Source organism: Nonomuraea sp. NPDC047897 (assembly GCF_043204415.1).
GTDB lineage: Bacteria > Actinomycetota > Actinomycetes > Streptosporangiales > Streptosporangiaceae > Nonomuraea.
In genome coordinates this window covers 55,899-167,375 of the sequence record NZ_JBIDCC010000003.1, presented here as the reverse complement: position 1 = coordinate 167,375, position 111,477 = coordinate 55,899, and the positions used below count along the sequence as shown (strand labels likewise).

At 71.1% G+C, this 111,477-nt stretch carries 106 protein-coding genes and 2 pseudogenes (2 of these 108 running past the window's edge); 53 read left to right on the top strand and 55 right to left on the bottom strand.

Annotated elements, in window-relative coordinates:
- Nucleotides 1–261 carry the beginning of an SDR family NAD(P)-dependent oxidoreductase gene (locus ACGF0J_RS07675; RefSeq protein WP_393143040.1) on the bottom strand. 528 nt of this gene lie to the left of the window's left edge, so only the first 261 of its 789 coding nucleotides appear in the window; its start codon is at nt 259–261; its stop codon lies off the left edge, out of view.
- Nucleotides 262–416: 155 nt separating this feature from the next.
- Here ACGF0J_RS07675 and ACGF0J_RS07670 point away from each other — a divergent pair, with 155 nt between their 5' ends.
- Complete coding sequence (locus ACGF0J_RS07670; RefSeq protein WP_393143037.1) at nt 417–992, top strand: TetR/AcrR family transcriptional regulator; 576 nt, start codon at nt 417–419, stop codon at nt 990–992.
- A 28-nt stretch (nt 993–1,020) separates the two neighbouring features.
- On the opposite strand, the gene ACGF0J_RS07665 is transcribed toward ACGF0J_RS07670, so the two are convergent.
- Entirely contained in the window at nt 1,021–2,127 is a 1,107-nt protein-coding gene (locus ACGF0J_RS07665) for a GNAT family N-acetyltransferase (RefSeq protein WP_393143035.1), read from the bottom strand.
- A 205-nt stretch (nt 2,128–2,332) separates the two neighbouring features.
- Between ACGF0J_RS07665 and ACGF0J_RS07660 the strand changes: the two are divergent.
- A pseudogene (locus ACGF0J_RS07660) lies at nt 2,333–2,758 on the top strand (Clp protease N-terminal domain-containing protein); the annotation flags it as partial.
- A 282-nt stretch (nt 2,759–3,040) separates the two neighbouring features.
- Here the strand turns inward: ACGF0J_RS07660 and ACGF0J_RS07655 are convergent.
- Both ACGF0J_RS07655 and ACGF0J_RS07650 read right to left on the bottom strand, forming a co-directional pair.
- Entirely contained in the window at nt 3,041–3,712 is a 672-nt protein-coding gene (locus ACGF0J_RS07655; RefSeq protein ID WP_393143033.1) for a response regulator, read from the bottom strand.
- The gene (locus ACGF0J_RS07650; protein WP_393143898.1) at nt 3,697–4,935 is read right to left on the bottom strand and encodes a histidine kinase; all 1,239 of its coding nucleotides are present in this window, start codon (nt 4,933–4,935) and stop codon (nt 3,697–3,699) included. The genes ACGF0J_RS07655 and ACGF0J_RS07650 overlap by 16 nt, the downstream gene beginning before the upstream one ends.
- Before the next feature lie 183 nt (nt 4,936–5,118).
- On the opposite strand from ACGF0J_RS07650, the gene ACGF0J_RS07645 reads away from it, so the two are divergent.
- Complete coding sequence (locus tag ACGF0J_RS07645; protein WP_393143031.1) at nt 5,119–6,060, top strand: ABC transporter ATP-binding protein; 942 nt, start codon at nt 5,119–5,121, stop codon at nt 6,058–6,060.
- Nucleotides 6,057–8,315 (top strand): alpha/beta fold hydrolase, encoded by a 2,259-nt coding sequence (locus ACGF0J_RS07640; protein WP_393143029.1) that lies wholly within the window; start codon nt 6,057–6,059, stop codon nt 8,313–8,315. Before ACGF0J_RS07645 ends, ACGF0J_RS07640 begins: the two co-directional genes overlap by 4 nt.
- A gap of 94 nt (nt 8,316–8,409) precedes the next feature.
- Here the strand turns inward: ACGF0J_RS07640 and ACGF0J_RS07635 are convergent, their stop codons facing one another.
- The gene (locus tag ACGF0J_RS07635) at nt 8,410–9,108 is read right to left on the bottom strand and encodes a response regulator (protein WP_393143027.1); all 699 of its coding nucleotides are present in this window, start codon (nt 9,106–9,108) and stop codon (nt 8,410–8,412) included.
- A complete protein-coding gene (locus tag ACGF0J_RS07630) occupies nt 9,105–10,358 on the bottom strand; it encodes a sensor histidine kinase (protein ID WP_393143025.1) in 1,254 nt (417 codons plus the stop codon). The genes ACGF0J_RS07635 and ACGF0J_RS07630 overlap by 4 nt, the downstream gene beginning before the upstream one ends.
- A 270-nt stretch (nt 10,359–10,628) precedes the next feature.
- Between ACGF0J_RS07630 and ACGF0J_RS07625 the strand changes: the two genes are divergently transcribed.
- The 5 genes from ACGF0J_RS07625 to ACGF0J_RS07605 all read left to right on the top strand — a co-directional run bounded on the left by ACGF0J_RS07625 (nt 10,629) and on the right by ACGF0J_RS07605 (nt 14,774).
- On the top strand, nt 10,629–11,036 hold the full coding sequence (locus ACGF0J_RS07625; RefSeq protein WP_393143023.1) for a DUF6223 family protein: 408 nt from the start codon (nt 10,629–10,631) through the stop codon (nt 11,034–11,036).
- A 158-nt stretch (nt 11,037–11,194) separates the two neighbouring features.
- The gene (locus ACGF0J_RS07620) at nt 11,195–11,626 is read left to right on the top strand and encodes a DUF6223 family protein (protein WP_393143021.1); all 432 of its coding nucleotides are present in this window, start codon (nt 11,195–11,197) and stop codon (nt 11,624–11,626) included.
- A 272-nt stretch (nt 11,627–11,898) separates the two neighbouring features.
- Nucleotides 11,899–13,119, top strand: a complete 1,221-nt coding sequence (locus tag ACGF0J_RS07615) for a riboflavin synthase (protein ID WP_393143019.1) — start codon at nt 11,899–11,901, stop codon at nt 13,117–13,119.
- A gap of 73 nt (nt 13,120–13,192) precedes the next feature.
- Nucleotides 13,193–13,969, top strand: a complete 777-nt coding sequence (locus ACGF0J_RS07610; RefSeq protein WP_393143016.1) for an enoyl-CoA hydratase/isomerase family protein — start codon at nt 13,193–13,195, stop codon at nt 13,967–13,969.
- Entirely contained in the window at nt 13,956–14,774 is an 819-nt protein-coding gene (locus ACGF0J_RS07605; RefSeq protein ID WP_393143014.1) for an amidohydrolase family protein, read from the top strand. Before ACGF0J_RS07610 ends, ACGF0J_RS07605 begins: the two co-directional genes overlap by 14 nt.
- A 49-nt stretch (nt 14,775–14,823) precedes the next feature.
- On the opposite strand, the gene ACGF0J_RS07600 is transcribed toward ACGF0J_RS07605, so the two are convergent.
- The gene (locus tag ACGF0J_RS07600; protein ID WP_393143012.1) at nt 14,824–15,231 is read right to left on the bottom strand and encodes a RidA family protein; all 408 of its coding nucleotides are present in this window, start codon (nt 15,229–15,231) and stop codon (nt 14,824–14,826) included.
- A gap of 61 nt (nt 15,232–15,292) precedes the next feature.
- Between ACGF0J_RS07600 and ACGF0J_RS07595 the strand changes: the two genes are divergently transcribed.
- Nucleotides 15,293–15,919 (top strand): TetR/AcrR family transcriptional regulator, encoded by a 627-nt coding sequence (locus tag ACGF0J_RS07595; protein ID WP_393143010.1) that lies wholly within the window; start codon nt 15,293–15,295, stop codon nt 15,917–15,919.
- 47 nt (nt 15,920–15,966) lie between these two features.
- Here ACGF0J_RS07595 and ACGF0J_RS07590 read toward each other — a convergent pair whose 3' ends face one another.
- From ACGF0J_RS07590 to ACGF0J_RS07550, 9 genes are all read right to left on the bottom strand, one after another.
- Complete coding sequence (locus ACGF0J_RS07590) at nt 15,967–16,587, bottom strand: response regulator (RefSeq protein WP_393143008.1); 621 nt, start codon at nt 16,585–16,587, stop codon at nt 15,967–15,969.
- A complete protein-coding gene (locus tag ACGF0J_RS07585) occupies nt 16,584–17,804 on the bottom strand; it encodes a sensor histidine kinase (RefSeq protein WP_393143006.1) in 1,221 nt (406 codons plus the stop codon). Before ACGF0J_RS07585 ends, ACGF0J_RS07590 begins: the two co-directional genes overlap by 4 nt.
- 35 nt (nt 17,805–17,839) lie before the next feature.
- Nucleotides 17,840–19,660: a hypothetical protein gene (locus ACGF0J_RS07580; protein WP_393143003.1), complete on the bottom strand. Its 1,821-nt coding sequence runs from the start codon at nt 19,658–19,660 to the stop codon at nt 17,840–17,842.
- Nucleotides 19,642–20,412, bottom strand: a complete 771-nt coding sequence (locus ACGF0J_RS07575; RefSeq protein WP_393143001.1) for an ABC transporter ATP-binding protein — start codon at nt 20,410–20,412, stop codon at nt 19,642–19,644. Before ACGF0J_RS07575 ends, ACGF0J_RS07580 begins: the two co-directional genes overlap by 19 nt.
- 120 nt (nt 20,413–20,532) lie before the next feature.
- Nucleotides 20,533–21,741, bottom strand: coding sequence for a cytochrome P450 (locus tag ACGF0J_RS07570; protein WP_393142999.1), 1,209 nt, complete (start codon nt 21,739–21,741; stop codon nt 20,533–20,535).
- A gap of 17 nt (nt 21,742–21,758) precedes the next feature.
- Nucleotides 21,759–22,520 (bottom strand): ABC transporter permease, encoded by a 762-nt coding sequence (locus tag ACGF0J_RS07565; protein ID WP_393142997.1) that lies wholly within the window; start codon nt 22,518–22,520, stop codon nt 21,759–21,761.
- Between the two features lie 57 nt (nt 22,521–22,577).
- Nucleotides 22,578–23,342 (bottom strand): ABC transporter ATP-binding protein, encoded by a 765-nt coding sequence (locus ACGF0J_RS07560; protein ID WP_393142995.1) that lies wholly within the window; start codon nt 23,340–23,342, stop codon nt 22,578–22,580.
- A complete protein-coding gene (locus tag ACGF0J_RS07555; RefSeq protein WP_393142993.1) occupies nt 23,339–23,755 on the bottom strand; it encodes a DUF1048 domain-containing protein in 417 nt (138 codons plus the stop codon). Before ACGF0J_RS07555 ends, ACGF0J_RS07560 begins: the two co-directional genes overlap by 4 nt.
- Nucleotides 23,752–24,105: a PadR family transcriptional regulator gene (locus ACGF0J_RS07550; RefSeq protein ID WP_393142991.1), complete on the bottom strand. Its 354-nt coding sequence runs from the start codon at nt 24,103–24,105 to the stop codon at nt 23,752–23,754. The genes ACGF0J_RS07555 and ACGF0J_RS07550 overlap by 4 nt, the downstream gene beginning before the upstream one ends.
- A gap of 542 nt (nt 24,106–24,647) precedes the next feature.
- On the opposite strand from ACGF0J_RS07550, the gene ACGF0J_RS07545 reads away from it, so the two are divergent.
- From ACGF0J_RS07545 to ACGF0J_RS07520, 6 genes are all read left to right on the top strand, one after another.
- Complete coding sequence (locus tag ACGF0J_RS07545; RefSeq protein ID WP_393142989.1) at nt 24,648–25,853, top strand: cytochrome P450; 1,206 nt, start codon at nt 24,648–24,650, stop codon at nt 25,851–25,853.
- Between the two features lie 169 nt (nt 25,854–26,022).
- Nucleotides 26,023–26,802: a class I SAM-dependent DNA methyltransferase gene (locus ACGF0J_RS07540; protein ID WP_393142987.1), complete on the top strand. Its 780-nt coding sequence runs from the start codon at nt 26,023–26,025 to the stop codon at nt 26,800–26,802.
- Nucleotides 26,799–27,704 carry a serine/threonine-protein kinase gene (locus ACGF0J_RS07535; RefSeq protein ID WP_393143896.1) on the top strand — a complete coding sequence of 302 codons (906 nt, stop codon included), beginning with the start codon at nt 26,799–26,801 and terminating at the stop codon, nt 27,702–27,704. The genes ACGF0J_RS07540 and ACGF0J_RS07535 overlap by 4 nt, the downstream gene beginning before the upstream one ends.
- Before the next feature lie 325 nt (nt 27,705–28,029).
- Nucleotides 28,030–28,374 (top strand): hypothetical protein, encoded by a 345-nt coding sequence (locus ACGF0J_RS07530; protein ID WP_393142985.1) that lies wholly within the window; start codon nt 28,030–28,032, stop codon nt 28,372–28,374.
- 278 nt (nt 28,375–28,652) lie between these two features.
- Nucleotides 28,653–28,967, top strand: a complete 315-nt coding sequence (locus ACGF0J_RS07525; protein ID WP_393142983.1) for a hypothetical protein — start codon at nt 28,653–28,655, stop codon at nt 28,965–28,967.
- A 103-nt stretch (nt 28,968–29,070) separates the two neighbouring features.
- Nucleotides 29,071–29,214: a hypothetical protein gene (locus tag ACGF0J_RS07520; protein ID WP_393142981.1), complete on the top strand. Its 144-nt coding sequence runs from the start codon at nt 29,071–29,073 to the stop codon at nt 29,212–29,214.
- Here ACGF0J_RS07520 and ACGF0J_RS07515 read toward each other — a convergent pair.
- The 3 genes from ACGF0J_RS07515 to ACGF0J_RS07505 are packed head-to-tail and all read right to left on the bottom strand — an operon-like array spanning nt 29,172 to nt 32,038.
- Nucleotides 29,172–30,158 carry an NAD(P)-dependent alcohol dehydrogenase gene (locus ACGF0J_RS07515; protein ID WP_393142979.1) on the bottom strand — a complete coding sequence of 329 codons (987 nt, stop codon included), beginning with the start codon at nt 30,156–30,158 and terminating at the stop codon, nt 29,172–29,174. The genes ACGF0J_RS07520 and ACGF0J_RS07515 overlap by 43 nt on opposite strands.
- A 57-nt stretch (nt 30,159–30,215) precedes the next feature.
- On the bottom strand, nt 30,216–30,905 hold the full coding sequence (locus ACGF0J_RS07510) for a response regulator (RefSeq protein ID WP_393142977.1): 690 nt from the start codon (nt 30,903–30,905) through the stop codon (nt 30,216–30,218).
- Complete coding sequence (locus ACGF0J_RS07505) at nt 30,902–32,038, bottom strand: sensor histidine kinase (protein ID WP_393142975.1); 1,137 nt, start codon at nt 32,036–32,038, stop codon at nt 30,902–30,904. The genes ACGF0J_RS07510 and ACGF0J_RS07505 overlap by 4 nt, the downstream gene beginning before the upstream one ends.
- A 35-nt stretch (nt 32,039–32,073) precedes the next feature.
- Between ACGF0J_RS07505 and ACGF0J_RS07500 the strand changes: the two genes are divergently transcribed.
- Nucleotides 32,074–32,196, top strand: a complete 123-nt coding sequence (locus tag ACGF0J_RS07500; RefSeq protein WP_393142973.1) for a hypothetical protein — start codon at nt 32,074–32,076, stop codon at nt 32,194–32,196.
- A gap of 30 nt (nt 32,197–32,226) precedes the next feature.
- On the opposite strand, the gene ACGF0J_RS07495 is transcribed toward ACGF0J_RS07500, so the two are convergent.
- Nucleotides 32,227–33,174, bottom strand: coding sequence for a helix-turn-helix transcriptional regulator (locus tag ACGF0J_RS07495; RefSeq protein WP_393142971.1), 948 nt, complete (start codon nt 33,172–33,174; stop codon nt 32,227–32,229).
- A 175-nt stretch (nt 33,175–33,349) separates the two neighbouring features.
- Between ACGF0J_RS07495 and ACGF0J_RS07490 the strand changes: the two genes are divergently transcribed.
- Nucleotides 33,350–34,294 carry an alpha/beta fold hydrolase gene (locus ACGF0J_RS07490; protein ID WP_393142969.1) on the top strand — a complete coding sequence of 315 codons (945 nt, stop codon included), beginning with the start codon at nt 33,350–33,352 and terminating at the stop codon, nt 34,292–34,294.
- 243 nt (nt 34,295–34,537) lie between these two features.
- On the opposite strand, the gene ACGF0J_RS07485 is transcribed toward ACGF0J_RS07490, so the two are convergent.
- Complete coding sequence (locus tag ACGF0J_RS07485; RefSeq protein WP_393142967.1) at nt 34,538–35,374, bottom strand: GyrI-like domain-containing protein; 837 nt, start codon at nt 35,372–35,374, stop codon at nt 34,538–34,540.
- A gap of 154 nt (nt 35,375–35,528) precedes the next feature.
- Between ACGF0J_RS07485 and ACGF0J_RS07480 the strand changes: the two genes are divergently transcribed.
- Together ACGF0J_RS07480 and ACGF0J_RS07475 are read left to right on the top strand one after the other, a co-directional pair.
- Nucleotides 35,529–35,903 carry a transposase gene (locus tag ACGF0J_RS07480; protein ID WP_393142965.1) on the top strand — a complete coding sequence of 125 codons (375 nt, stop codon included), beginning with the start codon at nt 35,529–35,531 and terminating at the stop codon, nt 35,901–35,903.
- 16 nt (nt 35,904–35,919) lie between these two features.
- The gene (locus ACGF0J_RS07475; protein ID WP_393142963.1) at nt 35,920–37,077 is read left to right on the top strand and encodes an RNA-guided endonuclease InsQ/TnpB family protein; all 1,158 of its coding nucleotides are present in this window, start codon (nt 35,920–35,922) and stop codon (nt 37,075–37,077) included.
- A gap of 110 nt (nt 37,078–37,187) precedes the next feature.
- On the opposite strand, the gene ACGF0J_RS07470 is transcribed toward ACGF0J_RS07475, so the two are convergent.
- The gene (locus ACGF0J_RS07470) at nt 37,188–37,991 is read right to left on the bottom strand and encodes a phytanoyl-CoA dioxygenase (RefSeq protein WP_393142961.1); all 804 of its coding nucleotides are present in this window, start codon (nt 37,989–37,991) and stop codon (nt 37,188–37,190) included.
- A 151-nt stretch (nt 37,992–38,142) separates the two neighbouring features.
- Complete coding sequence (locus tag ACGF0J_RS07465; protein ID WP_393142959.1) at nt 38,143–39,729, bottom strand: FAD-dependent monooxygenase; 1,587 nt, start codon at nt 39,727–39,729, stop codon at nt 38,143–38,145.
- Between the two features lie 365 nt (nt 39,730–40,094).
- Between ACGF0J_RS07465 and ACGF0J_RS07460 the strand changes: the two genes are divergently transcribed.
- From ACGF0J_RS07460 to ACGF0J_RS07450, 3 genes are all read left to right on the top strand, one after another.
- Complete coding sequence (locus ACGF0J_RS07460) at nt 40,095–40,994, top strand: LysR family transcriptional regulator (RefSeq protein ID WP_393142957.1); 900 nt, start codon at nt 40,095–40,097, stop codon at nt 40,992–40,994.
- A 317-nt stretch (nt 40,995–41,311) separates the two neighbouring features.
- Nucleotides 41,312–41,749, top strand: coding sequence for an ArsR/SmtB family transcription factor (locus ACGF0J_RS07455; protein ID WP_393143894.1), 438 nt, complete (start codon nt 41,312–41,314; stop codon nt 41,747–41,749).
- Complete coding sequence (locus ACGF0J_RS07450; RefSeq protein ID WP_393142955.1) at nt 41,746–42,489, top strand: cation transporter; 744 nt, start codon at nt 41,746–41,748, stop codon at nt 42,487–42,489. Before ACGF0J_RS07455 ends, ACGF0J_RS07450 begins: the two co-directional genes overlap by 4 nt.
- A gap of 101 nt (nt 42,490–42,590) precedes the next feature.
- Here the strand turns inward: ACGF0J_RS07450 and ACGF0J_RS07445 are convergent, their stop codons facing one another.
- Entirely contained in the window at nt 42,591–43,148 is a 558-nt protein-coding gene (locus ACGF0J_RS07445) for a TetR/AcrR family transcriptional regulator (protein WP_393142953.1), read from the bottom strand.
- 70 nt (nt 43,149–43,218) lie between these two features.
- Between ACGF0J_RS07445 and ACGF0J_RS07440 the strand changes: the two genes are divergently transcribed.
- The 4 genes from ACGF0J_RS07440 to ACGF0J_RS07425 all read left to right on the top strand — a co-directional run bounded on the left by ACGF0J_RS07440 (nt 43,219) and on the right by ACGF0J_RS07425 (nt 48,822).
- Entirely contained in the window at nt 43,219–44,157 is a 939-nt protein-coding gene (locus ACGF0J_RS07440; protein WP_393142951.1) for an alpha/beta hydrolase, read from the top strand.
- Nucleotides 44,158–44,224: 67 nt separating this feature from the next.
- Nucleotides 44,225–46,021: an ABC transporter ATP-binding protein gene (locus ACGF0J_RS07435; RefSeq protein ID WP_393142949.1), complete on the top strand. Its 1,797-nt coding sequence runs from the start codon at nt 44,225–44,227 to the stop codon at nt 46,019–46,021.
- The gene (locus ACGF0J_RS07430) at nt 46,018–47,733 is read left to right on the top strand and encodes an ABC transporter ATP-binding protein (protein ID WP_393142947.1); all 1,716 of its coding nucleotides are present in this window, start codon (nt 46,018–46,020) and stop codon (nt 47,731–47,733) included. Before ACGF0J_RS07435 ends, ACGF0J_RS07430 begins: the two co-directional genes overlap by 4 nt.
- A 99-nt stretch (nt 47,734–47,832) precedes the next feature.
- On the top strand, nt 47,833–48,822 hold the full coding sequence (locus ACGF0J_RS07425) for a helix-turn-helix domain-containing protein (RefSeq protein ID WP_393142945.1): 990 nt from the start codon (nt 47,833–47,835) through the stop codon (nt 48,820–48,822).
- Here the strand turns inward: ACGF0J_RS07425 and ACGF0J_RS07420 are convergent.
- Nucleotides 48,802–49,560 carry a TetR/AcrR family transcriptional regulator gene (locus ACGF0J_RS07420; RefSeq protein ID WP_393142943.1) on the bottom strand — a complete coding sequence of 253 codons (759 nt, stop codon included), beginning with the start codon at nt 49,558–49,560 and terminating at the stop codon, nt 48,802–48,804. The genes ACGF0J_RS07425 and ACGF0J_RS07420 overlap by 21 nt on opposite strands.
- Nucleotides 49,561–49,642: 82 nt before the next feature.
- On the opposite strand from ACGF0J_RS07420, the gene ACGF0J_RS07415 reads away from it, so the two are divergent.
- Together ACGF0J_RS07415 and ACGF0J_RS07410 are read left to right on the top strand one after the other, a co-directional pair.
- The gene (locus ACGF0J_RS07415) at nt 49,643–50,587 is read left to right on the top strand and encodes an ATP-binding cassette domain-containing protein (protein WP_393142941.1); all 945 of its coding nucleotides are present in this window, start codon (nt 49,643–49,645) and stop codon (nt 50,585–50,587) included.
- Entirely contained in the window at nt 50,584–51,405 is an 822-nt protein-coding gene (locus ACGF0J_RS07410) for an ABC transporter permease (protein ID WP_393142938.1), read from the top strand. The genes ACGF0J_RS07415 and ACGF0J_RS07410 overlap by 4 nt, the downstream gene beginning before the upstream one ends.
- 39 nt (nt 51,406–51,444) lie before the next feature.
- Here the strand turns inward: ACGF0J_RS07410 and ACGF0J_RS07405 are convergent, their stop codons facing one another.
- Nucleotides 51,445–52,107 (bottom strand): class I SAM-dependent DNA methyltransferase, encoded by a 663-nt coding sequence (locus ACGF0J_RS07405; protein WP_393142936.1) that lies wholly within the window; start codon nt 52,105–52,107, stop codon nt 51,445–51,447.
- A 189-nt stretch (nt 52,108–52,296) separates the two neighbouring features.
- Between ACGF0J_RS07405 and ACGF0J_RS07400 the strand changes: the two genes are divergently transcribed.
- Nucleotides 52,297–53,019, top strand: coding sequence for a VOC family protein (locus tag ACGF0J_RS07400; protein ID WP_393142934.1), 723 nt, complete (start codon nt 52,297–52,299; stop codon nt 53,017–53,019).
- 123 nt (nt 53,020–53,142) lie between these two features.
- Here the strand turns inward: ACGF0J_RS07400 and ACGF0J_RS07395 are convergent, their stop codons facing one another.
- On the bottom strand, nt 53,143–54,390 hold the full coding sequence (locus tag ACGF0J_RS07395; RefSeq protein WP_393142932.1) for an MFS transporter: 1,248 nt from the start codon (nt 54,388–54,390) through the stop codon (nt 53,143–53,145).
- 68 nt (nt 54,391–54,458) lie between these two features.
- On the opposite strand from ACGF0J_RS07395, the gene ACGF0J_RS07390 reads away from it, so the two are divergent.
- Complete coding sequence (locus ACGF0J_RS07390; RefSeq protein WP_393142930.1) at nt 54,459–55,070, top strand: TetR/AcrR family transcriptional regulator; 612 nt, start codon at nt 54,459–54,461, stop codon at nt 55,068–55,070.
- Nucleotides 55,071–55,184: 114 nt separating this feature from the next.
- Here the strand turns inward: ACGF0J_RS07390 and ACGF0J_RS07385 are convergent, their stop codons facing one another.
- Nucleotides 55,185–55,526, bottom strand: coding sequence for a helix-turn-helix transcriptional regulator (locus tag ACGF0J_RS07385; RefSeq protein WP_393142928.1), 342 nt, complete (start codon nt 55,524–55,526; stop codon nt 55,185–55,187).
- 226 nt (nt 55,527–55,752) lie between these two features.
- On the opposite strand from ACGF0J_RS07385, the gene ACGF0J_RS07380 reads away from it, so the two are divergent.
- On the top strand, nt 55,753–56,136 hold the full coding sequence (locus tag ACGF0J_RS07380) for an STAS domain-containing protein (protein ID WP_393142926.1): 384 nt from the start codon (nt 55,753–55,755) through the stop codon (nt 56,134–56,136).
- An 83-nt stretch (nt 56,137–56,219) separates the two neighbouring features.
- Here ACGF0J_RS07380 and ACGF0J_RS07375 read toward each other — a convergent pair whose 3' ends face one another.
- From ACGF0J_RS07375 to ACGF0J_RS07355, 5 genes are all read right to left on the bottom strand, one after another.
- A complete protein-coding gene (locus ACGF0J_RS07375) occupies nt 56,220–56,648 on the bottom strand; it encodes a DUF6463 family protein (protein WP_393142924.1) in 429 nt (142 codons plus the stop codon).
- A gap of 129 nt (nt 56,649–56,777) precedes the next feature.
- Complete coding sequence (locus ACGF0J_RS07370; RefSeq protein ID WP_393142922.1) at nt 56,778–58,115, bottom strand: FAD-binding oxidoreductase; 1,338 nt, start codon at nt 58,113–58,115, stop codon at nt 56,778–56,780.
- Nucleotides 58,112–59,962, bottom strand: coding sequence for an ABC transporter ATP-binding protein (locus ACGF0J_RS07365; protein ID WP_393142920.1), 1,851 nt, complete (start codon nt 59,960–59,962; stop codon nt 58,112–58,114). The genes ACGF0J_RS07370 and ACGF0J_RS07365 overlap by 4 nt, the downstream gene beginning before the upstream one ends.
- Before the next feature lie 5 nt (nt 59,963–59,967).
- A complete protein-coding gene (locus ACGF0J_RS07360; RefSeq protein ID WP_393142918.1) occupies nt 59,968–62,805 on the bottom strand; it encodes a type 2 lanthipeptide synthetase LanM family protein in 2,838 nt (945 codons plus the stop codon).
- A gap of 16 nt (nt 62,806–62,821) precedes the next feature.
- Entirely contained in the window at nt 62,822–63,010 is a 189-nt protein-coding gene (locus ACGF0J_RS07355; protein ID WP_393142916.1) for a DUF6229 family protein, read from the bottom strand.
- A gap of 108 nt (nt 63,011–63,118) precedes the next feature.
- Here ACGF0J_RS07355 and ACGF0J_RS07350 point away from each other — a divergent pair, with 108 nt between their 5' ends.
- On the top strand, nt 63,119–63,745 hold the full coding sequence (locus ACGF0J_RS07350; protein ID WP_393142914.1) for a response regulator: 627 nt from the start codon (nt 63,119–63,121) through the stop codon (nt 63,743–63,745).
- Between the two features lie 29 nt (nt 63,746–63,774).
- Here ACGF0J_RS07350 and ACGF0J_RS07345 read toward each other — a convergent pair whose 3' ends face one another.
- Complete coding sequence (locus ACGF0J_RS07345) at nt 63,775–65,010, bottom strand: sensor histidine kinase (protein ID WP_393142912.1); 1,236 nt, start codon at nt 65,008–65,010, stop codon at nt 63,775–63,777.
- Between the two features lie 182 nt (nt 65,011–65,192).
- A complete protein-coding gene (locus ACGF0J_RS07340) occupies nt 65,193–65,933 on the bottom strand; it encodes an AraC family transcriptional regulator (RefSeq protein ID WP_393142910.1) in 741 nt (246 codons plus the stop codon).
- 54 nt (nt 65,934–65,987) lie between these two features.
- Between ACGF0J_RS07340 and ACGF0J_RS07335 the strand changes: the two genes are divergently transcribed.
- Together ACGF0J_RS07335 and ligA are read left to right on the top strand one after the other, a co-directional pair.
- The gene (locus ACGF0J_RS07335; RefSeq protein WP_393142908.1) at nt 65,988–67,118 is read left to right on the top strand and encodes an MFS transporter; all 1,131 of its coding nucleotides are present in this window, start codon (nt 65,988–65,990) and stop codon (nt 67,116–67,118) included.
- Nucleotides 67,119–67,196: 78 nt separating this feature from the next.
- Nucleotides 67,197–69,326 (top strand): NAD-dependent DNA ligase LigA, encoded by a 2,130-nt coding sequence (ligA, locus tag ACGF0J_RS07330; protein ID WP_393142906.1) that lies wholly within the window; start codon nt 67,197–67,199, stop codon nt 69,324–69,326.
- A 49-nt stretch (nt 69,327–69,375) separates the two neighbouring features.
- On the opposite strand, the gene ACGF0J_RS07325 is transcribed toward ligA, so the two are convergent.
- Together ACGF0J_RS07325 and ACGF0J_RS07320 are read right to left on the bottom strand one after the other, a co-directional pair.
- On the bottom strand, nt 69,376–70,572 hold the full coding sequence (locus tag ACGF0J_RS07325; protein WP_393142904.1) for an MFS transporter: 1,197 nt from the start codon (nt 70,570–70,572) through the stop codon (nt 69,376–69,378).
- Nucleotides 70,569–71,591: an NAD(P)/FAD-dependent oxidoreductase gene (locus tag ACGF0J_RS07320; protein WP_393142901.1), complete on the bottom strand. Its 1,023-nt coding sequence runs from the start codon at nt 71,589–71,591 to the stop codon at nt 70,569–70,571. The genes ACGF0J_RS07325 and ACGF0J_RS07320 overlap by 4 nt, the downstream gene beginning before the upstream one ends.
- 93 nt (nt 71,592–71,684) lie before the next feature.
- Between ACGF0J_RS07320 and ACGF0J_RS07315 the strand changes: the two are divergent.
- Nucleotides 71,685–72,266, top strand: a pseudogene (locus ACGF0J_RS07315) (helix-turn-helix domain-containing protein); the annotation flags it as partial.
- Between the two features lie 195 nt (nt 72,267–72,461).
- On the opposite strand, the gene ACGF0J_RS07310 reads toward ACGF0J_RS07315, so the two are convergent.
- A complete protein-coding gene (locus ACGF0J_RS07310) occupies nt 72,462–72,986 on the bottom strand; it encodes an SAM-dependent methyltransferase (protein WP_393142899.1) in 525 nt (174 codons plus the stop codon).
- A complete protein-coding gene (locus ACGF0J_RS07305) occupies nt 72,983–73,627 on the bottom strand; it encodes a TetR/AcrR family transcriptional regulator (protein WP_393142897.1) in 645 nt (214 codons plus the stop codon). The genes ACGF0J_RS07310 and ACGF0J_RS07305 overlap by 4 nt, the downstream gene beginning before the upstream one ends.
- A 60-nt stretch (nt 73,628–73,687) precedes the next feature.
- On the opposite strand from ACGF0J_RS07305, the gene ACGF0J_RS07300 reads away from it, so the two are divergent.
- From ACGF0J_RS07300 to ACGF0J_RS07285, 4 genes are read left to right on the top strand one after another with little or no spacing between them, the layout of a single operon-like run.
- On the top strand, nt 73,688–73,978 hold the full coding sequence (locus ACGF0J_RS07300) for an antibiotic biosynthesis monooxygenase (RefSeq protein ID WP_393142895.1): 291 nt from the start codon (nt 73,688–73,690) through the stop codon (nt 73,976–73,978).
- A gap of 57 nt (nt 73,979–74,035) precedes the next feature.
- Entirely contained in the window at nt 74,036–74,953 is a 918-nt protein-coding gene (locus tag ACGF0J_RS07295; RefSeq protein WP_393142893.1) for an ATP-binding cassette domain-containing protein, read from the top strand.
- Entirely contained in the window at nt 74,943–75,713 is a 771-nt protein-coding gene (locus ACGF0J_RS07290; protein WP_393142891.1) for an ABC transporter permease, read from the top strand. The genes ACGF0J_RS07295 and ACGF0J_RS07290 overlap by 11 nt, the downstream gene beginning before the upstream one ends.
- Nucleotides 75,710–76,507 carry an ABC transporter permease gene (locus ACGF0J_RS07285; RefSeq protein WP_393142889.1) on the top strand — a complete coding sequence of 266 codons (798 nt, stop codon included), beginning with the start codon at nt 75,710–75,712 and terminating at the stop codon, nt 76,505–76,507. Before ACGF0J_RS07290 ends, ACGF0J_RS07285 begins: the two co-directional genes overlap by 4 nt.
- A gap of 180 nt (nt 76,508–76,687) precedes the next feature.
- Here ACGF0J_RS07285 and ACGF0J_RS07280 read toward each other — a convergent pair whose 3' ends face one another.
- Nucleotides 76,688–77,887: an MFS transporter gene (locus ACGF0J_RS07280; RefSeq protein WP_393142887.1), complete on the bottom strand. Its 1,200-nt coding sequence runs from the start codon at nt 77,885–77,887 to the stop codon at nt 76,688–76,690.
- Nucleotides 77,888–78,035: 148 nt separating this feature from the next.
- A complete protein-coding gene (locus ACGF0J_RS07275) occupies nt 78,036–79,199 on the bottom strand; it encodes a glycerophosphodiester phosphodiesterase (RefSeq protein WP_393142885.1) in 1,164 nt (387 codons plus the stop codon).
- Between the two features lie 258 nt (nt 79,200–79,457).
- On the opposite strand from ACGF0J_RS07275, the gene ACGF0J_RS07270 reads away from it, so the two are divergent.
- The gene (locus tag ACGF0J_RS07270; protein ID WP_393142883.1) at nt 79,458–80,540 is read left to right on the top strand and encodes a hypothetical protein; all 1,083 of its coding nucleotides are present in this window, start codon (nt 79,458–79,460) and stop codon (nt 80,538–80,540) included.
- A gap of 94 nt (nt 80,541–80,634) precedes the next feature.
- On the opposite strand, the gene ACGF0J_RS07265 is transcribed toward ACGF0J_RS07270, so the two are convergent.
- On the bottom strand, nt 80,635–81,096 hold the full coding sequence (locus ACGF0J_RS07265) for a VOC family protein (protein WP_393142881.1): 462 nt from the start codon (nt 81,094–81,096) through the stop codon (nt 80,635–80,637).
- 115 nt (nt 81,097–81,211) lie between these two features.
- On the opposite strand from ACGF0J_RS07265, the gene ACGF0J_RS07260 reads away from it, so the two are divergent.
- Nucleotides 81,212–81,814 (top strand): class I SAM-dependent methyltransferase, encoded by a 603-nt coding sequence (locus ACGF0J_RS07260; protein ID WP_393142879.1) that lies wholly within the window; start codon nt 81,212–81,214, stop codon nt 81,812–81,814.
- Nucleotides 81,815–81,991: 177 nt separating this feature from the next.
- A complete protein-coding gene (locus ACGF0J_RS07255; RefSeq protein ID WP_393142877.1) occupies nt 81,992–82,864 on the top strand; it encodes a hypothetical protein in 873 nt (290 codons plus the stop codon).
- An 80-nt stretch (nt 82,865–82,944) separates the two neighbouring features.
- On the opposite strand, the gene ACGF0J_RS07250 is transcribed toward ACGF0J_RS07255, so the two are convergent.
- From ACGF0J_RS07250 to ACGF0J_RS07215, 8 genes are all read right to left on the bottom strand, one after another.
- Nucleotides 82,945–84,006, bottom strand: coding sequence for an ABC transporter permease (locus ACGF0J_RS07250; protein ID WP_393142875.1), 1,062 nt, complete (start codon nt 84,004–84,006; stop codon nt 82,945–82,947).
- Nucleotides 83,999–85,525: a sugar ABC transporter ATP-binding protein gene (locus tag ACGF0J_RS07245; protein WP_393142873.1), complete on the bottom strand. Its 1,527-nt coding sequence runs from the start codon at nt 85,523–85,525 to the stop codon at nt 83,999–84,001. Before ACGF0J_RS07245 ends, ACGF0J_RS07250 begins: the two co-directional genes overlap by 8 nt.
- 41 nt (nt 85,526–85,566) lie before the next feature.
- Nucleotides 85,567–86,757: a sugar ABC transporter substrate-binding protein gene (locus tag ACGF0J_RS07240; RefSeq protein WP_393142871.1), complete on the bottom strand. Its 1,191-nt coding sequence runs from the start codon at nt 86,755–86,757 to the stop codon at nt 85,567–85,569.
- Nucleotides 86,758–86,818: 61 nt separating this feature from the next.
- The gene (locus ACGF0J_RS07235) at nt 86,819–88,234 is read right to left on the bottom strand and encodes an amidase (protein ID WP_393142869.1); all 1,416 of its coding nucleotides are present in this window, start codon (nt 88,232–88,234) and stop codon (nt 86,819–86,821) included.
- 8 nt (nt 88,235–88,242) lie between these two features.
- Nucleotides 88,243–89,472: an FAD-dependent oxidoreductase gene (locus tag ACGF0J_RS07230; RefSeq protein WP_393142867.1), complete on the bottom strand. Its 1,230-nt coding sequence runs from the start codon at nt 89,470–89,472 to the stop codon at nt 88,243–88,245.
- A gap of 20 nt (nt 89,473–89,492) precedes the next feature.
- Nucleotides 89,493–90,239: a maleylpyruvate isomerase N-terminal domain-containing protein gene (locus ACGF0J_RS07225; protein ID WP_393142865.1), complete on the bottom strand. Its 747-nt coding sequence runs from the start codon at nt 90,237–90,239 to the stop codon at nt 89,493–89,495.
- Nucleotides 90,236–91,063, bottom strand: a complete 828-nt coding sequence (locus ACGF0J_RS07220) for a fumarylacetoacetate hydrolase family protein (protein WP_393142863.1) — start codon at nt 91,061–91,063, stop codon at nt 90,236–90,238. Before ACGF0J_RS07220 ends, ACGF0J_RS07225 begins: the two co-directional genes overlap by 4 nt.
- Nucleotides 91,060–92,181: a cupin domain-containing protein gene (locus ACGF0J_RS07215; RefSeq protein WP_393143892.1), complete on the bottom strand. Its 1,122-nt coding sequence runs from the start codon at nt 92,179–92,181 to the stop codon at nt 91,060–91,062. The genes ACGF0J_RS07220 and ACGF0J_RS07215 overlap by 4 nt, the downstream gene beginning before the upstream one ends.
- A 49-nt stretch (nt 92,182–92,230) precedes the next feature.
- On the opposite strand from ACGF0J_RS07215, the gene ACGF0J_RS07210 reads away from it, so the two are divergent.
- Complete coding sequence (locus ACGF0J_RS07210) at nt 92,231–93,040, top strand: IclR family transcriptional regulator (protein ID WP_393142861.1); 810 nt, start codon at nt 92,231–92,233, stop codon at nt 93,038–93,040.
- A 135-nt stretch (nt 93,041–93,175) separates the two neighbouring features.
- On the opposite strand, the gene ACGF0J_RS07205 is transcribed toward ACGF0J_RS07210, so the two are convergent.
- From ACGF0J_RS07205 to ACGF0J_RS07195, 3 genes are all read right to left on the bottom strand, one after another.
- Nucleotides 93,176–94,291 (bottom strand): NAD(P)/FAD-dependent oxidoreductase, encoded by a 1,116-nt coding sequence (locus ACGF0J_RS07205; protein WP_393142859.1) that lies wholly within the window; start codon nt 94,289–94,291, stop codon nt 93,176–93,178.
- 62 nt (nt 94,292–94,353) lie between these two features.
- The gene (gene menE / locus ACGF0J_RS07200; RefSeq protein WP_393142857.1) at nt 94,354–95,856 is read right to left on the bottom strand and encodes an o-succinylbenzoate--CoA ligase; all 1,503 of its coding nucleotides are present in this window, start codon (nt 95,854–95,856) and stop codon (nt 94,354–94,356) included.
- Entirely contained in the window at nt 95,849–96,322 is a 474-nt protein-coding gene (locus ACGF0J_RS07195) for a MarR family winged helix-turn-helix transcriptional regulator (RefSeq protein ID WP_393142855.1), read from the bottom strand. Before ACGF0J_RS07195 ends, menE begins: the two co-directional genes overlap by 8 nt.
- A 113-nt stretch (nt 96,323–96,435) precedes the next feature.
- Here ACGF0J_RS07195 and ACGF0J_RS07190 point away from each other — a divergent pair, with 113 nt between their 5' ends.
- Genes ACGF0J_RS07190 through ACGF0J_RS07175 form a run of 4 tightly spaced genes read left to right on the top strand, consistent with a single transcriptional unit; the run spans nt 96,436 to nt 100,547 of the window.
- Nucleotides 96,436–97,350 carry an SDR family NAD(P)-dependent oxidoreductase gene (locus tag ACGF0J_RS07190; RefSeq protein ID WP_393142853.1) on the top strand — a complete coding sequence of 305 codons (915 nt, stop codon included), beginning with the start codon at nt 96,436–96,438 and terminating at the stop codon, nt 97,348–97,350.
- Entirely contained in the window at nt 97,347–98,225 is an 879-nt protein-coding gene (locus ACGF0J_RS07185) for an amidohydrolase family protein (protein ID WP_393142851.1), read from the top strand. Before ACGF0J_RS07190 ends, ACGF0J_RS07185 begins: the two co-directional genes overlap by 4 nt.
- A gap of 15 nt (nt 98,226–98,240) precedes the next feature.
- On the top strand, nt 98,241–98,693 hold the full coding sequence (locus tag ACGF0J_RS07180) for a MaoC family dehydratase (protein ID WP_393142849.1): 453 nt from the start codon (nt 98,241–98,243) through the stop codon (nt 98,691–98,693).
- Nucleotides 98,694–98,711: 18 nt separating this feature from the next.
- Nucleotides 98,712–100,547, top strand: a complete 1,836-nt coding sequence (locus tag ACGF0J_RS07175) for an acyl-CoA dehydrogenase (protein ID WP_393142847.1) — start codon at nt 98,712–98,714, stop codon at nt 100,545–100,547.
- A gap of 60 nt (nt 100,548–100,607) precedes the next feature.
- On the opposite strand, the gene ACGF0J_RS07170 is transcribed toward ACGF0J_RS07175, so the two are convergent.
- Entirely contained in the window at nt 100,608–102,962 is a 2,355-nt protein-coding gene (locus tag ACGF0J_RS07170; protein ID WP_393142845.1) for an ATP-binding protein, read from the bottom strand.
- Nucleotides 102,963–103,242: 280 nt separating this feature from the next.
- On the opposite strand from ACGF0J_RS07170, the gene ACGF0J_RS07165 reads away from it, so the two are divergent.
- The 4 genes from ACGF0J_RS07165 to ACGF0J_RS07150 all read left to right on the top strand — a co-directional run bounded on the left by ACGF0J_RS07165 (nt 103,243) and on the right by ACGF0J_RS07150 (nt 107,063).
- Nucleotides 103,243–104,754 carry a dicarboxylate/amino acid:cation symporter gene (locus tag ACGF0J_RS07165; RefSeq protein ID WP_393142843.1) on the top strand — a complete coding sequence of 504 codons (1,512 nt, stop codon included), beginning with the start codon at nt 103,243–103,245 and terminating at the stop codon, nt 104,752–104,754.
- A 94-nt stretch (nt 104,755–104,848) separates the two neighbouring features.
- The gene (locus ACGF0J_RS07160; protein WP_393142841.1) at nt 104,849–105,976 is read left to right on the top strand and encodes a pyridoxal-phosphate dependent enzyme; all 1,128 of its coding nucleotides are present in this window, start codon (nt 104,849–104,851) and stop codon (nt 105,974–105,976) included.
- A gap of 32 nt (nt 105,977–106,008) precedes the next feature.
- Nucleotides 106,009–106,641 (top strand): transcriptional regulator, encoded by a 633-nt coding sequence (locus ACGF0J_RS07155; protein ID WP_393142839.1) that lies wholly within the window; start codon nt 106,009–106,011, stop codon nt 106,639–106,641.
- Nucleotides 106,642–106,649: 8 nt separating this feature from the next.
- The gene (locus tag ACGF0J_RS07150; protein ID WP_393142837.1) at nt 106,650–107,063 is read left to right on the top strand and encodes a RidA family protein; all 414 of its coding nucleotides are present in this window, start codon (nt 106,650–106,652) and stop codon (nt 107,061–107,063) included.
- Nucleotides 107,064–107,136: 73 nt separating this feature from the next.
- On the opposite strand, the gene ACGF0J_RS07145 is transcribed toward ACGF0J_RS07150, so the two are convergent.
- Complete coding sequence (locus ACGF0J_RS07145) at nt 107,137–111,009, bottom strand: helix-turn-helix domain-containing protein (protein WP_393142835.1); 3,873 nt, start codon at nt 111,007–111,009, stop codon at nt 107,137–107,139.
- A 225-nt stretch (nt 111,010–111,234) separates the two neighbouring features.
- Between ACGF0J_RS07145 and ACGF0J_RS07140 the strand changes: the two genes are divergently transcribed.
- Nucleotides 111,235–111,477 carry the 5' portion of a DUF6355 family natural product biosynthesis protein gene (locus ACGF0J_RS07140; protein WP_393142833.1) on the top strand. The gene runs 84 nt beyond the window's last position, so only the first 243 of its 327 coding nucleotides appear in the window; its start codon is at nt 111,235–111,237; the stop codon falls past the right edge of the window.

The following is a 111,477-nucleotide window of genomic DNA, read 5'->3' as shown; positions in this document are numbered from 1 at the left end:
GTTGTTGACCAGAAGGTCGACGTTCAGACCACGGACGGTCAACTGGTCGGCGATGCGGCGGGCGGCGTCCGGCTCGGCGAGGTCCTGGACCACCACATGGGCGCCGATGCCGTGTTCGGCGGTCAGGCGCTGGGCGAGGGCGGCAAGCCGGTCACCGGAGCGCGCCACCAGGATCACGTCGTGGCCCTGGGCGGCGAGCTGGGCGGCGAATTCGGCGCCGAGGCCGGACGAGGCTCCGGTGATGAGGGCGGTGCTGTGCACGTGGTTCTCCTTGGCGGGGAACATCTGAGACGATGGAAACTGGAACTGAAACGTACCAGAAACTGACTTAACTGCAACAAGCATGATGCAGCTATCGGGTTGGCGGTATCAACGATGTAGTGTTTTGCTGGACAAGTGGCCGAGCAGGAGGCGTGATGGGCGAGACGGCGGCACGATCGTTGCGGGCGGACGCGGAGCGCAGCGTGCGCGCGATCCTGGAGGCGGCCGAGCGGGTGCTCGCCCAGGAGCCCGGCGCCTCCATGGAGCAGATCGCCGCGGCCGCGGGAGTGGCCCGCACGACCATTCACCGGCGGTTCGCCAGCCGGCAGGCGCTGATCGAGGCGCTGGCCTCGTCCGCGGCCCGTCAGCTCGCCCAGGCGGTCGACGACGGCCGGCCGGACACCGCGCCGCCGCTGGTGGCGATGCACCGGATCACCGCCAACGTGCTCGAGGTCAAGGGCGCCTGGGCGTTCGCGTTGGGGCTGCCCGCAGCTCCCGGCAGCGAGGCCGCCCTCCTCCACCAGGACATCGCCCGCAGCTGCACCGCCGTACTGAAGCGGGCCCAGGACGACAGGCTCATCGACCGAGCGGCCGACCTCGACTGGGTGCGCCGGGTCTACTACGCGCTGATCGGCGAATCCCTGCACGGCAACGCGGAGGGCGCCGACCCCGACATCCTCGCCGCCCGCATCATCGACACCCTGCTGCACGGCGCCGGCCCACGCGCCTGAGCCGGGAGCCGCAGCATCAGAGGTCTCCTCATCGCGTCTCCGCCGGCTCCTCGTCGGGAAGCCCGGCACCGACATCCGCGGGCACGGGCTTGGTGAGGACGGCCGTCGCGCGGTCGGACGACTCCGTGCGGTAGCCCTGGGAGTGGTAGAGGCCGATGTTGTGCCGGCTCCGGGCACCGGTGGACAGCACGATGCGGCGGCACCCGGCGTCGATGGCGGCTTCGGCCTCGCGCAGCAGCCAGCGCCCCACGCCCTGGCCGCGCAGATCGGGGACGACGCCGAGGCGACCCACGTGCCAGTCGTCGTCCACGCGCCGCGTGCGCACCATGCCCAGGAGCCGGCCGTCCCGCCACAGGCCCGTGGCCTGCCAGGTGTCCAGCCATGCGCGTACCTGCTCCAGCGACTCCTCCAGGGCGGAGATGGCCAGGCTGTCGTTGGCCAGCGCCTCCTCCACCCAGCAGCACCGCTGGAGCACCAGAACCTCCGGAGCGTCGTCCGGGGTCAGCGCCCTCGCGTACGACCCCGACAGCGGTACCGCCCCCGAACCCGAGCCGGCTCGCTCGCGCATCGGCCGCAGGGCGTGGGCGAGGCGGACGAGCTCGTCCAGGACCCCGATGGCGGCCCTGTCTCGGCCGGCGTCGGGACGGAGCCGCCCGCGATCGACCGCTTCGGCGATGCGCAGGGCGACCGTGGCACCCAGCGGCACCAGTCGCAGCGTGGTCACCACCTGCTTGGCGTGCTGAACCGACCGGGTGCCCGCCGAGGTGTTGCCGTAGCTGACGAACCCCATCGGCTTCCACGCCCATTCCCGGCCCAGGTAGTCGAGGGCGTTCTTGAAGGTCGCCGGCATGCCGTAGTTGTACTCGGGGGTCACCGCGATGAAGCCGTCCGCCGCGTCCACCATCGCGCTCCACCGCTTGGTGTGCTCGTGCCGGTAGAGGCCGGAGGCGGGCTCGCCTTCCTCGTCGAGGAAGGGCAGCGCGAGGTCGCCGAGGGACACCGGCAGGAGCTCCACTCCCAGTTCCGCGGCCCGTGGCGCGATCGTGTCGACCAGCCACCGCCCCACCACCGGACCGAGAGCGCCAGGACGGGTGCTGCACACGAGGACAAGGACCCGCACAGATTTAGTTGACATGGAAACGAACTTAGCTGGTAACTTGTTTACATGTCAAAGACATGGCTCGAGGAGACATCGCCCGCAAACCGGAAGAACCCGCCTGAGCGTCATGCGCCTCCCTGAGCGGAACTCCAACGATGATCATGTGTTGGACACCTCACCGCGTACGGAAGGATGGAACCACCCGAGCCGGCCGACCAACTGCTTCGTGAGGAGTGGCAGCATGTTCCAGAAGTTGACCGACAGGGCGCGGCGAGTCGTCGTCCTGTCCCAGGACGAGGCCAAGATGCTCAACCACGACTCCATCGGTACCGAACACCTTCTCCTCGGATTGATCCGTGAAGGTGAGGGCGTGGGCGCCACGGTACTCAAGAACCTGGGCCTGAGCCTTGAAGGTCTGCGCCGGCAGGTTGAGGACATCCAGGGCCGAGGCCAGACCGTCGCGTCGGGACACCTTCCGTTCACCCCGGCAGCCAGCGAAGCCCTCCAGTCGTCGAACCGGGAGTCCTTGCAGCGCGGCCTCGACTACATCGGCACTGAGCACCTCCTGCTCGCGCTCGTCCGGGATGGTGCGAGTTCCGCGGCTCAGGTGCTGGTCAAGCTCGGAGCCGACCTCGACCAGGTCGGGCGTGCCGCAGACGAACTCGTCCCTCGGCGGCACATGACCCGATAAGCGGTCGCAAGCGATCAGAGGGCTGCAGGCGCGCGACGGCTGCCGTCACGTTGGTCCACCACTCCCCCGTTGAAGGCCTCGCTGTAGTCCTGGGGAGATTTCCCACGGACTTGCCTGACCTGCGACGATGTACGGCTCTGTGACCGTGGTGTCGATTCGCTCACGGAGAAGGCATGAGCGACGACATTCGCGGGTGTCGCAGAGCTGTCGGGTAGGCGACGGTCGGCTCACCACCGTGCCAAGCAATTCACGTGAGCGCTACACCAGCGGTCGTGATGGCGCGGGTACGGCCTGCAGGTAGGCCAGAACCGCCATGACGCGGCGGTTGTGGTCGTCGGACGGCGGCAGGCCGAGCTTGGCGAAGATGTTGTTCGTGTGCTTGCCGACCGCCTTGTCGGTGACCTGGAAGCGGGCGGCGATGGCCACGTTGGACATGCCCTCCGCCATCAGCGCGAGCACCTCACGCTCCCGAGGGGTCAGTGCGGCCAGCGGCTCGTCGCGGCTGCGGCGGGTCAGCAGCTGGGAGACCACCTCCGGGTCCATCGCCGTGCCGCCCCCGGCGACCTGGCGGACCGCGTCCACGAACCTGTCGACGTCGCCCACCCGGTCCTTCAGCAGGTAGCCCACCCCGCCGGAGCGGTCGGACAGCAGTTCTCTGGCGTAGAGCTGCTCCACGTACTGCGAAAGGATCAGCACGGGCAACCCTGGGACCCGGCTGCGTGCCTCCAGCGCGGCGCGCAGCCCTTCGTCGGTGAAGCTGGGCGGCAGCCGTACGTCGATCACGGCTACGTCCGGGCGGTGCCGGACCAGGGCCTCCAGCAGCATGGGGCCGTTGTCCACGGCCTCCACGACGGTGAAGCCGTGCGCCGACAGCAGGCGGACCAGCCCGTCCCTCAGAAGTGTCAGGTCTTCGGCTATGACAACGCGCACGGGACCTCCATGGTCAGTACGGTAGGGCCGCCTTGAGGGCTGCTCACCGTGAGCGAGCCGTCGAAGGCGGACAGGCGGTCCTCGATGCCGCGTACTCCGGTGCCACCGTCGCGGCGCACCATGCCGCACCCGTTGTCGCCCACGGTCATGCGAAGGACGCCGGCGGTGTGCCGCAGCCGCACCCATGCGCGTGAGGCGCCGCTGTGCTTGGCCACGTTGACCAGCGCCTCGGCGACGGCGAAGTAGACAGCGGACTCCACGGGCGGTTGCGGGCGGCCGGGCAGATCGATGTCGACCTCAACCGGTATCGGGCACAGCAGCGCGGACGCCTCGATGGCGCCGGCCAGACCCCGGTCGGACAGCACCGGGGGATGAATGCCGCGCACCAGGTCACGCAGGTCCGTCAGCGCCTGGCCGGCCACCTCCCGCGCCTCGTCGATCACGCGGACCATCTCGCCCGGATCACGGGAGCCGCGGGCCAGCCCCAGGTGCATGCGGACGGCGATCAGCTTGGCCTGCGCGCCGTCGTGCAGGTCGCGTTCGATGCGCCGCAGCTCGGCGGCGCGCGCGTCGACCACCGCGGCCCGCGACGCGGTAAGCGCCCGGATCCGCGCCTCCGTCGCGGTGCCGCCATCCAGCAGCCGTCGCGCCAGGCGTGCCTGCCCGATGCGGAACAGGGGCATGGCCATGAGGGCGACGGTCGCGATGGCCACGATGGACAAGCTGAGGGCGAACGTGTTCAGCGTGCTCGTCTCCACCGGCCGCAGCCGGAACCAGACGTAGTCCAGGGCGGCCAGCATCGCCCACACCGCCACCACCGGGACGGGGCCCGTGACGACGTGCACGGCCAGCCAGCCCAGCTCACGCCGCGTGCCGCGCCGGCGCGGTTCCGGCACCGCAGTGGCCCGCCATGGCCGGCCGGTTTCACGCCGGTGACCACCTGCGGCGCCATCCCTGTCGAGCACCCGGCCCGCCCAGCGACGCTGGTAGGCGGCCAGGCGGTGGACGAGAACGAGCCCGAAGCCGAGCGGCGCCCGCCCGAGACCGGCCACCGGCACGAGGGCACTGCTCACCAGCACCAGAACGAGCACCACCAGCGCCGCAAGGCCGGTCACCGCGTTCACCACCAGCACCGCCAGTCCGCTCACCCCGGGCCGCGCATACCCCGCCAAAGCATTGACGGCCTGCCGCGCCGGCCCGCCGAACGCGGGTCGTATCCCCATCACAGGTGCAGTCTGCCCTGTCGGCGAGGAGAAGACGGTGGGGCTGGCCCTACCCCTTGAGGTGGCTGTTTCCCACCCTGGCCGGTAGGCCGACGCCTATGGAGGCCGGAGTCCGGGGCCGCGAGGCTGGTCCCGCCGATCGGAACGAGCTGATCGGCCTGACCTGGCGAACAAGGATGAGACGTGATCGAAGTGAGAGGGCTGAGCATGCGATACGGCCGCACGCTCGCCGTGGACGACCTGACCTTCACCGTCAAACCGGGCCTGGTGACCGGATTCCTGGGGCCGAACGGCGCCGGCAAGTCCACGACCATGCGAGTCGTACTCGGGCTGGAGATCCCTACCGCAGGTGAAGCGCTGGTGGACGGACGCTCGTACGCGTCATTGCGCCGGCCCATGCGCACGATGGGAGCGCTGCTGGACGCCGGAGCAGTGCACGGCGGGCGTACGGCCCGCGACCATCTCGGCTGCCTGGCACGCAGCAACGGCATCGCATTGAAGCGGGTGGCCGCCGTACTCGACCAGGTCGGCTTGACCGACGTGGCGGACCGGCGGATCGGCGGGTTCTCCCTGGGCATGAAACAGCGCCTCGGCATCGCGGCGGCGCTGCTTGGCGACCCGGCGGTGCTCATGTTCGACGAGCCGCTCAACGGCCTGGACCCCGAGGGCATCCGCTGGATCCGCGACCTGCTGCGCTCGCTCGCGGCCGACGGCCGCACCGTCCTGCTGTCCAGCCATCTGATGAACGAGCTGGCCCTCACCGCCGACCACGTCGTCGTCATCGGGCGCGGCCGGCTGATCACCGACACGACGACGGACGCACTCGCCGCACAGTTCAAGCGCGACGTGCTGGTCCGCACGGCGCACCCGGATCGGCTGGCGCAGACCCTGCGCGCACACGGCGCGAGCGTGACCGCAGACGCCCTGGCGCCCGGCGACCTGAAGGTGCGGGGCATGGACGCGACCGAGATCGGCGCGCTGGCCCTGCGGGCGGGCATCGCGCTGCGGGAGCTGACGCCGCGCAGCGCCTCGCTGGAGGAGGCGTTCATGGAGCTGACCGAGGACAGCGTCCAGTACGGCGCCCGCCCCGCCCCCACCGCAACCCTCTCGGAGGCCACCCGATGAGGGACGTGATCGCCTCGGAGTGGTACAAGCTTCGCTCGCTCCGCTCCAACATCTACCTGCTGGCCGTCTCCATCCTCGCCGTGCTGGTCTGCGCCGGGGTGGCGTACCTGATGGGCCGCGGATTCGACCGCCAGACGTTCGAGGAGCGGCTGAGCTTCACCAGCAACGGCGCCGGGCTGGGCACCGGGCTGCCGGTCGCCTACTTCGTGCTGGGTACGCTGGGCGCGCTCTCGATCACCTCCGAGTACGCCACAGGGATGATCCGTACGAGCCTGGCGGCGGTGCCACGGCGGCAGGTGTTCCTGTTCGCCAAGATCCCCGGGCTGGCCGCGGTCACCCTGGTCGCCGGCCAGGTGCTGGCGTTCGCCATGCATCTGGCCGCCCAGGCCGTCCTCGGCGACCGCGCCGGTCAGCTGCTGCTTGACGGGGGCACCCTTGGCACCCCGCTTTCGGAGCCGGGCGTGCTCGCCACGGTGGTCGTCGCCGGGCTGTCCATGACGGCCGCGGCGCTGATCGGGCTCGGTGTGGGCGCGGCGATCCGGTCCACCCCTGGCAGCCTGGTCGCGCTCGTCATGTTCTTCCTGGTGATCCCGATCATCGCCCAGGCGCTGCCGTCGCCGCTGCGTTCGCAGGTGGGCTCGTACATGATGGAGAATCTGCCGTCGCAGATCGCCGGGGTGGGCGGCGGCCTGCTGCCTTCGGGGGCGGCGGCCGCGCTGCTCGTCGGCTACGTCGCCGCAGCGCTGACGGCGGGCGCGACGGTGACCGCGCTGAAGGGACGCCTCAAGGTGGCGGCCGTTGGAGCGGCCGCCACGCTCCTGGCCGCTCTGGTGGCGGTGCCCGCCACCGCAGACTCGGCCGGCTCCGGCCCGTCCTCGCTCGCCTGGAGGCCGTGTACCGACAAGGACGCCCCCAAGGACATGCGCTGTGCCTCCGTCCAGGTGCCCCTCATCTGGACGGAGCCCGCCGGACGGAAGATCACCGTGCCCATCGCGATGCTTCCCGCTTCCGGTGCGGCACGCCGGATCGGCACGGTGTTCGCCATCCCCGGCGGTCCCGGGGTGTCGGGCATCGATGAGTTGAAGCAGTTCCACGGGAGGTTCGCCAAGCTGCGTGACCGCTTCGACGTGATCGGCTTCGACCCGCGCAACACCGTCAAGCCCGGCGGCGTGCTGCCGTACGAGTGCCTGGCCACCGGCCCTTACATCACCCTGCCGGACACCCGTGCCGAGTACGCCGCACTCGCCCGGACCAACCGCGAACACGCGCAGCGGTGCCGGTCGGCAGACCCGGATTTCTTCGACCACATGGACTCGGCCTCGGTCGCCCGCGACATCGAGGCCGTCCGCACCGCGATGGGCGAGCCGCGGCTGAGCTTCCTCGCCACCTCCTACGGCGGACATCCCGCGCTGGCCTACGCCCGCCTGTTCCCCTCCCGCATCCGCGCCATGGTCATGGACGGCACCGCCGGCCATGTCGAGGAGACGACGGCCGGGGAACCCTCCATGTATCTGAGGGCGGAGAAGGCACTGGAGCGGTTCGCCGCCTGGTGCCGTTCGGCCACGGCCTGCGCCCTGCACGGCCAGGACGCCGGTGAGGTGTGGCGCCGGCTGGTGGTCGCCGCAGACCGCTCACCCGTGCCCGTACGCAACGATCCGACCGGGGCCGCCTACACGGGGTTCGACCTGAAGGTGGCCGCTGCCCCCAGCTTCACCGCGCCCGGCCCGGAACCGGACGTACCGCGCTGGGTCGAGCTGGCCGAGGCGATCAAGAAGGCCGCCGAGGGCGACGCCTCCGGATTCGCCGAGTACGTCCGTCGGGCCACCGGCGGCCCCAAGGTCCCCTCACTCGCCGGGCAGAACATGACCCACTGCCTCGACGGCCGCGGGTACGACAGCTACGCGGCCTACCGCAGCGCCCTGCGCAGGGCGCAGGAGCTGTCGCCGAACTTCGCGGGGCAGCGGGCGTGGTGGCCGCTGGGCTGCGCCGGCTGGCCCGCCCCCGTCACCAACCCGCCGGCGCCGCTGCCCACCAGCGGCCTGGTGCCCTTCCTCGGAGTCGGCAGCTGGACCGACCACGACGAGGTCGCCAGTATCATCCGCCACGTGCCGGGCTCCTCAAGCGTCCGCTACGACGGACACGGCCACGCGCTCTACCTTTACGGCAAGGGCGGCTGCGTCACCGCGTACGTCAACCGCTACCTCACCAGCTTGAGGCTCCCGCCCCCGGGCACCACCTGCCAGGCCACCGGATGACGACCGGCCGTGCGGCCTGGTTTCACTGGTGCCGCACCCCTGGGGAATGCGGCCGCCGAACTGCCTGCTCTCCCCAACGTGGCGTGGCCGTGCCCTACGGCGCGGGGCTGACCAGTCCCGTCCGGTAGGCGATGACGACCAGTTGCGCCCGGTCGCGCGCACCCAGCTTCGCCATCGCCCGGCTGACATGGGTCCGCACGGTGGCCGGGCTGAGAAACAGCTCGGCACCGATGTCGTGGTTGCTCAGGCCCTGTCCCACCAGGGCCAGCACTTCACGCTCACGCTGGGTCAGCACCGCGAGCCGGTCTTCCGCGGCCCGCGCGGCCTTCCGGTGCGCGGTGAACTGGCCGATGAGGCGCCGGGTGATGCGCGGCGCGAGCAGCGCCTCTCCGGCGGCGATCACCCGGATCGCCTGCAGGAGCTCGGCCGGTCCGGCGTCTTTGAGCAGGAAGCCGCTGGCCCCGGCCTGCAAGGCGTCGAAGACGTACTCGTCGGTGTCGTAGGTGGTGAGGATGAGGACGCGGACCTGCTCCAGCCCGGGCGTCCGGGCGATCTCGGCGGTGGCCTGGATGCCGTCCAGCCTGGGCATGCGGATGTCCATGAGGACGACGTCGGGACGGGTGGCGCGGGCCCGCTCGACGGCTTCGGCGCCGTTGGTCGCTTCGCCCACCACGGTGATGCCGTCCTCCAGGTCGAGCAGGACCCTGAACCCTGAGCGGACGAGACCCTCGTCGTCGGCGAGCAGCACCCTGACGCGAGCGTCGCTCGACGGTGAGGCGGCCGCCGCGTTCACCGGCGCGACCCGGCCGGTGCGAGGGGCAGCCGTGCCCTGACCTCGAACCCGCCGCCCGCGAGCGGCCCGGCGTCGAGTTCTCCGCCCAGCAGCCGACAGCGCTCGCGCATGCCGGCGATCCCGCGGCCGGGCTTGGCGGAGCTGTCGGTGTCGCTCGGCCGCCGGGCCGGTGGGCGCGCATCCGCGCAGTCGTCGGCCGGCCCGGCGCGGCGGCCCTCGTCGGTCACGCGGATCTCCAGCTCCTCCGTCCCCGGGTTCAGCGTCACCGTCACCCGGGTCGGGCCGACGTGACGGACCACGTTGGTGATCGATTCCTGGACGATGCGGTAGGCGGCGCTGCCCACCGCGCTGGGCAACGGGGCCGGCGCGGAGGTCTCCTGGAAGGTGATGTCGAGCCCGGCCTCGCGTGCCTTGGCGGCCAGTTCGTCGACCTGCCCCAGCCCGGGGTACGGCCCCCGCCCGTCGTCGTCACCGTCGTCGTCGCGCAGCACCCCGAGGATGGCGCGCATCTCCCGCAGCGCCCGGGAACTGGTGTGCTCGATGGCGCGCAGCGCCTCCCGCGCCGCTTGCGGCCGCTTGTCGAGCACGTGCGCGGTGACACCCGACTGCACGTTGATGATCGCTATGGCGTGCGCGACGGTGTCGTGGACCTCCCGCGCGATCCGCAGCCGCTCGGCGTCGACCCGCGCCCGCGCCTCCTCCTCGCGGGTGCGTTCGGCCAGCTCGGCGCGCTCCTGCGCCTCGGCCGCGATGACCTGCCGGGACCGGACGGACTCGCCGAGGGCCGCGCTCATGACCGCCGCGCCGATCCGGAAGAACACCCAGCCGATGGCGGCCCGCGGCTCAAGGTCGGCCGCGGCGACCAGCCAGCCGGCGGCGAGCACCGAGGCGCCCACGCCCGCGATCACCAGCGACCGGCGCCCGTCCCCGTAGGCGGCCACGGTGTACAGGGCCACGAACAGCCCGAGCCAGCCGGGGCCGTCCGGAAAGTCAAGGGAGTAGTACACCAGGCTGGCGAGCGCGGCGATCACGAACACCGGCACCGGCCACCGGCGGCGGCCGGCGACGACCACGCCGCCGACGACCAGCAGGACATATCCCAGGTTTCCGAGGTCGGTCAGCGGCCGCTGCACCACCTCACCGGCGTTGCGCACGATCGTGCCCTGAACCTGCATCACGGTGATGAACAGCGCGAGCAACACGTCCTGCACCGGCGCAGGCAGACGCAACGACACCACGCGGGATTCCATGCCGCGATCCTACGGTCCCCGCCCAGGGGAACACTCCGCCCAGCCGCGCGGCCGCCTACGACGACGGGCGTAGCCGGGCACGAGTCGCCTACGCGGAACTGCGTAGCCGCTGCCGCCGGCTGTCGGAGGCCGCGGCTGCCTCGACGACGCGATGATCGGTTCCGTGCAGCCCTCCCCGGCGCTCCCACTCGTCACCGGCACCCCGCCGGGGCAGGGCGCATCACCGCCCCGCCCACGCCGGGGCCTGCCATCCGACCGAAAGGATCCTCCATGTCCGTCCTGTTGGTGCTTGCCGCGCAGGCGGCCTCGCCGGTCTGCACGACGTCGGCAGAGTGCGCGGGCCAGGGTGTCGACACCTTCCTCGGAACCCCCGAACGCGTCTGGGCCAGTGTGGCCGCGCTGGTGGCGCTGGGCGGCGTCGTCATCGGCTGGCTGGCGCTGCGCTCGGTCCGCCGTGCCGGCGCCGGCGCCGGCGGCAGGAGGGCAGCCGTCGTGGCCGTCGTGGCGGGACTGATCGGCGGACTCAACGGCGCGGTGAAACTGGCTGTCGCCGACGGTGGCCTCGGCACCGGCAACGGAGTGTTCGGGGCGGCCATGGCCCTGGTGCTCGGGCTCGCCGGTGCGGCTCTCGGCGCACTGGCCCTGACCCGCTCCCCCAGCCACGCCCCCAGCAGCTGACCACGGCACACCCCAGCGCGCACACCCACCTCAAGGCCGCGGTCGGCGACTGCCGAACGACGACCGCCACGGCCGCCGCACCAGACCTGCCGCCGCGGCCTATCCCTCTCCCACCACCACCTGCCGGCGACGCCCGTCATCCATCAGAAGGGACCCTCATGTCCATCCGCCACCTGCTGGCCACCGCCGCCACCGCCGCGACCGCCCCGCTCGCCATCGTCGGGCTCGCCACCCCGGCGGCCGCGCACGTCCTGGTCCAGCCCGTCGATGCCTACACCCTCACCTCGGGGCGTCTGTGGTCCGCCGTGGCCGCGCTGCTGGGGCTGACCGGCATCGTCATCGGCGGGCTGGCCCTGGCCCGTTCCGCCCGCCGCACCGGCACCGGCACCGGCACCGGCAGAAGGGGAGCCATCGTGACCCTGGCCACGGGGCTGACCTGCACGCTCATCGGCGCGCTCGTCGTGGCCGCCGCCGACGGCGGTCCCGGCACCGGCTACGGAATCGTCGGGGGCTACGTGGACCTGGCGGTGGGGCTGATCGCCACGGTCCTCGGCGGGCTGGCCCTGGCCCGCTCCCGCCGCACCGCCTGACCCAGCCCTCGCCCCGTTGACCTGGTGCGGCACGGGGCACCGGTTGCGCTCACCGAATCATTGATCACGATGGCTGATGGTGATATATGTGAGATTGGTGCGATTCCAAGGTGCGGCGGTGACAGCCCGCCGGTCCCGCTGATCGAGGCGGGACGACTCGGTGTGATTCCAGGCCACGCGGTGATACCCCGCCACCTCTCGGGCCCCGCCCACGGCCCCTGATTCTTCGTACGGCAAGGACCGTCCCTGCCGCTGTCGAGAGGTGGTGCTGGATGTTCACCGGGCACATTCAGGAAGTCGGCGAGGTGATGGCCGTCGACCACGCCCGCATCGCGGTCAGAGCTCCCAAGGCCGCGGCGAGCGGGCTGGGCTCGATCTGCCTGAACGGCGTCGGGCTGATGACCGTCCAGGCCGAGCAGGAGACGGACGTTCTGGAAGCCAGACTCACCGCCGAGACCCGCCGCAGAACGACTCTCGACCAGTTCCAACCCGGCACGCGGGTCAACGTGGAGGCGCCTTTGGCCCTGGGCGACCTTCTGGGCGGTCACCTGGTCCAGGGCGCTGTGGACGCGGTGGGCAAGGTCGTGAGAGTCGACGACGAGGGCCGCGCCCGGCGACTATGGATCAAGCCGCCGGAGCGGCTGCTTCCGCTGGTCGTCCCCAAGGGGCAGATCGCGGTCGACGGCGTCAGCCTGACCGTCGCCGAGGTGTCCCGCGACCGGTTCTCGGTGGCGCTGATCCCCATGACGTTGCAGGCCACCACGCTGGCGGAGCTGTCCGTCGGTGATCGCGTGAACCTGGAGTCCGACCTGCTCACCCGCCTGGTGAGACGCTGGCCGTCCGACCCTGGGCGGGCGGTGGGCGAGGTGCTCGCGGCACTGCCGTGGGCGGGACGGGTCTCGGGCGGGCAGGGCGTGCAGAAGGCACTGGCGCAACTCGCCTCCGGAGGAGCCGTGGTGATCTGGGACCCCGACCGGGAGGGCGAGGGCGACGTGGTGTTCGCCGGGGCGCGGCTGCGCCCGGAGGCGTTCACCTTCCTGCTCACGCAGGTCTGCGGCCATCCGACCGTGCCCTGTGCGCCCGAGGTCCTCGACCGCCTGGAGATCGGGCCCATTCCCGGACCTGGTGATCGTCATGGCACCCGGCCGCACGTCCCGGTGGATCTGACCACCGGGACCGGCACCGGGGTGTCGGCGGCCGAACGCGCCGCCACCGTGCGCCGCCTGGCCGACCCGCAGGCCAGGCCGGCCGACTTCCTGCGGCCGGGGCATGTGTTCCCGCTGGCCGCACGCCCCGGAGGTCTCGCCGAGCGCGCCGGTCACACCGAGGCCACCGTGGCCCTGTGCGTGGCGGCCGGGCTGCCGCCCGTCGGAGTGTGTTGTGAGGTCATGAACCCCGACGGAACCATGGCGAAGGCCGCCGAACTGGAGGTGGCCGCGCTGCGCTGGGGTCTGCCGCTCCTCGACGTGGACGACCTGAGGCAGTACCTGTGATCGCCGGCGGACGTTCCGGTGGCCGGGGCAGACGTCCGGAAACAGACAGAGCCCAGGCGCGGGAGGGAACGCGGTGATCACGGTCGGCGTAGTGGACGGTATCGGGGTTGTCCGACTGGCCCATGGCAAGGTCAACGCTCTGGATCTGGAGCTGTGCCGGGCGATCGAGCGGACCATGCGCGATCTGGACGACCGGGGACCGGTGCGGGCCGTGGTTGTGACCGGATCGGGACGGGCGTTCTCGGCGGGCGTCGACCTCACGCGCGTCGTGGACGGTGGCGCCGCGTACGTGGCGGAGTTTCTGCCCGCGCTCAGCGGTGCCTTCCGATCCGTCTTCGACCTGGGCAAGCCGGTGGTCGCCGCGGTCAACGGGCACGCCATCGCCGGTGGGTGCGTGCTTGCCGCAGCCTGCGACCACCGGATCATGGCCCTGGGGAGCGGCACGATCGGGGTTCCGGAACTGCGGGTCGGGGTGCCGTTCCCGCACTCGGCCCTGGAGATCATGCGGTTCGCGCTGGGCCCGGTCGGCGCCCGCCGTGCGATGTTCGACGGCGCCAACCACGAGCCGGAGGCGGCCCTGGCGCTGGGCCTGGTCGACGAGCTGAGCGACCCGGACGCTCTGCTGGACCACGCGATGGCGGTTGCGAGCCGGATGGCCACCGATATCCCGACCGACGCTTTCCGCTACACCAAGACGCAACTCCGGCAGGAGGTGAACGAACGGCTCGACCGTCTCACCGACGAGCCGGCAATCGTGGACCTGTGGACGACGGCGGCAGTCGACGGCCGGATCCGGGCCTTCATGGACCGGACGGTCACCAGGAGGAGGCATCCCCTTGCCGATCATTGATGTCTGGGCACAACACCCGACGCGGCGCTTCATCCAGCACGACATGTTCGACTCGCTGCGCAACTGGTCAGGCACCTCCTTGCCGGCCGACCAGCCGCCGCTCTCCGTCACCGTGGCAGCCATGGACGCGGCAGCCGTCGATCTGGCCCTGATCAGCGCCTGGTACGGGCCGGAAGGCGCGCTGATCTCCAACGACGAGGTGGCCGCCTTCGTCGCCGAATCAGATGGACGCCTGGCCGGGGTCGCCTCTGTCGACCTGCGCAAGCCGATGGCGGCCGTCCACGAGCTCCGGCGGGCGGTCACCGAACTCGGCTTCAAGGCATTGCGCATCCTGCCCTGGCTGTGGGATCTGCCACCCACCGACCGCCGCTTTTACCCGCTCTACGCCGAATGCGTCGAGCTCGGCATCCCGTTCTGCACTCAGGCCGGCCACACCGGACCACTGCGTCCCTCGGAGCCCGGCCGGCCGATCCCCTATCTCGACCAGGTGGCGCTGGACTTTCCCGAACTGACGATCGTGGCCGGGCACATCGGCCATCCATGGACCACCGAGATGATCGCGGTAGCCACCAAGCACCCCAACGTCTACATCGACACCTCTGCCTACACCGTTCGCCGCTATCCCCCCGAACTGGTCGCGTATCTGAAGAGCCATGGCCAAGGCAAGGTGCTGTTCGGCACCAACTATCCGATGATCACACCGCTCAAGGCACTGGACGGGCTGGATCGGCTCGGGCTGGACGAGGAGACCCGCGCCATGTTCCTTCACCTGAACGCCCGGCGCGTGTTCCAGGCGCTGCCCTGACGCGTACGGCGCGAAGCGGGTCGGGCCCGCTGCCGGCTGTCGCGACGGCTCAGTCGAGGACCGCGGTGGCCTCGACCTCGACCAGGAGGTCCGGCTCCCCCAGCGCCGCGACGCCCAGAAGGGTGACCGGCTTGACCGGGTCGACCCCCAGCTTCGCGGCCGCCCGCGCGACGCCCTCCCCGAGCAGCGGCATCTTGTCGGGTGTCCAGTCCACGACGTAGACGGTCAGCTTGGCCACATCGTCGAACGACCCGCCGATCGCGGCCAGAGCGGTCGCGATGTTGAGATACGACTGCTCGACCTGCGCGGCCAGGTCCCCCTCGCCGACCTTCCGTCCTTCGGCGTCGCGGGCCACCTGGCCGGCCAGGAACACCAGTCGGGACCCGGTGGCGATCGAGAGCTGCCGGTAGACCTCGGGCTTGGGCAGCCCGTCGGGATTGATCAGCGTCACGGGCATGTGCGGCTCCTTGTCGAATACGCTCTCTCAAAACATAGCATCGCTATGTATATTGTGGTCGATGGCGAGGACGAAGGACCCAGCGGTCCGCTCACTGCTGATCGAACGCGCCGCGCAGATGCTCGCGACGCGGGAGCCGGTGACGCTGCGCTCGGTGGTGGCGGGCACCGGAGTCTCGACGATGGCCGTCTACACCTACTTCGGCGGGATGGACGGCCTGTGGAGCGCGATGCGGCAGGAAGGGTTCACCCGGCTGGCCGCCGAGTTGCAGGCCGTCTCACTGTCGGCCGATCCGGTGCGCGACCTCGCCGCCCTGGGGGCCGCCTACCTCGCCCACGCCATGACCAGCCCCGATCTGTACCGCGTCATGTTCGACCCCGCCTTCGAGCTCGAAGACGCGGCAGCCGCCGACGAGACCCTGCAACGCCTGGTGGACTCCGTCGAACGAGCCAAGGCCGCGGGCCGGTTCCGCGACGACGTCGACCCGCTGGAACTGGCCACGCAGAGCTGGGCCATCGGCCACGGCCTGGCCTCACTCGTCGTCACCGGACCCCTGCCCGACCACGCCCTCGCCTACGCCATGCCCCTGCTGACCGCCCTGTTCACCAGCGCCGGCGACTCCCCCGACCGATGCCACGCCTCCGTCGAGCGGGGATTCTCCTCGGTACGGCTCCACCGCCCCCCATGACCACGGGCAGGCGGAGACGAGCCCGGTGCGGGCGCGCCGGTGGCCGCCTAACTGAGCAGACCCCGTCGATACCCCTCGCCGACGGCGGCGGCGCGGTCACGGACGCCGAGCTTGTCATAGATGTGCAGCAGGTGGGTCTTGATGCTCGCCTCGCTGATGAACAGCCTGGCGGCCGCCTGCCGATTGGAGGCGCCGTCGGCGACGAGCGCGAGAACCTGCAGTTCACGGTCGGTAAGGGCAGCCTTGACCGGCCTGCGCACCTGACCCATCAGGAGGCCGGCGACCGAGGGCGACAGCACCGGCTCACCGGCGGCCGCGGCGCGGACGGCGCGCAGCAGTTCGTCGGTGGGAGCGTCCTTGAGCAGGTAGCCCGTGGCGCCGGCTTCGATGGCCGGCAGGACGTCGCTGTCACCGTCGAACGTGGTCAGCACGAGCGTCTTGATGTGAGGATGCGAGCGGCGCAGAGCCGTGATGGCGGCGACGCCGTCCATCTCCGGCATGCGCAGGTCCATCAGGACGACGTCGACCCCCAGGGCAGCGGCCCGATCGATGCCCTCCGAGCCGTTGACCGCCTCACCGGCGACGTGGATGTCCGGCTCGGCTTCGAAGGCGGCGCGCAGGCCGTGGCGGACGATGGGGTGGTCGTCGACGATGAGGAGGCGGATCACCGCAGACCTCCTGGCGGGTTTCCTTGGAGCGCGGGAACGGTGGCGCTGACGGCGGTGCCCTCGCCGGGCGTGCTCTCGATCTCCAGGGAGCCGCCGACGCCCCGCAGACGTTGTCTCATGCTGCTGAGGCCGAAGCCTTCGCCGTTGGGGTTGTGGATGCCGCTGCCGTCGTCGCGGATGTCGAGGAGGACGACGGCGCCGGTGTAGGAGAGGGTCAGGCCGGCACGGGTGGCGCCCGCGTGCTTGGCGACGTTGGCGAGGGCCTCCTGGGCGACCCGGAACAGGGTGACCTCGATGGCGGGGCTGAGCGGGACGCGGTCGCCGGTCACCTCGACGTGCAGCTCCACGCCCGTGCTCTGCGCCCAGTCGCGGGCCAGGCTCGCCACGGCTTCGGGAAGGTGGGCGTCCTCGAGCTGATGCGGCTGGAGGGCGGCGACGGAACGGCGGGCTTCGGTGAGGCTGTCCTGGGCGAGGTTGAGCGCGAGTTCGACGTGGGTGTCGGAGTCCTCGACGCGTTGGGCGGCGCGGAGCTGGGTGATGATGCCGGTGAGGCCTTGGGCGAGGGTGTCGTGGATCTCGCGTGCCATGCGCTGACGTTCGTCGAGGATGCCGGCCTGGTGGGCCTGGGTGAGGAGCTGGACGTGGAGGTCGGCGTTCTCCTCCATGGCGGTCTGCAGATCGCTGACTGCTTTGCGGTATTTGCGCTGCCGGTCCTCGATCCTGATGCCGGCGATGGAGCCGCCGCCGATGGCGACGGTCTGCACGGCGATGATCGCCAGGTAGAAGACGACGAGCTGGATGGTGGCCTGGGACCAGTCGAGCGTCGAGCCGTACAGGACGAAGGAGGTGGCGGCGACGGCGGCGAAGGTCCACTTGGAGGGAGCGAAGTTGGCGGCGAGGAAGAAACCGGAGATGCAGTAGATGACGAAGATGGGGTCGTGCAAGGAAAGAAGCGCGGCGGTGGCCAGAACGCCGGCGAAGTGAACGGTGACGACGGCCCGGCGCCCGCGCACAGCGGCGGGCAGAAGGGCGCGGGCGCCGAGGTTCCAGGCGAGGGCCAGGGTGCAGAGCCCGAGAGTACGGAGGATCCCGCCCTCCGGCTGGTCGGGTGAGGCCAGGCTGATGACCAGGGAAGCGGCGAGGGTGATGAAGGGGACGATCTCGACGACGCGCTCGAAGCGCCGCTCCCAGACGGAAGGAGGGAAGAGATCATTCATCCTGGCCTGCCCCTCCTCTCTGGTACGGACGGGTTTTACCTGGTCGCGGCCGATGAGGATGAGTTTAGGTGCATGGGGATCAGGATGGCGTAGCCGTACATGAGCAGCCCAAGGCCGATCATGAAGATGATCGTGGGCCATTGCCAGACCGGCGGAAGATGGAGGGCGAGGAACCATCCGCGGTCCTCGATGCCGACGATCTTCATGACCATCGGCACGAGTCCTTGGGGGAACAGAGGGAGCCAGGCGATGGTGTAGCTGATCGTGACGCCGATGCGGTGCTGGATGGGCAGGTCCGCGGTGGTCGGCTTGTCAGCCTGGGGCGCCGGGCCGTGCTTCATGAGGTTGAGCAGCTCGATCCCGTGGCTCTCGAGCCTGCGGTAGGCGATCCTGCCGAGGCCCCAGGCACAGAGCACGCCGGTCAGCACACCGGTGGCGATGCCCGCCCAGGGGTGAAGCAGGATGGCGCCGGCCGCGGGCAGAGCGGTGGCGGGAACCGCGACGAGCACGAGCCAGGCGAGGCTGGTTTCGGCGGTTTCGTCGGCACCGGTGCTGAGCGGGTTGCCGCCGCGCTTGTGGGGGTCGGTACCGGGGACGAGCGAGGTGACGGCGAGCAGGACGATGATCCCGGCACCACCGCCGAGGAGGGCGGGAAGCAGGCCCAGTACCCACGGCCAGGCCCACGTCTCGCCGCTGACGAGGGTGCCCGCTAGGGAAAGGACGACGGCGGCCGGACCGACGACGAGAAGCCAGGCCCGCTGGCGACCGCGCACGTCGGCGCGCTCCGCGCCGGGGATCATGAGAGTGAGCCACAGGGCCGTCCCGTCGGCGCCGTAGAGGTTGGCCGAGGACGCGGCGGCCATCACGATCGCGATGAGCCCCGCGAACGGGACCATGATCCAGGCGTCGAGCGCGAGCAGCAGGAGGGGGGTGACGACGGCGTAGGAGAAGGCGGTGGCGAGGAACTGGATGCGGACGAGGTCACGCCACCAGGCGCGCAGTTCCTTGGCGGCGGCGACGCGGGCGCCGCCGGTGGCCGGGAAGGGCCGGGGCGCGCCCCGGCGGGGCGGCACACCCCCGCGAGCGGCCGAGACGACGCGCCGCGACAGCAGGCCTGCCCAGGCGAGCAGGAGGAGGGCGATCACGCCGGCGTTGGCGACGAGGACGGCGAGGGCGAGCGGCCAGGGGGCTTCGACGGCGGCCACGCCCCATCCGGAGGGCAGGACGCGGACGAGCACCTCGGACCAGGTGGCAGTGTCGGCGCCGGCCAGAGCCACGACGGGGGCCCAGCCGTTGCTGCACAGGGCGATGGCGGTGCCGATCAGGATGCCGACGGCGGCCGCGGTGGCGCGCGATCTGACGAACAGCCCGATGAGCGCCACGATGACGCGGGAGACCATCACCATCGTGACGAGCGTGGTGACGGCGGCCACCAGGCCGATCAGCACTCCGGCCGGGCCGAAGCGCCAGCCGTACACGGGCAGGGACAGCAGGGCGAGAAGATTGACCGCGGGTGCGGGGCCCGCGAAAGCTCCGGCGAGCAGTGCCACCGCCACCCGGCGCGGGGCGGCAGGGAGCAGGGAGAAGTACTCGGGGCGAAGAACCTCGCTGCCGCCCCCGAAGAGGAGGGGGCCGAAGACCCAGCCGGACAACCACCCGGCCAGGGTGAGAGGCAGATAGGCGGGCCACAGGACAGCGACGGCGATCGTTGCCAAAGCCAGGACCACTCCGGCCGAGACACCGGCGTAGAGGTTGGCGGCGTCGTCACCGCGCAGCGAGTTGCGCATGATCGCCAGCCGCATGCGGATCATGTGTTGCGCGGCGACCGGGCCGGGGGTCAGGAGGAGGTGAGCCATGCCAGCCCCTCCGTTCCCCCGGTGCGGGCGCCGACGAGATCGACGAAGGCGTCGTCCAGGGTTCCGTCGCCGCGTACGTCGGCCAGCTTCCCGGCGGCCACCACGCGGCCGTCGGAGATGACGCCCACATGGTCGCAGAGCTGCTCGACCAACGCCATGACGTGACTGGAGATGATCACTGAGCCGCCGTTGGCCGCGAACCTGCGCAGGATGGTCCTGATCGTGGCCGCGGACACGGGGTCGACGGCCTCGAAGGGCTCGTCCAGGACGAGCAGGCGGGGCCCGTGCAGGAGGGCGACGGCCAAGCCGATCTTCTTACGCATGCCGGTGGAGTATTCGATGACCAAGGTCCGCTCGGCGGAGTCCAGTTCGAGAACCTGGAGGAGTTCGTCGGTGCGCTCGGCGACCACGGCCGGCGGCAGGCCGCGCAGCAGGCCGAGGTAGGTGAGGACCTCTCGGCCGGTGAGCCGTTCGGGCATGGCGTTGCCGTCGGGCAGCACGCCGATCAGTCCCTTGGCCTGGACGGTGTCACGCCAGACGTCCACGCCGAAGATCTCGGCGCTGCCGGCGTCGGGGCGCAGCAGGCCGACGGCCATGGCCAGGGTGGTGGTCTTGCCGGCGCCGTTGGGGCCGACCAGGCCGTAGAAGGATCCGGCGGGGACGGTCAGGTCGATGTCGTCGACGGCCACGTGCTCGCCGAAGACTTTGCGGAGTCCGACGGTGCGCAGAGCGGGCTCCCGATGTGTTGGCATGCCTTGAGCATCGCGCGGGAGCGGGGGGTGGCGGATCGTCCGGCCGGAGAGCGGGATGGTGGATCCCGGCATCAACCGATCGGTTGATGCCGGAGCGAACCCACGACGGCCCGCCAGTGGTCAGGCGTCCCAGGTGACCGGCAGGCTCTTGACCCCGTGGATGTCGGCGGTCTCCGGGCGCAGGGCGATCTCCTCGGCGGGCACGGCCAGGCGCAGGCCGGGCAACCGGTTGAGGAGCGCGGGGAACGCGACGCGCAGCTCGACGCGGGCGAGCTGCTGGCCCAGGCACTGGTGCACGCCGTGACTGAAGGCCAGGTGGCCGCCGTCCCGCCTGCGCAGGTCGAGGGTGTGGGGGGCGGGGAAACGTCCGGGGTCGCGGTTGGCGGTGTTGAGGGACAGGATGACCATCGTGCCGGCCTCGACGGTGTGACCGGCCAGCTCCACGTCCTCCAGGGCGACCCGGTAGAACTGCTTGGCGACGGTCAGGTAGCGCAGCAGCTCTTCGACGGCCTGGTCGGTGAGCGTGGGGTCGGCGCGCAGGGCGGCGAGCTGCTCGGGGTTGCGCAGCAGGGCGAAGGTGCCCAGCGCCAGCATGTTCGCGGTGGTGTCGAACCCGGCCGACAGCAGGATCAGGGCCATCCCCTGCAGTTCCTCGTCGGTCAGGTCGCTGTCGAGCAGGTCGCTGAGCACGTCGTCGGTGGGGTCGGCACGCTTGGCGGCCACCAGCTCCGCGAGGTACCGCTGGGTCGCCAGATAGGCGGCCATCAGCTCCTCGTCGCCGGCCTCCCCGCCGAGGAACGTGTCGATGTTGTCCTGGAAACGGCCCCGGTCCTCGTACGGCACGCCCAGCAGCTCACAGATCACGATGGCCGGGATCGGCTTGGCGAACGCGGTCACCAGGTCGGCCGGCGGCCCGGCCTGCTCCATCGCCTGCAGGTGCTCGGCGGTGATCTGCTCGATCCGCTCGGTCAGCAACCGCATCCGCCGGACGGTGAACCTGCCCACCAGCGGTCTGCGGTAGCGGCTGTGCTGCGGCTCGTCCATGAGCAGGAACTCGCCGGGCGGTGCCGGAGGCACCTCGATGTCGCCGTAGTCGATCAGCGGGTGGTGGCGCATGAGCTCCCTGCGGGAGCTGAAGCGCGGATCGGCCAGCACCGACCGGACCAGGTCGTACCCGGTGACCAGCCAGCCCTGGTGACCGTCGGGGAAGGGGAAGCGGCTGATCGGGCCGTGCTCGCGGGCCGCGATCAGCTCCTCGGGCGGGTCGAACGGACATCCGGGCCGGCGCACGGCCGGCATGCTCGTGACGGTGTGCGGGGAGGCGGTCATGATCTTTCCTTCACGTCTTAGGAGATCTTGCGGCGGTAGGTCCGCATGGCGAAGCCGTACGCGACGACGAGGATGCCGACGCACCAAGCCAGGGCGACCCAGATGTCGGCGCCGACCGGCTGGCCGGCGAACAGGGCACGGACGGCGTTGACGATGGAGGTCACCGGCTGGTTCTCGGCGAAGACGCGCACCGGGCCGGGCATGGTGGCGGTGGGCACGAACGCCGAGCTGAGGAAAGGCAGGAAGATGAGCGGGTAGGAGAACGCGCTCGCGCCTTCCATGGTCTTGGCCGACAGGCCGGGAATGACGGCGATCCAGGTCAACGCCAGGGTGAACAGGATCAGGATGCCCGCCACCGCGAGCCACGCAGCCACCCCCGCCCCCGAACGAAAGCCCATCACCAGGGCCACCAGCATCACGACGACCAGCGAGATCAGGTTGGCGACCAGCGAGGTCAGCACGTGCGCCCACAGCACCGCCGACCGCGCGGTAGGCATCGACTGGAAACGCTCGAAGATGCCGCCCTTCATGTCCATGAACAGCCGGTACGCGGTGTAGGCGATGCCCGACGCGACCGTGATCAGCAGGATGCCGGGCAGCATGTAGTTCACATACGAGTCCGACCCCGTCCTGATCGCGCCGCCGAACACGTACACGAACATCAGCATCATGGCGATCGGCATGATCGCGGTGGTGATGATGGTGTCCGGGCTGCGCGTTATGTGGCGCAGGGACCGTCCCAGCAGGACCGTGGTGTCGCCGAAGAAGTGCCTACTCATCGTTGTTCCCCGTGCCGTGGTGGTCTGTCATGCCGTGGTCTGTCATGCCGTGGTCTGTCATGCCTTCGTGCCGACGAGGGTGAGGAAGACGTCCTCCAGGGTCGGCTGCTTCTCGACGTATTCGACCTTGGCCGGTGGGAGCAGTTGCCTGAGCTCGGCCAAGGTGCCGTCGACGATGATCCGGCCCTCGTGCAGGATCGCGATCCGGTCGGCGAGCTGTTCGGCCTCGTCCAGGTACTGCGTGGTGAGCAGCACCGTCGTGCCCCGGCCGGCGAGCTCCCTGACGGCCTGCCACACCTCGATGCGGGCCTGGGGGTCGAGCCCGGTCGTCGGCTCGTCGAGGAAGATGACCGGCGGATCACCGATCAGGCTCATGGCGATGTCGAGGCGGCGGCGCATGCCTCCGGAGTACGTCGCCGCCTTCCGCCCGCCCGCGTCGGTCAGCGAGAACCGCTCCAGCAGGTCGTCAGCGATCTTGCCGGGGTCTTTGAGGTGCCGCAGCCGGGCGACCAGCACCAGGTTCTCCCGCCCGCTGAGGACCTCGTCGACTGCGGCGAACTGCCCAGTGAGGCTGATCGACTCGCGCACCTTCGCGGCCTGCGCGGCGACGTCGAAACCGTTGACGCGGGCGGTGCCCGCGTCGGCCCGCAGCAGCGTGGACAGGATCTTCACGGCGGTGGTCTTGCCCGCTCCGTTGGAGCCGAGCAGGGCGAAGATGCTGCCCCGCGCCACCTCGAAGTGCACGCCGCGCAGCACGCGCAGTTCCTTGTACGACTTCTCCAGGCCGTGCACCTGGATCGCCGGGTCCTGCCGGGTCGTCATCCCTCTGTCCTGTCTCGTGTCGGGGTGGTGTCGCCGGCGGCGCGGGCGACGGCGCTGGTGAAGCGCTCGCGTTCACGGGCCCGGTACTGGCCCAGGGGGTAGTTGGCCATGAAGGTCTCCACGAACTCGACGGGGTCGTCGCCGAAGAGGTCGCGGATCGGGGTGGCGTCGGCCGCGCTCTGCTCGAACAGGTCGGCGAGGTCCTCGTACATCGTCATCGCGCCGGCGCCGTCGGCCGGCCCGAAGTGCATCAGGTACCGTTCCAGGGCCTCGACCGCGATCCGGTAGTCGTCGGGCAGTCGCTTGACGCGCGCCTTGTACTGCCGCCAGCGCTTCTTCTCCTCCAGCGATCCGGTGACGATCTCCAGGTACTGCAGGTAGCGGCTCTTCGGCCCGTTCGATCCTGTCGTCATGTCTGCTTGTCGCCTTTGCGGAGCTGTTCGAGTTTGCGGAGCTGTTCGAGTCGGTCGGCCAGGAAGCCCCAGGTCCGCCAGAACTCTTCGAGGTACTCCCGGCCCTGGTCGTTGAGGGAGTACACCTTGCGCGGCGGCCCCTTCTCCGACGGGACCTTCGCCACGTCGACCAGGCCGCGCTGCTCGATCCTGACCAGCAGCGCGTAGATGGTGCCCTCGGCGATGTCGGAGAAGCCCTGATCCCGCAGGTGGGCCGTGATCTCGTAGCCGTACGCGGGCCGGCCGGACAGGATCGCCAGGACCATGCCCTCCAGCGTTCCCTTGAGCATCTCCGTCACGAGCTTGCCCATGGACCGCCTCCTCTCAGCTACTTGGTCTTGCTAGCTACCAGTACAAAGTAACACTCACTACCAGTACTTAGCAACACCAGATACGGGCGGCGTCAACCGACGCGTCCGAGGCCGCCAAACCTCGAAGATCCAAGGCTTGCGCTGCCGTGATGGCGACGGCCTGGCGCGGATCTACGGGCATGGAACGCCCGCCGCTTGGCATGGATGCACCCTGGACGGTCGGCTCGTGACGCCCGTCACCTCACGGGCCGCCCGGCGAGCGAACCGCGACACCGCGACCCCGGCGCGACGCCGCGGACTCCGGGCACGGGGGTACGGCGGCGCTTTCTCGGAGAAATAGCGCCATCTTCCACACGGCCAGCAATGCCATTGCGACACAACGCATTCATTGCCGAAATTCCACCAATTCTGTAAATTCAGTGGCGATACTCCTCACCGGTCACTTATTAACCGGCACTATTCCTGATTTGGTGTCGTCCTTGCCGCCATCACCGCGTACCAGCAGGCGGCGGACGTGCGCGTACACCCGAGATCACGGATGCATGAGGCAGGTGGGAATGACGACGGTCGGACAACCGGATCGGGCCGCTCCCGGCGGGACGCGGCCGTGGCCGCACGGGGCGGCGCGATGGTACCGCCGAGACCCGCTGGGATTCGTCGAGCACGCGGCCCGCGAGCGGGGCCCGGTGTTCCGGCTGCCCGACGACGGGTCCCTGTGCGTGGCCGACCCGGCCGAGGCCCTGCGGGTGCTGCACGACGAGGACGGCCACTACGACGACGTATCCGACTTCTTCCACGTCCGCGGCGGCCGACTGGAGCCGCGGGAGACGCAGATCGCGATCGGGCGGGCGGCCCGCGCGACGTTACGCGCCCACCTGGCAGCGCATCGGGAGCGGCTGCCCGCCGTGGTGGCGGAGCTCGGAGAGGCCAGCGAATGGCCTGCCGCCGGGCGGACCGCCGCGTACCGGTTCCTGGCCGAGGCGCTGCTGCGGCCGGACAGCCCGCCGCTCCTGCGGGAGCTGATGGAGCAGGTGGTGCGGAACGATGTCCTGATCCGTCCCAGCGGCCGGCTGGCCAGCGTGATGCGGCGGGCGCTGTGGGCACGCGTGGTCCGAGCGCTCACCGGCGAGGTACTCGCCCGCCGGGCCGGCCCGCGGCCCGGCGGGCGGGGCGACCTGTTGGACGCCATAATCGAGGCCGGCCCACCCGATACGCCTGCCGCGCAGCTCGCCCAGGTATACCTGCTGCTCTTCCGAACCTCGGTGGCGCCGGTGGGCCACGTGGTCGCCTGGGCACTGCTGAAAGCCGCGACCGACGGCGTCGACCTGGCGGCCGTGCCCGCAGACTCGGCCGTACGAGAGTCGCTGCGGCTGTGGCCGGTGGCGTGGCTGCTGGGCCGCCCCGTACTGCGCGCCCACCAGATCGGCGGCGTGCAACTGGCACCAGGCGACAGCGTGTCCGTCTGCGCCTATCTGCTGCACCGCGACGAACGGCACTGGCCCGAGCCCACCCGCTTCTGGCCCGGCAGGTGGGACGGCCCCGGCCCCCGTGGGCCCTACCTGCCCTTCGGCGGCGGCCCGTTCACCTGCGCCGGCGCCGCCGTCGCCCGCAACCTGGCCTCCGAACTGCTCACCGCCGTGACCGACAGCGCCCGCCTTGAAGTACGCGGCGGTCGCGGACAACCCCACGTGGCGGGCATCATCACCCCTCCCCCGTTCCACCTGCACCGGACCCCCTTAACTCGTTGAGAAAGGAGGTGAACCCCATGAGGAAACTGCTGCGCCGCGTCACCGGCCGCCGGATCAACCGGCAGGCCTGGTTCATCTGGTAGTCCAACTCCGGCGGCCGTGCCGGGCCCGACCGCCCGGCACGGCTCCGCTCCCGACGAGGCGGGACACCCACACCCAGGAGACACGCATGTCGCAGGTGGATGAGACGCTGGCCGCCTACGAGAGCATCGCGGCCCGCTACGACGAGCTGAACGCGCGGATGGACACCTCCAGCCTCGTGGCCCGCTTCGTGGAGGCGGTCGACCGGTACGGGCCAGGCAGTCGGCGCCTGCTGGACGCCGGCTGCGGAACCGGCCGCAGCAGCGTGGCCTTCCGCGAGCGCGGGTTCGAGGTGACCGGCTACGACCTGTCCCCCGCGATGGTCGCGATGGCCCGCCGCCGGCCCGGTGCCGAGGAGATCGGGTTCCTGGTAGGACGGCTGCAGGAGCCCCCACCCGGGCTGACCGGCTTCGACGTGGTCGCCTGCGTGGACGTGCCGATGGCGTACCTGACCGGCACAGACCAGCTGCGACAGGCGCTGACGGCCGCCCGCGACCAGCTCGCCGAGGACGGGGTGCTGGTCTTCGACCTGAACACGATCGGCTACTACCGCCGCATGTTCAGCGTCCCCACGGTCGCCGACCGGGGCGACCGGTACGTGGCCTGGTTCGCAAAGTCCCCGCGGATCGAGGCCGACGCGGTCGTGGTCACCCAGTTCGACCTGTTCGAACGGAACGGCGCGGGCTGGGAGCGGCTGTCGATGCGCCACGTGCAGCAGCACCATTCCGACCGGACCGTGCGTGCAGTGGCCGAGCAGTCCGGACTGCACATCGTGGCCGCCCACGGGCTGGTGGGGACGTCGACGCTGGACCCGGCCGACGAGACCGACCACGACCGCATCCTGTACGTCGCCCGCCGGGCCGCCTGACCGCTTGCACGCTCCGCCGCCACCAGTACGGCAGAGACGGCTGGGAACTCAGGGGTCATTCCTTATCGTCCCGGAAGGGTGGCCGGCTGGTCGCGGTCAAGGTGATCCACCCGCACCTGGCGGAGGACGCGCAGTTCCGGCGGCGGTTCGAGGCGGAGGTCGCCGCGGCGCGGCGGGTCGGGGGCATCCACACCGCGCAGGTGGTGGACGCCGGCGCCGATCCGCCCTGGCTCGTGACCGAGTACATCGCGGGGCCGTCACTGCATGAGGCCGTCGCCGAGCACGGCGCGTTCTCGGCCACGGCGGTCGCGGGGCTCGGCGCGGGCCTCGCCGAAGGGCTGCTGGCGATCCACCAGCGGGGCGTCGTCCACCGGGACCTCAAGCCCGGCAACGTGCTGCTCGCCCAGGACGGGCCCCGCATCATCGACTTCGGCATCGCACGGGCGCTCGATGCCACCTCGCAGACCACCCGCACCGGCGTGGTCGGTACGCCCGGGTTCATGTCGCCCGAGCAGCTCCGGGGCCATGAGGTCGGACCGGCCAGTGACGTGTTCTGCCTGGCTGCCGTGCTGGCCTTCGCCGCCACCGGCCGACGACCCTTCGGCAAGGGCCCGATCGAGGCCCTCGGCTACCGCGTCGTCAACGAGGAACCAGACTTGACCGGCGTGCCGAAGCCGCTGCTCCCGCTGATCGCGTCCGGCCTGGAGAAGGACCCGCACGACCGGCCCGGCCTCGACGCGTTCCTCGAACGTTGCTCCGCGCTCGCCGAGGGCGGGGACGCTCCGCTGCCAGAGCCCGTCAGCACAATGATCGCCACGCGGGTGGCGGAGACCGAGGTACTGGCCCCCCGCCGCAGGAAGCGCCGGGAAACGGCCAGCGGCTTCCGCCCCTCGGACGAATGAAGCTCCCGGCGGCCGCGGTCGTGGGCGTCCTCCTGGTCGCCTTCGCCGCCTGGGCCATCGGGGACAGGGGAACGCACCGGCCACCTCCAAGGCCATCGCCACTCCCCAGCAGCCCCCGACACCCGCGCCTCAGCCGTCCGAGACCAAGAGCGCCACCGACAGTGCCACCCCCACCCCCACCTCCGATCCCACCCGCAAGGCATTCGAGAAGATCTCGGCGGGCGACTGCCTGGACGCCTACGAGCGTCCGTCCGGCAAGTGGAACAGGAGCAAGCCGCACGCGGTCAGCTGCGGCCGCTCCGACGCCCACCTGAAGGTACTCAAGGTGGTCGACGACTCCTACGAGTGCGTCAGGAACAGTGACGACGATCTGGACGGAGAATCATGGTGGAGCCACGGCGAAGACGCGAACGAGATCGCCCTCTGCGTGCAGCGCCAGTTCCGCACGGGGGACTGTTTCCTGGCCACCAAAGATCGTGAGAACGAGAACTCGGTCGCCATCAGCAACAACGATCTGATGACGTTGTGGCCGTGCGAGGCCGGCTCCGCTCCAGAGAAGTACGACCTCGTCCTCCGTATCACCGCGTTCACCAACGGTGCCTGCCCGCCGGGCGGCAGAAGGGTCCACTGGGAGGTCCGAGGCCGTACCCTCTGCACCCGCATAGTCTGACCACGTCCGCCGCCACGGCACCGGAACCAAATCCGGGGTTCTCCCGGCGACCGCCGTTGCGCCCCGAAAAGAAGCCGCCGTACGGACTCCGCCATGCAGACATCGCGAAACGTCACTGCGAGCTCGAAACCCACTGTCTCACTATTCCGGACTACAACCCGCGGCCCCGCAGCCAACCCGTAAACCGCTCACTGAAATTTCATACCCTCCCCTATGGATCTCCACCAAGGCTGTGATTACCATCAAGCAGTGAACATCGACACCGAACGAGGTAACTAATGAGCCGCATAAAGAAGCTCGCCGTTTCCGCGGCCGCGGTGGCCGCGATCGCCGCCGCGACAACCCTGACGTCACCCGCTCCCGCCCAGGCAGCCACCTGCAGCACCAACGCGCAGATCGGCACTGTCGGCGGCACCGGCTGGGCGATGTGCAGCGGCACCGGAGTGACTCAGACACGGGTCGTGCTCTTCTGCCAGAACAACAGCGGCAGCTACACCACGGTATACGGCCCCTGGGTCGCCAATTCCGTCAAATCAAATGCCCGATGCAGCAGCACCTCATGGCCGATATCGGTCGGATATCAAACAATGTGAGCCATCACAAGCTCATCCGAGCGCGACATGAATTCCGGCCCGATCGTGATCCGGATGTTCCGGGCGAACCTCCAACCACCCGAAGTCTTCACCCTCATCGGTCGTGGCCGAGGTCTCGGTCGTCGAACCGGCCACGGACGACACCGAGGCCGGCGCCTCCACCTCCCGCACCGACACCCCGCCCCGCTCCACACCACCGGTGAACTACCGCGACGAAACCGTGATGACGACCTTCCCCGCGGCGTGACCCTCCTCCTGGTAGGCGATCGCCGCCGGAATCTCCTCGAACGAATACCCACGGTCGATGACCGGCACGACCCTGCCGTCCTCGATGAGCTCGGTCAACGCCTCCAAGCCGCGCCTCACCTCGGTCCAGCGAACCACGTCCGTCACGACCGCACGCTGCGGCGCGAACACCGACGCCGCGAGCGTCGCGAACACATGGCTGGCGGGCTGCCACCACCGCCCGGCCGGACCACCGACGAGAACGTGAATCCCCCTCCGCGTCAGCACCCGGCGGCAGGCCGACCCCGAGCGGCTGCCCGCGATGTCGAGCAGAACATCGTGACGCCGACCCGTCCGGGTGAAATCCTCCTTGCTGTAGTCCACGACCTCGTCCGCGCCGAGCGACCGGACCAGATCCACGTTCCGCGCACCACAGACACCGGTCACCTCCGCGCCGAACGCCTTGGCGAGCTGCACCGCGAACGTGCCCACGCCCCCCGACGCCCCGTTGACCAGCACCCTCTGCCCCGGCCGCACCCGCCCCTGATCACGCAGCGCCAGCAGCGCCGTGCCGGCCGCCATCGGCACCGCCGCCGCCTGCTCGAACGTCAGGTTCTTCGGCTTGGGCGCCAGCTCCGCCGCCGAAACGACGGCATACTCGGCGAAACCTCCCTGCTTGGGCATGCCGAACACCTCGTCGCCGGGCCCGAACTCCACCACGTTCCGGCCGACCGCCTCGACACGACCCGCGACGTCGGCACCCAGCACCGCGAAGCTCGGCCGCCGCAACCCAGGCCCGCCACCCATGAGCCGCGACACGTACGGCTGCCCCCTCATGAAGTGCCAGTCGTAGGGCTGGACGGACGTCGCGCACACCCGCACGAGCACCTCGTCGTCACCGGGCACCGGCTTGTCGATCTCGGCCAACCGGACAGAACCGTACGAGCGCAGAACGAACGCCTTCATCACCGTCTCCTCACCGATCGCGGAACATCAGCGTAGAAAGACCGGACGCACGGCTCATCAGCCGAAAGTACGCCCATTCGGCGGCCGGTCGACCGGCTGCACACGGTCCGTCTCGTACGCCCACATGGCGAGCTCCACCCGGTTACGGGCACCGAGCTTGGCCATCAGGCTCGCGATGTGCGACTTGACCGTGCTGAGCGTGATGCGCAACTCGCCGGCGATCTCACTGTTGGTGCGCCCCCGTGCCAGAGTGGCCAGCACCTCCTCCTCCCGGTACGTCAGCGCCTCCACCGGACGCACCGGCGGCGTGGACCGTCCGGCGCGGGCGAACGCGCCGAGCAGCCGCGCCGTGATGCTCGGCGCGATGAGCGCGTCCCCGCTCGCCGCGGCATGCACGGCCTGGGAGAGCAGGGCGGCCCCCGCGTTCTTCAGCAGAAACCCCCGCGCACCGGCCCGCAGAGCGGCATAGACGTACTCGTCGAGGTCGAACGTCGTGATGACGACCACGGCGAGAGGATCGGCGACGGCCGGCCCGGCGAGGGCCCGGGTGGCCTCGATGCCGTCGAGGCCGGGCATGCGAATGTCGAACAGGCACACGTCGGGACGCAACCGCCGGGCCAGCTCGACGGCCCGCCGCCCGTCGGCCGCCTCACCGACGACCTCGATGCCCGGCTGGGCGCCGAGGATCATCGCCAGCCCGGTCCGGACGATCTCCTGATCGTCGGCGAGCACCACCCGGATGCTCATGCCGCCGTCCCGGCGCGAGGCAGCACGGCCCGCACCGTCCACCCCCGATCGGGGCCGGGACCGGCCACGCACGTGCCGCCGAGCAGCCCGGCACGTTCCGTCATGCCGATGAGCCCGTACCCCGACGACCCGCTCCGGCGGCCCACGTCCTCACCGTCGTCACTCACGCGCAGGCGCACCGACGAGGCGTCGCCGGCGACGCGCACCTCGACCCGGGTGGCGTGCCGCGCGTGCCGCCGGGCGTTGGTGACCGACTCCTGAGCCACCCGGTAGATCGCGGCGGCGACCGACGGAGGCAGATCATCGAGATCCCCCGAGAGCTCCACGTCGACGGTCAACCCGGACGGGTCACGGCCGGCGAGCCGCCGGAGATCATCGATCCCCCGGCCGGGCGCCAGGTCCACCGGCTCGTCCCGGCGCAGGACCCGGACCATGGCGTTCATCTCCGCGAGCGCCCGCGCCGCCTCGGCCTCGATCACGCGCAGCGCCTCGGTCGCGGAGTCCGGGCGCGACGCCGCGGTGGCCAGCCCCGCCTGTGCGCGGATCGCCATGGCCGAGACGTGATGGGCGACGGTGTCGTGCAGGTCACGGGCGAGCTGCTCGCGTTCGAGCAGCTTCACCTGGTCGAGCTCACGCTGCCGCGCCCTCGCCCGGTAGCGGAACGCGATGCCCATGGTGATCGTGGCGACCAGGACGGCACCCGCCGCAACCGCGTCGACGGGCCCGATCCGGCCGACGGCGATCGACACGCCGAGCGGCACCAGCATGAGGGCCGACCCGGTCGCGGCCGCGCGCCCGGACCCCCACCGGAACAGCGCGTACACCAGGAGCAGCAGGTACGCCAGCGTGTACGTCTCCTGGTCGCCTCCGCCGGTCACCAGCGGAACCAGGCTCGTGAGGCCGAAGGCGATCGCGAGCATCGGCAGCGGCCGGGTCCGGCGCCACAGCAGCGTGGGCACCAGCGCGACGGTGACGGCCACGGCGAGAACCCGCCACGGCAGGTCCGGCCGCAGAACCCCTTCGAGCACCGCGACCGGCACGAGCACGCCCACGAGCACCCAGTCGCGCCCCACCCGCGCCGGCGGGTCAGGGGGAGACGGCTCGTTCCACACGGAGCGCATGAGGCCGGGCACGCCCTCATGGTACGGGAACGTCCGCCGCCCGGCCCATGGCCGAGTCGGTGTGGTGGGCGGTGGTGGATGAGGACTCCGGCTTGCATGTCGAGGCGTGCGCGTACCTGCCGGGGTTGCGCGGGGCGGGCAGGCACAAGATCGCTGCGCGGCTGCGGTGAAGGGTTCAGGCCCGGGTCGTTGGGGTGGTCTCAGCTGTATCGCTCGACGAGCGCGTTGCCGATCAAGGTGAGGTGGTCCCGCACACCAGGTGGGCCGGTCACTTCGAGCCATTCGACCAGTCCGGCGAGCTCGCCCGCGAGCGCGTACTCGTTGTAGCCGCGGATCACGACCTCGATGCGGCCGTCGATCGTGGGACCTCCAACCTCAAGCCGGTCCCCAAGCGTCATCCGGAGCTTGCCGATCCCTTCGGGAGTGCACAGGGCCCGGACTTCGAGGGGTGTTCGCCTTCGGTCGACCTCGTCGGCGATCTCCCTCCAGCTCTCAGCGAGGTCGAACCCCTCGGGTCGGTGCACGGGATCGTCGGTCGGCTCGACGGATGACACGCGGTCGATCCGGAACGTCCGTCGACCGGCGTCAGTGTGAGTGACGAGGTACCACGTCGGCCCTTTGGCGACAACGCCGAGCGGGTGGACGATCCGCTCGCTTGCGGAGCCGTCGCCGTCGACGTAGCCAAGCCGCGTCTGGATGCCACGGATCACCGCGTCCTGGATGTCGTCGAGGAACGGCGGCGTTGGGTACTCGGCCCGGCTCACACCCCATCGATGAGGATCCACCAGCCTCGACGACGCTGCTGCCTGTGCTGGTACTCGGAAGGGCTCCGGCAAGGCTTGGACGAGCTTGCGCAGAGCGGCCTTCGCGGCCGGGTTGGCCGACGAGGCCGGGCCGGCCACCAGGAACAGCGCCCTGGCCTCCCGAGCGGTCAATCCGGTCAGGTCGGTGCGGGCGCCGCCCACGAGGCGCCAGCCACCTCCTCGGCCCTGCGCGGAGTACACGGGGACCCCTGCCATGGCCAGAGCGTCGAGGTCACGGCGGGCGGTGCGCTCGGAGACCTCCAGCTCCCGGGCGACCTCTGCTGCTGTCACCTGCTCGCGCCGTTGCAGCAAGAGGAGGACGGCCACCAGTCGGTCGGTTCGCACGCCGACAACACTTTCACATGAAACCGGTCATGAGGTGACCGGTTTCGGTCGGCAAGATGGCGACACGATCTCACCGGGGAGGTCGCCGCAAGCGAACACCCCCAGAGGGGGCGCCGACGCCATCTTCGGGAACCTTCGTCGCCCGATCACCCCGAAAAGACAGAGAGGAAACGTAATGCTCAATCCAACCGACTTTCCCAAGCCCACTCTTATTCCGGTCAACGGTGTGGAACTCGAAGTCTTCGAAGCGGGCCGAGAAAATGCGGGAAAACCCATCGTGCTCTGCCACGGCTGGCCGGAGCACGCCTTCTCCTGGCGCCACCAGATGCCCGCCCTCGCCGCAGTCGGCTACCACGTCATCGCACCGAACCAGCGGGGTTACGGCAACTCGTCCTGCCCGATAGAAGGGACGGACTACGACATCGAACACCTGTCAGGTGACCTCGTCGCACTCCTCGACCACTATGGATACGAAGACGCCACCTTCGTCGGCCATGACTGGGGTGCGTTCGTCGTCTGGGGATTGACCCTGTTGCACCCCGGCCGTGTGAACAAGGTGATCAACCTGAGCCTGCCCTACCAGGCGCGCGGAGAGAAGCCCTGGATCGAGTTCATGGAAGACACGTTCGGCGGCGACTTCTACTTCGTCCACTTCAATCGACAGCCGGGGGTCGCGGACGCCGTATTCGAGGACCACACCTTCCAGTTCCTCCGCAACCTGTACCGGAAGAACGAGCCCCCCAGAGCGCCTCAGCCGGGCATGGCGCTGATCGATCTCGCCAGAGCGGAAACACCACTCGGTGAGCCCATCATGAGTGACAGCGAACTGGCCGTCCTCGTCTCCGCCTTCGAATCATCGGGATTCACGGGCAGCGTCAACTGGTACAGGAACCTCGACCGCAACTGGCACCTGCTGGCGGACGTGGACCCGATCATCCGGCAGCCCGCACTCATGATCTATGGCGACAGGGATCTGGTCGCACAGGGTGAGAACCTGGCGGAGTTCGTGCCCAACGTGGAGGTGGTCAGCCTTGACTGCGGTCACTGGATCCAGCAAGAGAAGCCGGAAGAAACGAACCAAGCGATTTTGAAGTGGCTGGAACAGCAGGATGCCACCTGAGCGCGATATGACAGGCCGGCAGCCGGGAAGTGGAGTCGGCTGAGACCGGCTGCTGGCTCCCCAGGTCAGCGTCTACTTGGCGGCTGATGGCGCGTTGGCTAACGGCCCGTCGTGCTGGTGGACGCACGGGCGAAGCCCGTTCCGTTTTGTACGGGGGTTGATTTTGCAAAACCGGACGCCTTTACATTGTAGATTTACTAGGGCGAGAGCGCATATACGCCCCCCGGCGACATGCCGGTGTGTTCAGGCGTGCTCGGGCTCCACCGGGAGCCACAGTTCGGCGTCGGCCTTCTCCGGAGACAGATGGGCGCGCAGGATCTCGGGGCCGGTGCGCGTGCGGTACGGGTTCGACGGGAACCACTCGGTGAACACGTCCCGCCACAGCTCCTGGATGGCCTGCGGTGCCGGCCCGGAGGTGGTGAAGACCGCCCAGGTGCCGGCCGGGACGGCCAACGCGGTCGTGCCCTCCGGAGCGGCCGCGGAGGTGATCACCCCGTGGTGGTAGTCGAATTCGGTGCCCTCCGCGCGGCCCGCGTCCAGACCGTCGCAGACCGCGACGACGCCGTGCGGCTCCTGGTTCGACAGCTTCTCCAGGCGCTCCAGAGCCTGCGGGTCGATTCCACGGACGAAGTCCATGATCGCCCGGTTCGGACCCGCGTGCACCAGGGGTACGCGGGCCTTGAACCCGACGACGGCGAAGCCCGCCCGCTCCACGAGGCGGTACCGCATACTGCTGCTTCCCTCGATGGTGAGACGGAAGGCCATCCGGGACTGGGAGGTGAGTGCGGCTCCGGTCCGCCGGGCCTCGCCCGGTCCGACGCCGTGCATGGCACGGAACGCCCGCGCGAACGCCTCACCGGAGCCGTAGCCATAGCGCACCGCGATCTCCAGCAGCGTCTCGCGTCCCGCGAGTACTTCGGCGCCCGCGACGGTGAGCCGGCGGCGCCGGACGTACTCCGACAGCGGCATGCCCGCGAGGGCGGAGAACATCCGGCGCAGGTGATGCTCCGAGGTGGCCGCGATGCGTGCCAGCTCCGCCACCTCGACGCCCCGGTCGAGATGACACTCGATGTGCTCCATCAGAGCCGCCCGAGGGGACCGGCGGCTTGAGCCGTCGGGGGAATCGGGAGCGGGAGGGTCGTCAAGGCCCGAGCGTGCCCTGACCTGTCAGATTCGGGCATCAGAGATCTCCGTTCATCGTGCGTTGGATACATGACACTGGGATAGTGATCGTGTGACTCGTCAGGTGCGCACCTCCCCCGGCGCGGCGTACGACCTCGGGTACCACGTCGTGTGGTGCCCGAAGTACCGCCGCCCGGTCCTCGGCGGGCGGGTGAAGACCCGCCTGGAGGAGCTGACGCCGCACCCGAAGAACTCCCCGTCATATGTGGCCAACCAGTTCAAGGGGTTCACCTCCCACCACCTGCGCGCCGAGTTCGCGCACCTGCGCTCCCAGGTGCCCACGCTGTTGCCCACGCTGTGGTCACGGTCCTACTTCGTAGCCACCGTCGCCACCGTCGGCGCCGTCGGCGCTGTGTCCGCCGAGACGGTGCGGCGGTACATCGAGACGCGGTATGAGCGGGCGCCCAGGGCGGGTGGCGGTGCGTAGGTCTTACACGTTCCTCATGCGTCCGACCGCGCACCAGCAGGCCGCGCTCACCGCGTGCCTGGACGACCACCGCGCCCTGTACAACGCGGCGCTTGAGGAGCGGCGCGAGGCGTACAAGCGGTCCAAGGCGTCGATCCGGTACGGCGACCAGTCCGCCCAGCTCAAGGAGATCCGCGCCTACGACGCGGACCAGGCCCGTTGGTCGTTCTCGTCCCAGCAGGCCACGCTACGCCGGTTGGACAAGGCGTTCCGCGCGTTCTTCGACCGCGTCAAGAAGGGCGCGACGCCCGGATACCCGCGCTTCAAGGGCCGGGGCTGGTTCGACACGGTCGAGTGGCCCAAGGACGGCGACGGTTGTCGGTGGGACTCCCAACCCGAGCATCCGGCCGCCACGTTCGTGCGCCTGCAGGGCGTCGGCCACGTCCGGGTGCACCAGCACCGCCCGGTCAAGGGCCGGGTGAAGACGATCAGCGTCAAGCGCGAGGGCTCCCGCTGGTACGTCGTCCTGTCGTGCGACGACGTGCCCGCCGAACCCCTGCCCGTCACGGGTGCGGTCGCGGGGATCGACCTGGGGGTGGCGTCGCTGGTCACCACGAGCGACGGCGAGCATCTGGCCAACCCGCGTCACCTCGCCGCGACCACCGATCGTCTCGCGACGGCGCAGCGCGACCTCGCCCGCAACAAGCGGGGCTCCAAGCGTCGTCGCAAGGCGGTGGCCCGTGTCGCCGCGCTGCACGCCAAGGTCCGGCGGCAGCGCCTCGACCACGCGCACAAGGCCGCCTTGGCGCTGGTCGGCGGCTACGACGTGATCGTGCACGAGGACCTGCGGATCACCCACATGACCCGCTCGGCGTCCGGCACGATCGACGCACCCGGCCGCAACGTCGCCGCCAAGGCCGGCCTGAACCGTTCGATTCTCGACGCGGGTTGGGGGGTGTTCCTGACGATCCTCGCGCACAAGGCTGAAAGCGCCGGTCGAGAGCTGATCGCAGTCGATCCCCGCAACACCTCCCGCACCTGCGCCCGCTGCGGGCACTGCGCGAAGGACAACCGCCTCACCCAAGCCGCGTTCGCCTGCACGGCGTGCGGCCACCGGGCGCACGCCGACGTGAACGCGGCGACCAACATCCGCAGGGCAGGGCTTGCCCTTCGCCAGGCCGCCCAAGCGGCTTAGCGAGAAGCCGCTCCCTTCAGGGAGCGGAGGAGTCACCGCCTGGTTCAGCCGCACGCCTGGCCTCCCCCTCTCCCCCGTCACGACCGCCTGCCGACGATAGCCGAGCAGCACTACCGGCCGGTGCCGTCCCCGTCCGCACCGGGAGTACCCCGTCCCAGACCCCGGCGGATCGCGATCTCCACGGGCGAGTACGCGCCGTCGGCCCGCTCCAGTTCGTACGGCGCGGCCGGCAACAGCGGCGGCTGGGCCATGAGGCGCGGCCGCACCCCACGGTGCGGTTGCGCCGCGTGCACCAGGAACGGATGGCACAGGAAGACGTCACCCGGGCACCCGGTGGCAAGGGCGAGTGGCCGGTGGCCGGACGCCGCCACCAGATCGGGCGCGAGGGTCGGCCCGCTCGCCCCGACCTCCCCGTACTTCTCCAGCACCTTCGGCACGTCGAGGTGTGAGCCGACCCGGATCCGGGTCGGGGCGTCCGCCTCACCGACCTCGCTGAACAGGAACAGCATCAGCAGCGCGCGGCCGCGGGAGCGCAGATTGGTGAAGTACCAGCTCTCGCCCTCCGGCAGATAGCTCCCCTCGATGTGCCAGCCCGCGTCGTCCGGCTCCTCCTCGTGCGGGAAACGCAACGGGAACGTGCCCAGCGAATAGCGCGGCTCCCAGCGTCCCGCGCCGACGAGCAGGTCGTAGGCGTGATGCAGGAACGGGGAGTTGGGTGCGGCGGCGAACGGCCCCTGCGCCATACCGCCCACCCAACGCACGGGCTGCGTCCACGTCGACGGGTCGTCCGGGTCGCAGCCCGTCTCCCGCCACAGCAGCCGCGCGCAGTCCGCGGCCACGCGCGGCGCGACGGCACCCTCCACCTTCACGAAGCCGTCGCGCAGGAACCGGGATACCAAGGTCGTGTCATCCATCCCCCCATCGTGCGGCGACACCGGCCCCGATCACCCGACATTCTCCGCACCGCCTTTGTCGGTGTGAGACCGGAATACGAGCGAAGCGTGCCACGGCCTGGTTCCACCGCTGGTAGAGGCTGGTGTGTCGGGCACCTGAATGCCCTCTGTTTCAAGGCGTTCCGAACCATGCGGAGAGTGCCTCGCGCAGCGAAGGCATGGCGCTGTCCGTGGATTCGTCGAGGTCGGCGGCCCACGCGACGTGGCCGTCCGGGCGGATCAGCAGCGCGTCAGCCGGCCGATCGTCGGTCTTGGCGGTGTGGAGGTCGAGGAGATGCCGCGAGTCCCGGGCGATCTGGCGGAGCTCTGGGCGGTCGGCCAGGTCGAGGAGGACGGGCCGGGCGGTGTGCAGGAGGTCGGCGACGCTGGTGACGCCCTGGTCGGTGTGCAGGGTGAGGTCGGGGGCGAAGGTGCCGGTCAGTGGGTGGAGGTGGGAGCCGGGCATCGGGTAGCGGATGTCGGTTCCGGCGACGAGGGCTCCCATCCGGCGCAGCGACTGCTCGTCGGTGAGCAGTTCGGTGAAGACGTCGCGGAGTGCTTCGGCGGCCGCGTCGTGCCCGCGCCGCAGGGCTACCTGCGCTCGGGTATGCAGCAGGGTGCGGGCGCCGGCCAGGTGACGTTCGGTGTGGTAGGTGTCCAGCAGGCCGGCCGGGGCCGTGCCGCGGAGGTCGGCGGCCAGCTTCCAGGCCAGGTTGACCGCGTCCAGCATGCCGGCGTTGAGCGCCACTCCGGTGGCGGGGAACAGGTGTGCCGCGTCGCCGGCGAGCAGGATGCGACCGGCACGGTATCGCTCGGCCTGGTGGGCCTTGAAGGTGAACCGGGACAACCGGGTCGATCCGGCCAGGGGCAGGTGTGCGCCGAGCACACGGTGGACGCTGTCCTGCAACTCGGCCAGGGTCATGGGGACGTCGTCGTCGTACTCGGTGCTCTCGTCCTCGATGGTGTAGAGGGAGACGGACTGGGTGCCGGGTGAGGAGCCGACGCCGAGCAGGCCATGGTTCGTGCGGGTGAAACCGGCGCGGATCCTGCCGAAGCCGGGGACGTCGAGATCGCCGTTGCCCAGAACGGCGACCGTGTGGGGCAGGGTGACCTGGGCCAGTCGGTTGACCTCGGGATAGGTGGTGCCGGGGAACGGAATGCCGGCCCAGTCACGGATGCGGCTGCGCGCGCCGTCGCACCCCACGAGGTACCGCGTGCTCGTCCGGTAAGGGCCGTCCGGGCCGCGCACGTCCACGGTGACCGCGTCGTCGTCCTGGCTTACCCCGGTCACCTCGTGTCCTCGGCGGAGGTCGACGCCGAGTTCGCCTGCGCGTTCGCCGAGCAGCCGCTCGAGCAGTTGCTGCGGCAGCGGCAGGGCGTGCATCGGGGGATCCGGCAGCTGGGTGAAATCCAGGTGCACGCCGCCGAACGGGAACCGGGGAGCCGGCGCAGGGCCGGTGCAGGCCGCTTCGAAACGTTCCAGCAAGCCCCGGTAGCGCAGCAGCTCCAGGATCTGCCCGCCCAGGCCCCCAGCCTTCGGGGTGTCGCGGGGGCGCGGCTGTCGTTCCAGGACCAGCGGTCGCACTCCGGCCAGGCGCAGCTCGGCGGCCAGCATAAGACCCGTCGGACCGGCCCCCACGACGATCACGTCGGCGTCCCCCGCCGGCCGCTCTTCTCGCAGGTCTTCTTCCGCGGGCCGGGCGGCATCGTGGTGCTTCATCATCTATGACCTTTCGATCGTGTCGTTCGTCGCGTCGGAACGCGGGGATCGGGACGGAGCTGTCAGCCGGGCGCCAGGCGGCTGAGGTGCTCCCAGGCGCGGTACTCTTCGGCCCTGGCCTGGTTCATCTGCTGAACCAGATCGAAGGACCGGCTGCCGACGATCAGCCACAGGGGCCTCCATGGCCAGCGCCTGGCCGAGGGAGTCGATGGCCGATTTGCCGGCACCGCAAACCAGGACGTCCATCCACGTGCTCCCTCGACCAGGCGAATCGTACGCATCGAGGATCAAGTACGGTGAACACCCAGAACAACCACGAACCCCGAAAGATCACCTTCAGCTGGAGTGAACGGAGCAGGTCAGGCGTGGAACTGCGGGACATCGAGATCTTGCTGACCCTGGCCGAGGAACTGCACTTCGGCCGCACCGCCACCCGGCTGTGCCTGTCACCCGCTCGCGTCACCCAGGCGATCCAGAAGCAGGAACGGCAGGTCGGCGCTCCGCTGTTCGAGCGCAACAACCGCACGGTTCGGCTGACACAGGTCGGGCGGCAGCTCCGGGACGACCTCCGGCCGCTGTATGCCGAGCTGAAGGACAGCATGGAACGCGCCCAGCTCGCCGGCCAGGGCATCACCGGCATCCTGCGGGTCGGCATGCTCCCGCTCAACGCCCACGACCTGCGCCCCTACTGGGACGTCTTCCGCCTGCGCCACCCGCTGTGGAAGCTGCGCGTCCACAGCGCACAGGTGGGCGAAGCCTTCCCCGCGCTGCGGCGCGGAGACATCGACGTCCTGGTGAGCTGGCTCCCCGTCGACGAATCCGACCTCACCGTGGGGCCGGTCGTGTTCGCCGAGCAGCGCGTGCTGGCCGTCGCCACCGACCACCAACTCGCCCCGCGCGCGTCGGTCTCGCTGGAGATGGTCTCCGACTTCCAGCACCCGCACGCCGACGCCGGGCCCGGCTACTGGTACGACACCTACGCCCCGCGCCTTACCCGGCGAGGCCGTCAGATCGAGCGCGGTCCCGTGGTGCGGGACGCGGAAGAGGCCATGACCCTCGCCAGCATGGACGGGCTTGTCGTGCTCTTCCCCGCCCACGTCACCCGCTACTGGGTGCGGCCGGACATCGCCTACCTGCCGGTCACCGATATGGAGCCGCTGTCGTACGCGCTGGTGTGGCGGAGCGAGGCTGAGAGCGAGCCCATCCGGGCCCTGGCCGGGGTCATCCGCGATCTGGGCCCTCTTCCGTCGGTCCCTGCCCCTTGAGGTGGCCTCGGCGTCACAGCGACCGCGATCGCCATCGGGATCATCACGGCAGCGGAACAACACGAACGCAAGCCCGAGCACAGCGAGGCACACCTGAACGGGGCCGCCGTGACCATGATGACCAGACGGCTGACCAGGAAAAACACGCCACGGTGGGACAGCCACCCGAAGCCGCACCGCCTCCGCCGCATAAACCCTGGACCAGGCGTACGTCGTCCCGGCTCACCCGGAGACGTTCCGGCCGTGCCGGTCGGGATGCTCGCCGCCACTCCTTCTCGCAAAGAATCACGAAACAACGCTATCATCGCAATATGGCGATGATTGATGAGGGTGACGGCGGGCGGTGCGTGAGCGCCGACATCGCGGCCGGACTGCCGCCGGCGGCGGCACTGTTCCACTCGCTGGCCGATGAGACCCGGCTGCGCATCGTGCGACGGCTGGCCCGCGGCGAGGCGCGCGTCGTGGACCTGACCGGCGAGCTGGGGCTGGCCCAGTCCACGGTGTCCAAGCACCTGGCCTGCCTGCGTGACTGCGGCCTGATCGGCTACCGGGCCGAGGGCCGGCAGTCCTTCTACAGCCTGACCCGCCCCGAGCTGATGGACCTGCTCGCCTCCGCCGAGCAACTGCTGGCCGCCACCGGCCACGCCGTGGCACTGTGCCCCGCCCCCGCCCCCGCCCCCGCCCCCGCACCCGGCCCCGGCGGCCGGACGGACGGTGACGGCGGCACACGGACGGCAGGAGAGGCGGCGGCATGACCGCGGTCAACCTGCCCGGCCCCGGCCCCTCCCCCGCCCGCCGGACTCTGCTGCAGCGCCGCATCCGGCTCCTGGTCGCCGCCACCATCACCTACAACGTCATCGAGGCCGCGGTGGCCATCACCGCCGGCTCCATCGCCTCCTCGGCGGCGCTGATCGGCTTCGGCCTCGACTCGATCGTCGAGGTCGCCTCCGCGGCGGCGGTGGCCTGGCAGTTCTCGGCCGCCGACCACGAACGCCGGGAACGGGCGGCGCTGCGCGTCATCGCCCTGTCCTTCTTCGCCCTGGCCGCCTACGTCACCTGCGACGCCGTCCGCGCCCTGCTCGGCTCCGGCGAAGCGCGGCACTCCACCCCCGGTCTGATCCTGGCCGCCCTCAGCCTGCTGATCATGCCATTCCTGTCGTACGCGCAACGCCGCGCCGGTCGCGAACTCGGCTCCGCCTCCGCCGTCGCCGACTCCAGGCAGACCCTGCTGTGCACTTACCTGTCCGGCGTGCTGCTGGTCGGGCTGGCGCTCAACAGCCTGTTCGGCTGGTCGTGGGCCGACCCGATCGCGGCGTTGGTGATCGCCGCCGTGGCGGTCAAGGAGGGCCGCGAAGCCTGGCGCGGGGACGCCTGCTGCGCCGTTCCCGCCGTTCCCGCCGCCCCCCTGTCCGGCCCCCTGTCCGCCCGCACGGCCGCCGAGGCGGACGGATGCGCCGACGGCTGCTGCTCCCCCGACCGGCACAGCCGGGCATGACGTGCCGCACGCCGTGCCGGTGAGCCGGCCGGATCGCACCCCGGCACCCCGCCTTCCGCGTCCGCGACCTCCCGCCCGACCTCCCGCCCGGCCTCGCGTCCTCAGCGGACGAGCGGCAGAACCATCTCCACCAGCGCGTCGACGTCATCGTCGACCATCGGCTCGCCGGTCATGCCCATGCGGTGGAGCAGGGTCCCGACGACGACGTCGATGAGGAACAGGACCCGGTGCTCAGGCTCGTCGAGCGCGTCCTGGAGCGCGAGCCGGTAGGGGTCCTGCAGCCGGGAGGAGAGAATCTCGCGCAGCGCCGGGTCGCTGACGGCGTCACTGAACACGCCCGCGAACGCGTCGCCCACCCCCGGCTCGCCGATCTTGCCCGCGGTCCAGCGGATGGCCGAGGACATGATCTCGGCCCGGCTACCACCCTCCAGCGGCACCGGGCCGAACGCGTCGAGCAGACAGTCCACGATCAACGCCCCCTTCGTCGGCCAGCGACGGTAGATCGTCGTCTTGGCGATGCCGGTCGCGGCGGCGATGCGCTCCACGGTGGCACGCGCGTAGCCCAGCTCGTGGACTGTGCTCAGCGTCGCGGCGAAGACCACGTCGTTGATGCCGGAACGCGGGCGGCCGGGCGGCCGCCCAGGTGTGGTCGACGTCATGTTCCTACGATACCGAGTTGCGCTACCTTAGGTTTCAAAACCTTGGGTATCGAAACTAGGAGAGAAGCCCATGAACGACATCACCGCGATGCGGCGACCGGCGGAGCCGAACTGGTCCACGGTGACGGCCGAGGAACTGATCACCTTCCGCGACGCCGAGAACCGCGTCCGGGCGTCCACGGCCGCACGCGTGATCACCGGAGAGCCGGACCCCGGCGCCACGATCGGCTGGCAGCAGGTGACGCTGCCCGGCCGCGAACTCCCCGTCCGGGTGTACCGACCCTCGGCCGCGGGCGCCCTCCCCCTCGTGATCCACGTGCACGGGGGCGCCTTCGTCGGCACGGCCACGCAGAGCGACTGGGTCAACAGCCACCTCGCCGCCCACCTGCCGGCGGTCGTCGTCTCGGTCGAGCACCGCCTCCTCGACTGGGAGACGCCGCTGTCCGCCGCCGCCGACGACGGCTGGGACGTGCTCCAGCACGTGGTGGAGCACGCCGGGACGTGGGACATCGACCCGGCTCGCGTCGCCGTCTTCGGCGAGAGCTGCGGCGCGCTGATCAGCGCGCTGGCGGCCATCAGGGCCAGGCGGGCCGGTTTGGGGCTGCGGGCGCAGGTGCTGGTCAACCCGGCGGTTGACGTGACCTCGACGGCCTGGACGTACGACTCGACGGTCCAGTACGCGGAGACGCCCACCCTGTCCGTGGCGCTGCTGCGGTTCTTCCAGCGGCTGGCCATCCCCGAGGGCGCCGACGCCCATGCGCTGTCGCCGCTGTACGCCGACAACCTGAACGGGCTGGCCCCGGCGCTCGTGGTGGTGCCGACTTGCGACCCGATCGCCGACCACGGCCGCCGCTACGCCGAGCGGCTCCGGACGGCCGGGACGCCCGCGCGGCTCAGCGAGTACCCGGAGGCGGGGCACGCGTTCCTGAGCATGCCGGGCATGGCAGCCCAGGCGACGCCCGCGCGGGCGGAGATCCTCGCCTTCCTTCGGGAGTGCCTCGGCGAGTGACGCCCGGCGCCACCCGCTCCCCGCAGGGAGCGCCCCTGACCGCTCGACGCAAGAAGGGACATTCGGCATGACAATCACCTCCGACGCCGGACACGTCCAGGCCGGGCCGCCGCCCACACCGCTGCCCGACCCCGATCCCGTGCACGAACTCCGCCTGAGCAGGCTGCTGCGCCCGCACGCCTGGAGTTTCGCGGCCGTCGTCGCCTTCCAGGTGATCGGCGCCGTCGCGGGTCTGGCCCCGCTGCTGGCGGTCGTCGAGCTGGGGCGCAGCCTGCTGTCGCCCGGCCCGATCGATCACGATCACGTCTGGACCGTCGTGGTCGCGGGTGCGGCCGGCCTGCTCGTCCGGCTGGTGTTCACGGCCGCGTCATCCGGAATCGGGCACCTTCTCGACGGCCACGTACAACTGGCCCTACGCCGGCACCTGGCCGCGCGGCTGGCACGCGTGCCGATCGGCTGGTTCTCCCGGCGCCGGACCGGCGAGCTGGCCAAGGTGGTGGGCGAGGACGTCAGTGCCATGCACCCGTTCATCGCCCACGCCCCCGGCGAGCTCATCTCCGCGTTCGTGGTGCCACTGCTCTCGCTGGTCTACCTGTTCACCATCGACTGGCGGCTCACCCTGATCACGCTGATCCCGGTGGTGCTGGCCGTGGCGCACATCCCGCTGATGATGACCCCGACCCGGCTGCGTGAGGAGAAGCAGTTCGACGCGGCCATGGGACGGATCGCCGACTCCGTCGTCGAGTTCGTCCAGGGCATCTCGGTGGTCAAGGCGTTCGGCGGCTCCGGACGCGCCCACCGCAGGTTCCGCACGGCCACCGACGACTTCGTCGGCATCTACCACAGCTTCGTGCGCGGCCTCTCGCTGATCGCCGCCGGCATGCAACTGGTGCTGTCACCGCCGTTCGTGCTGCTGGTCGTCCTGATCGGCGGCACCGCTCTGATCACCAACGGCGGCCTGCCCCCGGCCGACCTGCTGCCCTTCCTGCTCCTGGGACTCGGCCTGACCGCTCCGGTGGCGGCCCTCATCGCCCACAGCTTCGACGATCTGCAGACCGCCAAGCGTGCGATCGGCCGGATCCGGGACGTGCTGGAGGTGGCGCCGCTGCCGGAGCCCGCCCACCCGCGTCCGCCGCAGGGCCACCGGGTCGAACTACGTGGGGTCCGCTTCGGCTACGAAGACGACCGCGAGGTGCTGCGCGGGATCGACCTGGTCCTCGAACCGGGCACGGTCACCGCGATCGTCGGCCCCTCGGGCAGCGGCAAGTCCACGCTGGTCCAGTTGCTGCCGCGGTTCTTCGACCCCACCCACGGTTCGATCACCCTGGGCGGCGTCGACCTGCGCGAGATCGCCGCCTCCGACCTCTACCGGATGGTCTCCTTCGTCTTCCAGGACGTGCGCCTGCTGCGCGCATCGGTCGCGGACAACATCGCGCTCGCCGTACCGCATGCCGATTTCGACGACGTGGTCCGCGCAGCCCGTACGGCGAACATCCATGATCTGATTCTTGAGCTGCCACGCGGCTACGACACCGTGCTCGGGCAGGAGACCGGGCTGTCGGGTGGCGAATCGCAGCGGATCGCGCTCGCCCGCGCGCTGCTCGCCGACACACCCGTCCTGGTGCTGGACGAGGCGACCGCGTTCGCCGACCCGCAGACCGAGCAGGCGGTACGGCAGGCACTGGCGACGTTGGGCGGCGACCGCACGATCCTCCTCATCGCCCACCGCCTGGAGACGGTCGCCGACGCCGACACCGTCGTGATGCTGGACGACGGGTCGATCGTCGAGCAGGGCAGGCCCGCCGACCTCCTGGCGAAGAACGGAAAGTTCGCCGCCTTCTGGCAATCCAAGGAGCACCGATGATTCGCATGCTGCTGCGCGTCCTGGGCCGGGAGCACGCCCGGCCGGTGCGTCGCACCGTGGCCTTGATGACGATCACCGCGATCGTCGAGGGTCTGTCCTACGCCCTGCTGGTTCCCGTGCTGCAGACCCTGTTCGGCAGCACCCCCGCGGACGCGCTGCCCTGGCTGGTCGCGTTCGGCGGCGCGGTCGCGAGCTACGCGGTGCTGCGCTATGTCAGCGACCTGTTCGGCTTCCGCGCCGGAACCACGCTGTTGCGTGGCATGTATCACCGCCTCGGCGATCATCTGGCCCGGCTGCCCCTCGGCTGGTACAGCACCGGCCGAGTCGGGGAGGTGTCCGTCCTGGCCAGCCAGGGCGTGCTGGAGACGATGGGCGTGATCGCGCATCTGCTGACGCCCTACATCTCCGCCTTCGTCACCCCTGTGACGATCGTCGGCGTGATGCTCGCCTACGACTGGCAGCTGGGGCTGGCCGCGCTGGTCGCCGTGCCGCTTGTGGCGGCGATCCAGGTCTGGACCGGCCGCTCGATGGCCGCGGGCGACGCTGAGCGCCACGAACGCGACACCGAGGCGACCGGGCGGGTCATCGAGTTCCTCCAGGCTCAGCCGGTGCTGCGCTCCGGCGGCCGGAGCGCCCAACGCTTCGCGTTGCTCGACGACGCCCTGCGGGAACGTCAGCGAGCTTCCCGCCGTACCGTGCTGTCGGTCCTGCCCGGCATGATCGGCCTGACACTCGTGGTGCAGGCGATGTTCACCGCCCTGCTGGTTCTGGGCGTCCACCTCGCGCTCGGCGGGAGCATGGGTGTGGCGCAGCTACTGACGATCCTGGTGCTGGCCGCCCGCTGCGCCGACCCGGTCCTGTCGCTGGCCGACATCGGCGGCAAACTCCGCGCCGCGCGCTCCGAACTGACCAGACTCGACGCGGTCCTGCGCACCGAGCCGCTGCCGGAGGCACCCGAACCGATCCAGCCGGTGGGACATGGCTTGGACGTGGAGTCCGTCACCTTCCGACATGGCGACCGCACCGTGTTCGACGACCTGTCCTTGTCCGTGCCCGAGGGGCAGCGGCTCGCGGTCGTCGGGCCGTCCGGCGCGGGCAAGAGCACGCTGCTGCAGGTGCTGGCGCGCTTCTACGACGTGGACGCCGGAGCGGTGCGCGTGGGAGGGGTGGACGTGCGCGCGATCGGCAGCGAGGAGTTGATGGCGCGGATCGCCATCGTCTTCCAGGACGTCTACCTCTTCGACGGCACCATCGAGGACAACGTACGGCTGGGCCGCCCCGACGCCACCGAGGCCGACCTGCGGGCCGCGGCGAGCGCCGCCCGGCTGGACGAGGTGATCGAGCGGCTGCCCGGCGGCTGGGCGACGAACGTCGGCGAGGGCGGCACACTGCTGTCAGGAGGCGAACGCCAGCGCGTCTCGATCGCGCGGGCCCTGCTGAAGAACGCCCCCATCGTGCTGCTCGACGAGGTGACCTCCGCCCTGGACCCGGTCAACGAGGCAGCCGTCCACGAGGGCATCGAACGCCTCATGGCCGGCCGGACCGTCGTGATGGTCGCCCATCGCATGCGCACCGTCCAACACGCCGACCGCATCGCCTTCCTCGACGGCGGCCGGATCGTGGAAGAAGGACCCCACGACGAGCTGCTCACCCGCGCCGGCCGCTACGCCGACTACTGGAACGCCTCCCTGACACCGGCGGCACCTGACTGAGCCGGTAGGTCCTGCACCGTTGAACGGGTCGGGTGAACGGGTCGGGTGAACGGGTCGGGTGAACGGGTCGGGAACACCGCACCTCATACAATTCCGGACATGAAGACTGTCGCGGTCGCCATCACCGACGGGATGCTGCATTTCGAACTGTCGCTGGCCTACGAGGTGTTCGACACCGCACCGGCCGGCGTGACCGTCCCCTGGTACCGCCTCATCGGCTGCGGGCCAGGCGCCGTACGGGCCGGCAGGTTCCGGCTGGAACCCGACCACGGCCTCGACCGGCTGCCGAGCGCCGACACCGTGATCGTCCCGGGGTGGGCCGATGTCGACGCGGACCCGCCCGGCGACCTCATCGACGCGGTGCGCGCGGCCCACCAGGCGGGTGCGCGCGTGGCCGCCCTCTGCACGGGCGCGTTCGTGCTGGCAGCCGCCGGCCTGCTGGACGGGCGACGGGCGACCACGCACTGGGCGCACACCGAGGTGCTGGCCACGCGCCACCCCCGGGTGGAGGTCGATCCGGACGTGCTCTACGTGGACAACGGCAGCGTGCTCACCTCGGCCGGCAAGGCCGCCGCGATGGACCTGTGCCTGCACCTCGTCCGCCTCGACCACGGTTCGGCGGTCGCGAACGCGGTGGCCCGCCGCCTGGTCGTGCCGCCGCACCGGGCCGGCGGCCAGGCCCAGTTCGTCACCTCGCCGGTGCCCGCGCAGGACAACCACCCGCTCGTGGAGCTGTTCCCGTGGGCGATCGAACGGCTGGACCAACCGCTGACCGTGGAGGACCTTGCCCGCCAGGCCGCCATGAGCTCGCGCAACCTGGGCCGCCGTTTCCGGTCGGTGACCGGCACCACCCCGCTGCAGTGGCTGCTGACCCAGCGAATCCGCCGCGCCCAGGAACTGCTGGAGACCACCGACGACAGTGTCGAGGCGATCGCGGCGGCGACCGGCATGGGCACCGGCACGACGCTGCGCCGGCACTTCAACCGCACGGTCGGTGTGCCGCCCGACACCTACCGCCGCACGTTCCGCGCCTCGGACGCCGGGAGCGGCGCGGCCGGGGCCGTGCGGTCACCGGTTCCGGCCACCTGACCGCGCTGAGGGGGGCTCGGCCGTTGCCGGAAGGGCCGCGGCGATGCAGTCGAGGACACGTTCCAGCCCGTACCGGAACTGGTCGTCGCGGCTCAGGTGCGGCTGGCGCGCATCCTTCACGATCTTCGTGAAGATCGGATACCGGCCGCTGTCCACCAGTTGCTGGACGCGCGGGTAGCTCCGCGCCATCCACTCCGACTCGCTGAGCCCGGTGCGGCGAACCTCCGCGGCCACGCTGACCTCCTCGCGGGCTGCGCCCTCGACATAGCCGTTCAGGATGGCCATCAGGCCGAGGTTCTCGTCGATGGGGACGTAGGCGTCGAGGACCCCGACCACCCGTTCGATGAGCAGCAACTGGTTGGGGCCGAAGCTGGGAAGTGACCGCTGCACGGTGGCGATCCACGGGTGGCGCAGCCACATCGCCCGCACCTGGCCGGCGTAGTGGGTCAGGTCCGCGCGCCAGTCGCCGGAGGGTATGCCGGCGAGGTCGATCTCGCCCTGCAGCCGGTCGGCGATGAGCTCGACGAGGTCGTCGCGGCTGGGGACGTAGCGGTAGAGGGACATCGCGCCGGCACCGATCTCGGCGGCGATCCGCCGCATGGTGGCGGCCTCCAGCCCCTCGGCGTCGGCGATCCTGACCGCCGCCTCGGTGATCTGCTCGCGGCTGTAGGCCGGCTTCGGCCCGCGGGCGGGGCGCTCGGGCCGCATCCAGATGTTCACGTGCTCGGCGTCGGTCACCGTTCCACCTCCTTGTTGCGTACGTCGTACCCAGTAGTCTACTCTGACGACGAAACCGCGTACAACGTACCCAATGGAGGGGATGATGGAACCGATCGTGGTCGCCGAAGGACTGCGCAAATCCTTCGGCGACACCCACGCGCTACGCGGCCTGGACCTGAGCGTCCCGGCCGGGACCGTCTGCGGCGTGCTCGGACCGAACGGCGCCGGCAAGACCACCGCGGTGCGCATCCTGGCGACGCTGTCCGACCCCGACGCCGGACACGCCCGCATCGCCGGACACGACGTCGTCCGCGAGGCCGACGCGGTGCGAGCCAGGATCGGGCTCGCCGGCCAGTACGCCGCCGTGGACGACAAACTCACCGGCCGCGGCAACCTGCGCCTGTTCGGGCGCCTGTCCCACCTGTCGCGGCGCGAGGCGCACCGGCGGGCCGACGACCTGCTCGAACGCTTCGGCCTGGCGGACGCCGCCGATCGGCAGGTCGCCGGCTACTCCGGCGGCATGCGCCGCCGCCTCGACCTGATCACCAGCCTCATCCTGCGTCCCGACGTGCTCTTCCTGGACGAACCGACCACCGGCCTGGACCCACGCAGTCGCGGCGAGATCTGGGACAGCGTCCGCGAGCTGGTGGCCGACGGCACCACAGTGCTGCTCACCACCCAGTACCTGGACGAGGCCGACCAGCTCGCCGACGACATCGCCGTCGTCGACCACGGGCGGGTGATCGCCACCGGCACGCCCGACGAGCTGAAGGCCACGATCGGCGACCGCCTCGACGTCGTCCTCGAAGAACCCGCCGCCCTGCGTCCGGCGGCGACCGTCCTGAACGCCCTGACGGGAACCGATCCCACGATGACCGGCGCCGACCGGCTCAGCGTCGCCCTGCCCGGCGGCGGCTTCCGGCTCGCCGACATCGTGCGCGAGCTCGACCGCGCCGAGGTCGCCGCGGCCGACGTGCGGCTGCGCCGTCCCACCCTCGACGAGGTGTTCCTGCGCCTCACCGACCGCAAGGAGTCCCTACGATGACCGCCTCCGCCCCGCCGTACGCCCACCGCCTGCGCTGGACGGTCTCCGACGGGCTGACCCTGGTCGGCCGCGAGCTGGGACGGCTGCGCCAGGAGCCGGGCGAGCTCGTCGCCGCGCTGATCTTCCCGGCCGTCATGGTGGTGCTGTTCGGGTACGTCTTCGGCAGCGCGATCCAGGTGCCTGACGGCGGCGACTACCGCGAGTACCTCATGCCCGGCCTGTTCGCGATGGTGACCTTCTCCGCGGTGATGGGGGTCATGACGCGGATGGCCACCGACGCCTCCCGCGGGGTGATGGACCGGTTCCGCTCCATGCCGATGGCGCGCCTGGCGGTGCCGTTCGGGCAGACCGGCGCCGACCTGGTGATCGGCCTGCTCATGCTGGCCATCATGGTGGGCGCGGGCCTGCTGGTGGGCTGGCAGCCGCACCGCGGCCCGGTCCCCGCCGCCCAGGCGTTCCTGCTGATGGTCGTGCTGCGGTACGCGCTGAGCTGGGTGGGCGTCTACGTGGGCCTGGCGGTGAAGAACGACCAGGTCGCCGACGCGATGGTGCCGCTTTTCCTGCCGTTCACGATGCTGTCGAACGCGTTCGTGCCGACCGACGGCATGCCGGGCTGGCTGCGCTTCCTGGCCGACTGGAACCCGGTGAGCGCGCTCACCGCCGCCGCCCGGGAGTTGTTCGGCAACCCGGGCGTCCCGTCCGGTGACGTGACCTGGCCGCTCGCGCATCCGGTGGCCGCCGTCCTGCTGTGGTCGGTGGCGCTGCTGGTGGTGTTCGTGCCGTTGTCGCTGCGTGCCTATGTGCGCGGAGGCCGGTGAGCGCCTTTACATTGTAGATTACTAGATCGGCTCGGCGGGCTACGACGTGCGGGGCTTGTGAGCGAGAAAGAACGCCTGGCGGCCTGACCGTGGCTTCTCGCTCTCGTCAGGCTCACGGACCAACCGGGCGTCCAGGACGAGCCCGGCGGCGCTCACCACGTCGGCGATGTGCTCCGGGGGCATCCAGTAGACGTCGAGCGACAGCTCGTGACCGTAGCCTCTGTCCAGGTGGCGGCGTTCGTCCCCGACCTTGAAGGCGACCAGCAGATGACCGCCCGGGGCCAGCACCCGGTGAATCTCGGCGAACACCACCGGCAACAGCTCCGGCGGTGTGTGGACGGTCGAGTACCAGGCGACGGCACCGCCGACGGACTCGTCCGCCAGGTCCAGCGCGGTCATGGTGCCCACGTCGAACCGCAGACCCGGATGGCCACGGCGCGCGACGGCGACCATCTCCGGCGACAGGTCGATACCGAAGGCGTTCACTCCGAGCGCCCGCAGATGGGCCGTGATGCGGCCCGGGCCGCACCCGAGGTCGGCGACCTCCCCGCCGTCCGGTGCCCGCACGAGCTCGGCGAACGCGGCCAGCATCGCGCGATCCAGCGGCTTGCCGTCCAGCTCGTCGCGGAGGAGCTCGGCGTAGTCGGCGGCGACAGTGTCGTAGGCCACCCGGGTGGCATGCAGGTAGGTCGACTCGGTCATGATCAAGGACGATAGCGCCGCCGGGCGGTGATCCACGCCACCTGCCCGGCCGGGGCGGGCAGGAAGGACCACCCACGTGCTGGATAAGCGTTGGCGTCGCGATCTGCGGGCGGGCTAGCGTTGGCCTCCGTCCCGGGCAGGCGGAGGTGGTCCGTACGCGCCGGTGACCCGATGGAATGGAGGTACGGGATGACTTCTCGGCTCGTCGCGCTCTGCTTCGACGCGCACGACCCGCTTGGTCTCGGGCGTTTCTGGGCGGGAGTCCTGGGCTGGGAGACGGCCGACGACTCCCACGACGGCGTCACGCTCCTGCCGGGCGACGACACCGGGTTCCGGATCCGATGTCTGCCGTCCCGGGAGAAGAAGACCGGCCCGAACCAGATGCACTTCGACCTGACGAGCACGTCCCTGGAGGACCAGCGGCGGACGGTGGCGAGGGCGCTCGACCTCGGTGCGCGGCACATCGACATCGGGCAACGCCCGGAAGAGGGTCATGTGGTGCTCGCCGACCCCGAGGGCAACGAGCTCTGCGTGCTCGGGCCGGGCAACAAGTTCCTCGCCGACTGCGGATTCCTCGGTGCGCTCGCGTGCGACGGCTCGCAGGAGGTGGGGTACTTCTGGAGCGCCGCGCTGGCCTGGCCGTTGGTGTGGGACCAGGACGAGGAGACCGCGATCCGCTCGCCGCACGGCGGACCGAAGATCACCTGGGGCGGTCCGCCGGTGGCCCCGAAGACCGGCAAGAACAGGCTGCACTTCGACATCGCCCCGCCCGCGGGCGGCGATCAGCAGGCGGAGGTCGACCGTCTCGTGTCCCTCGGGGCGACGCGCATCGACATCGGCCAGGGCGAGGCCGGTCACGTCGTGATGGCCGACCCCGACGGCAACGAGTTCTGTGTGCTGACCCCTCGATAGCGGGACCAGCCCCGGGGCCTGCGCTCCCAGCCGGCCACGCGGCGCGCCGACCATACCGGCGACACCCTGTTTCTGCCGGGATGCTCTCCCGGTTTCTGCCGGGATGCTCTCCCGGCGGCGGGCTCACCGTCTGGTCGACGCCAGTACGGCCAGGGCCGCGACCCCCATCAGGGCCGCCAGGCCATACAGGAGGGCGGTGAAGCCGCCGAAGGCCGCCGCCACCTGCGATCCGACGCCCGCGCCGACTGCCAGCGAGAAGGAGAACAGCGCCAACGCCGTTCCGCGCGCCTGGCCCGCTCGGCCGGAGACCGCCTCGTTCAGGCTGGGCAGGCCGCCGGTGACCGTGGCCGCGTAGGCGGCGAGCAGCAGCACCAGGCCCATCCCGGCGGCTCCGGTCAGGGCGGTGGCGGCCAGGACCAGCGCCCCGGCGGCCAGCATGGCGACGGCGCGGGCGGGTGCGGCCACGCGGCCGAGCCGGCCCATGAGCAGCGGCACGGTGATCATCGCCGGCAGCCCGGCCGCCCGCAGCGCCAGCAGCTCGCCGGAGGAGGCGGTGACCCCGTGGAGCTGGAGACCCGTGTAGAGGGCGACGAACCCGGCCATCAGCACGACGGTGGCCGCGTACCGGAGCAGGAGCGCGCCGTCACGCAGCAGCGCGGGCACCGTCCGGTACGCCGCCGGCAGTTCCTTCCACACGACCGCCCCGGAAGACCTCTCCGCTCTGGAAGACCCTCCCGCCCCGGAAGGCCTCGGCGTTCCGGCACTGCCCGCCGGCCCGTCCGGCAGCATGACCGCGCGCAGGCCCAGCCAGGCCGCCACGAGCCCGGCCGCCGACAGCGCGAAGAGCCCGCGCCAGCCGATCACGTCCACCAGCACCTGTGCCGCGATCTGCAACAGCACGGCCGACACCAGGAACGCGCCGGTCACGGCCGAGATCGCCACCACCCGGCGCCGGGGTTCGACCCGTTCGGCGACGTAGGCGAGCGCGGCGGGCGGGAACGTCGCCACGGCCACTCCCTGCACCGCACGCAGCACCAGGGCCAGCTCCGGGGACGGGCTGAGCGCCACCAGCGCGGTGCCGGCCGCCGCCACGGGCAGCCCGGCCAGCAGCAGTCGCCGCCGGCCGAGCCGGTCCGACAGGGGCCCGAAGAGCAGGAACCCTACGCCGTATCCGGCTCCGAACGCGGTCACCAGCCAGGTCAGCGAGCCGGGGTCGCCGCGCCAGGTGGCCGCCATGTCCGGCAGCAGCGGGATCACGACGTAGATCTGCCCGCTCACCAGCAGTGCGGCGAGCGTGAACGCGAGCATGGTCCGCCCGAACGGCGCGGCGGTCAGGGTCTGGGCGGGGGCCGCCCGGGAAACAGTCGTCATGGCGTGGACGCTACATCAACCAACCAGTTGGATGTCAACCAACCGGTTGGTGGTTGTAGGATGGCCGCATGCCGCCCAAGGTCTCGACCGCCGCCACCCGCTCCGCCCTGCTCGCCGCCGCACGGGAGGAGTTCGCCGCGTACGGCATCGCGGGAGCCCGGGTGGACCGCATCGCCGAGCGCGCCGGTGTCAACAAGGAGCGCATCTACGGACACTTCGGCAACAAGGAGAAGCTGTTCGACACCGTCATCACCGAGGCGCTCGACGACCTGACCGCGCAGATCGCGCTGCCCGGCCGCGATCCCGCCGACTACGTGGCCAGGCTGGCCGACTACTACCACGACCACCCGGAGCTGGTGCGGCTGCTGATGTGGGAGGCGCTCAACTACCGGGGGCAGGAGCTGCTGCCCGGCCAGGAGGCGCGGGTCGAGCGGTGCGCGCGCAAGGCCGCCTCGATGGCCGACGAGCCGACGCCCGGCACCTCGCGCACGCTGTTCCTGCTCACCGGGCTGGCCCTGTTCCCGGCGATGATGCCGCAGCTCGCCCGGATCATGCTGGGCGAGTCGGCCGACGGGACGGAGGCGCATGAGGTGATGCGCGACCACGCCGCCGCCTTCGTGTCCGCCGCAACCGGCGACCCGCTCGCGTCGCCGGGCTCGCGCCGTGCGTCGCCCTCCTGATCGCGACCTGCTCCTGTGCGCCCGGGCCGGCCCTGCTGCCCGCGGTGCTCGACGAGGTCTACGCCGGGCTGTCGCCGCCGCCCGCGCCGTCCCCCACCACCACCAGGTGACAGCCTAGGGGCGGGCGCTGCTGACCGTGGGGTGGTCGTGGGGTGGCAGGTCGCGGTGGGTGAACATGTCGATCAACACCCGGACCGGCATGTCGGCCTCGGTCGGGTGCCGGAAATGCTGATCGGGGCGGATCCGGTAGTGGTTGCGGCGGCCGACGCGGATGCGTTCCAGATAGCCGGCCTCCTCCAGGTCGGCCACGATGCCCTGGGCGGCCCGTTCGGTGATGCCGATCCGGGCCGCCATGTCGCGGATGCGCACCTGCGGGTCCGCCGCGACCGCCAGCAGCACGCGGGCGTGGTTGGTCAGGAACGTCCATGCGGAGCGGCGGTCGGCGGCAGTGTCCATCGTCTGGTGATTGTAGCGAAGCCCACCCGCACGCCGGAAGCCTTTATGGCGAAACATCTTTCCGGTATTCTTTGTCCGACATCAGTGCACCGCGGCCCGCGTCGCCCCAGGCGGACCCGTTGTCGATCAGAAGGAACCTCATGCCGCTCACCCCGCTCCCGCCACCGCGTCCGGAAGGTGGTTCGCGATGCCCCTCGTCCGTCCGGGCATAGGATCGGGTGCCCTGATGTCACGCTCCGAGGCGCGGCGCCCCCGGGCCGCCGACGACGGCCGCCGGCAGCCGCCCGGGCCCGAGCGCGCCCGTCCCGAACACCTGCTGTACGCCGACCGGGTGCTGCGCATCGCCCGCACCGTGACGCCGGACTCCTCGGTGATGCGACTCGTCGGCGAGATCGACGCCACCAACAGCCGCGCCATGCTGACCACCCTCACCCGGGCCCGCCACACCGACGAACGGCTCGTCCTGGACCTCCGCGACGTCACCTTCGCCGACGTCTCCGCCGTCAAGGCGCTGACCGTCTTCACCGCCGACGGCACGATCCACGTGCGTGACACCCCTCCGCAACTGGCCCGGTTGATGCGCCTGTTGCACCTTCCCCCGTTCGGCTGACCGCGACCACGAGGCCTGCCCCGGCCTGCACGGGCCTGCACGGGCCTGCCACGTCGCGGCCCGGCGTGCTCAGGTCGGCGTGCTCAGGATCGGCGGCGGGAGTGTCGTCCGGCGGTGAGGTTCGCCGCGATGAGCAGCCCGGCGGGGACGGCGGTGGTGAGGAACCCGCTCGGTCCGATCAGGGCGACGGCCAGCGCTCCCCAGGCCAGCAGGGCCCAGCCGACGTACCCGGGAACGTGCTGCCCGTGCCGTCCCGCCCGCGCCACCAGGAGCCCGAGCAGCGCCAGGACCACGACGAACCCGCCGGGCAGCGACCAGAACGTCGCCAGCGAGTCGCCGTCCGCGGTGCGGTCGCGGAGGTCCCCGGCGAACCAGCCGGACCAGGGGGCGAGGGGGGCGACCACGACGGTGTGCGCCACGGCGATCAGGATCATGGTGCGGCCGGCCCACGTCGTGAGCCGGTTCGGGCGCGTGGACGGTGCGGGCGGGTGGGCCACGGGTGCGGTGCTCATGGTCGCCATCCTTTCCGGGCCACGGTCCGGTGGGCTCCCCTTCGGGAGGGATGCGCCTCCCCCGCTCCGGGGAGCGCCGCGCACCGCCCGCCCCTGCGCCGTCTGTCCGCCTGGCGCCGGCCACGGTTGTCAGCGCAGCGGCTGGGCGGAGCGGAACAGGTCCGCCGGGTCGTAGGCGGCCTTCACCTCCCGCAGCCGTGGCAGGTTGCCCCCGTGGTACGCCCGCCCCCAGTCCGTCAGGTCGGCGTCGGGATAGTTGGGGTAGACCGCGCCGGAGGCCCACGGCGACAGCCGGGCCCACGACCGGCACAGCCACGCGTGCGCGTCGCGTCTGCGGCTGTCGGTGGCGCGGAAGCCCACCTGGACGGACTGTTTGAGCAGGAAGCGCGGGGTCCGGTGGGCGAATGCCCCGGCATCCGCGGGGACACGGCCGATCGCGCCCGCCCAGGGCACGAACTCCAGGTCCCGGATCTCGCCGCGCACCCGGTCGGCCGCCAGCCGCGCCAGCAGGTCGTCGATGGCCGTGCGGGGCAGGCGCCCGTCGAAGAAGCCCGACTTGTTCAGGCGCAGCCCGGGCCGCTCGCCGTACGGCAGCTCCGTGACGGCGCCCTCCCCGCCGTCGGCGTAGGCGTGATGGCAGGCGGCAGCGGCGCCTTCCAGGCTGGTGAGCCGCAGCCGGTCCGGCGGCGCCAGGTCGGCGACCAGTTTCCGGGCCTGCTCCGCCGGCCCCGCGACGACGCCGAAGAGCACGGCGGACGGCGGTTCGTCGGGCTCGTCGCCGGCGATGACGGCGATCTCCAGGTTGACCTCGTCGGGGGCTTCCGGCGCCAGGTGCTGCCAGGTGTCGATCAGCTCGGCGGCGTCCCCGTAGTCGCAGCTCGCCTGGACGACCGTGATCGGCACGATGGGCCGGGTGCGCAGCGTCACCTGCGTGACCACGCCGAAGTGGCCGGCGCCGGCTCCGCGCAGCGCCCACAGCAGGTCGTCCGGCGCCTCGACGGCCCGCCCGTCGGCCAGGACCACCCGCGCCGCGAGCAGGTGGTCGGCGCCGAGCCCGTACAGGCGGCTGAGCACGCCGTAGCCGCCGCCGAGCACCGCCCCGACCACGCCGACCGTGGGGCACCAGCCGCAGGGCACCATGCGCCCGCGCTCGGCCAGCCGCCGGGCCAGCTCGCCGATCCGCACGCCGGGGCCCACTCGCACGCTGTCCGCGCCGACCTCGATCCCCCGCATCGCGCCCAGGTCGACGAGCAGCCCGGTCGTGGACGAGTGCTCGGCGAAGCTGTGCCCGCCGCCGCGCAGCGCGAACGGCAGGCGGCGGGCGCGGACCAGCTCCAGGACGCCCACCACGTCGGCTTCCGTGGCGCAGCAGGCCACGGCGGCGGGCAGGTCCTCGGTGAGCGTGCCGAGGAAGGCCTTGCGCCTGGCCTGGTAGCCCGGCTCGCCGGGGTGGATCATCCGCGTCATCGTCTGGCCGCCTTCCCGGTCTGCAACGCGTACAGCTCGGCGTAGCGTCCCTCCAGCGCCAGCAGTTCCTCGTGCGTGCCCTCCTCGGCGACGCGCCCCTGGTGCAGCAGGTAGATGCGGTCGGCGTGCCGGACGCTCGTCAGCCGGTGCGTGATGAGCAGGACGGTCCGCTCCCCCGCGATCTTGCGGAGCGTCTCGTAGACGGCGTACTCCGCCTTGGCGTCCAGCGGCGCGGTCGGCTCGTCCCAGATCAGCAGCGGACCGTCGCGGAACAGCCCGCGGGCCACGGCCAGCCGCTGCCACTGCCCGGCCGACAGCTCGTGGCCGCCCCTGAACTGCTTGGACAGCAGCGTCTCCCATCCGGCGGGCAGGTCCGCGACGACGTCGTCGGCCGCGGCGAGCGAGGCGGCCTCGCGCAGGGCGTGGTCTCCCGGGTCGGCGCGGTCGTGGCGGCCCATGCGGACGTTGGTCCTGGCGTCGTGCGGCCAGCGGACCGGGTGCTGCGGCACCAGGACCACCCGGTCGGCCAGGGTGTCCGGGTCGAGATCGGCGCTGTCGAGCCCGTCCCATCGCAGGGTGCCGCTGGTGGGCCGGTAGAGCCCGGCCAGCAGCCTGGCCAGCGTGGTCTTGCCCGAGCCGTTCTCGCCGACCAGCGCGATCGTCTGGCCCGCGTGGACGGTCAGGTCGATCCCGCGCAGCGCGGGGCGCGAGCTGCCCGGGTAGGTGAAGCCGACGCCGTGCAGGGTGATGCGTCCGGGACGGCGCGGCGCCGCCGTACCGCCCGCCGGTCGTCTCCTCGCCTCGGCGTCGGCGAGGAAGTCGTGGTAGTCGGCCACGTACAGCGACTGCTCGAAGAGCTGGTCAGCGGCCTGGGTGAGCTGCCGCAGCGCCGCGCCCGCCACCCGGACGGCGATCACCGCGGTGCCCGCCGCGGCCGCCGCGATCCAGCCGGCGTGCAGCATCAGCCCGAGCACGGCCAGCACTCCCGCCATGGCCAGGCCGCTCGCCGCGCGGCCCGCCGTCCTGGCCCGCACCATGGACAGCCCCACCCGCGTCTCCTCCGCCTTCAGGACGTCCGCCGCCCGGCGGTATTCGGCCAGGACGTACGGCTGGGCCTGGCAGGCCCGCAGCTCGCCCGCCGGTTCGCGCTCGGTGGCCAGTTCGGCGAGCAGGTCGACCCGGCGGTTCAGGGTGACCATGGCGCGCATGCCCGCGTACCCGCGTTGCGCGGCTTTCAGCACCGCCCACGCCTCCGGGATGACGCCGGCCACCAGCAACGGCACCAGCAGCGGGTGCAGGACGGCGAGCCCCGCGGCCGCCGCCGTCACCCCGCAGGCCGCGCCGAGCAGGTCGATGACGTTGCCCGCCGCCCGGTCGAGGTGGAACAGGCCCCGGTCGCGGGCCCGGTGCAGGCCGTCGTAGAAGTCCACGTCGTCGAAGTCGGCCAGTTGCACGCCGAGGGCGGCGGCGAACAGTCGCTCCTCCGCCGCGCGCCGCAGCGCGGGCTCCAGCCGCGCTCTGGCCAGCTCCACCGCCGCCTCGGCCGCGCCGCGCAGGGCGACGATCGCGGCGACCAGGGCCAGGCCGGGCACCGCCGCCAGGAGCCTTTCGGACGCCGCCCCGGCGGCCAGCAGGTCCTCCAGCACCGTCGTGGTCGCCAGCAGCCCGCTGGCCGTCGCGGCGCCCGCGGCGAGCTGGAGGACGAGGATGGTGAGCGCGGGCCGGCGTCCGGACCGCCAGATGAGCCGGAGCACCGGGACGGTGAGCGCAGGCAGCCGTCGCAGGGTGCGCCGCGGCCCGTCCGGCCGGTCCAGGTGCCAGTACGGGGTGACGAGCTCCTCCTCCATCGGGCTCACCCCAGGTCCGGGAGCAGGACGGACGGCAGGGCGCAGTCGGGGTGCATGCGCAGCAGTTGGTAGGCCACCCCGCCCAGGCCGGGCAGCAGGCCCGGCGCGAAGGCGTCCCGGGCCAGGCCGCTGACGGGGCCGTTGGCCTCCAGGCTGCCCAGGATGTGGGCGTCCAGCAGGTCCCGCTCCACCGGCGCGACCCCGGCCGCCCGCGCGTGCTCGATCACCTCCCACGACCCGAGGTCGCCGTGGCACAGCGTGTGGTTCCAGCCGGTGCCGTCGGCCCAGCAGGAGGCGGCGGCGCGGGCCAGCCTGTCACGCCACCGGTCGCCGCCCTCGCGGGCCAGCCGGTCGGCGGCGACGATCCCGACGCCGCCCGCGCCGTGGCACCACGCGGCGGCGGTGAAGCCGTCCCCGCGCAGGTCCACCCAGCCCCGCTGGTCGGGGTCGTAGAGGGTGTCCTCGTAGGCGAACGCCGCGTCGGCGAGCTCCCGCAGGCCGCCGGGGCCGCCGGACGACTCCGCGAGCCGCGACAGGGCCCAGCCGATGCCGGTGGCGCCGTGCGCCAGCCCGCCGAGCCCCTGCGGGAAGCGTGGGCTGGGCCAGCACGCCCCGCCCGGCCGGTGTTCCGCCAGCTCCGCGAGGCGCGCGCCGATCGAGCCGGCCAGTTCGGCCCACCGCGCTTCCCCGGCCTGCTCGCCCAGCCGCAGCAGCGGGACGATCGCCCCCGCCATCCCGGAGAGCAGATCGTAGCCGTCGTCGGCCTCGATCGACTCCGGCAGCAGCCCGGCGAGCGCGCGGGCCCGCGCCAGCGCCTCGTCCCCGGCCGCGCCGAGGGCGCGCAGCAGCAGCCAGCCCCACACCTGCGAGGTGATCCCGAGGTAGGCGCCGGGGGGCTCCGGGCGCAGCCGGATGTCCTCCCGCCGTTTGGCGGCGTCGCGGTCCTCGGCGAGCCGGACGGTGCGCAGCACCGCCTCAAGGAGTCCCGGCAGCTCCTCGACGGGCTCGGCCCTGCCGTCGGCGGCCTCCCGGGTGTAGGCGGCCAGCAGGACGGCCACGCCGTGCGCTCCGCCGTACAGGTCGGCCGACAGCGGTTGGACGGCCCAGCCGGTGGGGTTCAGCACGGGCGTGATCCAGGTGACCGTGCCGTCGGCGCCGGGCACGGCGCTGTCGAGGACGCCGCGCATGATGCCGGCGGCGGCCGCGCGCCGCCGGGGTTCCAGGCGGTCGGTGCGGATCAGGCCGGGCGAGAGCCGCTTGTCCTCCGGCATCCAGCCCTCGTTGAGGTAGGCGCTGACCAGGGCCGCCTGCGCCACCCGCCGGTCGAGGCCGTGGTCGCGCGCCCGCCAGCGGGTCACCGCTTCGGCGATCAGGTCGCGTTCCGGGCCGCACCGGGTGCCCGCGGGGCCGCGCAGCACGCCGGCGCGGGGGGTGGTGTCGAACATGGGGATGTCGCCGTGGCACAGCTCGTCCACCTCGGCGGCGATGACGGCGGGGTCGCCGGGAGCGCCCGGCACGTTCTGCGACATCCTGGCCAGCAGCGCGGCGGCTTTCGCGCGGGCGGGCGCCTCGTCGTGCAGCGCGGCGGGATGCCAGAGCATGCGGCCCAGCTCGGCGTACGACTCGGTGGAGCGCAGCACGGCGCGTACCGGGCAGTCGGCGAAGCCGGCCAGCAGCGGCTCCAGCCCGCCCGACCGGTCGAGCGTGGCCAGGCGGCCGTCGAGCTCGTCGAACCCGGTCATGATCTCGTCCCAGTAGTGGCCGAGGACCGGCTCGGGGCTGGGGTGGTTGGCCGCCGGGGGCAGTTCGACCCGTTCGGTGCCCATCCGGGGGCTGTCGGTGCCCGCGCCGAGCACCACCGGCAGTTCGACCTGCGGCTGCTGGCCGGGCAGCGCGCCGGCCGCCGACATGTCCACGCCGCGCCAGCCCAGCGCGACCCCGCGCCCGGGGAGCAGCCCGGTGCGCATCACCGAGCTGTCCACCAGCTCCACCGCCAGATCGACCGCCTGGCCGTACCCGGAGGGGCGGGCCTTGGCGTGCGGGGTGAACAGGCTCTCGCAGTCGACGACCACGGGGTGCGGTCCGGCGGCGATGAGGTTCTCGGCGTGCAGGTCGCTGCCGCCGAGCAGGCGCATGAGTGCCAGCCAGTGGCCCATGCCGCGGTAGAAGGCGCGCAGCTCTCCGGCGTCGGCGCAGTGGCGGTGCTCGATGTGCTCGGCCCAGCCGTACCCCTGGCCGGTCACGACGGCGGGCACGCGCATGGTGGAGTCGCCGAGGCTGGTGAGCAGCTCGGCGAGCGCCGCGTCCACCGCCAGCGAGCGGGGCTTGTAGACCGCCCGGCCGTCGGCGCCGTGCAGCACGACGACCGTCTGCCCGCCGCGGTGGCTGTCCCCGGCGCCGAACTCGACGTGTTCGAGCGCGCCGGACGGCGCTCCCGGCAGGGCGGCCAGCGCCGCGCGGTCCGCGGCGAAGCGCGCGGCGAAGCGGTGGGCGGCGGCGCAGCGGTGGCGGATCACCGTCGTCAGCCTGGCGGTCATGGCGGGGTACGGCGCCGCCAGGTCCTTCCAGAACGCGGGCCGCGCGACGCTCCGCTTCCACTCCTCCCACCGGGCGGCGGGGTCGGCGCCGGTCAGGCGGCCGGACAGGCGGGCGGCGTTCAGCTCCAGCACCAGCACTCTGGTGATCTTGCGGCGGACGTCCTCCTCGACGGACCGCGCCGAGCCGGCCAGGATGGCGGCGCGCTCGGCCGGGGCGAGGCCGGTGAGCGACCCCAGCCGGGCCTCCAGGTCGGCCAGAGCCGGTCCGATCAGCGCATCCAGCGGGGGGTCGAACTCACCGGCCATGTGCTCCCGTCCCCGCTCAGCAGCAGTAACGGGTGTAGGAGCCCGAGCAGGCGGTCCCGCACTTGCCGGAGTGACCCGGCCCGGTCATGGTGATCTCGGACTCGACGTACATGCCGGGCAGCAGGGGGCCGGCCGGGCTGTCCGGCTCGTCGCCCGTCCTCCAGGCGGCGATGATCTCCTCGGCCCTTTCGAGCGTGACGGTCATGTCTGCTCCCTTCGTGGACTTGGCGCCATGTTCCGCTGCCGGGCCGGTGACCGGTAGCCGCCATAACTGCGCACTTGACACGAGATTCCGGATATGAGACAGACAGGCGTGATCACTGTTTCCGTCGTGGACGACGACCGGATGCTCATCGAAGGGCTGGCCGCCTGGCTGGCCGGCGTGCCCGACGTCCGGCTGACCGCCTCGGCCGCGACCGTCGCCGAACTGCTCAGAACGGAGCCGTCACCGGCCGACGTGGTGCTGCTCGACCTGCTGCTGGCCGACCGCTCCGAGCCGGTGGACAACGTGCGCGCGCTGGTGCGGCTGCGGCGACGGGTGCTCGTGGTCAGCGTGGTCACCTCCGGCGACATGGCCAGGCGGATGGTCGACGCGGGAGCGGGCGGGTATCTCACCAAGGATCACGACCTGGCCGCCCTGGTGGCGAAGGTCAGGGAGGTGGCGAAGGAGGAGGTGGCCCTCTCCCCCGAGCTGGCGCTGGGCTGGCTGGCCGACCAGGACGTCGATCGGCCCGTGCTGTCCCCGCAGGAGCGCGCCGTGCTGCTCGCCTACGCCTCGGGCATGACGCTCGGCGCGGCGGCCCGCAGCGCCGGCGTGCAGCCGGGAACCGCCAAGAACTACCTGGAACGGGTCAAGGACAAATACCGCAGGGCGGGACGTCCGGCGTACACCAAGCTGGAGCTCGCCGCCCGCGTCCGGGAGGACGGCCTGGCCACCTGAGCCGCACGCCGGTCCGGCCTGCCCCGGCGCTACGCGGGGTCCGGCCACCTGAGCTCCACGCACACGCCCTCGCCCGGAGCCGTGATGATCTCCACGCTTCCGCCCACCTCACGCATCCGCCCGATGACCGAGGAGCGCAGCCCGTAACCGGGTTCGACCTCGCCGGGCTCGAAGCCCCTGCCGCGATCGACCACGCGGACGGTGACCGTGCCGTCCACGGCGACGGCGGTGAGCCAGGCCTCCCGCTCCCCCGAGTGCCTGACCACGTTGTTGAGCGCCTCCGCGCCGGCCTCCGCCAAGGCCGCGGCCACGTCGTCGGGCAGGTCCTCGGGCAGCGCCTCGGCCGCGTAGCGCACGCACAGCCCCAGCCCCGCCGCCCTGGCCACCGCGCGCGCCAGGCCGTTGCCGAGCCCGGTGACCGGGCCCGCGGCGTCCTGCCTGATCAGCGCCCGCACATACGCCGCGTCGGCCGCGCACCGCCGCCGCACCTCCTCCGTGTGGTGGTCGAGCCCGCCACGCGCGATCGCGGTCAGCGTGGCCAGGACCGTGTCGTGCAACTGCCGGTAGTGCGCCAGCCGGGCCCGCTCGGCGACCCGCTCCGCCTCGGCCACCAGCCGCTGCTCGGCCAGCCCGTCCAGCCGGGTCGCCTGGGCGGCGAGGTACCGGCGGATGAAGAAGACGATGACCGCGAACCAGACGTACCCGTTCACCCGCACGAGCAGCTCCAGCGCGGCCGGGAGGCGCTGGCCGAGGTCGCCGGCATGCGCGACCGCGTAGACCGCGACCGGGGGCAGCAACGCGGCGAACTGGATCGGACGCTCGCTCACCGCGCCGATCAGGGCTCCCGTCGCCAGCAGCGCGTGCGAGGACCAGTTGCGCACGCACGTGCCCGACTCGGGCAGGCAGACCCCGGCCACCCCCACCATGAAGACGCAGGTCGCCAGCACGTCGATCACCACGGCCCGGGGCGCGAACCAGCCACGCCGCGCCACCCAGTGGAACAAGGTCACGTTCCAGACGAGGGCCAGCGCCAGCAGCGCCGCGTTGCGGCCGCGGTCGGCGAAGAGCGTCTCGTCCGCGAACAGGCTCGCGCACGCGGGCACCAGGTAGCTGAGGCGCTGCAACGTGAGCAGCATCGCCACGAACCGGCGCACCCGCTCGCCGCTCGGCCTGGCCGCCAGGAACAGCGGGTCCCGCCAGCCGAGGGATCCCCGCCAGCCCGCCGTGGCGTGTCCGGCGGTGTCGTGCGCGGGTGATGGCTGCATGGGGAGTGGCGCCCTTCCGACGAGCCGGCTTGAAAGATCCACCGCAAAGATCCATCGAGCCCGGCGCGATCACAAGCACAGGCCGTAAACGGACGTCCGAGTCACCGCAATAGGTCCTGCTCGCTCCGGCCGGGCCCGGCCGTCGCGCGGCGGCTCGCCCGGGTGCCGGCGGTTCGCCGGTCTCAGCGGTTGCGTCCCGGGGTGTGCCCGAACGTGCGGCGGAAGACGTCGATGAACGCGCTCGCCGAGGCCCAGCCGCACCTGTGCGCGACGGTCGTGACGGGCGTGCGCTCGGCGAGCAGGATGAGCGCGTGGTGCAGCCGGAGCTGGGTGCGCCACTGCGGGAACGTCATGCGCAGCTCGGCGCGGAACAGCCGCGACAGGGTGCGCTCACTGGCGCCGGCCTCGGCGCCGAGCTGCGCCAGCGTGCGACCGTCCGCGGGGTCGTCGTGCAGCAGCGCGCACACCGCGGCCAGCCGGGGATCGCTGGGGGTGGGCAGGTGCACCGGGTGGCGCGGGGAGTGCCGCAGCCGGTCGAGCAGCACGGCGAGGAGCCGGTCGCGTTCGGCCGGGCCGCCGGCGTCCGGGTCACGGGTGTATTCGATGATCAGCTCGCGGAGCAGCGGTTCGACCGCCAGCACGGCGGGGGCGTGCAGCGCCAGCGGGTTCACCTCGACCGGCAGGCCCACCAGGTGCACGTCGGTCCGGCCGTAGGCCCGGTGCTCGTGCACGGTCCCGGCCGGCACCCAGATCGCCCGGGTGGCCGGTGCGATCCACCGGCCCCGGTCCGTGGTGACCGACAGCACGCCGCGGGCGGCGTAGACGATCTGGTGCTCGTCGTGGTGGTGGGCGTCGATCCCCGCTCCGGCGGCCAGGCGGCGCAGCCCGGTGGGCGCGGTCGGGGTGTGGCGGGAAATCGACATGTTCCGGCAGGTTATCGGAAGCCGCCGGGAAGCCTCCTCCCCGACCCTGGTGACATGCGCGCGAACAGCCGGCTGCTGCTGCCCATCGGGCATGGGAGCGTGGACTTCTACCAGGGCATGGTGCCGGTGCTGGTGCCGTTCCTGGTGGCCGAGCGTCACTACGACCATCTCGGCGTGTCCGGGTTCGTGCTGGCCGCCTCCCTGCTGTCCTCGGTGGTCCAGCCGCTGTTCGGGGGGTTCACCGACCGGTGGGCGATGCCGTGGCTGGTCCCGGCCGGCACGCTGGCGGCCGGGTGCGGCGTCGCGCTGCTCGGCGTGGCCGGGTCGTACCCGCTCGCCCTCGCGGCGATCGCGCTGACCGGGTTCGGGGTCGCCGCGTACCATCCCGAGGGGGCGCGGCTGGCCCGCGCGGTGACCGGCGGCGAGCACGTCGGGATGAGCTGGTTCTCGCTGGGCGGCAACGTCGGCTTCGCGCTCGCGCCGGTGATCGCGACCCCGGTGCTGGCGGTGGGCGGGCTGGCCGCGGCACCGCTCCTGCTCGCCCCCGCGGTGCTCGGCACGCTGGTCACCCTGCCGCTGCTGGGACGGCGCGCACGCGCCGCGGCGGGCCGCCGGACCGGTGGTCGTGATGACTGGCCGGCGTTCCGCCTGCTGTCGGCGGTCGTCGTCCTGCGCTCGATCGCCTACGTCGGGCTCAGCACGTTCCTGGGGCTGTTCGCGCAGCAACGGGTCCATCCGGGCGACGCCGCCGGCGGGGCGGCGCTGTTCGTGCTGTTCGCCGGCGGCGCGGCCGGGACCGTGCTCGGCGGCCGGCTGGCCAGGCGCTGGGGCCGGGTGCGCACGATGCGACGCGCCTACGGCGTGGCGGTCCTGGCGGTCGCCGGTGTGGCACTGGTCCCCGGACCGGCGCTCTACGGGGTCGTGGCCGTCGCGGCGATCGCCCTGTACGTGCCGTTCTCGCTGCACATCACGCTCGGGCAGGACTATCTGCCCAACCGGGTGGGCACCGCCGGCGGGGTGACCCTCGGCCTGGCGGTGAGCGTCGGCGGCGTGCTCGCCCCGGCCCTGGGCGCCCTGGCCGACGCGACCTCCCTGCAGGCCATGCTCGCCACGTTGGGCGTCTTCCCGGCTCTGGCCTGGCTGCTCGCCCGCCGCCTCCGCGAGCCCGGCCGCCTCGAAGGCTGACCGAGCCCCTTCGCCGGGTCAGTCCGTGCGAGCGCCGCAGGTGCTGGAAATGTCGGCAGGGCCCGGCACGATAGGCCCATGACCGACGCTCCCGCGCATGCCGACCTTCTCGACCAGGCCGCCTACGCCGCCGCCGTGCAGCTCGCGGCCGACGCCGCCGCGGCCTACTACGGCGACGGCGAGTCGTCGCTGGACGACGACGCCTACGACCAGCTGGTGCGCGGCATCGCCGCGTACGAGCAGGCGCACCCCGAGCAGGTGCTGCCCGCCTCCCCCACGGGCAAGGTGGCCGGCGGCGCGGTCACCGGCGACGTGCCGCACACGGTGCCGATGCTGAGCCTGGACAACGTGTTCGGCCCCGAGCAGCTCGCCGACTGGGCGGCCGCCCTGCAGCGCCGCCTGGGCCGTGAGGTGACGGCCTGGAGCGTGGAGCCCAAGCTCGACGGCCTGGCCATCTCCGCCCGCTACCGTGACGGACGGCTGGCGCAGCTCGTGACCCGCGGCGACGGCACCGCCGGCGAGGACGTCAGCCACGCGATCGGCACCGTCGTCGGCCTGCCCGCCCGGCTCGCCGACCGGGTGACGGTCGAGCTGCGCGGCGAGGTCATGATGACGGCCGAGCAGTTCGAGCAGGCGTGCGCCAAGCGGCAGGCCCACGACGGCACCACGTTCGCCAACCCGCGCAGCGCCGCCGCCGGCACGCTGCGCGCCCAGGACCGCCCCTACACGTGCGAGCTGACCTTCTTCGGCTACGGCGCGCTGCCGCACCCGGGCGACACCTCCGAGCCGGCCGCGCGGCTGCGCGCGCTGCCGCACAGCGAGGTCATGCAGTGGGTGGCCGCGCAGGGCGTGCAGACCACCGCCGCCACCCCGGTCGCCGGCATCGTCGCCGACTCGCTGGAGCGGGTGCGGGAGCGCGTGGAGCAGATCGCCGCCCAGCGGGCCGACCTGCCGTTCGGCATCGACGGCATCGTCGTCAAGTGCGACCTGGCCGCCGACCAGGAGCAGGCCGGGTTCAGCTCGCGGGCCCCCCGGTGGGCGATCGCCTACAAGCTCCCCGCCGTCGAGAAGATCACCAGGCTGGTCGGCGTCGAGTGGAACACCGGCCGCACCGGCGTCATCGCCCCACGTGCCGTGCTGGAGCCGGTCGAGCTCGACGGCAGCGTCGTCACCTACGCCACCTTGCACAACGTCGCCGACATCACCCGGCGTGGCCTCATGCTCGGCGACCACGTCGTCGTCTACAAAGCCGGCGACGTGATCCCCCGGGTGGAGTCCCCGGTGGTGCACCTGCGCACCGGCGACGAGCAACCGATCGTCTTCCCCGACGTCTGCCCGTCCTGCGGCGACGGCATCGACCGGTCCCAGGAGCGGTGGCGGTGCGTGCGCGGCCGCGCCTGCCGGGCGATCGCCTCGATCAGCTACGCCGCCGGCCGTGACCAGCTCGACATCGAGGGCCTGGCCGACAACCGCATCCGCCAGTTGCTGGAGGCCGGTCTGATCGCCGACTTCGCCGACCTGTTCTTCCTCACCCGGGAGCAGTTGCTCGGCCTGGAGCGGATGGGCGAGACCAGCACCGACAACCTCCTGGCCGCCATCGACCGGGCCAGGAGCCGGCCGCTCAGCAGGGTGTTCTGCGCCCTCGGGGTGCGCGGCACCGGCCGGAGCATGAGCCGCCGCATCGCCCGCCACTTCGGCGCCATGCAGGCCATCCGCGCCGCCGACGTCGAGGCGCTGCAGGCCGTCGACGGCATCGGCCCCGAGAAGGCCCCCCTCGTGGTCGCGGAGCTGGCCGAGCTGGGCGACCTCATCGACAAGCTGGTCAAGGCCGGGGTCAGCATGACCGAGCCGGGAGCCGTGCCACCCGGCGCCCAGGCGGGCCCCGACGCCGCCGGACCGGGAGCCGGACCGGGAGCCGGACCGGACGCCGGACCGGCAGCCGGACCGGCAGCCGCCGAGCTGCCGCTGGCCGGGATGGCGGTCGTGGTCACCGGGACGATGACCGGCCCGCTGCAGGCGCTGTCGCGCAACGAGGTCAACGAACTGATCGAACGGGCCGGCGGCAAGGCGTCCTCCAGCGTGTCGGCCAAGACCTCGCTGCTGGTGGCGGGCGACAAGGCCGGGTCGAAGCGGGCCAAGGCCGAGAGCCTGGGCGTGCGCGTCGCCGGCCCCGAGGAGTTCGCCCGAATGGTGGAGGCGTTCCTCTAGCCGCCACCGGCCCGGCCCCGGCCTGGCCGGCGTTCCCGCTGCGACGCCGTCAGGCCCGCCGGCGCGACATCATCCAGTCGAGCAGCACGGGCACGGTCGTGATCGCGGCCAGACCCGCGCCGAGCCACGGGATGACGGTGAGCCCGGCTCCGGCATCGAGCGCGGCGGCGGCCAGCACGGGCACGAGGCTGATGCCGAGCTGGAACGCCGAGATGGTGGTGGCCCCGGCGAGCGTGGGCGCCTGGGCGGCGATGGCGAACACGCGCCCATAGATCGCCGGGTTCAGCACGAACCCGGCGACGCCGAGCAGCAGGACCAGGGGGACGACGGCGAGCGCGTGCCGGGCGAGTACGGCCAGCAGGACCGAACAGGCCACGATCCCGAGCGCCCCGGTCAGCAGCGCGCGGGTGGGCACCCGGTCGGCGATCCTGCCGCCGATGGACAGGCCGATCAGGGCGCCGACGCCGAACAGGGTCAGGATGGCCGGGACCCAGACGCCGGGTATGCGGGTGACACCGGTCAGGAACGGCGCCAGGTAGTTGAACGTGATCATATAGGCGGCGGTGCTCAGCAGGGTGACGGCGTAGACGACCCACAGCCGGGGCCGCCGCATCGTGCGAAGCTCGCTCCGCACACTCCTGTCGCCCCGCACGCTCGTGGCCGGCAACGCCACGAGCGTCAGGACGGCGCCGGCGACGGTGAGGGCGGCCACGGCCCAGAAGCCGCCACGCCACCCGGTGAAGTAGCTGAGCATCGCCCCGGCCGGGCCGCCGGCGATCATCGCGAGGCTGAGCCCGCTGACGACGACGCCGGAGGCCCGGGCGGTACGGTCGGGCGGGACCAGGCCGATCGCGACCACCGCCGCGACCGCCCAGAACCCCGCGTAGGCCAGACCGCACAGGAAGCGCGTGACCAGGAGCACCGCGTAGCTGTCCGTGAGGACGCCGATCGCCACGCAGGCGGCGAAGGCCGTCTGCGTCGCCACCAGCGTCGTCCGCGGCCGCCAGCGGAGGGTCAGGACGGCCAGGGGCGGCCCGCCGACGACGACGCCGGCGGCGAACATCGAGATCAGCGCCCCGGCGGAGGCCAGCGTGATCCGCAGGTCCGCGGCGACGGCCGGCAGGACCCCGGCGAGCAGGAACTCCGCGCTGCCCATCGAGAACAGGCTGAACGACAGCAGGTAGACCCCCAGGGGCAGCCTGCCGCGGGCGACCGGCGCCCGCCGGACCGCGGCCTCGGCGCTCACGACTCCCTCCGGGAAAGGTGGGCGGGCCGGCTCTCCACGATCGGGGCGGCCGGGGCGCGGCGCCGCTCGACGGCGTGGCGGACGTCCTCGTCCACCAGGTCGGCGTTGACGGCGAACGCCGCGGCCGATCCCATCCCGGCGGCGGTGACGACCTGGGCGCGCGGGTCGATGACGTTCCCGGCCGCCCAGACGCCGGCGACGCTGGTACGGCCCGTGCGGTCGGTGGCGACCCAGCCGGTGTCGTCCTTGACGCAGCCGAGACGGGTCAGCAGCTCGTCGTGCGGGACCATGCGCGGGAAGAGGAAGGCGGCGGCGCGGGGAAGCACGCGACCGCCGGCGAGCTCGATGCCGCGCAGCCGGCCGCCCTCGACGGCGAGACGGTCGATCTCTCCCTCGACGATGCCGAGGCCGCGAGCCTCCAGGCGCTCCCGGTCCTCGGCCGTCAGGTCGAGGGTGTGCGGCAGGAAGACCACGTCGTCGCTCCACTGGCGCAGGAGCAGGGCCTGGTGCACCGCCCCGGGATGCGTGCCGAGTACGGCGAGCGGCTGGTCGCCGACCTCGTGGCCGTGGCAGTACGGGCAGTGCAGCACGTCCTTGCCCCACAGCTCGCGCACCCCGGGGATGTCGGGCAGCTCGTCGCGCAGCCCGGTGGCGACCAGCACGCGGCGGGCGCCGAGCACCGGGCCGCCCTCCAGCCGGACGGCGAAGCCGGGGTCGATCGCCTCGATCGCCTCCACGCGGCCGGGGACGAGACGCACGCCGTACCGGGCGATCTCGGCCCGGCCGAGCTCCAGCAGGGTGGCCGGGGGCAGGCCGTCGCGGGACAGGAAGCCGTGCATGTGCGCGGCGGGGGCGTTGCGCGGTTCCCCGGCGTCGATCACCACCACGCGGCGCCGCGCCCGCCCGAGGAGCAGGGCGGCGTTCAGGCCGGCCGCTCCCGCGCCGACCAACACCACGTCGTGCCTTCCGCCCGCCGTGGCTCGCGCGTCGGCGTCATGGCTGTTCATCGCTTTGATCATGACGATCACCTCCGCCGCCGATGGTGCGTCCCGCCGTAGGCCGACGACAACTTCTGTTGCCATTTCTGGAACAGCGGCGGTGAAATGGGGCCCATGGAGCAGCGATCCTCGATAAGCGCCACCCTGGCCCAGGTCGGCGCCCGCCTCAGGCGCATCCGCACCCAGCGTGGCGTGACCCTTTCGGCACTGGCCGAGGCCACCGGCATCTCAAAGAGCACGCTCTCGCGGCTGGAGTCGGGCCAGCGCCGCCCCAGCCTGGAGCTCCTGCTGCCGATCGCGCAGGCACACCAGGTGCCGCTGGACGAGCTGGTCGGCGCTCCGGAGGTCGGCGACCCGCGCGTCCGGTGCAAACCCCTCGTCCGCAACGGGCGGACCGTCCTCCCGCTGACCACCCAGCCCGGCCCCCTGCAGGCGTGGAAATCGATCATCCCCGCCGAGCAGAACCAGCCGCGGCCGGTCACGCACGAGGGCTACGAGTGGATGTACGTGCTGTCCGGACGCGTGCGGCTCGTCGTGGCCGACCATGACCTGATCCTGGGACCGGGCGAGGCCGCCGAGTTCGACACCCGTCTGCCGCACTGGTTCGGCCCGGCGGGCGACACTCCCGTGGAGGTCCTCAACCTGTTCGGCCGCCAGGGCGAACGCGTGCACGTGCGGGCCAGACCCCAGGGGCGGCGGGAAGCGGCCTCGCAGGACCCGGGTTCGCCGTCACGTCCTGTCGGTGCCGATGGTGGTGCTGATCACGGTGCTGATCACGGTGCTGATCGTGGTGCTGATCACGGTGCTGATCACGGTGCTGATCGTGGTGATGAAGCGGCGCGGCTCCGCGCGCAGGCCAGGCGGGTCGTCGAGCGGGATCTGTGAACCACCTCACAGCGCGCGCCTGCCCGGCGCCCCGGCACAGTCCGCGCCGGCCGCCGACCGCGATGTCACGTAGTACTCCTTCATGAGGCGGGTCGCCCAGCCGGGCTGCCGGACCGGATCGAGCGGCGCGAACTCGACCAGGTAGGGCTTGATGTCCAGCACGGGGGTGCCGTCCAGCGCGTCGAGGTCGGCCACGTGCAGGTCGCGGCCGTGGACGGCGATCAGCCGGCAGACCGAGACCCCGAGCCGGTTGGGCCGGTACGGGCCGCGGTGGGCGAAGACCCCCACGGGCGGGCCGTCGGGATTCCCGCGCGGCGGTCGCGGCTGGACCCGCACGTCCCGCTCGTCGATCCGATCGAACCGGAACACGATCTCCACATGGGAGAACTCCGGCAGTCCCTGCAGCGCCGAGGGCTCGAAGCGGTCGTCCAGCCGGATCACGGCCCTGGTGCCGTACCAGTGGTCCTCGTACATCTCAGGCCGTCCGCCGATGACGTGGGCGACGGGGCGGAGCCGGACGTCGTCCGTCATGAGGCTCCTTCCGGGGAGCAGAGCCGGGCGCCGAGGGTCTCGCCGGCCCACCGTTCCCAGCGCTCACGTGACCAGCCGCGCTCCCGTACGAACAGCAGGTACAGCTCGGGGCTGAGCAGGCCGTACAGCAGGTCGGCCGCCTCCTCCACCGGCGTCTCGGCCCGTGCCCCGGGTTTGCCTGCCAGCGTCTCGGCCGCTCGCCGGTGGACGACGTAGCGGGGATCGACGTCGTGCGGCCACAGGGCGGCGACCTCGGGGTCGCTCGCGACCGCAGCCTCCAGGACCTTGCCGATCGGCGCGACCCGTTCCAGGACCGAGGTGGTGCCGGCGACGTAGGCGCGCACCATCTCCTGGGCGGTGCCCGCGGCCAGCGCCGCCGCGTACCACGGCCGGTCCATCGTGGCCACCGGCTCGTCGTCGCCCACGATCGTGACGTCGACCAGTTCCTTGAGCAGGGCGCGTTTGTTGCCGAAGACGAAGTAGATCGTCTGCACCGCGACTCCGGCCTTGTCGGCGACGTCCTGAAGGTTCGTCGCGCCGTATCCGTCCCGCACGAACAGCTCCGACGCCGCCGCGAGGATGCGCCGGCGCGTCTCCTTCGCCTTCTCGGCCCGCTTGCCCGTCCGCTTGACATCACTCATGGCTAGAGTCTATCTCTAGATTCGTTCACTAGAAGTCAACTCTAGAGAGAAGGTCCAGCCATGGCCGTCATCAGCGTCACCCGATTCCAGGCCGAACCCGCCGACGCCGAGCAGGTTCGGGCCCGGCACGCCGCCCTGGTCACCGCGATCAGGGCGGCGCAGCCCGGCCTCACCGAGGCGCGGCTCGGCCGGCTGGACGACGGCACATGGATCGGCGTCTGGCGGTGGGACTCGGCCGCCGACCTGGGGGCCGCCCGCCAGGCGGCGTCCGGCACCCCCGCGGCCGTCGCGGCGTTCGCCGTGGCCCGCGACGTCATGGCGGAGGACATCGAGGTCCTGGACGAGCTCTGACCGCCCGCCCCGGCTCCACGACCGGAAGCCGGGGCTCCCCCGAACCAAGGACATGACATGATCGAGATTGACGCGTTGACCAAGGTCTACGGCTCGGCGCAGGTCCGGGCGGTCGACGAGGTGTCGCTGCACATCCCCGCCGGGACGGTCTTCGGCTTCCTCGGACCCAACGGCGCCGGCAAGACCACCACCATCAAGATGCTGGCCGGCCTGCTCGCCCCCACCTCGGGCCAGGTCCGGCTGGGCGGCTTCGACGTCGCCCGGCAGCGCTCGGCCGCGATGGCGCAGTTCGGCGCCGTGCTGGAAGGCTCGCGCAACGTCTACTGGAGCCTGTCGGCCTGGCAGAACCTGATGTACTTCGGCCGGCTCAAGGGCCTGCGCAAGGCCCAGGTCGCGGAGCGTGCCGAGGTTCTGCTGACCGACCTGGGGCTGTGGGAGCGCCGCGCCGACAAGGTCGGCCGCTTCTCGCGCGGCATGCAGCAGAAGGTCGCGATCGCCGCCGCGCTGATCGCCGACCCGCCGATCGTGCTGCTGGACGAGCCGACACTGGGCCTCGACGTGGAGGCCACCCGCACCGTCAAGGACTGGATCAGCGAGCAGGCGCGCGAGCTCGGCACCACCGTCCTGATCACCACCCATCAGCTCGACGTGGCCCAGGAGCTGTGCGGGCGGGTGGCCGTCATGCGCCGGGGACGGCTGGTGGCCGACCTGCCCACGCAGCAACTGCTGGCGGGCTTCCGCGAGCGCGACCGGTACGAGATCCGCGTCGAGGGGACGGCGCCGCCCGGGTTCGACGCTGTCACCCGCGACGGCGTCGCCGTGATCAGCGTGCGGGTCGGCGACCCGCACGAGGTGTACGAGGTGATCGAGCGTCTGCGCGCGCGGGGGGCCGTCCTGGAGTCACTGACCCAGGTGCAGCCCGACCTGGAGGACGTGTTCCTCGCCCTGGTGAACGAGACGTCCCATGCTGCTTGACGTCCTGGGCGCCGAGATCGGCAAGGGCCTGCGCGTCCAGCTGGCCCACCCCGTCGGACACGTCGTCACGCTGGCGATCAGCACCATGATGTACCTCGGCCTGCAGTTCGTGCTGGGCCAGGGCGAGCTGCGCCAGGATCTGCTGCCGCAGACGCTGGTCGCGATCGGCGGCTACTGGTTTTTGCAGTACGCCGCTCTGGTGATGGTGGCCGACCTGATCGAGGAGAAACGCGCGGGAACCTTCGCCCAGGCGCAGTTGTCCCCGGCGCCGCCATGGCTGCCGATGCTCGGCCGGCTCATCACCGCCTCGCTGTTCGGCCTGGCGGTGGCCGCGGTCGCCGCGCTCGTCCCCATGCTGGCGGCCGGGATCGCGATCCCGCTGCGCTGGGCGGCGCTGGTGCCCGCACTGCTGCTCGGGGTGAACGCGCTGGCCTTCACGTTCCTGCTGGCGGCCCTCGCGCTGGTCTCGCCGATGATCGGTGCGCTGCAGTCGCTGCTCACCTCGCTGGTGCTGCTGCTGAACGGCTCGTTCCTGCCGCTCGCGTTCTATCCGGACTGGCTGGCCGTCCTGGCCAGAGTCCTGCCCACCACGCTGGGCGTCGAGGCGCTCACCCTGACGCTGTTCCGCAGCCGGACCCTGGCCGACCTCTGGAGCGGCGGCACCCTGCCCTGGCTGCTCGCCCACACCCTCGCCCTCGCCGCCGCCGGCGGCCTGCTGTTCGTCCGCAACCACCGCCGGGCCCTGCAGGAGACGTCATGATGTTCGTCCGCGGTTTCGCCGCAGAGGTCGGCAAGGGCCTGCTCAACCTCGCGGCCGGCTGGCGCGAGGTCCTCATCCAGATGATCACGTTCCCGGTGTTCTACCTGCTCGTCGTGCTGTTCATGGGACGCGGGCAACTGCGCTCGGAACTGCTGCTGCCGGTGCTGCTCGGCATGGTGGCGCTGACCTTCGTGCACGAGCAGGTCAACCGGGTGTTCTGGAGCTACCTGGGCGACATCCAGTCCGGTGTCCTGGAACAGACCTACCTGACCCCGCTGCCCTCGGCCGCGCTCATCCTCGGCCGCCAGGTCGCCGCCGCGATCTCCGCCCTGCCCACCGCGCTGGCCGTCCTGGCCACCGGCGCCGCCGCCGTCGCCCTCCAGGGTGGGCGGCCGCCCCTGGACGCGCAGGTGATCGTGCCGCTGGCCGCCATCGCGCTGGGCACCTGCGGGCTGGCTCTCGTCCTGTGCGGGCTGACCCTGGTGTTCAGCCGCATCGAGATCATCACACAGCTGTCCGTGGCCCTCTACGCCATCGCCGGCGGCACGCTGGTTCCCCTGTCCGCCATGCCGGACGTCGTCGCCTTCCTCAGCCGGCTGGTGGTTCCCATCGCGCCCGGCATCGAGGCGATGCGCGACATCCTGCTCGGCGGGCATTCGCTGGCCGACCTCCCGACCGGCTGGGGCCTCGGGTGGCTGCTGGTCCAGCCGCTGCTCATCACCACCGCCGGGGTGGTCCTGTTCCACCGGCTCGAACACCTCGCCCGACACCGCGGCAGCCTCGGCCGTTACTGAGGGACCCACGGACGTGCCCGGGTCCACGGGTGTGTCTTGTTCCCGTATCTCATGGTGAGGTCGTTGACTTCGCCGCCGGGTGTGGCCTCCGTTGTCGGGCGTCCATCGCCGCCTGGCGCCCGGGCTGCTCCGCGACGCCGCGGCGAAGACGCACGAGCGGAAGCCGCCGAGCGGGACCGCTCAGCACCGGCCCCGGATGCCGATCGCGGCCACGAGCGCGAACACCCCGACCCCGGCCAGGGCCGCGGCCGCGCCCGCGGGCCCCACGTCGAAGAGCCGGCCGATCACCAGGTCTCCGGCGAAGGCGAACATGCCGCCGCAGAAGGCCAGGACGCCGTAGTACGCGCCGAACCGCCCTGGTGGAGCATGACGGGCGGCGCGCTGGAAGATCGACGGCTGGACCAGCCCGTTCGCCGCGCCGTTGAGGACCGCCGCGAGCATCAGCAGGCCCGGCTGCGTGCCGTCCAGCGTGGCGAGCACGAAGAACGCCGCCGCCGCGCACAGCAGGCCCGAGCGCAGCACCCAGGGACGCTCACCCCGCCGGCCGGCGGCCACGAAGGGCTGGGCCGCCGCTGCGACCGCGGCCAGGACGCAGAAGCACAGGGTCGCCGCCGCGGGAGTGAACCCGAGCAGCGGCACGGCCGTCATGATGTGGTTGGCGAGCAGCGTCGAGGGAGCGACCGTCAACGCGAAGAGGAGGAACACCCGGTCGCTCAGGACCGCCCGCACGCCCGTGAGGATGTCCCGGAAACGCAGCCCCGCCGGCCTCTCCCCGCGCGCGGGCACGAGGAGGAACAGGGCGCCCGCGACCGTCCACAGGGCGGCGGCCAGCCCCGCCACGATCACGAAGCCGGCCTCCAGCGACAGGAGGGCGAGTCCCAGCGGCGGGCCGGCGATCGTCGCGAGATGCTGGGTCGTGACGTAGGCGGCGAAGCCGCCGGACCGGCGGGCCGAGCCGACGCCGGCCAGCAGGCTCTGCATCGCGGGGTGGCACAACGCGCCGCCCGCGGCCAGGAGGACGGCCGCGCACAGCAGCACGCCCACGCCCTCCGCGGCTCCGAGCAGGACGAAGCCGAGGACCCGGAGAACGCAGCCGATCACCCCGGCACGGCGCGCGCCGAGCAGGTCCGTGACCGCGCCGACCGGGAGATGGAGCGCGTACTGCAGACCGATCCGCACCCCGAGGATCAACCCGACCGTGCCCGCCGACAGGCCGAGGTCGTGTCGCAGATGCGCGACCAGATGCGCCATCACCGAGAAGAAGCCCAGGCAGATGGCGGCCTGGATCGCGACCACCGTCACGATCACCCGGCGACCGGCCGGGTCCCGGGCCGGATCGGGCAGCACGGGGGCGGACGGGGTGGGCACGGCGACAGTCACCGGACAGAGCACACCACAGCGGCATCCGGCGGGTCCAATACGGAGATGAGACAGATCCGATAGGCAAACGCGTATCGAACCAGGCCCCGGCTCCGGCGCGGGAGCGGGCTCCGGCGCGGGAGCGGTGGTGGTGCGGGAGGCTCGTCGCCTACTCCTGGCCCTCCTCGGGCAGGCCGTTGTCGAACTGCTGCGGCTGAACATGCTTGCCCGGCTTGCCCGGCTTGCCGCGCTCGGCCCTGGCCAGGGCGGCGGCGTCGGGGTAGTCGGTGACGAAGGCGTCCACGCCCAGGTCCAGGTGCATGCGGTACTCCGACAGCGCGTCACCGTGGTCGGAGGGAGCCTGGCCGCGGCGCAGTTGCAGGGGCAGGTACTGGTTCTCGCTGCGGAAGGTGTACACGCCGATCTTCAGTCCGGCCCGGTGCGCGTCGGACACCAGCGTCGTCGGGGTGCCCGAGCTGCCGTCCGGGTTGACCGGGATGGCCGACGACTTGTCCGGCCCGATCCACTGGGCGTACTCGGCGATCCTCGCCAGCCCTTCGGGCTTCATCATGTCCGCGTAGGTCGTCGGGTCGCCGGCCGCCTTCAGGTCGTACGGCTGGCCGGTGGTGCCCAGCGCCTGCCACAGCGGCACGCGCAGTTCCTTGGCCACCCGCTTCAGGCTGGACGGCTCGAACGACTGCACCACCACCGGGCCGTTCGGCCGGTCGAGCCCGTTCTGCTTGACGGTCCTGATCAGCGGCTCCTCCAGCGGCAGCCCGATCGACCTGAAATACGTCGGATGCTTGGTCTCGGGAAAGACGCCGACCTGCCTGCCGTACTGTCGCGAGAGCCGCTTGGCCAGGCCGAGCACCTCCTCGAACGTGAGCACCTGGTAGTGGCCGTTGTAGACGGTGTTGCGCTGGCGGATCGCGGGCAGCCGCTCGACGGCGCGCAGCGTCTTCAGCTCGGCCAGCGTGAAGTCCTCGGTGAACCACCCGGTGACGTTGCGCCCGTCGACGACCTTGGTGGTCCTGCGGGCGGCGAACTCGGGGCGCAGCGACACGTCGGTGGTGCCGGAGATCTCGTTCTCGTGCCGGACGACCAGCACGTGGTCCTTGGTCGGCACCAGGTCCGGCTCGATCCAGTCGGCGCCCATGGCGACGGCCATCTCGTAACTCCCCTGCGTGTGCTCGGGGCGGTGCCCGGCTGCGCCGCGGTGGCCGACGATGACGACCTTGGACCGGTCGGAGGCGGGCTCGGCCGCCGCTGAGGCCGTGCCGGCCCCGCCGAGGGGAACGAGGACGGCCAGGGTGGTGGCTGCGATCTTTCGCACGTGAGACTCCCTGCGGTGTCCGCGCCGGCGACTCTCACCGGTGATCACCGCGGCGATTATGGTAGGGACCGAAATCCGCTTATAGACCAATAGCAGCGAAATTCCCGGTGACCGGCGTCTTCCTTCCTCGCTCGCCCCCGCCCTCCCCGCCGGAGCGGGCCACGCAGGCGCCGCCCCGACGTGGCCGCCGTGAACGTCCACCCGACCGATCTTCACAAGTCGTGCGCACCCGGCGCAGGATGGTCTACGGTCCCACCCATGAATGATCAACGAGTCCTGCGCACCTTCCCCGACCCGGACGGCGAGGCCGTCCACGCCCTCGCCCCCCTCGTCCTGGACGGCGCTCCGGCGGTGATCGGCAAACACGGCGACGGCGCCCTGTGGACCTGCGACCTGACCACGGGTGAACGCGTCGCACGCCCCATCGATCTCGACGACGCCGCGCCGGAACATCCGGTCCCCGACGCCGAAGGAAACGTCTGGGACCACGACGCGGACGACGAGGAGGAGACGGGCGAGGCGGATGCGTACGAGGTGGTCTCCCAGCTCACCGCGGCGGTCCTCGACGGCCGGCCGGTGATCGTGACCGGCGGCGGCCGATTCGACCTGACCTCCCTGCTCGGCGAGGACTACCTGGGCGGCGCCGTCCGCTGCTGGGACGTGGCCACCGGCGAGAAGATCGGCGGCACCGTGACCGGGCACGGCCTCGGGGTGACCGCCCTGACCGTTCTCCCCTCCGAACGCGGGCCGCTGGCGCTCAGCAGCAGCGAGGAGGGTGTGCTGCTCGTCTCGGCGCTCGCCTCCGGCGAGCGCGTCGCGGAGATCCGGGGCAGCTACAACGGCGTGATGAGCGCCGCCGTGGTGGAGGGGCGTCCGCTGGCCGTCACCGGCGGTCACGACCCCCACGTCGAGGTGTGGGACGCCCTCACCGGGCAGTCCGTGGGCGGCCCGCTGCGGACCGGCGGTCACGTCTTCTCCCTCGCGGTGACCGAGATCTCCGGCCGCGCGGTGTTCCTCACCGGCGGTGACGACAACCTGCTGCGAATCTGGGACCTGGCCAGCGGCCGGCAGGTCGGGGAGCCGTTGTTCGGACATGCCGATGCCATCCGGGCCATCACCCCGACCCGGCTCGGCGGACGTCCGCTCGCCGTCACCGAGGCCGGCGAGGAACCGTCCCGGATCTGGGACCTCACCCGAGCCGAACAGCTCGGCAGGGTGCCGGCCGTCCCCGGCGAGGGAGCTCCGACAGCCATGACCGTCACCGAGATCGACGGCGAGCCCGTCGTCGTGACCGGTCATGACGACGGAACCCTCCGCATCTGGAACGTCGCGGCCGGGTGACGGCCCCGCGCCGTGCGCGAGCCGTCACCCGCGGGACGTCACCGCAGAGGCGGTCACCCGCTGGGACGTCACCGCGACGGCGAACGCGCCCTCGTCAGTCCAGGCAGAACTCGTTGCCCTCAGGATCGGCCATCACGATGAAGCCGGCGCTCATCGGGAGGTCGGGCTCGTCGCGGCGTACCCGCGTCGCTCCCAGCGCGACGAGCCGGTCGCACTCGGCCTCCAGCGCCGCCATCCGCTCCTCTCCCCGCAGTCCGGGAGCCGCACGGACGTCGAGATGGACGCGGTTCTTTGCGACCTTGCCCTCCGGCACCCGCTGGAAGAACAGCCGCGGGCCGTGCCCATCCGGGTCCTCGACGGCCGACCTGGCGTTGCGCTGATCCTCCGGTACGCCGGCCCGCGCGAGGAAGTCGTCCCAGGCGGCCAGCGGGTCGGCGCCCTCGGGCAGGTCGATCCCGGGCGGGCCGGGATGGACGTAGCCGAGCACGTCGCGCCAGAAGGACGACAGTGCCCGCGGGTCGTGGGCGTCGAAGGTGATCTGGACGTGGCGGCTCATCGCGTTCCTCCGTCGGTGGCGGATCTCGTGTGCGGGTAGCGGTTACTCAGGCACCCGGTCAGCCACCCGTCCGTTGTCTCTGACAGGGTCCTGCCCCGTCCGGCAATATGATCACATGACAGCGAGGAACGGCAGGCGATGGAACCACAACATCCATTACCACCGACGCATCCTGGACGCCGTGCCCCGGGACGCCCGGCGTGCTCTCGACGTCGGTTGCGGCGAGGGCATGCTCGCCCGCGAACTCCGGCGGACCGTGCCGCACGTCACCGGCATCGACCTCGACGCCCCCAGCATCGACGAGGCCCGCGAGCATCCGGATGACGTCCACTACATCGTCGGCGACTTCCTCACCCACCCCTTCGAACCCGCCTCGTTCGACGTCATCACGTCGGTGGCCACCCTGCACCACCTCGACGCCGCCGCCGGGCTGGCCCGCATGCGCGACCTGCTGCGCCCCGGCGGCGTCCTCGCCGTCGTCGGCCTGGCCCGCAGCGTCATGCCCGACGACCTGCCGCGCGACCTGGCCGGGGCCGTCGCCGGCACCCTCCACCGCGCCGTGAAGGGCCACTGGCGCCACCCGTCCCCCACGGTGTGGCCCCCACCGCTGACATACACGCAGATGCGAGCCCTGGCCGCGGAGCTCCTGCCCGGCTCCGAATACCGCCGTCATCTCCTGTTGCGCTACACCATCCTCTGGCGCAAGCCGCGGCACTGAACCGGATCCGCCGGGCCGAGCGGCCGGCTCGGCGAGGACACGCCCGTGCGACGATCGCGACGACACGGGAACAAGGGTTCGCCTCGTGCACGGTTCGCACACAAGTGCGATATAATGCCGTGATCTTGAACTGGCAGGATCTCCTCGCGTTCACCAGAGAAACGAGAGGAATCCTTCATGAAACGCATCGTCACCGGCCTCGCCTTAGCGACGGCCGCGACGCTCGTCACGGCCGGCCCCGCGCAGGCCGCCGCGCCGAAGAACCCCGTCGTCGCGGTCAAGAAGCAGATGGTGGCCGGCAAGGGGGTCACATTCGCCGAGCGTGTCACGGTCTTCGAGGGCCGGGAGCGGGCGGTCTTCCTGCGCCGCACCGGCACCTACCAGTTCAAGTCCTCGGGGATCGCCGCCTCGGACATCACCGCCAAGTTCAACATCAAGGCCAGTGACCTGGGTGAGGACGCCGACTCCGAGGTCGGCAAGATGCTCACCACGCCGGAGCGCAGCATCACGGTGGGCAGGACGTCCTACCTGTCCGGCGGCATCTGGGACAGCATCATGACCGAGGGTGAGACCTGGTACAAGGTCGACGGGCCGGTGCACGGCGGTTTCACCGCCGTGTACGGCCAGCCGCTGAACGTCGTCGGCGAGCCCGCCACGCTGAAGACCCTGCTGAAGGGCGCCAAGCCCGCGGCGGGCGGCTACACGGGCAGGATCACGCTGGGCGAGCTGCGCAAGGTCTCGCCGTGGTTCAAGGCGAGCATGCTGGGACAGCGCGCGAAGGCGAAGACGGCGAAGAGCGTCCTCAGCTGGAAGCTGACCGTGGACGCCAAGGGCCTGCCCACGCGCCTGGTCACCACCTTGCCGGCCGCGGCGCTGGGCATGAGCGGCGCCAAGGACGAGGGCTTCAGCATCGACACCCGCTACAGCGGCTGGGGCGCCAAGGTCTCCATCAAGGCGCCGTCCGCGGACGAGGTGGCCACGGACCTCAAGAAGGGCGCGGAGCTGCCGACCGACCTTCAGGAGATCCCGCTGGGCTCCATCGTGCAGTGACCCATCCGGGCGATGCCCTCCCGCCTCAGCGGCGGGGGCGTCGCCCTCCTTCCACGCCGAACTGCGCGCGACGGCGCGGATCACAGCTGGGCGGCGCCCGGCCCAGGGCGGGCACGACCGATGCCCGCCACTCCCACGGCAAGGAGAAGCGCGGCGCCGTTGAACACCGGACTCATCCAGGCCGGAGCGCCCGCCAGGGTAAGGCCGCTGATGCTGACGGCGACGAAGAGGACCCCTATGACGGTCCCCGGCACGGACGGTCGTCCCCGGTCGATGACGATCGTGCTGAGGAACACCGCGGTCAGCGCCGGGAACAGCATGTTCATGCCGTTGTCCGAGGTCGCCGAGCCTTGCCGCGCGAGGAGCAGCACTCCGGCCACGCCTGAGACGAGGCCCGACATCGCGAAGGCGAGGAACTTGATCCTGGCCACGTTGAGGCCGACCAACCGGGCGGCGCTCGCGTTCGAGCCCACGGCGAACAGGTGCCTGCCCAAGGGTGTGTGGTTCATCACGAACCAGACCACCAGGGCGATGAACGCAGCCGCGACCACGATCCGAGGAACGCCGAACCAAACCAGTGAGCCCAGGTCCGTGACAGCGGCGGGTATGTCCTTACTGATCTGCAGGCCGTTCGTGTAGGCGAAGATGGCGCCGCCGAGCAGGGTGGCCATGCCGAGCGTGGCGATGAACGGGTTCATCGCGAATCGCGCCACCAAGATGCCGAGAATGGAGCCGATGAGCGCTCCGGCCGCCGTGGCCAGCAGGAGGGCGACAGGCAGCGGCAGGCCGTAGTGCGACACCGAGGCGGCCGCGACGACCGACGACAGCGCCGTGACGGCGCCGACGGAGAAGTCGAAGCAGCCGGCCGCCATGGGAAACAGCAGTGCCAGGGCGACCGTGAGTCCCACCGCCTGGCTGGCCAGGACCGCCTGGACGTTGGCCATGCTCCGGAAAGCCTCACCGGATGACGGAAGGGCGGCGAAGAACACGACGATACCGAGGAGCAGCAGCAGGAGCCCGTATCTTTCCAAGATCCCGGGCCGGGAGCGGCCATGACCCGTCACCGCGGGCGGCGGCGACCCCCGGTGCGGGGCCGTCAGCGCGTCCGGTGCCGCGTCGAGGTTCGGCGAGGCGTCAGGCACGTTCCGAATCCTTTCCATCGATCTGGGTCAGTTGCGAGATGCTCGCCGCGGTGATCTGCCGGCCGGCGAGCTCAGCGACGTACGAACCATCACGGATGACGATCACGCGATGGCAGAGCTGCTCCAGCTCCTCGAAGTCCGACGACACCACAAGGGCCGCGTTGCCCTTCGCCACGTGGTCCCTGACCACGTGGTGGATGTCCGCTCGCGCCATCGCATCGACGCCCTGGGTGGGTTCGTCCAACAGGAGCAGGCGTGGATTGAGGCGTAGCCACCTGGCCATCACGGCCTTCTGCTGATTTCCTCCGGAAAGAACACCGAAAGGAGCATCGGGTGATGCCGCGCGGACGGCGAACTCGCTGATGAGCCGTGCCGCGTCCCGGCGTTCGGCGTTGCGGGCCATCCGCCAGCCGGCCCAGTACTCCTTGATGACGGTGGCGGAGACGTTCTCCCACAGTGGGAGATCACCGAATGCCGCGTCCTGGCCTCGATCCTCCGGCACCAGAGCGATACCGCGGCGGATGGCGTCCAAGGGCGAACGGTGGACGACCCGCATGCCGCCCATCTCGATCCTGCCGCGTTCGGCCCGTGTATGCCCGAAGATGGCCCGCAGCAGCGTGGAGCGCCCGGAACCCAGCAGCCCCGCGATGCCGACGATCTCCTGTTCCCGCACGCGAAGGCTGACGTCGCGCACAGGGCCGGCAGCGAGCCCGTCGATCTCCAGGACGGTGCGGCCGAAGGTCGTGTGCCGTGCGGTCGCGCCCGGCGCCGATCTCGCGCGCCCGGCCATGAGCGTGACGACGGCGGTCGCGTCGACGTCGGCGGCCGCTGTGTCCGCGACGAGGGCGCCGTCGCGGAGCACCGAGATCCGGTCGGCGATGCTCAGGACCTCTGTCAGACGATGGCTGACGTAGATGATGGTCTGGCCTCGGCTCTGGCATCGCCGGACCGCGTCGAGGAGGACACCCACCTCGTGCTGGGGGAGGCTCGCCGTGGGCTCATCCAGGACGAGCGTGATGTGACTGCCCTCCTCACCGTCGCGCAGCGCCCTGGCGATGGCGACGAGCGTCCTGTCGCTCGGTCGTAGATCTCGTACGAGGCTGCGCGGGTCCACCTCGACGTGTGCCCGGGAGAGATGCTCCCGTGTGGTGCTGTGCAGAGTCCTCCAGGAGATGGCCGTACCGGCTCGTCGCGGGTATCCCCCCTCCAGGGCGAAGTTCTCGCTGACGGTCAGATCCGGCACCAGGCCCAGGTCCTGGTGGACGAACCGTAGCCCGGCCTGGCGGGCAGTCGCCGCTGTGTAGGACCCGGCGGCGTACCTCCGGCCGTGAAGGAAGATTTCTCCACCCTGGTCGGCGTCATGGACGCCGGCCAGGATCTTCAGCGTGGTCGACTTGCCGGAGCCGTTCCCACCGAGGAGGGCATGCACGGACCCTTTCGCGATGCTGAGGTCCACGTTCCTGAGCACGTGCACGCCGTCGAAGGTCTTGCTGATGTTCGCCAGCCGGACAGCGGCCATCGCCGGGTCTGGTTCGTGGGGCGCGGACGATGTGGCCGCTCTCATCGCGAGGACCCGTCCCACAGCTTCCCGTAGAGGCTGACGAAGTCGACGGGGCCGAGATACTCGGTTCCCGGCGCCGGGAGGTTGCGCGTCTTGTCCACGATCTGCAGGCCGATACCGGAAGGGACGACGGGGTCGTCGTTGAAGACGCGGCTCAACGCGTCGACGGTCGCGTAGGCCCGGTAGGCGTTCGAGGCACCGAAGCAGAACTGCTGTCCCTTGTCCTCACGGATGTAGTCGAGATTGTCGATCTGGCATTCGTTGCCGATCACGAGCAGGTCCTTACGCGGGCTGGAGACCAGTGCGGGTTGGATGCCCGCCACGAAGAAGTGGTCCACGTCGACCGCGACGACGTTTGCCTTCGGCACCTGCAGGAGCGCGGTCTCGAACTTCTGCCGGATGTTGGGGACGTCGGCGGGTGCGATCTTCACCGTACTGACGATCTCGCAGCCGCCGCAGGCGGCCATGCCCTCCTGGAATCCCTTCGCCACGTATTCGCCGAACGCGATGCCGTGAAACGCGACGTGCAGGACTTTGGCCCTGCCCTGCGTCCTGGCGACGGCGACGTCCGCCCTCAACCGGCCGAGCCGGGTGTAGAAGTCAGCGAGTGTCGGCATGCTCGCGCTGTAGCTGGCTGGAGCGTGAAAGAGCGGGGTACCGCCGTCCTGCGTCGGGTCGTCGCAGTCGAAGCCGCTGAACGAGGCGATCTTCACGCCGGCCTTCCGGGCTTCCACGAGCGCCTGCCGTACCGGGGCGCAGTCGACGGAAACGAGGACGATGCCGTCTGCCCCGGCCGCTGTGGCTTGGCGGACACAGGTGGACATGCCTCCGTTGACGTTGTTCAGTCCATCGCACACCCGTGCCTTCCAGCCGATCGTGGTGGCCGCCGCGACGAGCTGTTCCGCCTGGTAGGCGAGGGCTCGGACCTGCTGCCACGCTGTGATCACCCAGATGTCCTTGCCCGCGACGGGCTTCGGTCCGGACGTCGGCGGATCCGTGTAGTCGCCGGTGTAGCCGGCTTCGACGGCTTTGGCGGCTGCCGCAACGGCTTCGGTGGAGGTTCCGGTCGAGGACCGGTTCTCGCCCGTGGACGTCGACCCGCATGCGGTCAGGGCGAGGAGGGCCGCGACGAGCAGGACGCTGAGGAGTGAGGAGGAATGGTTGCGGGGATTGTTGACCATTTCGATCATCCCTTGATCTGGCCACGCTCTCCGGGGAGAGCACGGTGGTGCGGAGGTGAGGAGGGCGGGATCAGGAGCGGTAGCGGGACGGGATGGCGCTGGGCCAGCCGACTTCGGTCTCCAAGGCACTTGCCAGGCGGATGAGCGTGGCTTCGTCGAAGGGAGCGCCGATGAGCTGGACCCCGATGGGGAGCCCGGTCGAAGAGGTGTGCACCGGCAGGCTGATGGCCGGCAGGCCGGTGACGCTCGCGACCGCTGTGAAGGAGACCATCGCCAGCGCGCTCGGCTGAGCGCTTTCGACGTGCTTGTTGGCGTCCTCCAGGACGGCGCCACGGTGTGGCGGCCGGCACGCCATGGTGGGTGTGAGCAGAACGTCGAAGTCGCGTCGCCATTGCGCGACCACTCGACGTGATTCGCTCTGGAGCAGCGCTACCGCCTGCACGTACTGGCCGGCGCTCGTGGCGTGAGCCCGCTCCCATCTGTACCGGTTGTAGGGCTCCGCGAGTTCCGGGTGGTCGAACGGGTGGACGTAGAGGGAGGCAGGGATGATCGTCTCCACGTATGCCCGAGCGGCTTGCGGGCTGAGCAGCCAAGGGGATACGGGATAGACGTCATGCCCGAGCTCTTCGAGCAGCCCGGCCGCGTTGAGCGCGGCATCGGCGCACTCCTGGTCGACCGGCAAGCCCGTGGGCGCGTCGAGCAGGACGCCGATGCGCACCCGTCCAGCTTCGCGGTGGACCTCGTGGGCGAAGGGCCGCTCGGGAGGGGGTGCCTGGAACCAGCCGTGCGGGTCGGGGGCGCAGACGGCATCGAGCGTCGTGGCCAGATCGGCGACGTACCGGGTGATGACACCTTCGGTGGTGCAGTACTCCCACCAGGACTGGATGCGTTGTGGGATCCGGGCACGGCTGGGTTTGAGGCCGACCAGTCCGCAAGCCGACGCGGGCATCCGCAGCGATCCGCCACCGTCGTTGCCATGAGCCAGGGGCGCCATGCCCGACGCGACGGCGGCCGCGGCGCCGCCGCTCGAACCTGCGGGTGAGCGGCTGAGGTCCCACGGGTTCGCCGTCTCCCCGTAGCGGGCGTTCTCGGTCACCGGCAAGGTGCCCATCTCCGGGGTGTTGGACCTCCCCATGAGGATGAAGCCGGCGTCGAGGAACCTGTCGACGATCAGCTCGTTCTCGGCTCGCGGGGCCTCGGAGACGGCCGCCGACCCCATGGTGTTCGGCTGCCCGGCAACGGAGGTCAAGTCCTTGACGGGGAGGGGGACCCCGTGGAAGGGGGCGAGGGGCTCCCCCGCCAGCACCGCCCGCTCGGCCTTCCGGGCGGCAGCCCTGACTTCCTCGTCGTTGCGCCAGACGATGGCGTTGAGCTCCCGGTTGAACCTGTCGATCCGGTCCAGGTAGACGGAGGCGACCTCAACCGGGCTGAGTTCACGCGAACGAATAGCGCGGGCGAGTTCCAGGGCGGAGGCGAAGGGGTCCATGGTTCCTCCTAATGCGGCGTCGTGCTGTGACTTTCGCCGTAGATCCAGTCGATGTGCCGGTAGTCGTCCAAGGGCCTTGTCGTCAGCAACTCGTTGCGCAGGAGCCGGGCGAGTCCGAAGGTGTGCCAGGTCTCTCCCCAGACGCGGGCGGCCCGCTGCAGGCGTGCGGTGCGTGGCGCCCGCGCGCGCTCGGTGGCCAGAAGCGCAGCAGGCCAGTCCACACTGGCACGGCCGCCCGGGACGGTGGAAGTATGCCGTCCGACCTGGTCGGTGAGGCTCTGGGCGTCCTCGATGGCTTGGCAGGCTCCCTGGGCGAGGTACTGGAGCATGGGATGCGCGGCGTCCCCGAGCAGGCCGAGCCGCCCGTCGGTCCAGCGATCCACTGGCGGCCGGTCGTACATCGGCCAGCAACGGTCGGTCCACAGGAAGGGCAGCCATTGCCGTACCTGCTCGCAGCAGTGGGCGAAAGCCTGGTCCAGCGCCGGGAACCCGTCACCGTCGTTCTCGCCCGAGAGGGGGGCGGAGGTCTGGATGACCGCCACCTGGTTGATCAGCTCTCGCCGGCGTAGCGGATACTGCACCAGGTGACAGCCCGGTCCTATCCACGCCACGACCGCATCCACATCGGCGTGCCCGCTGACCGTGTCCGCGGGCACGACGCCGCGATAGGCGACGTAACCGGAGTCGACGGGTTCGTCGCCGATGAGATCGGCGCGCAGGACCGACCTGAGTCCGTCCATCCCCAGGACGACCGAACTCTCGTACACCGCGCCGTCGGCGCAGTAGGTGCGCGCGGTGTCACCCGAGGCGTCCACCCGTTCGACGTCACGGCCGGTCTCGAACGTGACACCGGCCGCTTGGCACGCCTCGATGAGGATTCTGTGCAGGTCGCTGCGATGAACCACGACGTAAGGGGCGTGATAGCGCTCGCGGAAGGCGTCGCCGAGCTCCAGTCGTGTCAGTTCGTCGCCGGTGACGGCATCTCGCAGCACGATCCGGCTGGGCAGCACGCCGGCGGCGACGACCTGAGGCAGGATCCCCCAGCGGGCGAGCGACCGGGTGGCATTGGGAGCGAGTTGCAGTCCCGCCCCGACCTCCCCGAACTCCGGGGCGCGTTCGAGCACGTGAACGGCGTTTCCGTGCTGGGCGAGCGCGAGGGCCGTCGCCAGTCCACCGATGCCCCCTCCCACGATGAGAACCTCGTGTTCTGTCGTCCTGGGCGCTGACTCGTGTCTCATGGTGGTGTTCCTGTCTGTCATCACAGCCACCGCCCGAGATCGAGCTCCGGACCGCCGTCATGCGTGATGTCACGGCTGCTGCGACCGGACAGCGCGGCGAAGAGCGCGGCCGTGGACCCGCTCAGGGTCACTGGTCGCTGCCCGTCGATCGGGACCTGCCAGGTACGAGCCCGGTCCAGGGGTTGCAGTACGAGGGCCGGCTGCCGGCCACTACGCCGGCGGCCGTCCAGCAGGTCGGTCATGAGGGCGTCCAGCAGTGGTGCTGGGAAGCTGTCGAAGGGCATGCCGCGGTCGAGGTCGACGGCATGTACCCAGACCTCTCGGACACGCAGCCAGAGGACCTCGACCGCCGGGACCGTTCGCCCTCGGGCGGTGATGACCTCCACGTCCTGCCAGTGTCCGGGCGGCATCGTCCGGATGGCGTCCGCCAGGCGGGCGCCGGAGGTCGCGACGAGGTCCCGCAGCGCTGCGGCGTCAAGTCGCGCTCCGGCAGCGATCTCACGATCCCGGGCCGCGCTGTCGGGATACATGCGCTGCTCCACCCCTGTCCGCGCCCAGGTCAGCAAACGTTCGAGGGCTTGAGCGTTGTATCCGACATGAGCCGCCACATGGGCACGACTCCATCCGGGCAGCAGGCTGGGGGCTCTCAGGTCCTCGGCGTCCAGCGGCGCGAGGAGTCGGTCGAACAGCGTGGTGCCCCGCCACAGCCACTCCCGCCACAGGGCCGCAGGGACCTTCGTGACCGTCGCGTCCTTCGTGCCGGTCATGACGAGGCCCGCGCGACGTTGGTCATCTCGCCGATTCCCGTGATCCTGGTGGTGACCCTGACGCCGTCGCGCAGGTATCGGGGCGGCTCATGCGCATGCCCGACACCGCCGGGGGTGCCGGTCGCGATGACGTCACCGGGGCTGAGGGGCAGGATCGCCGAGATGTAGCACACGAGGTCGACGGCTTTGAACAGCAGGTCGGCGGTACTGGCTCGCTGGACGATCTCACCGTCGAGCTCCGCGGCGAGTTCCAGCCCGCTGTCCGGATCGAGTTCGTCGGCCGTGACGAGCACCGGCCCGAAAGGAGCGGTCCTTTCGAACGTCTTCCCCTGAAGCCATTGGGTCGACCGATACTGCCAGTCCCTGGCGGTGACGTCGTTGAGCACCGAGTAGCCGGCTATGGCAGCGGCGGCCATGCCCTCGTCGGCGTGCCTGACGTGATCGCCGATGACCACGGCCAGCTCCGCTTCCCAGTCCATGGCGGCGGACCGGGACGGCAGAAGGATGTCGTCGGCCGCCCCGATGAGCGCTTCTGGGTACTTGGCGAACAGAGTCGGGTACTGCGGCAGCGCGCGCCCCATCTCCGTGATGTGCGAGCGGTAGTTCAGCCCGACGCACAGGATCTTGCCCGGTCGGGGGATCACCGGGGCGTAGTCGGCGCCGGCGAGACCGAGACGGTGACCTGGCGTCGAGCGTGCCCGCTCTCGCCAGTCCGGCATCGCGAGCAGGGCGCCGACGTCGGGCATGCCCAGGTCTACGGCACTGTCCCCTTCCACGCGGACCGCGGCGGTACGTACGCCGAGACGCAGTGTCGCGAGCCTCATGCCCCCTCCTCGTAGCGAGCGTGGTGGAGACTCAGCGCCTCGAAGATCGGTACATCGCTGAAGGAGAACAGGTCGAGCTCCGTGTCCGCGGTGACGGCGAAGCTGACCCAGGACGGCACCACGATCAGGTCACCGCGTCGCACGCGCCTTTCGGTGCCGTCGAGCGTCACATGCCCTTCGCCGTCGAAGACCTGCCAGATGGTGGACCCGACCTCGCGCCTCGGTGCGGTGCCGGCGCCGGCGAGGAAGCGGTGGAACTCGGCGCGGATCGTCGGCATCACATCACCGCCGGTGGTGGGGTTGACGTACCGTACGGCGGCATGGCCCTGACCGGCCGTCGCGGGATACCCTTCGGCCTCCAACGCCAGTTGCTCCTTGAGAGCACGATCCGTGTGCTCCCAGCGGTAGGCGGCGATCGGCGAGTGCGGGTACGTCCCGAGCCCGGAGACGGGGCGCAGTCCGGGGTGGGCCCACAATCGTTCGGAGCGCGACACCGGCGGGGTCGGCGTCTGGGTCACCTTCTCGGGCCCGAATTCGAAGAAACCGGTGTCGTTGTGGTGCGCGAAGGGGATGTCCAGGCCGTCGAGCCACACCATCGGCTCGTCGGACACGTTCCGATGACCGTGGAACCGCCATCCGGGGGTGAGGACGAAGTCTCCCCGTCGCATCGCGACCGGGTCGCCGTCCACGACCGTCCAGACGCCCTCGCCTTCGAGTACGAACCGGAAGGCGTTCTGCGTGTGGCGGTGCTCCGGGGCGTCCTCGCGTGGTCCGAGATACTGGATCGCCGCCCACAATGTCGCGGTGGCGTAGGGCTGACCGCCCAGCCCCGGGTTCGCCAGTGCGATCGCGCGCCTTTCGCCGCCCCTGCCGACCGGGACCAGTTCCCCCGCCTCGCGGGCCAGCGCGTACAGCGTCGCCCACTCCCAGATGTGCGGTACCGCCTTCGGACTGGGCCGCATGGGCATCAGATCGTCACGTTGGGTCCACAGAGGGGTCAGCTGGCTCGCGGCGAAGCCGGCGTACAGCTGCTCGTGCTTCGAGGGATTCTGCTCGCCGCCCGCCGCGGAGGGCGCATCCTCTGGAAGATCGCCTAGCTGGGCGTATGTACTCGACATGGAGGACACGGTAAGACGCCAGTTCTGGATAGGCGTACATTATTCTTCTATGGAGAACAAGCCTCCCTATCCGCTGAACTCGGTGGACAACGCGCTGCGGCTGCTTCAGCTGCTTCGCGACCAGGACAGCCTGCGGGTCAGCGAAGCCGCCGAAGAGCTGGGAGTCGCCCGGTCGACCGCTCACCGGCTGCTGGCGATGCTGGTCTACCGGGGATTCGCCATCCGCGACGAGAGCCGCGGATACCTACCCGGACCGGCCCTGTCCGCCTCACGCATCCCCGCCGCTCCGCCACTGCGTCAGCTCCGACGGGCGCTGCTCCCGCATATGGACGCGCTGTGCGACAGGGTGGGTGAGACGGTCAACTTCGTCGTCCGGGTCGGGACGCAGACGCGGTTCCTCGCCACCGTCGAGTCTCCGCATGTCCTACGGGTGGGTGACCGGCAGGGCACCATACTGCCCGCACGGCTCTCGTCCGGCGGTCAGGCCCTGCTCGCCGGGCTGAGTGATGCCGAGCTGGCCGAGCTGTACCGGGCCGACGACGCGGAGGAGGCGGTCAGCGGGCGGCCGGGCCACCGGGCGGACAACTCCTCGAAGATGCAGGCTGCGGACTTCGAGCGCTTCCTCCATGCGCTCCGCGCCGTGCGTCGACGGGGTTACGCGCTCAACCTGGAGGCCACCGAACCTGGAATCTGCGCTGTGGGCATGTGCGTGACTGACGCGTCTGGTTCTGCCGTCGGAGCCTTGTCCATCGCCGTTCCCACATCCCGCTTCGCCAAGGAGCGGATCGTGGGCTTGGCGGCGGAGCTGCGCTTCACCGTCGCTCGCGCCAAGGACGATATCCAGCTCCTCGCTTCATGAGGTGACCGAGAGGGTCACCGCCGACAGCACAGCTTCACCGGAGCCACGTCGAGGACCTGGTCTCCCGTGGGTGGCTCCGGTGTGCGATGTCCGTGCTCGCAGGAGGCGGCGGACGTCGACGGTGTGATCTTCCCGTCAGCCGGAGACTCCGTTGCTCTGCCGGGCCGCCTGCCGGAGGATCTCGTGGGCGTCGTCGAGGGGCGGGTGGATGACGTCCAGGATGGTGTTCTTGAGGTCTTTGCCCTGCGAGCCGGTGAGCTGGACCTCGCGGTGCCAGCCGGTGGTGAAGACCGCTCCGGCGGCTCCGAGGTCGAGGCAGGTGACGTAGGGATCGGGGGCGAAGTCGACGAGGGGCAGCCCGAGGAGGTCGGCGGCGGCGTTGTGTCCGGCGGCCTTGCCCATGGGGGTGGCGAACTGGCAGCTCTGAATGGTGTGGTGGTCGAGATCCGCCGGAGCGGCGGCGACGTCGCCAGCGGCGAAGACGTCGTGGTGGGCGCGTAGCCGGGAATCGACCTTCAAGCGGCCGAGAGCGTCGCGTTCGGCCGGGATGTGGGCCGTCAGTGGGCTGGCCTGCATGCCGGCGGTCCAGATGACGACCTGGGCGGTGACAGTCCTGCCGTCCGCCAGGGTGACGCCGTCGGCGTGGACGGAGGCGACGGTGGCGTCAAGCCGGACGTCGATGCCCAGCTCCGTGAGAGCGGCCTCGATCACGGGACGCGGCCCGGGCCCGAGATCAGGAGCGACTGTCGCGGCTCGTTCGATGAGGACCACCTGTCCGCGGTCGGCCAGTTCGGTGGCTATCTCCAGGCCGGTGAAGCCGGATCCGATGACGACGGCGGTGAACGTCTGCAGGCCCCGCAGATGATCGGCGAGACGGGCGGCGCCGTCCACGGTGTCGATGTCGAACAGATGCTCCGCGCCGGGGATCTCCGCTCTGACGAGGTGACTGCCGGCGGCGAGCACGAGCCTGTCGTACGCGATCGAGCGGTCGTCGAGGTGGATCTGCCGCGTGGCCGTGTCGATGCCCGTCACCCGGGCCCGCAGGTGGCCGACGTCGATCGGATCCAGGAATCGCTTCAGCGGCACCCGGGACCATCCGGGATCGAGCCTGTGCAGGCGTGGCCGCAGCACCATGTCGTCGTCCGGCGCGACCAGCGTGATGCGCAGATCGCCTGCACCTCGTACGTTGGCGGCCGCGGCGGCGCTCCACAGTCCCGCGAAGCCGCCACCGACGATCACGAGTTCAGGCATGATTCTCTTCCTTTTCTCTGGTTCCTTCACCGAGCGGGTCACCGCATGAGGCGGCCGCGCCTTCACCGCAGCTTGTCGCGCTGTATCTTGCCGGAGGCGGTCTTGGGCAGTGCGTCCACGAACCTCACCGATCTGGGGACCTTGTACTTCGCCAGGTGGGTTCCGAGATGGGCGAACAGCTCCTCCGGCATGACCGCGACGCCCGGGCTGAGTCGGACGAATGCCCGCCCCACCTCCCCCCACTTGTCATCGGGGACTCCCACGATGGCGCACTCCTCGACGCCTGGATACTGCAGGAGCACGGACTCGACTTCGGCGGGGTACACGTTCTCTCCACCGGAGATGTACATGTTCTTGAGGCGGTCGACGACGTAGAAGTAACCGTCCTCGTCCACCACGCCCAGGTCGCCCGTCCGCAGCCATCCGTCATCGGTGATCACCGCCGCCGTGGCCTCGGGTCTGCCCCAGTAGCCCGCCATGACCGTCGGCCCCTGCACGACGATCTCGCCCGCATCGTCGCGCGCGCCGGCGCTCCTGTCAGAGACCGCGAGTCGCACGTCGGAGAAGAAGTGCGGCACCCCTGCCGAACCGACCTTCGCGAGACTCATGTCCGCGCCGACGATGAGCGCGCCGGGTGCCGCCTCCGTCAGCCCGTAGCCTTGGAGGAAGCTCAGCCCTCGTTGCTGATAGGTGGTGATCAGTGATACCGGCACGGGGGCTCCGCCTGCCAGCAGAGATCGCAGGGAGGTCAGGTCGGCGGTGGGCCACCGTGGGGACCGCGTCAGATCCGCGAACATCGTGGGAACACCGAACATCCATGTGACGCGATGTCGCTCGACCAGGTCGAAACAGGTGTCGGGGTTCCAGGAGGCCATCAGGACGGCGCAGCCGCCCTTGAGCAACGTGGGCAGCAGAGTCATGTTCATCGCGGCCACGTGGAACAGCGGCGCACTGACCAGCGTGACTTCGTCGGTGGTCACGTCGAGCTCGACCAGTACGTTCAGGCAGTTCCAGATGAGGTTGCCGTGCGTCAGGGTCGCGCCCTTGGGCAGCCCGGTGGTTCCGGAGGTGTAGAGGATCATCGCTGAGTCCTCGTGGGCCACGGGCTCGTCGATCGGGTCCGCGGATCCGGATCGCAGGAACTGCTCGTAATCCAGCGTGTCCCCGGTGCGGCCTCCGACGGATACGAGGACGGGTGCCGCCTCCGTCTCAAGGTGCTCGACGACGTTGGAGCCGGTCGCCTCGAAGATCAGCATGGAGACGCCGCAGTCGTCGAGCTGGAAGCCGATCTCCGTCGGCGTGAGGCGCGTGTTGAGGGGGACGAACACGGCTCCCAGCAGGTGGGCGGCGAACATGGTCTCCACGAGTGACGGGGCGTTGGGACCCAAGTAGGCCACGCGGTCGCCGCGGGTGATTCCCCGCGCCCTCATGGCGTGCGCGAGCCTGGTGGTCCGCCGCGAGAGGCCGGCGTAGGTCAGCTCCTCCTCACCGAAGACCAGTGCGCGCCGGTGGGGGGCCGAGCGCGCGCGTCTGACAGGCCACGACCCCAGTCCTTGATTACGCATCCAGATCCTCCTTGTCGCTCGGGCGGCTCTCGCCGGGGTCGGTGAAGACCAGGCGTCGCAAGATGTCGAGCAACTGGTCCCGCTCCGCGTGAGGGAGCGGTGTCAGGAATTCCTCCCGGGTGGCGGCGACGTCTGCCCGCGCCTGCTCCCGGACCGCCCGCCCTTCGGGTGTCGGCGTCACCAGCCGCGTGCGACGGTCCGCAGGATGCGGCAGCCGCTGCACCAGGCCATCGTCTTCGAGTGCGTCGACCAGAGCTACGACGGGGCTGGGGTCGAGGCCGAGAATCTCGGCGATCTCCCGTTGCGAGGCGCCTTCGCGATCACAGACGAGCGACAGGACGGAGTAGTGCCGGACCCTCAGGCCCAGCGTGGCCAGTCGGGCGTTGGTCATCCGCGCCAGCACACCGCTGGCGTAGGCCAGCAGGAAGCCCGTGTCGTCCGCCAGGTCCAGGTCCTTCGGGCTCATACCGGCCTCCGCAGCGAGATCAAACTATATATGAATTCAATGATTGACATTATCATCTATTGATGCATAGTGTCCAGGCCAGACCAGACGATCGGTGCTCAACGGGAGTAAACGTGAATCTCAGTGGAAAGGTCGCCGTCGTCACCGGCGCCGGCCAAGGTCTGGGCCTGGCATACGCCCGGAACCTCGCCGCCGCGGGTGCGCGAGTGGTGGTGAACGACGTGGACGCGGCGAAGGCGGACGCCGCGGTGAAGGAGATCAGCGGGGCCGGCGGGACCGCGGTGGGCGAGGTGGCGCCGGTGGGAAGCAGCGCGACAGCCCAGGCCCTCGTCGACCGTGCGGTTTCGGAGTTCGGGCGGCTCGACGTCATGGTCACCAACGCCGGGGTGCTGCGCGACACCGTCCTGTGGAAGATGAGCGACGACGACTTCGACACCGTCGTTCATGTTCACCTCCGGGGGACGTTCACCTGCGCCCGAGCCGCCGCAGTGCGCATGCGCGAGCAGGGAGAAGGCGGCAGGATCATCTGCGTGGGGTCGCCGACCGGCCAGCGCGGCACCTTCGGGCAGACCAACTACGCCGCCGCGAAAGCCGGCATCGTCGGCATGGTCCGTACCTGGGCGATGGAACTGGCCAAAGCCCGCGTCACGGTCAACGCGATCATCCCGGTGGCGGCCACGGAGATGACCAGGACGGTGCCGTTCCTGCGCGAGCACGTGGAAGCGCTGGCGCGGGGAGAGAAGGTGCCGGCGTTCGTACGCCGCGGCCTCGCCCTCGGCACCCCGGAGGATGCCGCCGGGCTGGTGACGTTCCTCGCCTCGGACGCAGGCGCGAACATCAGCGGCCAAGCGATCGGCATCGGTGGCGACAAGGTCAGCCTGTGGACCCATCCCCATCAGGCCGTCGCCGCCTACGCCGACGGCGGCTGGACCGCCGACGCCCTCGCCGAGGTGTGGCCGACGGCGTTCCGGCCCCACGCCCAATCCGTCGGCGAGCCGCTTCCCGAAGTGAAGGAGCAGGGGACATGACATCGACGATCCGCGTCGACGCGCTTGCCGCCATCGACATGCATGTCCACGTAGAGGTGGACGACGAGGGAGGGACGTCCCTCGGCGGCGAGTTGATGGCCGCCTCGGCCGCGTACTTCAAGGCGGGGCACCGTACCCCCACCGTGGATGAGATCGCCCAGACCTACCGTGAACGGAACATGGCGGCGGTCGTGTTCACCGTCGACCACCAGTCCGCGACCGGCCACCCGCCGATCAGCAACGCGTTCGTGGCTCAGGCGGCGGCCCGGCACCCTGACGTGCTCATCCCGTTCGCGAGCATCGACCCCGCGCGGGGCCGGGCCGGCATCGACGCGGCGGTCGCGCTGGTGGACCAGCACGGCGTCCGGGGCTTCAAATTCCATCCGAGCCTGCAGAACTTCGACCCGACCGACAGAGGCGTCTACCCGTTGTACGAGGCGATCGCCTCGCTGGGTGTACCGGCCGTGTTCCACACCGGCCAGACCGGGATCGGCGCCGGCCTTCCGGGCGGGGGCGGCATACGCCTGGGACTGTCGAACCCCATCCTGCTCGACGAGGTCGCCGCCGCCTTCCCCGAACTCAAGATAGTCATGGCTCACCCGTCGTTCCCCTGGCAGGACGAGGCTCTCGCGGTCGCGACGCACAAGTCGAACGTCTGGATCGACCTCTCCGGATGGGCACCGAAGTACTTCCCGCCCAACCTGATCCGGTACGCCAACACCCTGCTGCAGGACAAGGTGCTCTTCGGATCGGACTTCCCGCTGATCACACCGGATCGCTGGATCGCCGACTTCGACCGGCTGGACATCAAACCGGAAGCCCGCCCCAAGATCCTCAAGGACAACGCCATCCGCCTGCTGGACCTGGCGGAGTGATCGGAGAAGCCCGTCATGGCAAAGACCGTCAGCATGGCCGATCTCCCGGCCCTCGCCGGTACGCATCTCGGCCACAGCCCCTACGTCACCGTCGATCAGCAGCGGATCGACGCCTTCGCCGAGGCGACCACGGACCACCAGTGGATCCATGTGGACCCCGTCGCGGCAGCTTCCGGCCCCTTCGGCACGACGATCGCGCACGGCTACCTGACCCTGTCCCTCGTCATTCCGCTCTGGAGTGACCTGCTGGACGTGCACGACGCCACCACCAAGGTCAACTACGGCCTCAACAAGGTGCGCTTCCCCGCTCCTGTGCGGGCCGGTTCCCAGGTCCGGCTCGACGCGGCGATCGTCGAGGTGACCGACGTCTCCGGAGGGCTCCAGCTCGTCCTCGACGTGACCATGAGCGCGGACGGCACGGACAAGCCGGTCTGCGTGGCCGAGCCGGTCTTCCGCTACTACCGCTGACCACAAGGAAGCCTGGTCATGAGGCACTACAGAAGTCATGTTCGGGACATCGAGTTCAATCTCTTCGAGGTCCTCGGCATTGACGAGATCATCGGTCCGGGCAGTGCCTTCCCGGACCTCGACCGCGAGGTCTGCCGGAGCGCGCTCGCCGAGGTCGCCCGGCTCGCCGAAGGGCCGCTGGCCGAATCGTTCGCGGACGCCGATCGCAACCCCCCGGTCTTCGACCCGGAGACAGGCACCGTCACGCTGCCGGCCTCTGTCAAGGAGGCCTACGCCACACTCCGCCGAACGGAATGGTGGCGGCTGGAAGCCCCCCATGAGCTCGGCGGAGTCTCCGCACCGCGCGCGCTCGTATGGGGTGTCGCGGAACTCGTCCTCGGAGCGAACCCTGTGGTGCACCTTTACGGCACCGGTGTTCCCTTCAGCCACGTCGTGTACGGCCAGGGCACGCCACAGCAGCAGGCCATCGCTCGCCACATGATCGACAGGGACTGGGGCGCCACCATGGCGCTCACCGAGGCCGACGCCGGTTCGGATGTCGGAGCCGCACGCGCGAGAGCTGTGCCGCAGGCAGACGGCACCTGGCATGTCGAGGGGGTCAAACGCTTCATCACCTCAGCGGAACATGACCTCACCGAGAACATCGTGCATCTGGTGCTGGCCCGCCCCGAAGGCGCCCGAGCCGGCACCAAGGGACTGTCCCTCTTCATCGTGCCGAAGCTCCTCTTCGACCTGGAGACCGGCGAGCCGCTGAGGCGCAACGGTGTGCGGGTGACCAACCTCGAGCACAAGATGGGACTCAAGGGCTCCACGACCTGCGAGCTGCGGTTCGGAGAGGACGGGCCTGCGATCGGCTATCTGCTGGGCGATGTCCATGACGGCATCGCGCAGATGTTCCATGTCATCGAGCACACGCGCATGATGGTCGGCGTCAAGGCCATCTCGGCGTTGTCGACCGGCTACCTGAACGCGCTGGAGTACGCCAAGTCTCGTGTGCAGTCAGCCGACCTCGCCAGGATGGGCGACACGAACGCCCCGCGGGTGCCCATCATCAACCATCCCGACGTACGCCGTAGCCTGATGCTGCTCAAGGGCTATGCGGAGGGCTTGCGCGCGCTGGCCCTCTACACCTCCACCTGGCAGGACAAAGCGCTGCTGGATGAGCACGAAGGCGCCGACGACGGCCTGGTGAAGGCGGTGAGCGCGCTGTTGCTGCCGATCGTCAAGGGCGTGGGCTCCGAACGGTCCTACGAGCAACTGGCACATGCTCTGCAGGTGTTCGGCGGGTCCGGCTACCTCCAGGACTACCCACTGGAGCAGTACGTGCGGGACACGAAAGTGGACAGCCTGTATGAGGGAACCACCGCCATCCAAGGCCAGGACCTGTTCTTCCGCAAGATCGTCCGAAACGAGGGTGTCGCGTTCGACGCCCTGCTGGCCGAGATCGACGGCTTTCTCCGCACCATCGCGAGCGACGATCGGCTGCGCCGCGAGCACGATGCCCTCCTTCACGCCGTGGAGAGTTGCCGCGCGATGGTCGATGCGATGCTCCGGCATGCCTGGAACAGCCGGAAGGACCCGTGCGAGCGCTACAAGGCAGGCCAGCACACCACCCGCCTGCTCATGGCCATGGGCGACCTCATGGTCGCCTACCTGCTCGTACGACAGGCGCACGTGGCCGAAGAACGTCTCCGCGCAGGCGGTCTGTCCCCCGGCGAACACGTCTTCTACGAGGGGAAGCTGGGGGTGGCTCGCTTCTTCACGACGACGGTGCTGCCGCACCTCGCCGTCCATCGCACGATCGTCGAGACCACGGACAACGAGCTCATGGAGATCGTCCAGGACGCCTTCTGACCCGGCGCCACCAAGGACCCCGAAACCGCGGGAGGCCGGAGCCTTTGCGGACGACCTTCCTCAAGGTTCTGACGGCTGCCTGTGGTGATCGGCGTACCACGTGGCGATCTGGGAGCGAGAGCTGAAGCCGAGTTTGTCGAGAATGTGCTCGACGTGGGCTTCGGCGGTCCGCTGCGCGATGACCAACTGAGTGGCGATCTCCTTGTTCCGCTTCCCACGGGCGATCAGCTCTGCCACCTGCCACTCTCTCCGCGTCAGCGTCGGCGCCTCGTCCGTGACCGGCGGCCGGGAGCCGGCGGGCGCGGACCTGCCGGATGGTGCGTGGTTGCCGAGCGCGAAGGCGACGACCTCGTCGATGTCGAGGTTCGCCCCTCGCTGATGGGCGTCTTCGTATGCCGGATCGCCCAGCCTGGCACGCAGGGCGGACTCGCACCGCTGATGGGCGTCGGCATACGCCCGGAAGCCCGCCAGGGACAGGTCGAGGTCGCGCCGGACCATGTGGGCGGCGCCCAGCAGTCCCGCGGCACGTTCCGGACTGCCTCGCTCGGCAGTGGCCCATCCCAGACACTCGATGCTCCACGCCAGGCTGTACCTGTAGCCGGTCGACTGACGCAGACCGGCCTCGAACAACTGCGCGGCGGCTCCTGCATCGCCGGAGCACCATCGCTCGATTCCGGTGACCCACATCCCCATGGAGATCTCGCCTGGCGCCCCCGCGTCCTCGGCCATCGCCCGGCATCTCGCCGCGAAGGCGCCGGCACGCGGATCTCCATGGAAGGACGCCGCGAGTGCCAGGTAGAACGTAGGCAGAAAAGGAGTTTCCACCGCGCGGCTTCGCGTGGGGCCGCCGTTGTGCTCGTACCAGACCAGAGCGTCCTCCAGTTGCTCGACCGCGCTCCGGTAATCTCCACGGAGCAAGGCGAGCCTTCCTGACAGGAAGCCGACCGTCGCCTGGGAGGCGGGGGTCCGCCAGTTCTGGGAGAGAACACGACACTGGTCGACCAGCGCCGTGGCGGCGTCGAGGTCGCCCTGCATGAGAGCGAACAGCCCTTCCGTCGCCAGCGCTTCGAAACGAACGGGCTCCGGCCCTTGTCCGCGCCCGATCGCCCGTTCCAGCCAGTAGCGCGCTTCGCTCAGGCCGCCGAAGAAGACCCAGTAGCCGTAGAGGTCATTGACGATCTGCATGCCCGCCTCGGTGCAGGCCGGATCATCGAGGCAGAAGTCCAGCGCCAACCGGAAATTCGGCATCTCGGACACCATGCCGGTGTAGTACTCGGCCTGCAGAGGGCTGAACCACCCCGCCTTGGTCCGTGCCGCCAGATCTCGGTAGTAGGCCAGGTGGCGCCGGCGCAGCGCTGCCTGCTGGCCGCTCTCGCTCAGTTGCTCATCACCGAACTGCCGCAGCAGCTCCAGCATGCGGTACCGCGCCCGCGAGCCCGAGTTGTCGCTGCTGACGACCGATTTGTCGATCAACGATGCGAGGAGGGCGAGGATGTCTTCCCGTGCCAGCGGATCGCCCGAGCAGACTTCTTCGGCGGCGTTGACGTCGAATCCGTCGGCGAAGACCGAAAGGCGAGCCCAGAGAGTCCGTTCCGCGGGCGAGCACAGGTTGAAGCTCCAGCCCACCGTGGCACGCAGGGTCTGATGGCGGGGAAGGACGGTGCGGTAGCCCTGCCGCAGAAAGTGCAGACGGTCGTCGAGTCGATCGATGATCTGATCGACGGAAAGCGTGCGAAGCCAGACGGCGGCCAGTTCGATGGCCAGCGGTATGCCGTCGAGAAGCCGGCACAGTCTCGCGACGGCGGCCGCATCCTCGGCGGCGGCATCAGGGCAGACTTTCCTGGCACGTTCCAGGAACAGCGCCGGAGCCTCGTAGAGCTGGAGGTCTCCGGCCGCCGCCTGCTCATCGGCGGGGACGGAGAGCGGAGGCACGATGAACAACGCTTCGTCCTGAACGCCCAGGGATTCCCGGCTGGTGGCCAGGATGTGCACGTCAGGCGCCACACTGAGCAGTGCGTCGGCGAAGCCGGCGCACTCGCCGACGAGATGCTCGCAGTTGTCCAGCACCAGCAGCATCCGGTTGCCGCGGAGGTGCTCGATCAGCGTGTCCAAGGAAGACCGATACGCATCGTCGCGCACTCCCAGCGCCCCGGCTACCGCGCGCACCAGCAACGCCTTGTCCTTGAGATGGGCGAGTCGGACCACCCACACACCGTCGGCGAACGACCGCCGCAGGCCGGCGGCGACGTACAGGGCGAGCCTGGTCTTGCCGACCCCACCGGGGCCGGTCAACGTCACCAGCCGGGACGACGACAACAACTGCTTGATCGCGGACGCCTCATGCCTGCGGCCGACGATCTTCCTGGAGTCGGCCGGAAGGTTGTCTCGTATCGATCTCGATATCGATTCGGCCACGATTTATATTAACAACGAGTCGGGCCGTTATTTCGCCGACGCCGCCGTTCGCGATGGCCGGCTGTCGAAGGTCTGCTCGATCAGCCGACGTCTGATGCGCCGGCCAGCGCAGGCGCTTGGGCGTCACCTTCACCGAGGCGGTGGGGATCGGGGAGCCTTGACCGGTCGTGCTGGAGATCGGGTCCGTCGGGTACCACGCCGCCCTGCCGACCGGGCGGGGAGCCGTGAGATTTAGACAGTTAGACTCCTATTGCAATTTTGGACGGCGAATCTATAGTTGGTGGGCACAAGCACCACTCCCCACGACTACCCAGTCGTAGCAGCCCTGAAGAAGCGGTCGCCGGTTCCTGATCGGCACAGCGGCCGCGCCAACCATCCCGCCGCGCGGTCCCTCACCAGGGGCCGACGACCTGGCACCAGGTGGCCTCCCGGGCTGACGACTGACGATCGGCTCGTCTGCCCGTCACCAGACGCCACGCTGCAACCGCTGAAGCAGAAGCCTTCCAGGAAGTCGCCCATGAAAAACAAGGCCGCCATCGCCATCGCCGCAGCCCTCGTTCTCGGCGTCGGCGTAGGACTCAGTTGCCATCAGCTGACGACCGACGACACCGTCCGAGCAGGCATCGTCGACGTCTTCGACACCGTCGCCCACCTCTTCCTCAATCTCATCAAGATGGTCATCGCGCCGTTGATCTTCGCCACGATCGTGTCGGGCATCATCAACGCCGCCAAGTCGGGGCTGGGCAAGATCTTCGCCCGTTCGATGCTCTGGTTCGTCTCAGCCTCCGTCATCGCCGGTCTGGCCGGCTTCGGCGTGGCTCACCTGCTGGGCGTCGGCGAGGGACTGCACCTCAAGGCGACCGGCGCGGACTCCGGACTCCAGGCCGAACCCACCGATCCTGGAACGTTCCTCGTCAACCTGGTTCCCCAGAGCTTCGTCAAGGCACTCGCCGAGAACCAGCCCCTGCAGATTCTGATCTTCGCCATGTTCTTCGGCGCGGCGCTGCTGTCCCTCAAGAGGGAGGGCAGTAACAAGATCGGGTCGATGATCGACGAACTGACCGCGGTCATGCTGCGGATGACGGGATACGTCATGATCCTGGCCCCGCTGGGGGTCTTCGCGGCCGTCGCCTCGGCGTTCACGGACGAGGGATTCGAGGCGTTCACCACGTACGGGTCGTTCATCGCGACCTTCTACGGTGCGCTGGCAGGACTGTGGGTCGTCATGCTGGGCGTCGCGGTGCTGTTCCTCGGCCGAGCGGCGTTCCGCCTCGTGGTCGCCATCCGGGAGCCGATGTTCATCGCGTTCTCCACCGCCAGCACCGAGGCCGCGTTTCCCCGGCTGATCGAATCCCTCACGAAGTTCGGCGTGGATCGCCGGACGACGGGCTTCGTCCTGCCGATGGGGTATGCGTTCAATCTCGACGGCTCGATGCTGTACATGACGTTCGCGGGCACGTTTCTGATCAACGCCTACGATGTCGACCTCAGCATCGGCCAGCAGCTTCTCATGGTGCTGGTCCTTCTGATCAGTAGTAAGGGCATGGCCGGCGTCCCGCGAGGCGCGCTCGTCATCGTCGCGGCCGTGGTGCCCGGATTCGGGGTTCCCGCAGCCGGCGTCGCTCTGCTGCTGGTCATCGACCAGATACTCGACATGGGGCGTACCGCGACGAACTGCCTGGGCAACGGCATCGCCACCGCGGTCATCGGGCGGATGCCGCACGGCGCCCAGGCGGACGAGCCTCGTGCACGGCAGAAGGGCGACGAACTGGTCGAGCCTGCCGGCGCGTGAAGACCCATCGCTCGTGCGAACCGCGGCGTTCGCACGAGCCCCTCCCCGAACCGACATCCTCGTCGACATCCCGTCGACATCCGAAGGAGAACCCATGAAGCAGTCCACGGAAACTCCCCACCTCGTCGACCGGAGCGGGCGACGCTATGGTCTGGCGGAACCACGCTGGCGCGGCGACGACGGCGGCCCGCTCATGATGAGCCCGCTCCCCGGCATCACTCCGTCGCAGGTGGACGCGGCCGAGCGCTCGCTGTGGCGATACGGCGCGGCGATCCCGGTGGACCCTGCGGCGCGGGTGAGCCTGGGCGAGGGATTCACGCCGCAGGTGCCGTTGGACTGGCGTGGCAGGAACATCCATTTCAAGCTCGAATGGTTCAATCCCACGTCCAGTTTCAAGGACCGTGGGACGGCTGTCATGATCTCCCACCTGGCGAGTCTCGGTGTCACCGAACTGCTTGAAGACAGCTCCGGCAACGGAGGGTCGTCAGTCTCCGCGTACTGCGCGGCGTCCCGGATCCACGCCAGGATTCTCGCTCCAGCGACGATGTCGGAGGCGAAGACCCTGCAGTGCCGGGCCTTCGGCGCCGACGTCGAGCTGTACCCGGGGACCAGGGACGAGGTGGCCGAGGAGGCCCTGCGGCAGTCGGCCGAGGTGTTCTACGCCAGCCACAACTGGCATCCGTTCTTCCTCCAGGGCACCAAGACCATCGCCTACGAGATGTGGGAGATGCTCGGCTTCCGCGCACCCGACAACGTCGTCCTCGTCGCGGGCGCCGGCAGCGTCGTTCTCGGCTGCGACATCGCGTTCACCGAGCTGCTCGAAGCCGGCCAGATCGACCGCCGCCCCCGCCTGCTGGTCGGTCAAGCCGAGAGCTGGGCCACCATCGTCGACGGCGTCAACGGCTCGTCCACCGCCCCGCGTACCCGCACACCCACGATCGCCGCAGGGGCTTCCATCTCCGCGCCGGTACGGCTGAGGGAAGTGGTCGAGGCGATCCACCGATCCGACGGCGCGGCCATCGCCATCGGCGAGGAGTCCATCCGCGCGAGCCTGCGAGAACTGCTCGCCCGGGGCCTGTACGCGGAACCGACGAGCGCGGTGGCAGTGGCCGCGCTGGATCAGTACATCGCGAACGGCACCATCGGCGCGGATGAGACTACGATCGTGGTTCTCACCGGCTCAGCGCTCAAGGCAGCCGACACGATGGCCGCCGTGATCTGACGAGCCGTGATCTGACGAAGGGTTCGGACGACATGACGTCGACAGAGGACGAACACCTGCTTCACGAAGCAGAGAAGATCGCCACCGCCGTCGGAAAGATGTTCCCCGGCCTGTGCGAAGTGGTCCTCCACGATCTCACGCAGCCGGATCACGCGATACGCGTGATCGAGAACAACCTGTCCGGCCGCAAGATCGGCGACTCCGCGACCGAACTCGGGCTCCAGCGCATCAAGGACCCCGAATTCCCGAGCGTCATCCAGAACTATCCCAACAAGTTTCCCGACGGCCGTCCGGTGAAGAGCACGTCCATCGGGATCAGGAACAGCGAGGGGCGCTACATCGCGGCGCTCTGCCTGAATCTTGACGTGTCGGCCCTGTCCCCTCTGCTCATGACGCTGGCGAACGTGATAGAGACCGGCGCGGCCGACGCCGCGCCGGTGGAGACGCTCAGCGACCGCAGGTCCAAGGAACTGCGGGACGCCATCGAGGCCTTCGCCGCCGAGCGGTCTCAGACGCCTCGCGGGCTGGGCAGGGAAGCCAAACGGGAACTCGTCCGAAAACTGCACCGTTCAGGCTATTTCGAATCACGCAGCTCCGCCCTCACCATAGCGAATCTGCTGGGAATCTCTCGGGCGAGCGTCTACAACTACACGAAACAGAAATGAGACCTTCGATGACCGATCGGTCGCCGACGCGGCATCCCCTCCCCATATCCCTGCTGAACACGCCGGCACTGCAGCCGCCCCTGGGGCATTACTCGCACCTATCCGTTCATTCCGGTTTGGCATTCATCTCAGGACAGCTCCCGGTTGACCCGAGCGGCAGAGTCCTCGCCGACGAGCCGTTCGCGGAACAGGCACGGCAGGTGCTGCACAACCTTGACGCCTGCCTGGCCGAGCTGGGAGCCGATCGCAGCCGGTTGCTCCAGGTCACCTGCTACGTCACGGACATATCGAACTGGCCCGCTTTCGACACGCTCTACAGCGAATGGATCGGTGATCACCGGCCTGCCCGCGCCGTCGCGGGAGCCAGCGAACTCCACTACGGCTCCGCCATCGAGATCCATGCCATCTCCGCCACCCACTGACCCACGCCGAGAAGGGGAGATCGCCTGGCGTAGGCGGGCGTGAGCCCCTCGACAGCGGCGATGCCGTCGCGGGTCAGCCGGGGCAGGGCGGCGTGTGGGCGAGGCCGGAGAAGTGCTCCGCCCACTCGGCCGGGGTGACGGCCGGGTGGGCGAGGGCGCAGACGCGGGCCGCGACCCGCTCGGGGTCGGGGTCCCACAGCCGCGCCGTCCGGTCGGCGCTCACCGTGGCCAGGGTGCGGCCGTCGGGGGCGAACGCCGCCGCCCGGACGGTGTCCGCGTGCCCGGCGAGCGTGGCCAGCGGGCGCGGCCGCCGCGGGTCGGCGAGGTCCCACAGCCGGACGGTCCGGTCGTCGCCGGTGGTGGCGAGCAGGCCGCCGCGCGGCGCGAACGCCACCGCGCTGACGCCGGCCCGGTGTCCGTCGAGGGTGGCGAGGAGGGCCGGGCCGCGCCGGTCGGTGACGTCCCACAGGCGTACGGTCCGGTCGAAGCTGGCCCCGGCGAGCACGCGCCCGTCCGGGCTGTAGGCCACCGCGTGGACGGGGCCGGCGTGCTTCGGCAGCGTCGCGATCAGCGCCGGCCTGCGGGGGTCGGCCAGGTCCCACAGCCGCACCATGGCGTCGAACCCGGCGCTCGCCAGCGTGCGCCCGTCGGGGCTGAACGCCACGGTGTACAGGGAGCCGGCGTGGTAGGGGATCGTGGCGATCAGCGCCGGTCTGCGGGGGTCGGCGAGGTCCCACAGCCGCACCGTGTTGTCGAACCCGGCGCCGGCCAGCGTGCGGCCGTCGGGGCTGAACGCGACGGCCCGGACCCTGGCGGTGTGCTCGGTGAGGGTGGGCAGCTCGCCGGGTCTCGCCGGGTCGGACACGTCCCACAGCCGTACCGTCTCGTCCTCGCCGGCCGCCGCGAGGACGGTGCCGCCGCGGCCGAACGCCAGCGCGTACGTGGTGCCGGACGGGCTGTCGAGCACCCCGGCCGGGGCGGGCCGGTAGGGGTCGGTGACGTCCCACAGCCGCACGTCGCGGCCGTCACCCGCGGTGGCCAGGAGCCGCCCGCCGGGGTGGAATGCCGCCGCGCGCACGGCTCCCTCGTGCCCGCGCGCGACGGGGCCGCCGGTGTCCCACAGCCGGGCGCTGCGGTCCCAGCTACCGCTGGCCAGGGTGCGTCCGTCGGGATGGAACGCCACGGACCCGACCGTGTCGCTGTGCCCGGTGAGCGTCGTCAGCAGCCGCGGCCGGGCCGGGTCGGCTACCGTCCACACCCTGATCTCGTGATCCCATCCGCCGGTCGCCACGGTCAGCCCGTCAGGGGCGAACCCGGTCGTGATCACGGGGCCTGAGTGGCCCGCCATGACGCCGAGCGCACGCGGGCGGCGCGGGTCGGAGACGTCCCACAGGCGGCCCGTGCGGTCGTCGCTCCCGGTGGCGATCCGGGTGCCGTCGGGGCTGAACGTCACACCCCAGACGTCCTCGCCGTGCCCGGTGAGCCTGCCGAGCGGGCGGGGGGCGGCCGGGTCGGAGACGTCCCACAGGCGGCCGATGTCGTCGTCGCCGGTGCTGGCCAGGACGCGGCCGTCAGGGCTGAGCGCGACACCGCGGACGGCCCCGACGTGCCCGGTCAGGGAGGCGAGCGGGCGGGGGGCGCGCGGATCGGTGAGGTCCCACAACCGGACGGCGCCGTCGTCGCCCGTGGTCGCCGCCATGGCGCCGTCGGCGGTCAGGGCGACCGACCAGGCGGACACCCGATGGGCGGTGATCCCGGCGAGCCGGACCGGCCGCCGCCGGTCGGAGACGTCCCAGACGCGCAGCGATCCGTCGAGCCCGGCGGTCACCAACCGGCGCGCGTCGGCGCTGAGCGCGGCGGACTCGACGTCGTCGGCGTCCGCGCCGAACGCCGACAGCAGACGCGGCCGGTGCCGGGCGGTCACGTCCCAGAGCCGGACGCCGTCGTCGCCCGCGGTGACGAGCAGATCGCCGCGGCGGCTGAACACCGCCTTGTTGACGCCGTCGCCCGCGGCCAGCCGGGTCGCGTAGGGCATGGTGAACGCGGTGAGCAGCCCGCCTCGCGCCTCGGTGGTGCCGGACAGCCGGTAGGCGGCGAGGCTGAGCTGCGCGGCCAGCGACGGCGCCGCCTCGCGCAGGGCGGCGGCCTCGCCGGCGACCTTCTGCGACAGCGCGACGTCGCGCTGCTCGGTGGCCGCGAGCTGGGTGCGGGCGGCGTACACGGTGGCCGTGGAGGCCAGCACCAGCAGGACGGCGAGGGTGACGGCCAGGTGGCGCAGCCGCCGGCCGCGGCGGCGGGCGGCTGCCTCCTCGGCGGCGCGCAGGTCCAGCCCGGCGTCCAGGAACTCCCGCTCCGGCACGGTGAGCCCGGTGTCGGCGTCGGCCGCCCACTCCTGGACCGTCTGCAGGCGGGCGCCCCGGAACAGCAGGGACGGGTCGCGCCCCTCGCGCTCCCACGTCTCGGCCGCTTCCAGGAGCTGGCGGCGCAGCCGCAGACCGGCGCGGCCGGCGAGGATCCACTCGCGCAGCAGCGGCCAGGCCCGCAGCAGCGCCTCGTGCGCCGGCTGCACGTGGCAGGCGTCCACGGTGAGCAGCCGGGCGCGGGCGAACGCCTCGACCACCGCCGCGGTGGCCGCCGGGGGGAAGTGCGACTCGGGCAGCCGGCGCGGGTCCACGGGGCGGCGGGTCTCGGCGTCGTCCTCGCCCACGCACACCATCTGCAGGAACAGCCTGCGGGCGATCTCCCGGCCCTCGGGGTCGAGGGTCTGGTAGACGCGTTCGGCGCTCGCGGCGACGGCGCCGCCGATGCCTCCGGTCCGCCGGTAGTCCTCGACGGTCAGGGTGTCGCCGCTGCGCCGCTGCCAGGTGACGAGCATCGCGTGCGACAGCAGGGGCAGCGCGCCGGGCTCGTGCACGGGGCCGGGGTGGTGCTCGGGGGTGCCCGGCCGTACGCCGAGGTCGCGCAGCAGCACCTCCACCAGGCCCGGCTCCAGGGTGAGGCCGGCGGCGCGCGCCGGGCCGGTGATCACGTCGCGCAGCTCGGACGGCGACATGGGGCCGAGCGGCAGCTGGCCGTCGCGCAGGGCGTCCACCAGGGCGGGATGGGCCAGGCAGTGGCCGTAGAAGTCGGCCCGCACCCCGAGGACGACCAGCGCAGCCGCCTCGCCTCCGGTTCCGGGTGGCGCGGGCGGCGCGGGCGGCGCGGGCGGCACGGTGAGGGCGTGGACCGCTGAGAGGAACGTGTGCCGCTCCGCCGGGTCGCGGCAGAGCGTGAAGATCTCCTCAAGCTGGTCGACGACGAGCACCAGCCGCCGGGTGCCGGACCCGCCCAGTCCCGCGCGGACCCGGGCGGCGAACGCGGCCGGGCCGTCGCCGAGCGCCCGGCCCAGGGCGGCGCCGTCCAGCCCGGTGGCGGTGGCGACGCGCGACAGCAGCTCGCCGACCGGCCGGTCGCCGGGTGTGAACAGCAGCGCGGGCCAGGACCGGGAGCCGGGCACCGGCAGCGCGCCGCCCCGCACGGCGGCCAGCAGTCCGGCCCGCAGCAGCGACGACTTGCCCGCCCCCGAGGGGGCGACCACGGCGAGCGGCCCCTGCCCGTGGAGCCGCTCGGTCAGCCAGCTCACGAGCAGGGCGGCGGCGCGCTGCCTGCCGAAGAACCAGCGCGCGTCCTCCTCCTCGTACGGCCGCAGCCCCCGGTACGGGCAGCCACGGGCGCCGCGTTCGACCAGGGCGGCCAGCGCCCCGCCGGTCTGCAGCACCTCGTCGCAGCGATCGGCGACGCCCGGGGTGAGCGCCTTCTCGTCGGTCTCGACCTTGCTGAGGTAGCCCTTGGTGTAGTGGGTGCGCCGGGCCAGCTCGTTCAGGGACAGCCCGCGTTCCTGGCGGAGCCGCCGCAGGCTGGCGCCCGGGCTGCCGGTCTCCGTGTCCTGCCGTTCATCGGCCCGCACCCGCGCACCCCACCCTTTCGCTTACCGCCCGCACCCGCCGAGACACTCACTGTAGTCAGGCGAGGGCGCTGCGCGAACCCCGACGTGGCAGCCCGTTTCCCGGTTTCCTCCTGGCCGGGGGGCCGGGAAACCCCTTCTGACCGGGGGCTGCGCCGCGCCACGATCCACCTGTCGAACTCGCCACCGCATACGGCGGTGGCCGGCACACCGAAGGGAGAAGCTCCCATGAGCAAGCCCACCAGGACCCGCCGGGCGGCCGTCGCCGCGTCCGCCCTCTGCGCCGCCACGCTCCTCGCGGGCGGCACGGGCGCCACCGCGGCGTCCGCCCCGGCCGAGGACGGGGTGCGGATCTCCATGGCGGCGGCGCGGCAGTGCGGGCTCTACCGGGACGGGAGCGCCGCGATGTACGGGAACTGCGGCACGGGGAACGAGCGGATCCTCGTGACGTATCTCATCTCGCCGAGCGAG

Bases quoted from the DNA above. Each gene is read 5' to 3' on its own strand.
- ACGF0J_RS07180 (WP_393142849.1), top strand. From the start codon at position 98,241: ATGGCAAAGACCGTCAGCATGGCCGATCTCCCGGCCCTCGCCGGTACG.
- ACGF0J_RS07450 (WP_393142955.1), top strand. From the start codon at position 41,746: ATGACCGCGGTCAACCTGCCCGGCCCCGGCCCCTCCCCCGCCCGCCGG.
- ACGF0J_RS07395 (WP_393142932.1), bottom strand. From the start codon at position 54,390: ATGACGACTGTTTCCCGGGCGGCCCCCGCCCAGACCCTGACCGCCGCG.
- ACGF0J_RS07310 (WP_393142899.1), bottom strand. From the start codon at position 72,986: ATGACGGACGACGTCCGGCTCCGCCCCGTCGCCCACGTCATCGGCGGA.
- ACGF0J_RS07355 (WP_393142916.1), bottom strand. From the start codon at position 63,010: ATGACCGTCACGCTCGAAAGGGCCGAGGAGATCATCGCCGCCTGGAGG.
- ACGF0J_RS07360 (WP_393142918.1), bottom strand. From the start codon at position 62,805: ATGGCCGGTGAGTTCGACCCCCCGCTGGATGCGCTGATCGGACCGGCT.
- ACGF0J_RS07240 (WP_393142871.1), bottom strand. From the start codon at position 86,757: ATGATCGAAATGGTCAACAATCCCCGCAACCATTCCTCCTCACTCCTC.
- ACGF0J_RS07365 (WP_393142920.1), bottom strand. From the start codon at position 59,962: ATGGAGGAGGAGCTCGTCACCCCGTACTGGCACCTGGACCGGCCGGAC.
- ACGF0J_RS07650 (WP_393143898.1), bottom strand. From the start codon at position 4,935: ATGGGGATACGACCCGCGTTCGGCGGGCCGGCGCGGCAGGCCGTCAAT.
- ACGF0J_RS07265 (WP_393142881.1), bottom strand. From the start codon at position 81,096: ATGAGCCGCCACGTCCAGATCACCTTCGACGCCCACGACCCGCGGGCA.
- ACGF0J_RS07515 (WP_393142979.1), bottom strand. From the start codon at position 30,158: ATGAAGGCGTTCGTTCTGCGCTCGTACGGTTCTGTCCGGTTGGCCGAG.
- ACGF0J_RS07215 (WP_393143892.1), bottom strand. From the start codon at position 92,181: ATGTCGAGTACATACGCCCAGCTAGGCGATCTTCCAGAGGATGCGCCC.
- ACGF0J_RS07160 (WP_393142841.1), top strand. From the start codon at position 104,849: ATGAAGCAGTCCACGGAAACTCCCCACCTCGTCGACCGGAGCGGGCGA.
- ACGF0J_RS07490 (WP_393142969.1), top strand. From the start codon at position 33,350: ATGCTCAATCCAACCGACTTTCCCAAGCCCACTCTTATTCCGGTCAAC.
- ACGF0J_RS07560 (WP_393142995.1), bottom strand. From the start codon at position 23,342: ATGACGACCCGGCAGGACCCGGCGATCCAGGTGCACGGCCTGGAGAAG.
- ACGF0J_RS07185 (WP_393142851.1), top strand. From the start codon at position 97,347: ATGACATCGACGATCCGCGTCGACGCGCTTGCCGCCATCGACATGCAT.
- ACGF0J_RS07230 (WP_393142867.1), bottom strand. From the start codon at position 89,472: ATGAGACACGAGTCAGCGCCCAGGACGACAGAACACGAGGTTCTCATC.
- ACGF0J_RS07555 (WP_393142993.1), bottom strand. From the start codon at position 23,755: ATGACGACAGGATCGAACGGGCCGAAGAGCCGCTACCTGCAGTACCTG.
- ACGF0J_RS07210 (WP_393142861.1), top strand. From the start codon at position 92,231: ATGGAGAACAAGCCTCCCTATCCGCTGAACTCGGTGGACAACGCGCTG.
- menE (WP_393142857.1), bottom strand. From the start codon at position 95,856: ATGCGTAATCAAGGACTGGGGTCGTGGCCTGTCAGACGCGCGCGCTCG.
- ACGF0J_RS07575 (WP_393143001.1), bottom strand. From the start codon at position 20,412: ATGCCAACACATCGGGAGCCCGCTCTGCGCACCGTCGGACTCCGCAAA.
- ACGF0J_RS07260 (WP_393142879.1), top strand. From the start codon at position 81,212: ATGACAGCGAGGAACGGCAGGCGATGGAACCACAACATCCATTACCAC.
- ACGF0J_RS07445 (WP_393142953.1), bottom strand. From the start codon at position 43,148: ATGACGTCGACCACACCTGGGCGGCCGCCCGGCCGCCCGCGTTCCGGC.
- ACGF0J_RS07550 (WP_393142991.1), bottom strand. From the start codon at position 24,105: ATGGGCAAGCTCGTGACGGAGATGCTCAAGGGAACGCTGGAGGGCATG.
- ACGF0J_RS07500 (WP_393142973.1), top strand. From the start codon at position 32,074: ATGGCCGAGTCGGTGTGGTGGGCGGTGGTGGATGAGGACTCCGGCTTG.
- ACGF0J_RS07225 (WP_393142865.1), bottom strand. From the start codon at position 90,239: ATGACCGGCACGAAGGACGCGACGGTCACGAAGGTCCCTGCGGCCCTG.
- ACGF0J_RS07370 (WP_393142922.1), bottom strand. From the start codon at position 58,115: ATGACGCGGATGATCCACCCCGGCGAGCCGGGCTACCAGGCCAGGCGC.
- ACGF0J_RS07320 (WP_393142901.1), bottom strand. From the start codon at position 71,591: ATGATCAAAGCGATGAACAGCCATGACGCCGACGCGCGAGCCACGGCG.
- ACGF0J_RS07285 (WP_393142889.1), top strand. From the start codon at position 75,710: ATGATGTTCGTCCGCGGTTTCGCCGCAGAGGTCGGCAAGGGCCTGCTC.
- ACGF0J_RS07640 (WP_393143029.1), top strand. From the start codon at position 6,057: ATGAGGGACGTGATCGCCTCGGAGTGGTACAAGCTTCGCTCGCTCCGC.
- ACGF0J_RS07510 (WP_393142977.1), bottom strand. From the start codon at position 30,905: ATGAGCATCCGGGTGGTGCTCGCCGACGATCAGGAGATCGTCCGGACC.
- ACGF0J_RS07345 (WP_393142912.1), bottom strand. From the start codon at position 65,010: ATGCAGCCATCACCCGCGCACGACACCGCCGGACACGCCACGGCGGGC.
- ACGF0J_RS07295 (WP_393142893.1), top strand. From the start codon at position 74,036: ATGATCGAGATTGACGCGTTGACCAAGGTCTACGGCTCGGCGCAGGTC.
- ACGF0J_RS07540 (WP_393142987.1), top strand. From the start codon at position 26,023: ATGTCGCAGGTGGATGAGACGCTGGCCGCCTACGAGAGCATCGCGGCC.
- ACGF0J_RS07475 (WP_393142963.1), top strand. From the start codon at position 35,920: ATGCGTCCGACCGCGCACCAGCAGGCCGCGCTCACCGCGTGCCTGGAC.
- ACGF0J_RS07465 (WP_393142959.1), bottom strand. From the start codon at position 39,729: ATGAAGCACCACGATGCCGCCCGGCCCGCGGAAGAAGACCTGCGAGAA.
- ACGF0J_RS07435 (WP_393142949.1), top strand. From the start codon at position 44,225: ATGACAATCACCTCCGACGCCGGACACGTCCAGGCCGGGCCGCCGCCC.
- ACGF0J_RS07670 (WP_393143037.1), top strand. From the start codon at position 417: ATGGGCGAGACGGCGGCACGATCGTTGCGGGCGGACGCGGAGCGCAGC.
- ACGF0J_RS07440 (WP_393142951.1), top strand. From the start codon at position 43,219: ATGAACGACATCACCGCGATGCGGCGACCGGCGGAGCCGAACTGGTCC.
- ACGF0J_RS07545 (WP_393142989.1), top strand. From the start codon at position 24,648: ATGAGGCAGGTGGGAATGACGACGGTCGGACAACCGGATCGGGCCGCT.
- ACGF0J_RS07470 (WP_393142961.1), bottom strand. From the start codon at position 37,991: ATGGATGACACGACCTTGGTATCCCGGTTCCTGCGCGACGGCTTCGTG.
- ACGF0J_RS07665 (WP_393143035.1), bottom strand. From the start codon at position 2,127: ATGTCAACTAAATCTGTGCGGGTCCTTGTCCTCGTGTGCAGCACCCGT.
- ACGF0J_RS07150 (WP_393142837.1), top strand. From the start codon at position 106,650: ATGACCGATCGGTCGCCGACGCGGCATCCCCTCCCCATATCCCTGCTG.
- ACGF0J_RS07580 (WP_393143003.1), bottom strand. From the start codon at position 19,660: ATGGCTCACCTCCTCCTGACCCCCGGCCCGGTCGCCGCGCAACACATG.
- ACGF0J_RS07270 (WP_393142883.1), top strand. From the start codon at position 79,458: ATGAATGATCAACGAGTCCTGCGCACCTTCCCCGACCCGGACGGCGAG.
- ACGF0J_RS07245 (WP_393142873.1), bottom strand. From the start codon at position 85,525: ATGGCCGCTGTCCGGCTGGCGAACATCAGCAAGACCTTCGACGGCGTG.
- ACGF0J_RS07570 (WP_393142999.1), bottom strand. From the start codon at position 21,741: ATGACCGCCTCCCCGCACACCGTCACGAGCATGCCGGCCGTGCGCCGG.
- ACGF0J_RS07455 (WP_393143894.1), top strand. From the start codon at position 41,312: ATGATTGATGAGGGTGACGGCGGGCGGTGCGTGAGCGCCGACATCGCG.
- ACGF0J_RS07220 (WP_393142863.1), bottom strand. From the start codon at position 91,063: ATGAGGCTCGCGACACTGCGTCTCGGCGTACGTACCGCCGCGGTCCGC.
- ACGF0J_RS07155 (WP_393142839.1), top strand. From the start codon at position 106,009: ATGACGTCGACAGAGGACGAACACCTGCTTCACGAAGCAGAGAAGATC.
- ACGF0J_RS07630 (WP_393143025.1), bottom strand. From the start codon at position 10,358: ATGGAATCCCGCGTGGTGTCGTTGCGTCTGCCTGCGCCGGTGCAGGAC.
- ACGF0J_RS07620 (WP_393143021.1), top strand. From the start codon at position 11,195: ATGTCCATCCGCCACCTGCTGGCCACCGCCGCCACCGCCGCGACCGCC.
- ACGF0J_RS07385 (WP_393142928.1), bottom strand. From the start codon at position 55,526: ATGGACACTGCCGCCGACCGCCGCTCCGCATGGACGTTCCTGACCAAC.
- ACGF0J_RS07625 (WP_393143023.1), top strand. From the start codon at position 10,629: ATGTCCGTCCTGTTGGTGCTTGCCGCGCAGGCGGCCTCGCCGGTCTGC.
- ACGF0J_RS07415 (WP_393142941.1), top strand. From the start codon at position 49,643: ATGATGGAACCGATCGTGGTCGCCGAAGGACTGCGCAAATCCTTCGGC.
- ACGF0J_RS07425 (WP_393142945.1), top strand. From the start codon at position 47,833: ATGAAGACTGTCGCGGTCGCCATCACCGACGGGATGCTGCATTTCGAA.
- ACGF0J_RS07410 (WP_393142938.1), top strand. From the start codon at position 50,584: ATGACCGCCTCCGCCCCGCCGTACGCCCACCGCCTGCGCTGGACGGTC.
- ACGF0J_RS07485 (WP_393142967.1), bottom strand. From the start codon at position 35,374: ATGGAGCACATCGAGTGTCATCTCGACCGGGGCGTCGAGGTGGCGGAG.
- ACGF0J_RS07300 (WP_393142895.1), top strand. From the start codon at position 73,688: ATGGCCGTCATCAGCGTCACCCGATTCCAGGCCGAACCCGCCGACGCC.
- ACGF0J_RS07615 (WP_393143019.1), top strand. From the start codon at position 11,899: ATGTTCACCGGGCACATTCAGGAAGTCGGCGAGGTGATGGCCGTCGAC.
- ACGF0J_RS07235 (WP_393142869.1), bottom strand. From the start codon at position 88,234: ATGGACCCCTTCGCCTCCGCCCTGGAACTCGCCCGCGCTATTCGTTCG.
- ACGF0J_RS07305 (WP_393142897.1), bottom strand. From the start codon at position 73,627: ATGAGTGATGTCAAGCGGACGGGCAAGCGGGCCGAGAAGGCGAAGGAG.
- ACGF0J_RS07205 (WP_393142859.1), bottom strand. From the start codon at position 94,291: ATGCCTGAACTCGTGATCGTCGGTGGCGGCTTCGCGGGACTGTGGAGC.
- ACGF0J_RS07255 (WP_393142877.1), top strand. From the start codon at position 81,992: ATGAAACGCATCGTCACCGGCCTCGCCTTAGCGACGGCCGCGACGCTC.
- ACGF0J_RS07335 (WP_393142908.1), top strand. From the start codon at position 65,988: ATGCGCGCGAACAGCCGGCTGCTGCTGCCCATCGGGCATGGGAGCGTG.
- ACGF0J_RS07290 (WP_393142891.1), top strand. From the start codon at position 74,943: ATGCTGCTTGACGTCCTGGGCGCCGAGATCGGCAAGGGCCTGCGCGTC.
- ACGF0J_RS07390 (WP_393142930.1), top strand. From the start codon at position 54,459: ATGCCGCCCAAGGTCTCGACCGCCGCCACCCGCTCCGCCCTGCTCGCC.
- ACGF0J_RS07400 (WP_393142934.1), top strand. From the start codon at position 52,297: ATGACTTCTCGGCTCGTCGCGCTCTGCTTCGACGCGCACGACCCGCTT.
- ACGF0J_RS07565 (WP_393142997.1), bottom strand. From the start codon at position 22,520: ATGAGTAGGCACTTCTTCGGCGACACCACGGTCCTGCTGGGACGGTCC.
- ACGF0J_RS07430 (WP_393142947.1), top strand. From the start codon at position 46,018: ATGATTCGCATGCTGCTGCGCGTCCTGGGCCGGGAGCACGCCCGGCCG.
- ACGF0J_RS07195 (WP_393142855.1), bottom strand. From the start codon at position 96,322: ATGAGCCCGAAGGACCTGGACCTGGCGGACGACACGGGCTTCCTGCTG.
- ligA (WP_393142906.1), top strand. From the start codon at position 67,197: ATGACCGACGCTCCCGCGCATGCCGACCTTCTCGACCAGGCCGCCTAC.
- ACGF0J_RS07585 (WP_393143006.1), bottom strand. From the start codon at position 17,804: ATGAATGATCTCTTCCCTCCTTCCGTCTGGGAGCGGCGCTTCGAGCGC.
- ACGF0J_RS07175 (WP_393142847.1), top strand. From the start codon at position 98,712: ATGAGGCACTACAGAAGTCATGTTCGGGACATCGAGTTCAATCTCTTC.
- ACGF0J_RS07525 (WP_393142983.1), top strand. From the start codon at position 28,653: ATGAGCCGCATAAAGAAGCTCGCCGTTTCCGCGGCCGCGGTGGCCGCG.
- ACGF0J_RS07405 (WP_393142936.1), bottom strand. From the start codon at position 52,107: ATGACCGAGTCGACCTACCTGCATGCCACCCGGGTGGCCTACGACACT.
- ACGF0J_RS07340 (WP_393142910.1), bottom strand. From the start codon at position 65,933: ATGTCGATTTCCCGCCACACCCCGACCGCGCCCACCGGGCTGCGCCGC.
- ACGF0J_RS07375 (WP_393142924.1), bottom strand. From the start codon at position 56,648: ATGAGCACCGCACCCGTGGCCCACCCGCCCGCACCGTCCACGCGCCCG.
- ACGF0J_RS07380 (WP_393142926.1), top strand. From the start codon at position 55,753: ATGTCACGCTCCGAGGCGCGGCGCCCCCGGGCCGCCGACGACGGCCGC.
- ACGF0J_RS07600 (WP_393143012.1), bottom strand. From the start codon at position 15,231: ATGCCCGTGACGCTGATCAATCCCGACGGGCTGCCCAAGCCCGAGGTC.
- ACGF0J_RS07595 (WP_393143010.1), top strand. From the start codon at position 15,293: ATGGCGAGGACGAAGGACCCAGCGGTCCGCTCACTGCTGATCGAACGC.